The 115,343-nt window shown below is 41.8% G+C and carries 85 protein-coding genes, 1 pseudogene and 1 riboswitch; of the genes and pseudogenes, 51 read left to right on the top strand and 35 right to left on the bottom strand.

From position 1 onward, the window contains the following. Positions 1–64 precede the first annotated feature (64 nt). The 7 genes from MHN79_RS07085 to folM all read left to right on the top strand — a co-directional run bounded on the left by MHN79_RS07085 (position 65) and on the right by folM (position 6,748). Positions 65–1,231 carry a D-alanyl-D-alanine carboxypeptidase family protein gene (locus MHN79_RS07085; RefSeq protein WP_239172289.1) on the top strand — a complete coding sequence of 389 codons (1,167 nt, stop codon included), beginning with the start codon at positions 65–67 and terminating at the stop codon, positions 1,229–1,231. A 109-nt stretch (positions 1,232–1,340) separates the two neighbouring features. Further along, entirely contained in the window at positions 1,341–1,694 is a 354-nt protein-coding gene (locus MHN79_RS07080; RefSeq protein ID WP_160930546.1) for a helix-turn-helix transcriptional regulator, read from the top strand. 72 nt (positions 1,695–1,766) lie between these two features. After that, positions 1,767–1,985, top strand: a complete 219-nt coding sequence (locus MHN79_RS07075; protein WP_239172288.1) for a DUF3820 family protein — start codon at positions 1,767–1,769, stop codon at positions 1,983–1,985. 126 nt (positions 1,986–2,111) lie between these two features. Then, entirely contained in the window at positions 2,112–4,682 is a 2,571-nt protein-coding gene (locus tag MHN79_RS07070; RefSeq protein ID WP_239172287.1) for a hypothetical protein, read from the top strand. Between the two features lie 345 nt (positions 4,683–5,027). Continuing rightward, entirely contained in the window at positions 5,028–5,405 is a 378-nt protein-coding gene (gene folX / locus MHN79_RS07065) for a dihydroneopterin triphosphate 2'-epimerase (protein WP_239172286.1), read from the top strand. Next, positions 5,406–6,044: a GTP cyclohydrolase I FolE gene (gene folE / locus MHN79_RS07060; protein WP_239172285.1), complete on the top strand. Its 639-nt coding sequence runs from the start codon at positions 5,406–5,408 to the stop codon at positions 6,042–6,044. Continuing rightward, complete coding sequence (gene folM, locus MHN79_RS07055) at positions 6,041–6,748, top strand: dihydromonapterin reductase (protein ID WP_239172284.1); 708 nt, start codon at positions 6,041–6,043, stop codon at positions 6,746–6,748. The genes folE and folM overlap by 4 nt, the downstream gene beginning before the upstream one ends. Positions 6,749–6,900: 152 nt before the next feature. On the opposite strand, the gene MHN79_RS07050 is transcribed toward folM, so the two are convergent. From MHN79_RS07050 to glgX, 3 genes are all read right to left on the bottom strand, one after another. Continuing rightward, positions 6,901–7,149 carry a hypothetical protein gene (locus tag MHN79_RS07050; protein WP_239172389.1) on the bottom strand — a complete coding sequence of 83 codons (249 nt, stop codon included), beginning with the start codon at positions 7,147–7,149 and terminating at the stop codon, positions 6,901–6,903. 139 nt (positions 7,150–7,288) lie between these two features. After that, the gene (locus tag MHN79_RS07045) at positions 7,289–8,149 is read right to left on the bottom strand and encodes a glycerol kinase (protein ID WP_239172283.1); all 861 of its coding nucleotides are present in this window, start codon (positions 8,147–8,149) and stop codon (positions 7,289–7,291) included. A 75-nt stretch (positions 8,150–8,224) separates the two neighbouring features. Next, positions 8,225–10,174, bottom strand: coding sequence for a glycogen debranching protein GlgX (gene glgX, locus MHN79_RS07040; RefSeq protein WP_239172282.1), 1,950 nt, complete (start codon positions 10,172–10,174; stop codon positions 8,225–8,227). A gap of 444 nt (positions 10,175–10,618) precedes the next feature. Here glgX and lamB point away from each other — a divergent pair, with 444 nt between their 5' ends. Both lamB and MHN79_RS07030 read left to right on the top strand, forming a co-directional pair. Continuing rightward, on the top strand, positions 10,619–11,842 hold the full coding sequence (gene lamB / locus MHN79_RS07035; RefSeq protein WP_239172281.1) for a maltoporin LamB: 1,224 nt from the start codon (positions 10,619–10,621) through the stop codon (positions 11,840–11,842). Between the two features lie 116 nt (positions 11,843–11,958). Continuing rightward, positions 11,959–12,810, top strand: coding sequence for a MalM family protein (locus MHN79_RS07030; RefSeq protein ID WP_239172280.1), 852 nt, complete (start codon positions 11,959–11,961; stop codon positions 12,808–12,810). Between the two features lie 80 nt (positions 12,811–12,890). On the opposite strand, the gene MHN79_RS07025 is transcribed toward MHN79_RS07030, so the two are convergent. Continuing rightward, entirely contained in the window at positions 12,891–14,510 is a 1,620-nt protein-coding gene (locus MHN79_RS07025; protein WP_239172388.1) for a methyl-accepting chemotaxis protein, read from the bottom strand. A gap of 343 nt (positions 14,511–14,853) precedes the next feature. Here MHN79_RS07025 and MHN79_RS07020 point away from each other — a divergent pair, with 343 nt between their 5' ends. Continuing rightward, positions 14,854–16,764 carry a methyl-accepting chemotaxis protein gene (locus MHN79_RS07020; protein ID WP_239172279.1) on the top strand — a complete coding sequence of 637 codons (1,911 nt, stop codon included), beginning with the start codon at positions 14,854–14,856 and terminating at the stop codon, positions 16,762–16,764. Positions 16,765–16,781: 17 nt separating this feature from the next. On the opposite strand, the gene MHN79_RS07015 is transcribed toward MHN79_RS07020, so the two are convergent. Then, on the bottom strand, positions 16,782–17,507 hold the full coding sequence (locus MHN79_RS07015) for a UTRA domain-containing protein (protein ID WP_239172278.1): 726 nt from the start codon (positions 17,505–17,507) through the stop codon (positions 16,782–16,784). 214 nt (positions 17,508–17,721) lie between these two features. Here MHN79_RS07015 and MHN79_RS07010 point away from each other — a divergent pair, with 214 nt between their 5' ends. The 7 genes and pseudogenes from MHN79_RS07010 (at position 17,722) to MHN79_RS06980 (ending at position 23,768) form a co-directional block, all read left to right on the top strand. After that, a complete protein-coding gene (locus tag MHN79_RS07010; protein ID WP_239172277.1) occupies positions 17,722–18,789 on the top strand; it encodes an ABC transporter substrate-binding protein in 1,068 nt (355 codons plus the stop codon). Between the two features lie 11 nt (positions 18,790–18,800). Next, on the top strand, positions 18,801–19,607 hold the full coding sequence (locus MHN79_RS07005; RefSeq protein WP_239172276.1) for an alkaline phosphatase family protein: 807 nt from the start codon (positions 18,801–18,803) through the stop codon (positions 19,605–19,607). An 89-nt stretch (positions 19,608–19,696) separates the two neighbouring features. Next, a pseudogene (locus MHN79_RS07000) lies at positions 19,697–20,509 on the top strand (ABC transporter permease subunit); the annotation flags it as partial. 4 nt (positions 20,510–20,513) lie between these two features. After that, entirely contained in the window at positions 20,514–21,302 is a 789-nt protein-coding gene (locus tag MHN79_RS06995; protein ID WP_239172275.1) for an ABC transporter permease, read from the top strand. After that, a complete protein-coding gene (locus tag MHN79_RS06990; protein WP_239172274.1) occupies positions 21,299–22,318 on the top strand; it encodes an ABC transporter ATP-binding protein in 1,020 nt (339 codons plus the stop codon). Before MHN79_RS06995 ends, MHN79_RS06990 begins: the two co-directional genes overlap by 4 nt. A gap of 2 nt (positions 22,319–22,320) precedes the next feature. After that, complete coding sequence (locus MHN79_RS06985) at positions 22,321–22,980, top strand: HAD family hydrolase (RefSeq protein ID WP_239172273.1); 660 nt, start codon at positions 22,321–22,323, stop codon at positions 22,978–22,980. Positions 22,981–22,991: 11 nt separating this feature from the next. Further along, positions 22,992–23,768 carry a helix-turn-helix transcriptional regulator gene (locus tag MHN79_RS06980; RefSeq protein ID WP_239172272.1) on the top strand — a complete coding sequence of 259 codons (777 nt, stop codon included), beginning with the start codon at positions 22,992–22,994 and terminating at the stop codon, positions 23,766–23,768. Positions 23,769–23,772: 4 nt separating this feature from the next. Here the strand turns inward: MHN79_RS06980 and leuA are convergent, their stop codons facing one another. After that, complete coding sequence (gene leuA / locus MHN79_RS06975) at positions 23,773–25,446, bottom strand: 2-isopropylmalate synthase (RefSeq protein WP_239172271.1); 1,674 nt, start codon at positions 25,444–25,446, stop codon at positions 23,773–23,775. Positions 25,447–25,948: 502 nt separating this feature from the next. Next, positions 25,949–27,541: a bacteriohemerythrin gene (locus MHN79_RS06970; RefSeq protein WP_239172270.1), complete on the bottom strand. Its 1,593-nt coding sequence runs from the start codon at positions 27,539–27,541 to the stop codon at positions 25,949–25,951. Between the two features lie 202 nt (positions 27,542–27,743). Between MHN79_RS06970 and soxR the strand changes: the two genes are divergently transcribed. The 4 genes from soxR to MHN79_RS06950 all read left to right on the top strand — a co-directional run bounded on the left by soxR (position 27,744) and on the right by MHN79_RS06950 (position 35,692). Then, positions 27,744–28,208: a redox-sensitive transcriptional activator SoxR gene (gene soxR, locus MHN79_RS06965; RefSeq protein ID WP_239172269.1), complete on the top strand. Its 465-nt coding sequence runs from the start codon at positions 27,744–27,746 to the stop codon at positions 28,206–28,208. A gap of 334 nt (positions 28,209–28,542) precedes the next feature. After that, entirely contained in the window at positions 28,543–33,198 is a 4,656-nt protein-coding gene (pulA, locus tag MHN79_RS06960; protein ID WP_239172268.1) for a pullulanase-type alpha-1,6-glucosidase, read from the top strand. A gap of 366 nt (positions 33,199–33,564) precedes the next feature. After that, the gene (locus MHN79_RS06955; RefSeq protein WP_239172267.1) at positions 33,565–33,990 is read left to right on the top strand and encodes a BLUF domain-containing protein; all 426 of its coding nucleotides are present in this window, start codon (positions 33,565–33,567) and stop codon (positions 33,988–33,990) included. A 10-nt stretch (positions 33,991–34,000) separates the two neighbouring features. Further along, a complete protein-coding gene (locus MHN79_RS06950; protein WP_239172266.1) occupies positions 34,001–35,692 on the top strand; it encodes a methyl-accepting chemotaxis protein in 1,692 nt (563 codons plus the stop codon). Positions 35,693–35,712: 20 nt separating this feature from the next. Here the strand turns inward: MHN79_RS06950 and MHN79_RS06945 are convergent, their stop codons facing one another. Continuing rightward, entirely contained in the window at positions 35,713–36,192 is a 480-nt protein-coding gene (locus MHN79_RS06945) for a peptide-methionine (S)-S-oxide reductase (RefSeq protein WP_239172386.1), read from the bottom strand. Positions 36,193–36,462: 270 nt separating this feature from the next. Here MHN79_RS06945 and MHN79_RS06940 point away from each other — a divergent pair, with 270 nt between their 5' ends. Beyond that, positions 36,463–37,116 carry a Qnr family pentapeptide repeat protein gene (locus MHN79_RS06940; protein WP_239172265.1) on the top strand — a complete coding sequence of 218 codons (654 nt, stop codon included), beginning with the start codon at positions 36,463–36,465 and terminating at the stop codon, positions 37,114–37,116. 103 nt (positions 37,117–37,219) lie between these two features. Here the strand turns inward: MHN79_RS06940 and cydB are convergent, their stop codons facing one another. Both cydB and MHN79_RS06930 read right to left on the bottom strand, forming a co-directional pair. Continuing rightward, complete coding sequence (gene cydB / locus MHN79_RS06935; RefSeq protein WP_239172264.1) at positions 37,220–38,218, bottom strand: cytochrome d ubiquinol oxidase subunit II; 999 nt, start codon at positions 38,216–38,218, stop codon at positions 37,220–37,222. Between the two features lie 4 nt (positions 38,219–38,222). Next, positions 38,223–39,617, bottom strand: coding sequence for a cytochrome ubiquinol oxidase subunit I (locus MHN79_RS06930; RefSeq protein ID WP_239172263.1), 1,395 nt, complete (start codon positions 39,615–39,617; stop codon positions 38,223–38,225). A 136-nt stretch (positions 39,618–39,753) separates the two neighbouring features. Here MHN79_RS06930 and MHN79_RS06925 point away from each other — a divergent pair, with 136 nt between their 5' ends. Continuing rightward, positions 39,754–41,001, top strand: coding sequence for an NADH:ubiquinone reductase (Na(+)-transporting) subunit B (locus tag MHN79_RS06925; protein WP_239172262.1), 1,248 nt, complete (start codon positions 39,754–39,756; stop codon positions 40,999–41,001). 12 nt (positions 41,002–41,013) lie between these two features. Here MHN79_RS06925 and MHN79_RS06920 read toward each other — a convergent pair whose 3' ends face one another. Further along, the gene (locus MHN79_RS06920) at positions 41,014–41,721 is read right to left on the bottom strand and encodes an SDR family oxidoreductase (protein WP_239172261.1); all 708 of its coding nucleotides are present in this window, start codon (positions 41,719–41,721) and stop codon (positions 41,014–41,016) included. Positions 41,722–41,952: 231 nt separating this feature from the next. Between MHN79_RS06920 and MHN79_RS06915 the strand changes: the two genes are divergently transcribed. Beyond that, positions 41,953–42,924 (top strand): ABC transporter substrate-binding protein, encoded by a 972-nt coding sequence (locus tag MHN79_RS06915; RefSeq protein WP_239172260.1) that lies wholly within the window; start codon positions 41,953–41,955, stop codon positions 42,922–42,924. Positions 42,925–42,927: 3 nt separating this feature from the next. Next, complete coding sequence (locus MHN79_RS06910) at positions 42,928–44,271, top strand: diguanylate cyclase (RefSeq protein WP_239172259.1); 1,344 nt, start codon at positions 42,928–42,930, stop codon at positions 44,269–44,271. Here the strand turns inward: MHN79_RS06910 and MHN79_RS06905 are convergent. Continuing rightward, positions 44,268–44,795: an NAD(P)H-dependent oxidoreductase gene (locus MHN79_RS06905; protein ID WP_239172258.1), complete on the bottom strand. Its 528-nt coding sequence runs from the start codon at positions 44,793–44,795 to the stop codon at positions 44,268–44,270. The genes MHN79_RS06910 and MHN79_RS06905 overlap by 4 nt on opposite strands. A 295-nt stretch (positions 44,796–45,090) precedes the next feature. Between MHN79_RS06905 and MHN79_RS06900 the strand changes: the two genes are divergently transcribed. From MHN79_RS06900 to MHN79_RS06865, 8 genes are all read left to right on the top strand, one after another. Beyond that, a complete protein-coding gene (locus MHN79_RS06900) occupies positions 45,091–46,236 on the top strand; it encodes an efflux RND transporter periplasmic adaptor subunit (RefSeq protein ID WP_239172257.1) in 1,146 nt (381 codons plus the stop codon). 11 nt (positions 46,237–46,247) lie between these two features. Then, the gene (locus MHN79_RS06895; protein WP_239172256.1) at positions 46,248–49,370 is read left to right on the top strand and encodes an efflux RND transporter permease subunit; all 3,123 of its coding nucleotides are present in this window, start codon (positions 46,248–46,250) and stop codon (positions 49,368–49,370) included. Positions 49,371–50,031: 661 nt separating this feature from the next. Beyond that, positions 50,032–50,826: a winged helix-turn-helix domain-containing protein gene (locus tag MHN79_RS06890; RefSeq protein ID WP_160930620.1), complete on the top strand. Its 795-nt coding sequence runs from the start codon at positions 50,032–50,034 to the stop codon at positions 50,824–50,826. After that, a complete protein-coding gene (locus tag MHN79_RS06885; RefSeq protein WP_160930622.1) occupies positions 50,813–51,295 on the top strand; it encodes a hypothetical protein in 483 nt (160 codons plus the stop codon). Before MHN79_RS06890 ends, MHN79_RS06885 begins: the two co-directional genes overlap by 14 nt. Before the next feature lie 489 nt (positions 51,296–51,784). Then, positions 51,785–52,294: a thiol peroxidase gene (tpx, locus tag MHN79_RS06880; RefSeq protein WP_239172255.1), complete on the top strand. Its 510-nt coding sequence runs from the start codon at positions 51,785–51,787 to the stop codon at positions 52,292–52,294. Beyond that, positions 52,291–52,899 (top strand): redoxin family protein, encoded by a 609-nt coding sequence (locus MHN79_RS06875; RefSeq protein WP_239172254.1) that lies wholly within the window; start codon positions 52,291–52,293, stop codon positions 52,897–52,899. The genes tpx and MHN79_RS06875 overlap by 4 nt, the downstream gene beginning before the upstream one ends. A 69-nt stretch (positions 52,900–52,968) precedes the next feature. Continuing rightward, the gene (locus tag MHN79_RS06870; protein ID WP_239172253.1) at positions 52,969–53,130 is read left to right on the top strand and encodes a hypothetical protein; all 162 of its coding nucleotides are present in this window, start codon (positions 52,969–52,971) and stop codon (positions 53,128–53,130) included. Positions 53,131–53,494: 364 nt separating this feature from the next. Continuing rightward, on the top strand, positions 53,495–53,869 hold the full coding sequence (locus tag MHN79_RS06865) for an SgrR family transcriptional regulator (RefSeq protein WP_114786057.1): 375 nt from the start codon (positions 53,495–53,497) through the stop codon (positions 53,867–53,869). A gap of 25 nt (positions 53,870–53,894) precedes the next feature. Here the strand turns inward: MHN79_RS06865 and MHN79_RS06860 are convergent, their stop codons facing one another. Further along, positions 53,895–54,254, bottom strand: coding sequence for a hypothetical protein (locus MHN79_RS06860; RefSeq protein ID WP_239172252.1), 360 nt, complete (start codon positions 54,252–54,254; stop codon positions 53,895–53,897). 67 nt (positions 54,255–54,321) lie between these two features. Further along, a complete protein-coding gene (locus tag MHN79_RS06855; RefSeq protein WP_239172251.1) occupies positions 54,322–54,582 on the bottom strand; it encodes a hypothetical protein in 261 nt (86 codons plus the stop codon). 432 nt (positions 54,583–55,014) lie between these two features. On the opposite strand from MHN79_RS06855, the gene MHN79_RS06850 reads away from it, so the two are divergent. Both MHN79_RS06850 and MHN79_RS06845 read left to right on the top strand, forming a co-directional pair. After that, positions 55,015–55,311: a hypothetical protein gene (locus MHN79_RS06850; RefSeq protein WP_160930632.1), complete on the top strand. Its 297-nt coding sequence runs from the start codon at positions 55,015–55,017 to the stop codon at positions 55,309–55,311. 166 nt (positions 55,312–55,477) lie between these two features. Next, positions 55,478–56,050, top strand: coding sequence for a YceI family protein (locus MHN79_RS06845; protein WP_239172250.1), 573 nt, complete (start codon positions 55,478–55,480; stop codon positions 56,048–56,050). Positions 56,051–56,098: 48 nt separating this feature from the next. On the opposite strand, the gene MHN79_RS06840 is transcribed toward MHN79_RS06845, so the two are convergent. Then, complete coding sequence (locus MHN79_RS06840; RefSeq protein WP_239172249.1) at positions 56,099–56,992, bottom strand: LysR family transcriptional regulator; 894 nt, start codon at positions 56,990–56,992, stop codon at positions 56,099–56,101. A 139-nt stretch (positions 56,993–57,131) separates the two neighbouring features. Between MHN79_RS06840 and MHN79_RS06835 the strand changes: the two genes are divergently transcribed. After that, the gene (locus MHN79_RS06835; RefSeq protein ID WP_160930638.1) at positions 57,132–57,614 is read left to right on the top strand and encodes a GNAT family N-acetyltransferase; all 483 of its coding nucleotides are present in this window, start codon (positions 57,132–57,134) and stop codon (positions 57,612–57,614) included. A gap of 30 nt (positions 57,615–57,644) precedes the next feature. Here MHN79_RS06835 and MHN79_RS06830 read toward each other — a convergent pair whose 3' ends face one another. Beyond that, positions 57,645–58,577, bottom strand: a complete 933-nt coding sequence (locus MHN79_RS06830) for a LysR substrate-binding domain-containing protein (protein WP_239172248.1) — start codon at positions 58,575–58,577, stop codon at positions 57,645–57,647. A gap of 114 nt (positions 58,578–58,691) precedes the next feature. Between MHN79_RS06830 and MHN79_RS06825 the strand changes: the two genes are divergently transcribed. Next, positions 58,692–60,005: a 6-phospho-beta-glucosidase gene (locus tag MHN79_RS06825; RefSeq protein WP_239172247.1), complete on the top strand. Its 1,314-nt coding sequence runs from the start codon at positions 58,692–58,694 to the stop codon at positions 60,003–60,005. 82 nt (positions 60,006–60,087) lie between these two features. On the opposite strand, the gene MHN79_RS06820 is transcribed toward MHN79_RS06825, so the two are convergent. Both MHN79_RS06820 and MHN79_RS06815 read right to left on the bottom strand, forming a co-directional pair. Beyond that, positions 60,088–60,981, bottom strand: a complete 894-nt coding sequence (locus MHN79_RS06820; RefSeq protein WP_239172246.1) for a nuclear transport factor 2 family protein — start codon at positions 60,979–60,981, stop codon at positions 60,088–60,090. 118 nt (positions 60,982–61,099) lie between these two features. Further along, positions 61,100–61,993, bottom strand: a complete 894-nt coding sequence (locus MHN79_RS06815; protein ID WP_239172245.1) for a LysR family transcriptional regulator — start codon at positions 61,991–61,993, stop codon at positions 61,100–61,102. Between the two features lie 209 nt (positions 61,994–62,202). Between MHN79_RS06815 and MHN79_RS06810 the strand changes: the two genes are divergently transcribed. From MHN79_RS06810 to MHN79_RS06800, 3 genes are all read left to right on the top strand, one after another. After that, complete coding sequence (locus MHN79_RS06810; protein WP_239172244.1) at positions 62,203–62,817, top strand: HAD-IA family hydrolase; 615 nt, start codon at positions 62,203–62,205, stop codon at positions 62,815–62,817. 634 nt (positions 62,818–63,451) lie between these two features. After that, positions 63,452–64,846, top strand: coding sequence for a hypothetical protein (locus tag MHN79_RS06805; protein ID WP_239172243.1), 1,395 nt, complete (start codon positions 63,452–63,454; stop codon positions 64,844–64,846). A 221-nt stretch (positions 64,847–65,067) separates the two neighbouring features. After that, positions 65,068–65,592, top strand: coding sequence for a cupin domain-containing protein (locus MHN79_RS06800; protein WP_239172242.1), 525 nt, complete (start codon positions 65,068–65,070; stop codon positions 65,590–65,592). A 304-nt stretch (positions 65,593–65,896) separates the two neighbouring features. Here the strand turns inward: MHN79_RS06800 and MHN79_RS06795 are convergent, their stop codons facing one another. The 5 genes from MHN79_RS06795 to MHN79_RS06775 all read right to left on the bottom strand — a co-directional run bounded on the left by MHN79_RS06795 (position 65,897) and on the right by MHN79_RS06775 (position 71,048). Continuing rightward, entirely contained in the window at positions 65,897–67,087 is a 1,191-nt protein-coding gene (locus MHN79_RS06795; RefSeq protein WP_239172241.1) for a cellulase family glycosylhydrolase, read from the bottom strand. A gap of 129 nt (positions 67,088–67,216) precedes the next feature. Further along, positions 67,217–68,050 (bottom strand): DUF2861 family protein, encoded by an 834-nt coding sequence (locus tag MHN79_RS06790; protein ID WP_239172240.1) that lies wholly within the window; start codon positions 68,048–68,050, stop codon positions 67,217–67,219. Further along, positions 68,047–68,694, bottom strand: coding sequence for a response regulator transcription factor (locus MHN79_RS06785; protein WP_239172239.1), 648 nt, complete (start codon positions 68,692–68,694; stop codon positions 68,047–68,049). The genes MHN79_RS06790 and MHN79_RS06785 overlap by 4 nt, the downstream gene beginning before the upstream one ends. Beyond that, entirely contained in the window at positions 68,691–70,079 is a 1,389-nt protein-coding gene (locus MHN79_RS06780) for a DUF3404 domain-containing protein (protein ID WP_239172238.1), read from the bottom strand. Before MHN79_RS06780 ends, MHN79_RS06785 begins: the two co-directional genes overlap by 4 nt. A gap of 240 nt (positions 70,080–70,319) precedes the next feature. After that, positions 70,320–71,048, bottom strand: a complete 729-nt coding sequence (locus MHN79_RS06775) for a transporter substrate-binding domain-containing protein (protein WP_239172237.1) — start codon at positions 71,046–71,048, stop codon at positions 70,320–70,322. Positions 71,049–71,568: 520 nt separating this feature from the next. On the opposite strand from MHN79_RS06775, the gene MHN79_RS06770 reads away from it, so the two are divergent. Next, positions 71,569–72,501 carry an endonuclease/exonuclease/phosphatase family protein gene (locus MHN79_RS06770; protein WP_239172236.1) on the top strand — a complete coding sequence of 311 codons (933 nt, stop codon included), beginning with the start codon at positions 71,569–71,571 and terminating at the stop codon, positions 72,499–72,501. Positions 72,502–72,612: 111 nt separating this feature from the next. On the opposite strand, the gene MHN79_RS06765 is transcribed toward MHN79_RS06770, so the two are convergent. Together MHN79_RS06765 and MHN79_RS06760 are read right to left on the bottom strand one after the other, a co-directional pair. Further along, positions 72,613–74,013: a class II fumarate hydratase gene (locus MHN79_RS06765; RefSeq protein ID WP_239172235.1), complete on the bottom strand. Its 1,401-nt coding sequence runs from the start codon at positions 74,011–74,013 to the stop codon at positions 72,613–72,615. 16 nt (positions 74,014–74,029) lie between these two features. Beyond that, positions 74,030–74,410 (bottom strand): hypothetical protein, encoded by a 381-nt coding sequence (locus MHN79_RS06760; RefSeq protein WP_239172234.1) that lies wholly within the window; start codon positions 74,408–74,410, stop codon positions 74,030–74,032. A 396-nt stretch (positions 74,411–74,806) separates the two neighbouring features. Between MHN79_RS06760 and MHN79_RS06755 the strand changes: the two genes are divergently transcribed. Continuing rightward, positions 74,807–75,757, top strand: coding sequence for an endonuclease/exonuclease/phosphatase family protein (locus MHN79_RS06755; RefSeq protein WP_239172233.1), 951 nt, complete (start codon positions 74,807–74,809; stop codon positions 75,755–75,757). A 55-nt stretch (positions 75,758–75,812) separates the two neighbouring features. On the opposite strand, the gene eat is transcribed toward MHN79_RS06755, so the two are convergent. From eat to MHN79_RS06740, 3 genes are read right to left on the bottom strand one after another with little or no spacing between them, the layout of a single operon-like run. After that, positions 75,813–77,219, bottom strand: coding sequence for an ethanolamine permease (gene eat, locus MHN79_RS06750; RefSeq protein ID WP_239172232.1), 1,407 nt, complete (start codon positions 77,217–77,219; stop codon positions 75,813–75,815). 14 nt (positions 77,220–77,233) lie between these two features. Next, entirely contained in the window at positions 77,234–78,109 is an 876-nt protein-coding gene (gene eutC, locus MHN79_RS06745) for an ethanolamine ammonia-lyase subunit EutC (RefSeq protein ID WP_239172231.1), read from the bottom strand. After that, positions 78,102–79,514 (bottom strand): ethanolamine ammonia-lyase subunit EutB, encoded by a 1,413-nt coding sequence (locus MHN79_RS06740; RefSeq protein WP_239172230.1) that lies wholly within the window; start codon positions 79,512–79,514, stop codon positions 78,102–78,104. Before MHN79_RS06740 ends, eutC begins: the two co-directional genes overlap by 8 nt. A 596-nt stretch (positions 79,515–80,110) precedes the next feature. Here MHN79_RS06740 and MHN79_RS06735 point away from each other — a divergent pair. The 5 genes from MHN79_RS06735 to MHN79_RS06715 all read left to right on the top strand — a co-directional run bounded on the left by MHN79_RS06735 (position 80,111) and on the right by MHN79_RS06715 (position 83,680). Further along, the gene (locus MHN79_RS06735) at positions 80,111–80,707 is read left to right on the top strand and encodes a helix-turn-helix domain-containing protein (RefSeq protein ID WP_239172229.1); all 597 of its coding nucleotides are present in this window, start codon (positions 80,111–80,113) and stop codon (positions 80,705–80,707) included. Continuing rightward, positions 80,700–81,563, top strand: a complete 864-nt coding sequence (locus MHN79_RS06730) for a queuosine precursor transporter (protein ID WP_160930674.1) — start codon at positions 80,700–80,702, stop codon at positions 81,561–81,563. The genes MHN79_RS06735 and MHN79_RS06730 overlap by 8 nt, the downstream gene beginning before the upstream one ends. 3 nt (positions 81,564–81,566) lie before the next feature. Next, a complete protein-coding gene (gene queF / locus MHN79_RS06725; protein ID WP_239172228.1) occupies positions 81,567–82,385 on the top strand; it encodes an NADPH-dependent 7-cyano-7-deazaguanine reductase QueF in 819 nt (272 codons plus the stop codon). A 201-nt stretch (positions 82,386–82,586) separates the two neighbouring features. Beyond that, a riboswitch (cyclic di-GMP riboswitch) is annotated at positions 82,587–82,664 on the top strand. Positions 82,665–82,683: 19 nt separating this feature from the next. Beyond that, positions 82,684–82,980, top strand: a complete 297-nt coding sequence (locus tag MHN79_RS06720; RefSeq protein WP_114786035.1) for a hypothetical protein — start codon at positions 82,684–82,686, stop codon at positions 82,978–82,980. A gap of 328 nt (positions 82,981–83,308) precedes the next feature. Next, a complete protein-coding gene (locus MHN79_RS06715) occupies positions 83,309–83,680 on the top strand; it encodes a hypothetical protein (RefSeq protein WP_160930678.1) in 372 nt (123 codons plus the stop codon). A gap of 268 nt (positions 83,681–83,948) precedes the next feature. Here MHN79_RS06715 and MHN79_RS06710 read toward each other — a convergent pair whose 3' ends face one another. From MHN79_RS06710 to katG, 4 genes are all read right to left on the bottom strand, one after another. Continuing rightward, positions 83,949–84,929, bottom strand: a complete 981-nt coding sequence (locus tag MHN79_RS06710; RefSeq protein ID WP_160930680.1) for a rhodanese-related sulfurtransferase — start codon at positions 84,927–84,929, stop codon at positions 83,949–83,951. A gap of 167 nt (positions 84,930–85,096) precedes the next feature. Then, on the bottom strand, positions 85,097–85,954 hold the full coding sequence (yghU, locus tag MHN79_RS06705) for a glutathione-dependent disulfide-bond oxidoreductase (protein ID WP_239172227.1): 858 nt from the start codon (positions 85,952–85,954) through the stop codon (positions 85,097–85,099). A gap of 145 nt (positions 85,955–86,099) precedes the next feature. Next, the gene (locus MHN79_RS06700; RefSeq protein WP_239172226.1) at positions 86,100–86,750 is read right to left on the bottom strand and encodes an HAD family phosphatase; all 651 of its coding nucleotides are present in this window, start codon (positions 86,748–86,750) and stop codon (positions 86,100–86,102) included. A gap of 550 nt (positions 86,751–87,300) precedes the next feature. After that, positions 87,301–89,478, bottom strand: a complete 2,178-nt coding sequence (gene katG, locus MHN79_RS06695) for a catalase/peroxidase HPI (RefSeq protein WP_239172225.1) — start codon at positions 89,476–89,478, stop codon at positions 87,301–87,303. A 403-nt stretch (positions 89,479–89,881) separates the two neighbouring features. Here katG and MHN79_RS06690 point away from each other — a divergent pair, with 403 nt between their 5' ends. Next, entirely contained in the window at positions 89,882–90,664 is a 783-nt protein-coding gene (locus tag MHN79_RS06690) for a transporter substrate-binding domain-containing protein (RefSeq protein ID WP_239172224.1), read from the top strand. Between the two features lie 33 nt (positions 90,665–90,697). On the opposite strand, the gene yqfB is transcribed toward MHN79_RS06690, so the two are convergent. The 3 genes from yqfB to MHN79_RS06675 all read right to left on the bottom strand — a co-directional run bounded on the left by yqfB (position 90,698) and on the right by MHN79_RS06675 (position 93,830). Next, the gene (gene yqfB, locus MHN79_RS06685; RefSeq protein ID WP_239172223.1) at positions 90,698–91,021 is read right to left on the bottom strand and encodes a N(4)-acetylcytidine aminohydrolase; all 324 of its coding nucleotides are present in this window, start codon (positions 91,019–91,021) and stop codon (positions 90,698–90,700) included. Further along, positions 91,021–92,217 carry a DEAD/DEAH box helicase gene (locus MHN79_RS06680; RefSeq protein WP_239172222.1) on the bottom strand — a complete coding sequence of 399 codons (1,197 nt, stop codon included), beginning with the start codon at positions 92,215–92,217 and terminating at the stop codon, positions 91,021–91,023. Before MHN79_RS06680 ends, yqfB begins: the two co-directional genes overlap by 1 nt. 101 nt (positions 92,218–92,318) lie before the next feature. Continuing rightward, the gene (locus tag MHN79_RS06675; RefSeq protein ID WP_239172221.1) at positions 92,319–93,830 is read right to left on the bottom strand and encodes a sensor domain-containing diguanylate cyclase; all 1,512 of its coding nucleotides are present in this window, start codon (positions 93,828–93,830) and stop codon (positions 92,319–92,321) included. A 165-nt stretch (positions 93,831–93,995) separates the two neighbouring features. Here MHN79_RS06675 and MHN79_RS06670 point away from each other — a divergent pair, with 165 nt between their 5' ends. From MHN79_RS06670 to MHN79_RS06660, 3 genes are all read left to right on the top strand, one after another. Next, a complete protein-coding gene (locus MHN79_RS06670) occupies positions 93,996–95,672 on the top strand; it encodes an amidohydrolase (RefSeq protein WP_239172220.1) in 1,677 nt (558 codons plus the stop codon). A 258-nt stretch (positions 95,673–95,930) separates the two neighbouring features. Then, a complete protein-coding gene (locus MHN79_RS06665) occupies positions 95,931–96,692 on the top strand; it encodes a PhzF family phenazine biosynthesis protein (protein WP_239172219.1) in 762 nt (253 codons plus the stop codon). Positions 96,693–97,136: 444 nt separating this feature from the next. Then, the coding region (locus MHN79_RS06660) for a non-ribosomal peptide synthase/polyketide synthase (RefSeq protein WP_239172218.1) at positions 97,137–115,343 on the top strand (18,207 nt) is incomplete at its 3' end.

Genomic DNA, 115,343 nt, shown 5'->3' with positions numbered 1-115,343 from the left:
AGTTGTTTGTATATACTGGTACAGATAAACCGTACGAGAATTGTGACTTGAGTGGTAATGTCCCATGATAAGAGATTTTGTTTACCGATCTGCCTTGTGGTGTACGTTGGCTATAACATTTAGCGCTCATTCCGCGCCGACCATTGTCCCTGATCCCCCTTCATTACCAGCGAGGGGATATGTTCTGATTGACTATAACACTGGTGAGATATTAGTAGAGAAGAATGCTCGCACTAAATTAAACCCTGCAAGTCTAACGAAACTTATGACGGCCTATGTCGCTGGTCAAGAGGTCAAAGCAGGTAATATTACTCTTGATGATCAGGTTTTAATTAGTAAAAAAGCATGGGCAAAAAACTTCCCCGATTCGTCAAAGATGTTTATTGAAGTTGGGACCAAAGTGCCTTTGATGGACTTGTATCGAGGCCTGATTGTCCAGTCGGGTAATGATGCCAGTGTTGCTATCGCGGAGTATGTCGCAGGGAGCGAAAGCGCATTCGTGAATATGATGAATTCATGGGCAGAGACACTCGGATTAGAAAACACCTCATATAGCAATCCCCATGGCTTGGACAGCAGAGGACTTTATTCGACCCCTCTTGATATTGCTAAACTGGGTAGGGCGATTATACATGATTTACCCGACATCTACTCTTTGTATAGTGAAACATCGTACACCTACAATGGAATTACTCAGTACAATCGCAATGGCCTGTTACGTGATAGAAGCATTAACGTTGACGGTATGAAGACAGGCTATACAAGTGGTGCAGGATACAGCCTAGCAACGTCCGCGACTTATGGAAATATGAGATTGATTGCAGTTGTTATGGGAGCGAAAAGTGCAAAAAGCCGAGAGTCGGTGAGTAAGCAGCTCCTCAGTTATGGATTCCGTTTTTTTGATACTGTATCTCCAAACAAAGCGGATGATGTAGTGACTAATGCTAAAGTGTGGATGGGTGATAAAGACCAACTTCCTGTAGGAGTGAGTGATGATATTTACCTCACTCTTCCACGAGGGGATGCTGATAAGCTTGAAGCCGAAGTAGAGTTTGACCGAGAATTGGTTGCGCCAATTACCAAGGGAGAGAAAGTCGGTAGCGTTATATATAAAGTTGAAGATGAACCTTTGGTGGTAAAGGATTTAGTGGCTAAATCTGACATAAAGCAGGGTAGTGTGATTAAACGCTTGGTTGATTGGTTCAAGCGTCTTCTTTCTGGGTGGCTATGAGAGTTCAATCATAGTTCCGATTAATCTCGGACAATGTTTACCATCATCTGACATTTTGGTTAGTAAAAAGTCCATAGTTTGATTCATTCATTTGAATTAGGGGTTAACTATGGAATTTACTGAGCAAGACAGAGAGGTACTATACTCGACTTGGATGTCTAAGAAGTCAAAGATGCGCATTACTCAAATGGAGTTTGCGAAGAAGCTAGGCATTAGCCAGCTTAATTTTTCGCAGCTTCTTAGAGGAGAGCAGCCTCTAACAATGTCGTTTGTCAGTCAATTTTCTCGATTGCTTCACCTTGACCCTAAACTCACCTTTCCTTCTCTTAAACAAGCAAATGATTCGGGGCCAAAAGTTGTGTACCTGCAAAGTCGTATGAGTGTTGATGGTGAAATTCAAAACGCTTACATCGAGGGCAATCAGATTGTGGTTGAGTACGCACACACTATCGACCAAAATTAGTCGTATCCCTACCATGGCTCTCTTCTCAGTGGTATTCTATTTCCCTCATACTTCCACATACTAGAAGTGACCATGTTGGAAAAAGAGAACTTGATTAAACTAGCGAGTATTCACATGCCATTTGGCAAATATTCTGGCCGAATATTAATTGACTTGCCTGAAGAATATTTGCTTTGGTTCGATAAAAAGGGCTTTCCGAATGGTGAGCTGGGGGAGTTGCTTCAACTCTGCTTGGCACTAAAAATTGAGGGCCTGGATAGCTTAGTTAAACCTTTGAAATATAAATTTTAACAAGGGAAATGAAGGATCACGTGCTGCTTAAATTTCTCCACTCCTGGTCTGACCAATATTCATAAGACATAGATAGCAAACTCGCGTTTTATACGCCGTTTTTAATGCCTGCGTGAGTTTATCTCTATGTACAAACAATTTCTAAAAAGTAGCTGGCTACGCAATCCAGTTCCTGCTTTTAAGTTGAACATCTCTCAACTCTCTATTCTCTGCGTTTTTTTTCTAACAGCGTGTTTTGGTGATGCTAAAAATGAGCCAAAGACCGAACCACCCTTACTAGATTCACCAAGTACTGAGGTCGTTATTGCGGGGCAAGTTGAGCAGAAAGCTCCCCTTACGATCAATGGCATACCGTTAACGTCAGAAACAATTCTTGCTAAGAGGAAAGAATGGAAACAACGTCTGAAGAGTCTAAATGTTAGCGCGGGAGAGGACTCTGCAATCAGTAACTTTTCACATACGCAATTTGTAACTATGCCCAGTTATGATCATATGGGTCAGAACACAGTTATTAAATCCTCGGATCTCTTTGAGATTTATATGAATAATGTTCAAGAACAACTTGACCCCACAGAAGCGCAAACATCGGACAGTGTAGGATTAAAGAAGCTGTTCGACTTTCTGCATGATTTAGGTAGAACGTATACTGGATTGCGTTTAGATAAGTCAGGGACCACAGTGAAGGTGGTGCACTACGGACCTGATGAGTATCCTAAGGTTAGAACTCGAGATGAAAAGCGAGTAGAGCCTGCTATATTTGGTGCATTTTTACAGTTCAGCCTCGAGGAAAAAGTCGAGTTCTTACGTTTAGCATCCTATATAAAAACGGTGGAAAAAATAGGAATATCAGATGACGCCTCACCTGAAGCCATAAACCAAAAGTTAAAGAGCTATCAAAACATCGGAGCTCAATTCAACTACTCTGATATGCCCCAAGACATAAATTTTCTCCTTCAAGAAAAAGAGTCTGAATTATCAAAGAAAGAGAAAATACTTGTCACTCATAATGGTATCTCACTGGCATTGAGTACTGAAGAACCAGCGCCGATTAGCATCAGTGCAGATGTTCGTTTTCTTACAGATAAATATAATATCAATAACTTTGATGTGATTCGAGATTCACAATCACTCTCCGAGGAAAACAGGCATGAGGTCAGTGAATTTTTTAGTACTGTACTCAATAGCGATGGCCGAATTCTTATGTCTGGATACGCTATAGCTGGATTTGGCGATCTCGTGAACTTCCAGATGCTGTATAAAACCATTATTAAGAAACATCCCGAACTTAAAGATCGAATTGATGCTTATGCTCATTTTTATCGCTACTCAATCAGTAATGACACACTAGACAAATTGTTAGATAAAGATATTAAAGTGATTACTCACCAAAATGCGAATCGTCAGTGGGACCCCAATTATAGTTATCAGTTAGTTCGTGAACTAGGCAAACGTCATAACCCTCAATTTGAAATTCAATACAATGTTGGGTCAGTATACAGCGTCGTGGATAGGCCCAATGTACTTCGAGTTGGTGAGATTGGGGGGATGGCTGGAGTTAGTCAGGTCAAAGACGCATATTTTACCGGTCTTTCTCGTGGTGCTATTGGCTTTGGTATTCCATGCGCCAATACCGATATTGATAGCCCTAACGTCAAATCAACGCTAGTGGAGATTATTAGAAAGGTGCTGGGCCATGAACCCGATAGTCATGCTCCGCTATCCACGCTTATCCAAGATCACTTCGCCCTCATGATGGCTCGCGAAAACTCTCAAGTGATTAACCAAGGCCGGTTTTACAATGTAAATGATGTTCAAGATGGGCAAAACTTAAGCATAGGTAAGAGAGTTTTGGCTGAAATTTTAAAAGCTATGGCAGAGCATCCGGTGTCTGGCAGCACAATTGTTCTCGCGACAGGCAGAATTGATGCACTCCAAGAGCAAGCACAAGCCGTAGGGGTTAGCTTAGAACAACAGTCTAGTTTTTCTGTACAAGGTAGTCGTTATAAGTTGTTCGAGTTGACGACTGAAAGCGGTAACAAGGCATTTGTTGTTCAGGGCTTTTTTGATAATGCTCTAGTCAATGCTGTTATGAAAGATGCCAGTATACCGACGGTTTATTCTGGGGAAGGTTCGATGAATGAAGGTCTATCTTTCCGTGGTAAAGGATTTATGATCCCTTTCTATGATTATCAAGTGACCACATTGATTGAATCGGCTGGCATATTTGAAAAGAAAGATGCTGCTGCGTTCGAAATTGAAGTTGATGGTAATGATGAGGGTTTTCAAGATGACCCCAATAAATTGGTTAAGATCAAACCTGAAACGGATGCTCTGCTAATAAATAGTGAAGTATATGATTTAGTGAAGTTAACTTTGGATAATCGGTCTCCGCAGATGTATATGGTTACAAAGAAATCTGCTTCAGAAGTTCATCTGAAAAAGCTCGACAAGACTGACTTAGATTTTCAGGTTTTATCATCGGGCACTTCACTCCAGCATGTCTCTAACACTTACCATGCTGAAGCTACTGTATATAAGCTAGAGGTATGGGCTCAAGAGTGGCTAAAGTTGATTTACGATCGAGAGAGTTCACAGTTGAATTTAGATAAACTCGGAGAGCAAACGGCATCAATGCTGAGAGAAGAAACGATTCAAAGGGCAAATTGGTTTGATTTGTTCGATCAATTCATTGACTAAAAGTATCAATGACACCTTGTTTCTATGAGAGAAGGCTAGGGTAAGTTCCTTCTCTCATGGCTATGGTATTTCATGTTGTCTAGTTAAGAGCCTGCTTCCATATATCGCTGATAATCGTGAATTTGGAGGCCTTACTTGATAAAAAAATAAACATAATGCCTTAGTTTGAGTAAGTAATGTCTGATTTACTATGCATCAAGTTGAGTTTTTTCTGTGGTGTGTACTAGTATGACTTAAGCGCATTTATAACTATATAGCTGACTTAAATAAGCTTTTTCTAGTTTAATGATCGGTTCTGTGGTGGAGAGCGTATTGATAAAATGCACCTACTAGCGAGTAATTATCATGATTCATAACGCAATAATCAATATCACTAATCTGAGGCTTAGAACCTACATAGGTTTCAACGAAGAAGAAAAACAAAAGCAACAAGACATTATTATTAACGCAGAAATACATTATCCAGCCAATAACCTGTGCCTTAGAGATGATGTTGAGAATGCACTGAACTATAAAGTTATTTGTAAAAATATTATTCGACATGTAGAAAGTGGGCGTTTTTTGTTGTTGGAAAAACTAACCAGTGACGTACTTGGCTTGTGCGTTGATAATCCGCAGGTAAGCTTTGCTAAAGTCACTATCGACAAACCCCATGCGCTAAGATTTGCTGATTCTGTGTCTTTAACTTTGAGTTACACAAAAGAAGAGTTAAAGGGGGATTAAATGATAAGTGAAGAAGCGAAACGAGTAAAAGAGGCACTTATTGAGCAAGGTTTAGAAACCCCTATAGTAGAAAGTGATATGACGCCTGAGCAAAAGTATCAGAGGATCAAAGGGCTTCTGACTGAAGTGATCTCGGTGATGGGGCTAGATCTAAACGATGACAGCGTAGCTGAAACGCCACATCGCATTGCAAAGATGTATGTCAACGAGATTTTTTCTGGGTTAGATTATATTAACTTCCCCAAAATCACCGTTATTGAAAATAAAATGAAGGTTGATGAAATGGTAAAAGTCTCCAATATCAACCTCACATCTACCTGTGAACATCATTTTGTTACCATAGATGGGCTGGCTAAAGTTGCGTATCTACCCAAGTCTAAAGTGATTGGTCTATCTAAGATCAATCGCATAGTACGCTTTTTTGCTCAGAGACCTCAAGTTCAGGAACGTCTAACTCAGCAAATCCTTTTGGCTATTCAGACATTAACTGAGACAGATGATGTCGCAGTAACCATAGATGCAACACATTATTGCGTAAAATCCAGAGGAGTTATGGATGTGAATTCTAACACCACCACCACAGCACTCGGTGGCTGCTTTAAAACGAACCCTCAAACGCGTGCGGAGTTTCTTCAATGAGTAAAACTATCGTTATTACTGGTGTGGGCAAGCGGCTGGGGTGTGAATTGTCTAAGGCATTATTAAATGATGGATATCAAATAGTCGGCACCTATCGCACGGAATATCCATCTCTTGCTGATTTAAAAGAGCTTGGCGCTGAGCTTTATCAGGTTGATTTCTACCAGCAAAATCAAGTCGATGATTTCATCTCGCAACTGTCAATTAAATATAATGCCATAAGGGCGATTGTTCATAATGCTTCAGATTGGTCAGCCGACGATAGTGCGCATCATAACGCCGCTGAAATCATGCAACGTATGATGACGGTTCACGCCTCGGTTCCCTATCAAATGAATTTAGCGCTACAAGACAAACTCCGTGCCAGTGGTCACGCTGACGTTATTCATGTGAGTGACTATGTTGCTGAAAAAGGGAGTAAAAAACATATCGCATACGCTGCAAGCAAAGCCGCGATGAACAATATGACCTTGTCTTTTGCGTCTCTGCTGGCCCCTGAAGTAAAAGTAAATACCATCTCACCAGCATTGTTAAAATTTAATCCACATGATGGTGAGGCCTATAAAGAAAAAGCAATGGCCAAAGCTCTTTTGCCTAGGGAAGCGGGTTTTGACGAAGTGATTGAAGGGATAAAAATGCTGCTGAACAGTGGTTTTATGACAGGTAGGAACCTTCAGTTTGATGGTGGACGTCATTTGCGTTAGACAGCTACACATTACTTACCGTGTCATGTGTTGGAACCGTTAGTCACTAAAAATGTTAAAGGGTTTAAGTGGACAGCCATTTGGTGGCTGTCCTTTTTTTGTTCCGTTTGTCAGGCTCTAATCCTAGTCTGTTTTAACTCAAGTATTCTTTATTAATGGCTTTTCTTTGGGCCATTACGTACCAGTTCCTGTCCGTTTTGGAAAACGTCATCAGTGACCCATCTTGCTAATAGTAATTGATGATTATCATCCAATACAGCGACAAAGTGGCGTCCATCAGCGTTATTAGTTGCGAGGGCAATCCCCGCAATCCCTTCTAATCCAAAGCTGCCATTTTCTACAGCGATAAGGAAAGATTCTAGTTCTTCTATATTGTCAATAATACGATCATCGCTAAACATAAGGTTTATCTCTACAAGCTTCATTGAGAGTTCAATGTGAAAAGAACACACTCTAGCTATCATTATCGTTGATTTCCAGAGCTGGTGGCTTTTTCGAACACAACTTAGACTTAAAAGCTCAATATACAGTATGCTTCGTTTAGTAAGCTGTGATACCGAACTCTATTAGCTGAGCAGGAAGAGTGTCGTCAAGTTTGTCAATATCTTGGAAATCAATCTCGATCAAGTTGAACTGATGAGCTTGGTAAATAGCCTTAAGTTCTCTTTTTTCAGAATCGGTATGATTGTTATTGTCCCAATACTGGATATAAACTTTGCCGCTGGGCAGATAAAAATCACTAAGAATGTGCTCTTCAATAGGCAGTTGGCGATCGTACGCATGCACAATGCCGTTCATGTAAAGCCAGTTGTCGATTATTAGCTCACCTTTCGATCGGACATAATGCCCATCTAATGTGCGATACTTGGCCTCAAATTTTTGCCTAAAGTTTGAAAGTGATTTGTCAGTTGTGTGCTTTTCAGCCTGCTGACCTGAAAATTCACTAACAGATTGTTTGAGGCGTTTATTGTGTGCAATTGAATCATGCCATAAAGCATATTGGTTGCCTGTCTGTTTATCAATTTTTTGATAGCCACCTGCTTTCAGACCGTTGTTAGTCACTTGCCATCCGTCAGGGATTTTTTGCAACCAGCCAAGCTCTTGGAGTAGCTGATTGATTTTTTTTGCATTAAGTGAAAAGCGTTGCCCAAGTTGGGTAACACTGAGAGGTTTGCCACTGCTAGAGTCACTATCAATAAGTAAGCTTTCAGGCCAGACAATAAACTGCCCGTATTTTGGATGCTGTGCGTATTCACCGCCAAATTTTTTACCTATATCGGTCAGTATCCAAGAGTTATTATCTCGATTGACGTAACCAGCCGTTTTGAGCGTATCAAATAGCTTCTTAACTTCAGTTTTACGTAATTTAGCTAGCGCCGTAGTAGAAATCTTATCTGCCATCGTATTGTTGATTAACCACTGGTCTTGAGCAATATAGTAAGATAGATACTAACACCAAAAAGAGCAGTCGCTAAGTTATTGCACAGCATGCATGATCACAATTGATCGAGGGGTAGCGAGGAACTGTTTACCCTCGACAATTTTTCCTATGTCATAACTATGGGTATCACAGATAGTGATCCAACATTGCATCCTGTCATCTGGCAGAGTAAAACGGGCGGGTGCATTAGTTTGATTAATGCAATAAAACATTTCATTTCCTTCTTCACCTAATCCTAGGCGCAATGAGACAGCATTAAGCGTGTTCCAATCATCATGTTCTATCGCCGTGCCATCAACACGTCGCCATTCAATCTTGTTATTATGTCTTTGCTTGCCACTGAAAGCTTTAATCAGCGGCAACATAAAATGCTGCCGAGCTTCGACCATATGACTCATCCATTGTTTAAATCGATCTTTTTGTTGAGAGGGTTGCCAGTTCAGCCAGCTTAATTCGTTATCTTGGCAATAAGCATTGTTGTTACCATTTTGGCTATGTGACAGTATATCTGCTGTCAATATGTGCGGAATCCCAAAAGAAAATAATAGACTGGCCATAAAATTACGTTTTTGTTTTTCGCGTTTTTCGACAATGGCAGGATTGTCTGTCTCACCTTCTATACCATAGTTATCTGACCGGTTATCGCCATGTCCATCACGGTTTTCCTCACCATTAGCAAGATTGTGTTTTTGTCGGTAAGACACCAAGTCTTGCAAGGTGAATCCATCGTGATAAGTAATGTAATTAACGGTGAGATTATGTGGCCAGTTGGCAGCGCTGTATAAGTCTCTTGACCCCATTAAGCGTGTTGTGAATTCTTTAAGGTAACCTTGATCACCGCGCCAAAAGCTTCGTGTAATATCTCTTAGCCTATCATTGCACTCGTTCCAGCCAACTGGAAACTGTCCAACTTGATAGCCATTAGGACCAATATCCCAAGGCTCAGCAATCAGCTTTACCTGTTTTAGTATAGGGTCTTGTGCTACGGCTTTGAAAAAGGCTGATTGTGAGTTGAAGGTATCGCCTTCGCGGCCTAGGGTTGCAGCCAAATCAAAGCGAAAGCCGTCCACCTGATATTCCACAGCCCAGTATCTCAAGCTATCCATCACAAGGTTGAGGGTAGGTTGATACGACAAATCTAGCGTATTACCACACCCCGTATAGTTGGCAAACCTATCGCCATGTTTGAGGTAATAGTTGTCATCGAGAGCTTTAAGGTTAAAGATAGCGCCCTCACTACCACCCTCAGCCGTATGGTTATAGACCACATCGAGGATGACCTCTATATCGTGACGATGTAGCTCTCTAATGGCGGTTTTTAGCTCATGTACAGCATCCTTATCGGCAAAACGTGGGTCGGGGGCCATGAATACATAAGGGTTGTAACCCCAATAATTGGATAGCTCGCTTTGTAAAAGATGAGGTTCATGCATGCATGCAGCAATGGGTAACAGTTGTAAGGTATTAATATTCTGTTGCTTGTAGAATGTGATCATTGCCTCACTGACTAAGCCGAGGTAGCAACCCTGTTGGCGGCTTTCAACTTCTGGGTTCAGTCTAGTCAGCCCTTTGACATGAGTTTCAAATAACACCATTTCTTCTTTGCCTCGGAGAGGCTTTTCGACTCCTTGCCAATCGAAATTGCTATCAATGACGACGGATTTAGCGATTTGAAAACTCTTGGAAGGGGTCAGCGGAGGCATATAGTGAAGGGGTTTTTCTATCGCCCTAGCATAGGGATCAGAAATGAGATAATCACCATCTGGATGCTCAACAATAAAACCATACTTTTGACCAGCACTCACCCCTTTAATATGAGTGTGTAATATGCCCGCATAAGCATTATTTAGCGGATGTGTAGTGTATTGGTCATCTTCGCCAAATAGCGCAAGAAGCAAATTATTGTGACCGGGAGCATAAATAGAGAAATTACATCCTTCACCACATAAAGTGGCACCAAGGGGGTAAGGCTTAGAACAAGGCATAATTAACATTGCATTGATTGACGATGAATAACTGACCTAAGTAAATCTCTTTGTTGTAAGGACGTCAAGCGCCTTAGAGTTGAAAACAAAATTGTTATTAATGGTGTTTTTCTTCAGTCTTTTTATATTAATAAGTGATCCATATAGGATTATTTTCGGTTTTTAAATACATATCCAACACTTTCTCATCCCTATATTTGTGAGACAAGCCAAAAAAAATTTTGCTGTTTATTTTTCTCATCCTTTCTCATCCCCCTAAGAAATTAATCAGGGTGGAGGAAGTCAACCTTGCCTCTTATAGTTAGTCTGTCAGTAGTTAGAGCATAAGGGTTAAGGCAGTGTTCTTACCCCTTCTACCTCACTTATTAATGATTCTATTTCTGCCTTTATAGAAGCATGTAATGAGTTAGGTATAAAAATAATAAATCTTAATTGGAGTCAATAATGAAAAAAGTGAACTTAGTTGCGGTTGCAGTGGCTGCAGCACTTGCTGCTTCCCCTGCACTAGCCGTCGATTTTAATGGTTATTTTAGGGCGGGTACTGGGATTAGCGGTAACTCAGGTAGTGATGTGGCCGTTAACAAAGCTGGTATTGGTCGCTTGGGTAATGAAAACGACAACTATTATGAGTTTGGTTTTTCTGAAGAGCTAGAAACGGGTGAACAAACTTGGCGTGTTGAGTCCATGTTAAACAAAGGAGATGATGGCCAATCCGGTAGCGAAGATGGGGATATTAATGTTGCCCAATTTGCAGTTAAAGCCAAAGGCTTGATTGCCTCTGACAAAGAAGCCACCCTATGGGCTGGCAAAACCTATTATCAGCGTAAAGATATTCATATTACCGATTTTTACTTCCTCAATACGTCCGGAACAGGTGGCGGTATTGAAAACTTATCATTAGGCAATCAGAAGTTATCCGTTGCGCTTATCCAGGATGGGGAAAATGAAAATGGAGCAGGCTATATTTTCGATACGCGATTAGCCAATATTGGTATGTGGGAAGACGCATCCCTCGAACTTACATTGGCCTATAACTTCTCTAACGAGAAAGATGGGAAAAATATTGACTCTGATGACGGCCTGTTAGCATCGGCAATCTTGCACCAAAATATGAAGATTGGTTTTAACCAGACAGTACTCCAGTTCGGAACCAATGGTTATGGTTCTCAGGTCGCATCATTCGGCGCGGGTGCAGACTATAACCGCGCAAACAACGCTCAGAATGAGGCTTCTGGTTATCGCTTACTTAACTGGGGTGTTGTGAGTCTGGGGAGTGACTGGGAAATGGGCCATCAATTGGCCTTTATGGTGGGCAGTGATATAGGTGGTACTGATACAAACGATAATGCTACGTCATTTAAGTCGGATACTGACCAATTCTCGGTAGTTGTGCGCCCTATGTATAAATGGGATGACACTATGCGTACCATTTTTGAAGCTGGCGTAAACATGGGTGAGAAGATCAATTCAGCGGGCACAGCCAAAGAAGACTTTGGTAACACTAAGTTTACCGTGGCGCAAGGCTGGGCAATGGGTAATGATTTTTGGGCCCGTCCTGAACTTAGAGTGTATGGGTCATATATAACTGATACTGAAAATGACAATGCGTTTGGTACAGGAGAAGACTCTGAGTACGTTGTTGGTATCCAAGTAGAAGCTTGGTGGTAATCACTCAAATTCATTGTGCCGTATGGCTCGTCTAGTTATGATAGCCAGCAATAATAGCTGGCTATTTTTTATTGGTATTGTCGGTCAATAATAAAAATTCAAATAAGGAAGACATCATGTATTTTCGTATCTTTGCTCTTAGTAGTTGCATTGCCTTACTTGGATGCCAGTCCCCAGAGGTAGTTGAACAGATTAGTGTTGCCAATACAAAGCAGGTGACTGTGGTATCAGACCTTCAGTCTGTTCAAATGAAATTACCCAGCAATAAAAGCGTGAGTCTTACCCCAAAGTCTCAGACACTTAAATATCACGATATTGATAGCCCTGTAGCCTTGTTTGAGCTACCTGCAGATAGGGGAGAGTTTTCAATAAATATTACAAGTGAAATCGGTGAAACCGCCTTTGTGCCGAGAGCGATTATTTTGGATAAAAGTGGACGTGAGCTAGAACGCTATGGTGAAGAGGCGTTTGAATACCAACCGCCAAGGTTGGGTGCAGGAAATCGTTTGAGTGCTGAGGTAGATTTCTTTCCACCAAGAGATGTTGAAAGTGTTTACCTGCTGATCTATACCGACAGGTCTGAACTTAACAAAACGACTATGGTGACTCATCCTGCAAGATTATACGCCGAGGGAAGAGGAAACTATTTACCTGAAGTGAAAGACATTGCTATCCCAAATTCTGAATACGGCTTGGTTAATGTCTCTATTGACAGAGTTGGCTTTTTGAAACAGTTGGGTACATCAAGTTCCTTTTCTAAGTCAAACTCGCAGCCAATGGTGGCAAAAACGGTTGAAGCAGTTCAACCTGAAACCAAGAAATATTACCACCAAGCCATATCGGCAGCGGTTGCCAATGATGATCTCAACAAAGCAATTAGATTATTAGAAGAAGCAAAAGCGCTGAACGTTGAGGGAGCTCAGCAAGTCTTTGTTCAGGCAGTAGAAGACAGCAAAAGTACTTTATAATAGAAGGGCATAAACATGCAAAGAGGTTTTTCATTGATGCAAAAACCTCTTCTTATGCAGTATAACGAGTTTCTACGCCATCACACTTTGAAGTATTTTAATTGCTGAGTTAACTCTTCTGCAGTGCATGCCATGAATTGGCTGTCTTCTGCTAGCCTCTGAGAGGCTTGCAGAACGTCGTTGGCGGCCAGATTAATGCCTGAAACATTTTCATTCATCTCTGTAGCTACAGCGCTTTGCTGCTCCGATGCCGCAGCGATTTGTGCCACCATATCATTGGCGTTTTGCATTTCTGCGACGATGACATCTAATTGCTGGCGTGTTTTTTCAGAAGCAGCCACTGTCTCATCAACTCTCTCATTACTATCTTCCATAGCGGCAAAGGTTTTTCCTGCCTGCTCGATTAACTTTTCAATAGTGAGTTGGACTTCATTGGTTGAATGTTGGGTTCTTGAGGCTAAGTTGCGCACTTCATCGGCTACAACCGCAAATCCTCTTCCTTGTTCTCCAGCCCGAGCGGCTTCGATTGCAGCATTTAGAGCTAGCAAATTAGTTTGCTCGGATACTTCTCTTATCACGCTGACGACATTACTTATTTCATTGACGCCTGCTTGAAGGTCGGTCACTAAGCCATGGGCAGTTGAAATATTTTGTGAAACGTCAGCAATTGAATCAGAGGTCATCTGCATGGTTCGATCATTTTGGCGAGCATGCTCGACCACACGATTTGAGCTAGCAGCAGTGTTCTCAGCATTATTTGCCACATCTGAAATGGTTGCGCTCATCTCTGTCATTGCAGTAGAGAGCAATTCCAGCTGAGTATATTGAGTATTGACGCTGGTTGAAGCCTCTTCACTAGCTTGGGCAATATTGCTTGCCATGTGGCTTGACTGCTCGGCAGATTGATGAGCGGTACGCAACGTTTCTTGGAGCTTTCCAATCGTAATGTCAATCTGCTTACTCATGTCCCCAAGTTCGTCTTTTCTCGACATATTGATGCGAGAACGCAGATCACCTTCGGCAATTTTGTGAGTGTGGAGAATAAGCTTGCGTAGTGGGGTAATGATATTGTTTGATATCAGGTAGCCCATTCCCAGTAGTATCAAGGATAACAAGCTGGCGACGAGTGCTTCTTTCATGACGAGGTTATAGAAAGCCTGCTCTATATCAGAAACTAAGATACCTGAGCCGATTATCCAGCCCCATTCTGGGAACAATTGTACGTAAGATATTTTATTTTTTAGTGTGCTGTCAGGACTTCGCCATTGATAATCAAGAAATCCCTTACCTGCTGGGGTTTGAGAAATAGTTACCATCTCACGCCAGTGGTATTTACCTGCACCATCACGAAGCATGGAGGCGGTTTTGCCGTTAAGTTCTGGTTTTAAAGGGTGTGATACAACCGTTAGGTTTTGGTCTAGCACCCAGAAATAGTTTGAACCATCATAGCGTAGCGCGTTAATAGCCTTCAAAGCTCTTTGTTTCGCGACGTCAAAGCCGATGGTGGAACCTTGGTCATAGTAATGTTGGACTAAACTCATCGTGGCTTCTACCTGAGAACTGAGTTTATTCTCTCGCTCGGCTAATGATGTTTGCTTTTGCAAAAGCAAATTATACAGACATGCCATAGCAATAAAAATGATCGCTAGAGTAACGATCGCCCCCAATTTATAAGTGATACTTAAGTTGCTGAGTTTCATCATTAAGCCGTTTGTTGAGAAGTCTTATGGCTAGGCTATTGCTCGCTCTACTTTCACAAATTGATTTTAATCATGAATACTATCATTTCACCTTGTTGCATATCTGTTTGTGAAATAAATTAGTATCAGCTTTGATTTTGGATTGTTCTGACTGTCGGCCAGGTTTGAAGAATTCAGCGGAATAGATTCAGTTTTCAGAGTGATCAAGTATAAAACTTGGCGTTTGTCTGTATCGATACCACAATGTTATTAGCAAAATAATCAATATAATTTCCTGTTTGCCCCTATGTTCGAATTCAACATGAGGGTTAGTGGTGTTCAGACAGAATAAGGACGGTATGAGATGAGAAACTTGGGATTTAAAAAGTTATTGCTCATTTCCATTAGTGCATTGGTTGTGGTTTCTGTATCTGTGTCAAAATACATTGCCTATATCAAGCAAGAAGCTAATCTTGTTGAGTTGATTACGGCCTCAAACCAAAGTTATGTTAAAGGTCAAGCTCTAAAGATTTCAGCTCAATTAGAAGAAAAAGTGGGCGGTTTGGATAAGCTAGGTCAGTACTTTTCTAGTAAAGAGATAACAGGTACGCCAGAAGAGCTTATCGATCTGACTCATACCATCGCTAATGCTGCCAACCTAAATAGCTCAGTTGTGGCCTTCACTAATGGTGATGCTTACTGGAATCAAACCGCTAAAACTTGGCCAAATCATAAGTTTGATGGTGATGTCACCACTCGTGGCTGGTATCAGCTGGCTCGAAAAAATGATTCTGCCGTATTAACAGAACCTTATATGGGAAGTGAAGGGGATGTCTACTGGGTCTCGATAGTAAGAAAGACGCTCAGCGGTATGATATCTGTCGATATGCAGTTGGGCTTTTTAAATGAAATTGCCAAAAATGTTAACGAGATCCCAGGCGCTATTGCGGTCATATTGAATAGCGATACCACCATTTTGGCTTCATCAGTTGATGACATTAAAGCGGGTAATAAAACGGCCAAATATCCTTGGTTGGACACTGTTGCAAAAAGAACGTTAGGCCAGGTGGAGGTTGTCTACGGGGGTCAAAAAGACGAGATAGAGGAGTTATTTTTTTCGCATGAAATCAATATTGCGGGTAAAAAGTGGTACTTTGTTGTTGGTTTAGACAAAGATATTGTTTTTGCGGATCTCCATGCAGCAAAATATGAAGCCATTATTACCGCTCTTCTTGCGTCTGTGATCAGTATTCTGGTTGCGCTTGGCGTCATGCAAGTCTTATATCGCCCAATTTTGGTACTTAAAGAGACGATTGCTGGCCTGAGTGATGGTAATGGCGACCTGACTCAACGAATTGAAGTCAAAACTCATGATGATCTAGGTATGATTTCTGAGGGTGTCAATAAATTCATCGCGAGCTTACAATCGATGATGCTTGAAATCAGCGAAGCGACAAGTCAGCTTAGTGGCAACGTTGAAAGAATGCGCGAACAAAGTCAGCACAGCTCATCCATATTACAAAACCATGTGCAAGAAACCGAGCAAGTCGTCACCGCGATTGAAGAGATGAACTCAACGGCAGAATCCATGGCCTCTGATGCTGCGAATACCGCTCAACTTACTCAAAAAGCAAACCAAGCGGGTAATACTTCCAAGGCTACTGTGACGCAAGCACAAACGAATGTTCAGGATTTGGTTGAAGATGTCAGTGTTGCTTCAGAGAACGTGAATAAGATGGCGTCAGAAACCGATGGGATTAATACAGTTTTAGGTGTAATCGGTGATATTGCAGAGCAGACCAACTTGCTGGCGCTAAATGCAGCGATTGAGGCTGCTCGAGCAGGTGAGCAAGGGCGCGGCTTTGCGGTGGTGGCTGATGAGGTTCGTAACTTAGCCAGTCGGACAAAAGAGAGTACCGAAGAAATTGAAACAGCGCTTGCCAGTCTTCTCAAGGGAAGCCAGTCGGTGGTGGATTCTATGGAGTCAACCAAAGACAAGTGTGGTCAAACGGCTGAAGGCGCGGGTCAAGTTGCGGAGAGCCTAGATGTGATGACGGACTTTGTTACTGAAATTAACGACTTAAGCACACAAATCGCCGCAGCGGCTCAGGAACAAAATAGCGTAACACAAGAGCTAAGTCGAAATATGACAGCAATTAATGACATTGTTGGTGAACTTGATAACAACGGTAAACAAGCGCTTGAAGATGCGCATAGTATTGCTGAAATAAACACTCGTTTGTCCGATATCGTTGGCCGTTTCAAGCTGTCATAACTTCGTTTATCAACGATTTATTCGCCCCCAACACGGATCATCACAGCATCTGGGCGCCAATATTCGAACTCGGCGTCCATGAGCTGCCCGTCTTGCTTATAATTGACGCGGCAAATCTTAAGAACAGATTGACCCGATGCAATGTTGAGTGCCTTAGCTACATGTGCTGGAGCGGAAGTTGTTAACACATCAAACTGCGAACGCTGAGTATGATATCCATATTTTTTGTCGTAAATGTCGGTAAGCGACAACCTAAGATTTTCAGATAAAATACCTTCGAATAGTGATGATTTCAGTACATTTTCAACAAACAATACCGCTCTTCCATCTATATAACGAAGTCTTTCGATAATATGAATTTGGGTGATTTTATCAATATCTAGAGCTTGTGCGTATTCTGCAATGGCAACTTCGGTGCGGGTACTGACTAGCCTTGTTTCTGCGCTTCTATTTTGCTCTTTGACCATTTGATGGAAATGAGTTCGTGCTAATGGGTTATAGCATAGGCGTTCAGGTGAAACATACCATCCACGGCGTTCTTCTCGATAGATAAGCCCTTCTGTTTCCAGTGATATTAATGCGTCCTTAATAGTGATGCGTGTGGTTGAAAAGAGCAGGCTAAGCTCTCTCTCCGAGGGCAATTTATCTCCTTTAGAAACCGTTCCCGATTGAATCCAGTGTTTAAGATAGTGTTTGATACTACCTGGTTGTGTAGAAGAATGATAATCGATAGCTGAATTCATGGTTGACCTAGTCCAATGGCATAAACCGCTAGAGCATAAAATGTTGATATAACAGAAATATGACAGTGCAAACTTTAAGCTAATTTTTTGGATGAAACATAAATGACATTAAAAACCAGTCAAACTGTCAAATCAATAGCACGTAATTGTCATACTTTACTCCTAGCATTCGGGTTGAGTTTTTACTGACCTAGTCCAAAAAAGGATTGAGATAATGAAAGCATTATTAACTAGATCAAACACCATACCCTTGCTCTTTGCATCATTGGTACTTTCAACATCGACAAACGCACAAGATGCTGGTATCGAATCACTGGTTCAGGCCGCTCAAAAAGAAGGCCAAGTATACAGTGTAGGGATGCCGGATAGTTGGGCTAACTGGAAAGATACATGGTCTGATATGAGAGCGAATTTCCGTATTGAACACCAAGATACGGATATGAGTTCTGCCCAAGAAATTGCCAAATTTGCGGCGGAGAAAGATAATGCTACTGCTGATATAGGTGATGTAGGCTTTGCTTTTGCGCGTGTAGCGGTTAAAAAGGGAGTTACGCAGGCCTATAAGCCAACAACGTGGGACGATATCCCTGAATGGGCAAAAGATGAGGATGGTCACTGGGCTCTGGCCTACACAGGAGCTATTTCATTTATTACCAATAATAACTTGGTGAAAGTTGCTCCCAAGACGTGGCAAGATTTACTAAAAGGTGACTATAAAGTAACGGTTGGTGATGTTGGTGTGGCTGCCCAAGCTAATAATGCTGTCCTTGCGGCTGCTTTTGCCAATGGTGGCGATGAATCTAACCTCGATCCCGCAATCAAGTTCTTTGCTCAACTTTCGAAACAGGGTCGTCTTTCGTTTACTGACCCTAGCATGGCAAACTTGGAAAAAGGTGAGGTTGAAGTTGCTATAATGTGGGATTTTAATGCCCTAAACTATCGAGACAAGATCGATAGTGATCGTTTTACTGTCACTATTCCACAAGACGGCTCAGTAATTTCTGGCTATACCACAATCATCAATAAGTACGCTAAAAATCCAAACGCAGCTAAGTTAGCGCGTGAATATATCTTTAGTGACCAGGGGCAGATCAATCTAGCAGAAGGCTACGCTCGACCGATTCGCACTAATGTGACTCTACCCAAGTCTGTTCAAGATAAGCTTATCGCTAATGACCAATACGGTAATGTTCAACCTGTCTCTAACTTCTCTGAGTGGGAAAAGTCAGCGCGTAGACTGCCACGTCAATGGCAAGAAAGCGTACTTATCTATCAACAATAAGAGTCTAAGAAATGAGCAACAAGGTTATCCTCGTTGTTCTAGATGGACTTAATTTCCAAGTAGCCCGTGATTGCATGGGCTACCTCAGTGGTCTTCTGGAGCAACAACGAGCGTCTCTCTACACTGTGCAATGTGAATTGCCTTCCCTTTCACGCCCTTTGTATGAATGTATTTTGACGGGTGTGCGCCCTGTAGATAGTGGCATTGTTAATAACGATATTGTCCGGTTATCAAATCAAGAGTCGATATTTAGTCTTGCAAAATCAAACGCTAAAGTGACAGGTGCGGCAGCGTATCACTGGGTTAGTGAGCTTTATAATAAAGCCCCGTTTGAGCCTAAGAACGATCGTTACACCCATGATGAAACTTTAAATATTCAACATGGCTGCTTTTACTATTGGGACGATTATCCTGATGAAGCGGTATTCTTAGATGCAGAGCATATACGCGGTAACTATCAGCCAGATTTTTTGCTGATACATCCTATGAATATTGATGATACGGGTCACAAACATGGTCTCGACTCTCATCAGTATCGAAATTGTGCGAGAAAAGCTGACATTATTTTATCTCACTATATCGAGTCATGGCTTGCTGATGGATATCAAATCATAGTCACGAGTGATCATGGAATGAATAACGATTGCTCTCATGGCGGTATTTTACCTGAAGAGCGTGAAGTCCCTTTGTTTGTGATCGGAGATGCTTTTAGTCACTGTGATTGTCAGATTAAGCAAACTGAGATATGTGGAACAGTTTGCCAACTCCTCAATATAGAGCATACAAAATCATATAGACAGGAGTTATTGGCATCATGAGACGTTCTGAATTTATGTCTGTCCGGATAAATGTCGAGCCTCGTAGTGTGATGCTATTGCGGCGGCTTACATACTTAGCACCTATGGCATGGATGGTGCCATTTGGTATTCTTTTTTACTTGTTCCAATTGGCTCCCATGCTCTGGGTTTTATTGAATAGCTTTGTCTACGAAGGCGAAATTGGACTCGAAAACTACATTGAGGCCTTGAACTCCCCATTTATGATACAGGCTTTTGGCAACAGCCTTTGGCTGTCAATATGGTCGAGCCTACTTGGTCTTACTATTGCCACTTTGTTAGTTTCCTCTCTGCGTCGCGTGGATTGTAAAATCCGAGAAGGAGTTATTGCTTTCACAAATATGAGTAGCAATTTTTCAGGTGTACCTCTGGCTTTTGCTTTCATCATAATTTTGGGAACAAATGGGGCAATAACGCTTTTGCTGAAACAGCATGGATTACTAGGCGATTTTGATCTCTATGGTAAATGGGGCCTACTGGCGATGTATACCTATTTCCAGATTCCATTAGGTGTTTTACTTTTGTATCCTGCATTTGATGCATTAAACGATGATTGGCAAGAGGCTTCAGCTTTATTAGGTGCCAGTTCTTGTCAATATTGGTTCAGAATCGCCCTACCTATACTCTTTCCAGCACTACTTGGCACTATGGTTATACTAATCGCTAATGCGATGGGGGCTTATGCTAGCGTCTACGCCCTAACTTCTGGTAATTACAACTTAATTACCATACGCATTGCTAGTCTTGTATCGGGGGATTTGTTTCTCGAACCTAATCTTGCTGCAGCCATCTCTGTATTATTAATGCTTTTGTTAACTTTTGTTGCGGTAATTAATCAGTGGCTCGTAGCGAAAAGTTACACCGTGGCTAAATCGAGGAAATAAACCGATGCGTAATGTTAATACTCACTTTCATAAAGTGGTAGTGATGAGTATTGTAGGTGTTATGTTGGTTCCCATTTTGGCGACCTTAATTTACTCGATCTCTTCACGCTGGGGGGCAACAGTCCTACCCGAAAGCTATACCTTTGACTGGTATATTAAATTATTTACTGAGCCGAGATTTTTAAAAGCTTTTGGTCGTTCAATACTGATTTGTATCGCTTCATTAATTTTGAGTATCGTTGTGATACTTCCGTCAATATTTGTTGTGTTCTACTACTTTCCTAAGATGAATAAGTACATGAATATGATGATATTACTTCCTTTTGCAGTACCACCTGTAGTTTCTTCTGTAGGTTTACTTCAGCTCTATGCGGGTAGCAGTATTCCTATCGTTGGTACTCCATGGATTTTGATTGGGACTTATTTCACGATCGCTTTACCTTTTATGTATCGAGCGATTGCCAATAACTTTGAAGCAATAAATCTGCATGATCTTATGGATGCTGCCCATTTGCTTGGTGCGAGCAGCACTAGAGCCTTTATTTCTATTGTATTACCCAACTTGAGAAAAGGCCTGATGGTATCTTTGTTTCTCTGCTTCTCTTTCCTGTTTGGAGAGTTTGTTTTCGCCAATATATTGGTTGGAACACGCTACGAAACGCTACAAATTTATTTGTACAACATACGTCAGACAAGCGGGCATTTTACCTCAGCTCTGGTTATGACTTACTTTTTATTTATTTTCTTATTGACTTGGTTGGCAGGCCGTTTTAGCAGAGGTGCCCAAGAATGAGCTATGTAACAGCAAATAATCTTACTAAGTGCTTTGGTGACAATACCGTCTTCGAAGATATAGGTTTTACGATTAAACAAGGCGAATTTATTACTCTTCTCGGGCCAAGTGGTTGCGGTAAGTCGACTTTGCTCAGAAGTATTGCAGGCTTAAATTCAATCGATTCGGGCGAAATATGGGTTCAAGGAGAAAATATAACTCACCACTCACCTCAGAAACGCGGTATTGGTATGGTGTTTCAATCTTATGCATTGTTCCCCAATATGACGGTCGAAGGTAACATTGCCTTTGGTTTGAAAATCAAAAAAATCGGTGGTGATGAGATAAAACGTGAAGTGAAAAGAGTGACTGAGCTTGTTGATCTAAAGGGTAAAGAAAAGCACTATCCACACCAATTATCCGGTGGTCAGCGCCAGCGTGTGGCACTTGCTCGTGCGTTGGTTGTAAAACCTCGAATCTTACTACTTGACGAGCCATTATCCGCTCTTGATGCAAAGATACGCAAGCACCTTCGTCAACAAATTCGTGATATTCAGAAAGAAATGAATTTAACGACAATCTTTGTTACGCACGACCAAGAAGAAGCTATGATCATGTCAGATCGTATTTTTTTGATGAATAGAGGTGAGATTATTCAAGCAGATACGCCTGAAGAAATTTATTTACATCCAGCTAATGAGTTTGTTGCGAGCTTTATGGGGCATTATAATCTCATCGAATCTCAACTTGCCAAGCGACTGTTCAATATTGATACTCAGTGCAAGGTGGCTATTCGTCCAGAATCTATTTACGTTAAAGAGCAAGGTAGAAAATATGGGCAAGGCATTTCAGCGCCGCACGGTGGGACTATTATCGGTCACCAACTTTTGGGTAATGTTATTCGCTACCAGGTAAGGATTGCGCAGTGCGAACTGGAAGTCGATTTATTGAACCGCACCTCAGAGCGTCTTCTCACTAATGGCAGTCAGCTAGAATTGCTGTTCAACCTCAATGAAATTCAACCCGTGAGAGCGTAATTATGTCCAAACCTTTATACGTCTTCGATATGGATGAAACGCTGATTAATGGCGATTGTTCAATGATTTGGAACGCGTTTTTAGTTCAGAAGGGTGTTGTGAATCAGCCGGAGTTTCTGAGCGAAGACAAACGTTTAATGGATTTATACATTCAAGGCAAAATGAATATGCAAGAGTATCTGGATTTTGCCATTGCACCTTTGTTAAAACTTTCTACTGATGAAGTTGATAAGCTGGTTGAAGAGTGTGTAAAGAGCGAGATACTTGGCCAGCAATTTACTCAAGCAAAATCACTAATAGAATCATTGTCAAAAGACAATATTGATATGTTGATAATTTCCGCCAGTGTTACTTTTCTTGTTGCTGCTGTCGGTAAGCAAATTGGGATAACTCATGCACTTGGCATTGATTTGCAGATCGAAAACAACTGCTACACATCCCGTATTCAGGGTATTCCGAGTTATCGAGAGGGTAAAGTGACTCGTTTGGAGCAATGGCTGGCTTCTAAGGCTGACCAGTACACGGATATTCACTTTTATACAGATTCTATTAATGATCTTCCGCTTTGCGAGTTTGCCGATCACGCTTATCTTGTTAATCCATGTCCACAATTAGCTGAGCAGGGGGAACGTTATAATTGGCCTAAGCTGAGTTGGGATTAAACCGAGTATTTATGAAGTTCTGTGACGATCCCCTATGCCCTCCAATACTGGCATATGCGCATAATTATTCTCATGGAGATGTAGAGCCACCTCATACTCATCAGTGCAGTCAATTTTTACACGCTTTAAACGGTGTTATTCGAGTGGACACTCCATCAGAATCCTGGGTTGTGACAACTCATCAAGGGCTATGGATACCTTCTGGTATCTCACATAGCCTCAGAATTACTGGTGATGTTCGAGTTCGTACGCTTTTTGTTGATCCTATGGCTAGAGCAGATCTTCCCAATACCTGTATGTTATCGAAAGTATCGCCTTTGCTGACCAGTTTAATTATTGAGGCAGTATCTTTGCCTGATATTAGGTTATCTGGGACACGAGACGAACGAATATTTGAATTAATACTTGATGAACTGCGCTTGTTAAACGCCATAAACTTCTATCTTCCGATCCCAAAGACAGAAGCTCTAGTTATGTTGTGTCAAAATGTATCAGAGCGTATATCACACCCGTGGACAGCTTCGGATGCTGCTAAGTTTCTCGGCCAAAGTGAGAGAACGGTTTCTCGCCGCTTTCAGCAAGAGCTTGGTCTAACATTTATCGAATGGCTGCGTCAGCAAAGGCTACTATGCGCGTCTGAACTTTTAGCCAGTGGGTGTAGTGTGCTGGATACGGCATTAGCGATTGGATATGACAGCCCTAGCGCATTTAGCGCGATGTTTAAAAGTCGAACAGGGCTGTCTCCGCGGGACTATTGCCCGATGCTTATCTCGTCAGAACACAATTAAAGGTTTAGTTCGCTTGTAAAAGGTTAGAATAGGCATTTAATAATGCTTGTAGTGAAGCTTTTGTTGCATCTTCTTCAATTGCGACGCCAAAAAAGCTTGCATTTGAAGTCGTAGATTGGAGTTGTACGTAACTGGCCGCTTTACTCTGGGTTCGAGAACCAAGAGTATGCTCGTGATAGTCAAGGATGTTTACCTGGAAACCATATTGATCTTTTAATCCTTGTAGTAACGCAGACATAAGGCCATTCCCTGAAGCAATACATTCTACTATTTTATTGTCGTGATTAATTGTGGCTTCAATACACTGACCAAATTCTGTTGTTTTACTTTGGTAGCTTTGCAGTCTTATGGATTTATTATTAACAAGGCCATAAGATTGCCTGAATAATTGCCAGAGCTGAGAAAGACTAACTTCACATCCAGTACTATCTGTATGACTTTTCACTTTCCTACTCAAGTCTGCTTGAAGCATTTTAGGTAACAACAACCCATGGTTTTCTTGTAATAACCATGCGGCACCACTCTTGCCTGATTGGCTATTGACTCGAATAACTTCTTCATAGTTACATCCCAAATCCATGGGGTCTATCGGCAAGTAAGGTATATTCCACACGCTATTCAGTTTAGAGTTATAACAAGAGAATCCTTTTTTAATAGCATCTTGATGAGACCCTGAAAAAGCAGTAAAAACAAGCCTCCCAGCATATGGATGACGAGGATGAACAGGGATTTCATTGCACTGCTCTACGATCTCAACGGTTTGCCGAATGTCAGGAAAGTGTAATCTGGGCTCAATACCTTGTGAATATAGGTTTAGTGCGAGTGTGACCAAGTCAACATTACCTGTGCGTTCTCCATTACCAAATAAACAGCCTTCTATGCGTTCAGCCCCAGCCAACATAGCGAGTTCGGCACTAGCAACACCAGTCCCTCGATCGTTATGGGGATGAACACTGATAGTGACGTTCTCTAATGAACTAAATGTATTTATGAATCGTTCAATTTGGTCTGCAAAAACGTTAGGAGTGTTGCGTTCAACAGTTGTTGGCAGATTGATGATCATCTGCCGTTTGTTGATCGGCTTCCATACTGATGCGACTGCTTCACAGATTTCAACTGCAAATTCGGGTTCGGTAAAATTGAATGTCTCTGGTGAATACTCAAGAGTCCATATAGTTTCAGGATGTTTTTCGCATAAAGCTTTAATTTCCTTGGCGCCATTTACCGCAAGCTCTACGGTTGACTTTTTATCCTGAGAAAAAACAATATCTCTAAAAGATGGAGCTGTTGCATTATATAAGTGAACGATAGCCCTAGGTGCTCCGGCCAGACTATCAATAGTTTTCTCAATCAAGTCTGATCTGGCTTGCGTAATTACCTGAATAGTAACGTCATCGGGAATTAACTTCTTCTCAATCAGACATCGAACAAAGTCAAAGTCGGTTTGTGATGCTGATGGAAATGCAACTTCAATCTCTTTGAAACCACATTGAACTAGGTGGTTAAAGAGCTTCAGCTTTTTCTCAATATTCATAGGGTTAGATAAAGACTGGTTGCCATCACGTAAGTCGGTTGAGCACCAACGAGGGGCCTTTTCTAGAATTTTTGATGGCCAAGTTCTTTGAGGGTAACTGGTGACGTGATTAGCTTGGTACTTTTCTGATGGAACTTCTAACATTATTAATCCTTTCTTTGATGAGAAAGGTCCACTCTAGAAGACTTTGTGAATAACATCTGAATAGAAGTTGACAAAAATCGTCGAGTTTTGGACAGAGGCGCTACACCCTTAATAACTTGTTATCCACGGGTGCTTTCACTACCACCAAGTTATCTCAAAACGTCCTTTACCCGATTACCCACAAATACCTGATATTCCGGTAACAGTAATTGCATCGACAAAGAAATATGAAGAACCTCCAATATTATTCTTTACTGATCAAGCTCGTGATATGTGGGGCAAACTGCATTCAGATTGGGCAACGGCTTTTCCACAGGGTAAAGTAGTTTTAACAAACAAAAGTTATCACTATCCTCAAAATGATGAGCCTGAAATAGTTGTGGCTGAAATAGTGGAATTGTTATCGCGTATAAGAAGCTAACAAGGTCTTTTTATTATCGATTTTCAATATCCTAATGGCTTTGTAGATAGTTTTGTCATTGGTTATTAATATGGCCCAACACTACTCAAGACCGTGTTGTTTAAAAGATTCAGCATAAGCTTTATCTTCAATCATGATGTGTTGGCCCAACCAATTTTTCAAAAATTGCATCAGCTCATCCCCGATGTCTTCGCCCTTTTCAACGCGTTTTTGAAAATCAAGAACGCGCTCAACCAGTTGGCTGTGTTTCTTCATATGCTCATCAGTTTGCTGGTAGCCAATTTGATCAAACAGTATTTCCTCATATTTAAAGTGATTGGCGGTGTAGTCAATAAGGCCTTGCACTACGCGTTTGATTGCCTGAAGCCCATAGTTATGTTTGAGTAGATGGTTTAAGTCATTAATGAGATGTAATAAGGTTTGATGTTGTCGATTAATTTCGTTAAGACCAATATCAAGTTGATCGTTCCAAGTCATCAGTTTATCTCTTTGGCTATCTTCCTGCTCAACTTGGTTTGGGTTAGTTTCAAATCTGTGCAGCAATGAGTCTATTTCACCAGATAGGTTGCGTACCATAAAACTGACTCTCAGCGTTTCTCTGGTGGATTTTACGTTGCTTTCAGCCTCATCAGTCACTTGTTGAAGACAATCATTTAGATCTTCAGTTTGTTTAAGCTGCTCCTCTGATGAGCGAGTAATTTTTTGTCCGTATTCATACACATCATCTATTTGTTGGCTCAATTCTTTAAATGTATTCTCGGCAGTAGTGGCCAGCTCTAACGATTTATCCATACTCGATTTATTTTCTTTCATTGTCTCTAAGACATCGTCCGTTTTAAGCTGTAAGTTACTAATCTTACTTCTGATTTCTTCCGTTGCTTCCTGAGTTCGCATGGCTAGAGTGCGGACTTCATCTGCCACAACAGCAAATCCGCGCCCTTGCTCTCCTGCGCGCGCACTCTCAATGGCAGCATTAAGTGCAAGGAGGTTGGTTTGTTCCGCGATACTACTGATGGTTTCCATGACTTGGCTGATTTGTGTGGTTTCTTCCATTAGAGACTGAAAATGTTCATTGGAACTGTCTATGTGCTGGTGGGCATTGTCCAGTGCGTTCTCCAGAGCAATCATATCTTTTGTGCCTTGGGCAGATTTACTTTTGGCATCTTTTGCGAGCAAAGCGGTCGATTCGCAGTACTCTGAAACTTGCTGGGTTATCTCAAAAAGCTGAGTGATATTGGATTGTGCTCTATCGACATCTTGTTTCTGCTCAATGGCACCGTTTTGAGAAAGCTCTGAGTCTTTCTGGACTGCTTCAGCAACTTCAAGCAATTTAGCGGTAGACTTTCTTAGGGCTTGAATGGTGCGAGAGATATCTTCTCCAATTCGATTTACGGCTTGAAAAAGTGATAGACGTTTGTTGTTTTCAAGTGGTATTCGAGTGGTTAAATCGCCCTCCGAAAGTTGCTTGGCTGCGCCTCTTACTTGAGCGAGTATTTGATTAAATGCGCTAAACAATACCATCACCAAACAGTGGTATAAGACCAAAAATGCTAACCCTGTCCATGCACTGGCTTTTATGCAAAGCACCGCGCTTGGTATGATGAGTAAAGTTAACATAGCCATCCATTGCCAAGGCTGACATTGGCTGAGTCTATCCGCAATATTGCCAAACATCTTGCTACTCCCAAGTGATACTTTTGTTTCTAACTATAAATTTAGGCTAAAGTTTGCAATATCCCCATTTAACCAGCACGACTTTTCATCCTTGAGAGATGGTCTCAAACAGACTTTTTGCTGGAAGCGAAGGTATGATATTTTTACTATTTCTTATATTATTCAAGCTATTAGTTTGGTTGACGACGATGGGTGAAACAGTATGGAAATGACAGTTGGTGAGGTTGCTAAAAGAGCAGGTGTAAAAGTGTCGACATTGCACTTTTATGAGCAAAAAGGACTGATTACCAGTTGGCGAAATCAAGGTAACCAGCGTCGCTATCATCGTGAGGTTTTACGTAGGCTGGCTGTGATTAAGGCCGCGCAAGAAGTGGGGCTTACTTTAGAAGAAATCAATCAATCCCTGTCTTTCCTACCCAAACATCAGGCACCGTCAAGAGAGCAATGGAATCAAATGGCCTCAAATTGGCATGATTTGCTAGCACATCGTATTCGCCAGCTTGAAGCGCTTCAAGAGGACTTGGGAAGTTGTATTGGTTGCGGCTGCTTATCGATGAAGTCGTGCGCTATATATAACCCTAAAGACATCAGAGCAGAATCTTTCGAAGGCAAGACCATGCTAACGCATCCTGAGGAGTGGTCTGAAACTCAATGCACTGATAAATAGATAACAACAAATTTATTAAACAGCAGGTTGAAGATCTAATTTTTTAACATTTGGCGGATTGTTGTAATTCTACATTTCACGCTATTTCTTTATCACTAATTGTCAGCTCTATCACTATTGGCAGCGCTATTTGGTAATTTTCTGACCAGTTCTAGAGGTTTATGTGTGAGGTGGATTGTCTTTTAATTTCTCATCCCCCCTCTCTACGCCTTTCTGGCTTCTAGCTAAGGAGGAGAGTATTCACTTCATCAAAATTATAACGTGAGCTTGAAGGTATCTCATTGGGTCAACTGGGGTATCAAATCAATAACGGGAATAATCAGTGGAAAAGTGAATGAAAATAAAGCTAACCAAACTCAATGTATTGACAGCTGCATTTGGATTACTGGCCGGCTATGGCAGTGCGCTAGAAGCTCAAACGATAGGAACACGTTTGGACACCAATATCATGCATGGAAGTCCAATACTTAACTATTCCCCAGATAATCCATTGTCGGTCAGACTCGATGGCGCTGCTGCCCATTGGCTTGACCTGAATTCCATTGCTTGGTTCGACCACAGTAAAGCGGTGAGTTATCAGATTTGGAGTAACGAATCTGGATTGAGTGATATTAGTCATCCACGAGATTTCACTAAGTACGACATGGTGGTTGGAGAACTTATTGATAAACCGAAATTTCCCCATCTTAAGGGGCGCAATGGTTTTGAGCTTACTGTTAGTCCAGAAACCGCTAAAGCGCTACTCAAAACCCAATTAATTGCGGTTGCCCTTGATGAGCAAGGTAAAGTCATTGTTGCCACGCGGATACAAACTCCGGGCGTGATTGATGACTTATATACCTCGGGCGAAAATGATGCTGACGAGGCAAGATTGGGCAGTTGGATGGATGAAAATGGCGCCAACTTTGCTTTGTGGGCGCCAACGGCTCAGAAAGTCGAATTGCACCTGTACGATAAAGCTAAGACGCCTTTATCGGGTTCACCCTATAGTTTACAACTTGATACTTCGACGGGCATTTGGCATTTTCAAGGCGAAGTTTCACTGAAAAATGTGTTTTACCGCTATGAAGTAACCGCCATTCACCCTCAAACAGACCAGATTGAGTCTATGATGGCGACAGACCCATATTCACTGTCACTCAGCACTTCCAGTCGTTATTCCCAGCTTGTTGACTTAAATGATGCAGAAACCAAGCCTGATGATTGGGACAGTCACAGTGCGCCAGAGCTTGCCAACCCAGAAGACAATATTGTTTACGAACTTCATGTTCGTGATTTTAGCGCGAGCGATAAGCAAGGAGAAAAGCGCAATAATGGCAAATACTTGGCGTTTCTTGAAGATGAAAGAGACAGTGTTAAGCATTTGATGTCGCTAAAAAATGCAGGAATGACGACGGTTCACCTCTTGCCCACTTATGATCTTGCCTCAATACCTGAAGAGCCAGAAAAGACATTAAATCTGACCGATTCGGTTGAAAAGCTCTGTGGTATTAACCCTCAAGCAAACTTATGTACCACAAACACTCCTCGTCATTTATCGATTTTGTCGTTACTGGAAAAAACTGATCCCAACAGTGGTGAAGCGCAGGCATTGCTAGCGGATATTCGCCCTTTAGATGGCTTTAACTGGGGCTATGATCCTTTTCATTACAGTGTTCCAGAAGGCAGTTATGCGGTCGCGAGTGATGGTATTTCGCGTATTAGAGAGTATCGTCAAATGATACAAAAACTTCATCAGATGGGCTTTAGAGTCGTTCAAGATGTGGTGTATAACCACACTTATGCCTCTGGAGTGTCTGATCATTCGGTACTCGATAAGGTGGTGCCTGGATATTATCATCGCCTCAATCCGATTACCGGTGCGGTTGAGAATTCAACATGCTGCGACAATACGGCCTCTGAGCACCGTATGTTTGAGAAGTTAGTTGCGGACAGTGTCGAAGTGTGGGCGAAGCATTATAAAGTAGATGGGTTTAGGTTTGACTTGATGGGGCACTTGATGAAGTCGAGTATCCTGAATGTCTACGAGCAAACCAAACAGGTTGACCACGATACTTGGTTTTATGGAGAAGGATGGAATTTTGGTGAAGTTGCCAATGGTCAACGAGGAGAAAATGCGACGCAATGGCCAATGGCGGGCACAGGCATTGGCACCTACAATGATCGCTTGCGTGATGGTGTGCGTGGTGGAGGCCCTTTTGATAGCGGGGATGCGCTTCTTCAAACTCCGGGTTTTGCAAATGCAGGCAATCGATTTAGTGATGAATTAAAGTCGAAGACAGATTTGATTCGTTACGGCATGGCGGGTAACTTGCAAAATTATCCACTAGAAACATTCAGCGGTGCGATGGTGAATGGGCGGGATTTTCTATACGGCGGCCAAGGAGCAGCCTATACACTCGACCCTCAGGAATCGATTAACTACGTCTCAAAGCACGATAACCAAACCTTGTGGGATTTCAATCAATACAAAGCCGATGCTTGGGTAGGTTCTGCGGAGCGAGCACGCATGCAAATTGTTGGCTTATCCACAGTTATGCTTGGGCAAGGTATTCCATTTATCCATATGGGCTCTGAATTGCTTCGCTCAAAGTCGATGGAGCGTGATAGCTACGACAGTGGGGATTGGTACAATAAAGTTGATTTTACAAAACAAACCAATAATTGGAATGTGGGCTTGCCTCGTGCTGATAAAGATATCGCCAATTGGGATGCCATCCGCTCTGTCATATCTAATCCCAATACCTTTGCTCAGCCACAAGATGTCACTTGGACTGACCAAATCTTTAAAGAATTGCTTCAGATCCGCTCAGCCTCACCTTTGCTGCGCTTAGTCAATGAAGAACAAGTTTTACAACGTGTACAATTTCATAATACTGGGCCTGATGCGCTCGCTGGCATGATTGTTATGTCAGTAAATGATGGGATAAGTGCAGGAGAAGATATAGATAGCAATGTCGATGCTTTGGTTGTTGCCATTAATGCCAATACTTCTGAGCAAACTATTTCGATTCAGGGTGCTAAAGACTTTCAACTTCATCCTGTTCTCGTCAATTCTTATGACTTATCGGTCAGACAAGCAAAGTTTGAGGGCAGCTCTTTCACCATTCCACCTCTTACCGCTGCGGTATTTGTTCAGGTACAAAAAGGTGCTCAAGGACTAGGTTTAGTTGTGGACCCAAGTTCTGAACCTGCTCCTTTTGGTAACACCAAAGTGTTTTTGAGAGGTTCGATGAACGATTGGCAAGCCAATAGCGAGCTTATCTATCAAGGTGATGGTGTTTATGATGTTGAAGCCTATCTAACACCAGGTGTCTACGAATTTAAGTTTGCTTCATCAGACTGGGAGCAAGTCGACCTCGGTTTTGATGAGCTAACGAATTTGCATGATTCTATTGGATTTGTAAGAGGCGAAAATGGCAACATCAAAGTCATCATACACAATCAAGGAGTGCATAAGTTTAGGCTTGATACATCTCGGCAAACTACACTTACAGCCTCTGTTCAGTACACTAACCGTGATTACGCCTGCTATCAAGATGATAACCAAGCTTGTAATCTGAGGATCTATCAAGTCATGGTGGAGTCTTTTGTCGATGGTGATCCGCAACATGGTTATGGTGTTGGCTATGGCAACTCACATCACAATGGTGATCTGCAAGGTGTGATTGATAGCTTAGATTACATCGCCAATCTCAACGTGAATGCCTTATGGTTAACCCCTGTATTTGATTCTTGTGCTGGACAAGCAGGGGACGATCGATTGGATGCAACGGGTTACTTTCCTTGTGATTATTTTAATGTCGATCCTAAATTTGGTACCAATGACAAACTAAGAGAACTGATCGACAAAGCGCATGCAAGAGGTTTATATGTTTTCTTGGATGGTGTCTTTGGTCATTCTAACCTAACGGGTGTGAAACCTTCTCCCACTGGAAAATTACCGCATTTAAAACTCGAACAAGGTTACCCTGGCCACTATGTTATCTATCCAGATATGGCAAGTCAGGACTTTTTTACTGAAGTTGCAACGTATTGGATAAAAGAATACGGCATCGATGGCTGGAGGCTCGATCAATCCTATCAACTTCCCTTAGATACTTGGCGTGATATCCGCTTGGCAGTTGAGCAAGTATCGATGGAGAATCAACAAGCGGGCAAGCAATGGGGAACCTTAGGCTATATGGTGGGTGAAGTATGGAGCGGTGCCGATGATATCACGGCAACCACTTATGGCAGTGATGCTGAGCCAGGACTGTCATCGGCGTTTAACTTCCCTTTGCGTTATGGACTTGTTCAAGCACTTGCGGTGGAAGAGTCGGGCCAAAAAGGAAGCGCAAGAGCCTTAGATGCGATATGGAATAGTCGAGCTAAATCTCCTTATTATGCGATGCCCAATCTTATGCTAGGCAACCATGATTTGGTTCGCTTTGGCGACCTTATCCAGCGAGGAAATCTGGGAGATTATACCAAGAGGCACAAAGCAGCATTGAGTTTTCTTGCTGCGTATTCGGGGCCAATCACGATTTATTATGGTGAAGAAATTGGTGATGAAGTAACAGGCTTTGCTAAACAGATTATCCAGGACTGTGCTTCCCAAGGCCTGTGTGATGACCATGTATCACGCTCTAGTGCCAAGATTGAAGGTGTGACAGTCGCAGAGCTAACACCTGAGCAACAAGAAATAAAACAGTATCTTACCGAGCTAATGCGTCTGCGCAGCCAGCACCCTGCCTTATATGCTGGAAAGCGTCGAAACCTTTGGCTAGATGATAATATTTATGCGGATCTTAAAGTTTATGGTGACGAGCAAATACTATATGTTCTGAATACGTCTACCTCTGATCAAACCTTGTTGTTAGACGCCAGTCACCTAAAAGTCACCCATGCCCTTAGAGATCTTATCGATGATGAGTTAGTCACTATGACAGAGGGTAATGCTCAAGTTGGGATACCTGCATTAAGTGGTCGTTTTTTGGCTGTAGAGTAGGGATTATTCAACGAATCTAATACTGAATGTTCTTTATCTGATTTGGAGCATGTCGCATATTGCACTTGCACTATGCGATTTTTTTTGCGATTTGCAATGAACAATATGCACTTAATGGCATTTTTTGGCCGAAGTTACTGATTTTGGTATCAACATGGGCTTATTTCTTTTGGCACGTATCTTGTAAATTGTCATTGGTGTTCTGGAGTGGCTCTTATGAGAGCAAGTGGTATGTGATGCACTTCTCTCTTCCTAAACGCACAATCGTAATGGCTTAAAAGTGCGGATGACGGACCGAGCAAACAGCATGTAGTAGAACAACAATAAGCCGAACATGTTTGTGATCATCCAAGGAGTGGAGGCGACATGAATTTGATAGAGCTCGTCTATGTCAGCAAAGCGGGAAAACGGTTCAACCAAGATGAATTGGAAAGCCTACTTTCTAAAGCCCGCAAAAACAATACAGATACCGACATCACAGGCCTGCTACTTTACGATGGCTATGGCACTTTCATTCAAGTATTAGAAGGCCCTGAGCCAGCGGTTGAAAACCTGTTCGAAAAAATCCAACTAGACTCCCGCCATACTAATATCAACCGAATTGGGTTTCACCACATTAAGAAAAGAAGTTTTCCGGATTGGAAAATGGGCTTTCGCGTACTCGACCAAGATCTCGAATCTACACTCCCAGGTTACAGCGATTTTATGAAGCACAGAGGTGAGGTGCAGTACCTTGTCGAGCACTCAAGTTTCGCCATGCAGATGATCCACTATTTTGTGAAAAAAGATTAGGAGAACTCCCATGCTTTCACATTTTAAAATTGCTCATAAAGTCTACTTATTGGGGTTCTTTCTTCTAGGGGCGATCCTTCTAATGGGCGGTTTTGCACTCAATCAAATGAACAAGATTGGTAATGAGCTTGTCGATATCGCTGAGCGAGACATACCGCTTACCAAGTCGCTCACAGTACTCACTGAGCATCAGTTAGAGCAAGCCATTTATTTTGAGCGCGCCTTGATCAAGGCGATTCGAGTTGAACAAGGGCTTGCGCCAATGAATACATTTGAGGAGGCGAGAGGTAAGGTTGAAAAGCCCACCCTAAAAGTTGAAAAAGAAATTGTACAGATTGAAAACTTTATTGCTGATTCCATTCCCAAGCTTCATGACCAAAAGGCCAAAGCCAAGTTCGAGGCTAAATTAGCAGAACTAAAAAAAGTGGAAGATTCCTACCATTCGCTGGTCGATGAAGTGAAAAAGACTATGCTGCTGGGCTCTCAAGGCAAGATTGATGAAATGCTCGAGTTCTCAGAGAAAGTTGAGAAGCATGAGGACGAAATAGACACCTCCCTAATCAAAATTCTTGATGATGTACAAAGCTTTACGTTGGCAAGTGCCTTGAAAGCGGAAGAAGATGAGAAATTTGCCATCAAATGGATGACAGTGATCGCTATTGTATCGATTGTGTTTGGAATTGTGATGCCCATTTGGATCGCGAGAGCGATAAGAAATCCGATCGTTGCCTTAATTGGAAGATTGCAGCAAGTAGCAAATGGTGATGGCGACTTAACCATCAGGCTTGACTCAAGTGCTAAAGATGAGACGGGTACAGTGGCAAGCGCCTTTAATACATTTTTGGGTGTGCTGACAGGAACGATTAATGTCGTGACCTCAAAGGCAGAAGATTTAGGCAAATCGTCAGAATCTGCATTAGGCGCGATGCAAAGAACCCTTGCCAATGTCGAAAAGCAGCATAGAGACATAGAGCAGGTTGCAACCGCAATCAACGAAATGAATGCGACAACACAAGAAGTGGCCAATAGCACGGCCAATGCTTCGGCGGTAACCGATGCGGTGAAAAAACATGTGTTGGAAGGTCGTAAAGAAGCTCAAGAAATTCAGAAGATCATAGAAGAACTGACCAATGAGGTGACGCAGTCATCTGGTGTTATTGAAAATCTCGTCTCGGAGACCAACAACATCGGGACGGTTCTTGAGTCTATTCAGGGCATCGCGGAGCAAACTAATTTACTGGCACTCAATGCGGCCATAGAAGCGGCGCGAGCAGGGGATACTGGCCGAGGGTTTGCTGTGGTTGCTGATGAAGTACGCTCATTAGCACAACGCACTCAAGATGCGACGGTTGATATTCAGCAGTTGGTTGAAACCTTGCAATCTGAGGCGAAAAACGCTGTTACCAGTATGCAAAAAGGAACCACCACAGCTCAGCTTTGTCTAGAGAAAAGTACTCAATCAGCCAACACATTCCAGTTGGCGGCAGAGTCCGTTAACGAAATCGCTGGATTAAATGTTCAGATAGCAGCGGCTGCTGAAGAACAAGCGGTTGTGGTTAGAGACTTAGATGCCAACTTAACTAACATTAAATCTTTGTCTGAAGAAACGGCGGAAGACTCAAGAAGTACAGCGACGGCAAACGAATCCATTGCTAAAAACGTGATTGATCTTCACCAAAACTTGAATAAATTCCAAGTGTAGTTAACGACTTGGCAACAACCCTAGGGTTCGACTTTGTACTTATGAAGTAGTGACAAAGGAAGATGGCAGTAATCTTGGGGATAATTGGTGAGGCGGTCCTGATGTTCAGGATCGCTTTTTACGTAATTGGTCAAAGGTAGAACCTCAACGGCAATAGTGTGACTCTTGGGTTGCTGGTCAATATAGAGTTTGGCTTTTTCTAGATGCTGATTGCTTTGGCTGTAGATACCTGTGCGGTATTTTAGTCCTATATCTTGCCCTTGCTGATTAATGCTGTATGGGTCAATGATCTCGAAAAACTGCGTCATAAGTCGTTCTATATTGGTTACCTCTGGATCAAATTGAGTCCTGACACATTCAGCGTAGCCATCATAGTCTCCTTTGGTATCCTTGCGAACACCATTTGCTCGCCCAGCCTCAGTCGACACAACGCCGGGTAAATGGCGAATAAATTCCTGAACACCCCATAGGCAGCCGCCAGCAAAGTAAATTTCTTCTATAGAGGTTTGTTTCATGATTATCGGTTTTAGGTTTGCTCAAGGAGGTGCTATTTATACCAGATTTATTTGGGCCCCTCAAAGGCGCATAGCCTTACAAAACTTTTTTCTTTATAGGCGTCGACGGTTTTAGTTTTTTGGTGGCCTTTAAACTGCATGTAGGTGCCTTATTTTGGCGATTTTAATGCCTTTTAAGTTTTTGTTTTTAATGAGTTTATTTTTATGGATTGACGTGGGTCGACGATGATAGGCTAGCGCCAAGAAGGAGATATTATGACAATTAAAAATAAAACTTACCGCCAGCAAGACTTTTCCCACCAAGACCTTCAATACGCTGTCTATGAAGATTGTCAGTTCATTCAGTGCGAGTTTGATCGAGCTGACTTACGTAATGCAAAATTTATTAACTGCCGCTTTATTGAAGCTCAAGCATTGGAAGGGTCTAGCTTCTTTTATGCCAAGCTTAAGGATACAAGCTTTACCAACTGTATGTTGGCAATGAGTCAATTTGTCGGGGCTGATTGCTTTGGAATTGAATTTCGTAAGTGCGATTTAAAGGGAGCGAATTTTCAAAGAGCCAACTTTATTAATCGTATCAGTGATAAAGTCTATTTCTGCTCTGCCTATATCACGGGATGTAATCTGAGTTATGTCAACCTCGAAAGGGCTCTACTTGAGAAGTGCGATTTATATGAAAACCGTTGGACTGAGGCTAACTTAGATTCGGCAAGCTTTTTGGGTTCTGATCTCTCAAGAGGAGAGTTTTCCATAGATCAATGGGGCTCATTTAACATTGAAGGAGCCGATCTTACTCATGTTGACCTCGAAGGTGTTGATGTTTGTCGTGTCTCTCTTGACGGGGTAAAAATTTGTCGCTGGCAGCAAGATCAATTGCTCGATAAATTTGGTCTGATTGTTATTGATTGACTTTCCTATGCCATACCCAGCGCGACTTTAATAGCAAGGGACAGCAACCCAAGCAGAGCCACGCTGGATATCCAAATAAAAATAAACCATGTCAGTTTTTTCATCAGTGGTAATGCTCCCCATGTTTCATCTTACCTCTGAAGACCCAGTAGGTATAGGCGCTGTATGCCATGATGAGAGGAAGGAGAAAAACAGTACCAGCAAGCAAAAACTTCAGGCTTTCATCAGGCGCGGCGGCTTGGCTGTAGGTAAGGCTAAAGGGAATGATATAGGGAAAAGTGCTCACTCCGAACCCTGTTGCTGCCAGCACGAACAGAGCAATACCACAGAGGTAGGCTTTGAGGGCTTTGTGATTTTGTAAAGAGACAAAGAGCTGCCTGATAAACCAAGCAGAAAGCGCTGGGATGCATAGCAGGACAAGCGCATTTGGGAAACTGAACCAACGGTCGAAGATCAAGCTATTTTGCAGAGGTAACCAAATGCTAACGATGGCGATACAGGCGACCATTGCAACGCCTGCTCGTTTAGCAATAATCTCATACCGTTCTGTAAGATCAGTGGGTAGCTTCATCATAAGCCAGCATGACCCAAGTAAAACGTAGGCAAACATAAGGGCGAGAGAACAAAATAAACTAAATGAGCTTAACCAATCAAACCAATCGCCTGAGTACGCTCTACCTTCCATTTCAATGCCTTGTAATAGGGCGCCAAGCATAATGCCTTGCATTAACGTTGCAGTCAGGGAGCCGACAAAAAAAGCAGTGTCCCATAGAAACTTGCCTTTTTTGGTTTTAAACCGATATTCAAAAGAGACGCCGCGAAGAATCAATCCCAGTAGCATAAGAATCAGTGGTGCATATAAGGCTGGCATGGCGACTGAGTATGCAAGTGGAAACACGGCAAACAGACCGCCTCCCCCGAGCACCAACCACGTCTCGTTACCATCCCACACAGGAGCAATGCTGTTCATCATCATGTCTCTCTCAATCTCACTATGAGCGCTGGGAAACAGAATACCAATACCTAGATCAAATCCGTCAAGGATCACGTAGATGAGGACAGCGAGCCCAATCAATGCATACCAAACAAGCGCATAATCCATAGTACTATCCTCGTGTTACATGGTTGGAATGGGTGGCTGGAGGCACCTCGGTCCCGTCGGGTAGACGGCTATCGAGAGCCTGTTCGTAACGAGTAGGCGATTTTCGCATTAATCTCAGCAAATAGAATATTCCCGCGCCGAAAACTAGGAAGTACACGACGATGAAAGCGGTTAAGGATATACTAATCGCGGTTGCGTCAATCGGCGACGCCGACTCTGCTGTTGTCAGTAGTCCATACACGGTAAAGGGCTGACGACCTACTTCTGTGGTTATCCAACCTGCCAGAACAGCAACAAACCCGGCAGGTCCAAACACTATGCATAATTTGTGGAACCAAGGTGTTTCATAAAGCTTGTTCTTGTACCTTAAGTAGAGACTACAGGCTCCAATGAACAACATTCCAAAGCCGATCCCAACCATGGTTCTGAAACTCCAAAAAACAATACTCACCGGAGGATGCTCATTTTCAGGAAAAGCGTCGAGTCCTTTGACTTCACCATTCCACTCATGAGTAAGAATTAAGCTACCCAGATGAGGGATTTCGAGTTTGTAGTCGACGGTTTTTGTCTCGTCATTGGGTAGGCCAAATAAAATAAGCGGGGCACTTTTGTGGCTTTCATAATGTCCCTCCATTGCCGCGACTTTTGCTGGTTGATGCTCCAATGTGTTTAGGCCATGTATGTCTCCTGCGATAATTTGTAGTGGTGTTACGATCGCTGCCATCCACATTGCCATGGAAAACATGGTGCGTGCCAGTGGATTGTGGGGTGCTGACAAAAGGTGATAAGCACCGACAGCGGCCACGACAAAAGCGGTAGTAAGATACGCTGCTAGTAGCATGTGTACCAACCGATAAGGAAACGATGGATTGAAAACAATCTCGAACCAGTTTTCGGGAACAAACTGTCCTGCTTCGTTAATCGAGAAGCCTGCTGGTGTTTGCATCCAACTGTTGACGGATAATATCCAAAATGCAGACAAAAAAGTGCCAAAGGCAACAATGCAAGTTGACATAAAGTGCAGCTTTTTGCCCACTCGCTCCATACCAAACAGCATCACCCCCAGAAAACCCGCTTCAAGGAAAAATGCGGTGAATACCTCATAACCCATCAAAGGTCCAAGGATGGGGCCAGTCTTATCGGCAAAGACACTCCAGTTAGTACCAAATTGGTAACTGAGAACAATCCCGCTAACTACTCCCATACCAAAGCTTACTGCAAATATTTTGATCCAGTATTTGTACAGTTGGATATACTTCTCTTTGCCCGTTTTAAGCCAAAGGCCTTCGAGTACAGCTAAATAACTTGCTAGCCCGATAGTGAATGCTGGGAATATGATGTGAAAGGAAACAGTGAAAGCGAACTGAAATCGGGCTAAGTCTACGGCTAGTGTGTCCATAATCATTTCCTGCTTATGATTCACTCACTAATACGATGCTCTCATGGTGAATGGTCAACCCTGAGTAAAACTTTTATTGCTCTTATTACCCGTTCGATTCGTAACAAAATATATCTGGTTGATAGGAAGTACCAATATGAGCTTGAAATCCAAAGTTGAGGCCGTGGCTCCGACGTTTGAGCCAGGCGGGAAATATGAGAAGTTTTATCCGATATATGAGGCTGTTGCCACTATTCTATACACCCCCGGAATGGTGAACAAAGGTGCGACACACGTAAGAGACAGTATTGATCTCAAACGTATTATGATTTTTGTTTGGTTAGCGACTTTCCCCACTATGTTCTGGGGGATGTACAATATTGGTAACCAATCTGTCTTGGCGATGTTGAGCCAATATTCGCCTCAACAACTCGAATCAGTCGTCTCGGAGAGCTGGCGTTTAGCTACAGCGTTCGGCAGCTATCAGGGGCTAATAGAAGCCGGTTGGGGAAGTAAAATGTTGCTGGGGGCCCTATATTTCTTACCCATTTATGCGACTGTGTTTGTGGTAGGAGGGTTTTGGGAAATATTGTTCGCGGTTGTGCGTAAACATGAGATTAATGAAGGTTTTTTTGTTAGCTCAGTGCTGTTTGCGCTGATTCTCCCGCCTACCATTCCTCTGTGGCAGGCCGCTTTAGGTATTACTTTCGGTATCGTGGTTGCCAAAGAGATTTTTGGCGGCACAGGGCGTAACTTCTTGAATCCAGCGCTAGCAGGCCGCGCATTTTTGTACTTTGCCTATCCTGCCAATATGTCTGGTGGAGGAGTTTGGGTTGCTGCCGATGGCTACTCTGGCGCAACACCATTAAGTCAGTGGTATGAAGGAGGTTCAAGTAATCTCATCAATAACATGACGGGTGAAGCCATTAGCTGGAACGATGCGTTTTTGGGGAATTTACCAGGTTCGATGGGGGAAGGATCCACGCTTCTTATCATGCTTGGTGGCCTACTCTTGATCGGGATGCGCATCGCGTCGTGGAGAATTGTTGGTGGTGTTATTGTTGGACTTGCGGTCGGCTCCATCTTACTCAATGTGATAGGCTCTGACACAAACCCCATGTTTTCCATGCCGTTTTACTGGCATTTCGTCTTGGGTGGAGTAGCTTTCGGTACCTTCTTTATGGCCACGGACCCGGTCTCTGCTGCCTACACCAATTCAGGTAAATGGGCGTACGGAATTTTGATCGGGCTGATGGCAATAGCAATTCGTGTGTTGAACCCAGCCTATCCAGAAGGGATTATGCTCGCCATCTTGTTTGCTAATTTGTTTGCTCCTTTGTTCGATTTTATCTCCAAAGAAGCAAATGCTAAGAGGAGACGTCGGAGGGTTGGTCGTCTCGGCTAGTTGGTAGGCTGATCACCAAGGCAGCGTTTGTCCATCGTAGGATAAAAAGCTGCCTGTGATTTCAGGGTCAGCCTTTTTGATAATGTGCAAAATATCCGATGCGACTTTGTCTGGCTCAAACAGGTTACCGTCAGGAACGTTGGCCTGAAAAGGCTTTGATAATGGCGTATCGGTAGTTCCAGGGTGAACAGATAAAATGCAAGCTTTTGGCATACTTCTTGACCATTCAATACTGATATTTTTGATGAGCATATTGAGTGCTGCTTTTGATGAACGATAGCTGTACCAACCTCCTAATCTGTTGTCTTCTATACTTCCTACCTTAGCGGATATAGTGACGAAACGTGGGTGGCTACTTGCTTTTAAACATGCTGAAAAGTGTTTTGCGATTAATAGGGTTGGCAATGCATTGACTTTGATATTTTCTAAGAAAAACTCCGACTGGCAAGATTGAAGGTTTTTCTCTGGGCCGTTGCTCGTTGTATGCAAAAGACCAATAGCATTGATTATCCAGTCAATCGATGAGAACTGAGCGGCCAGCTCACTAATTTCATCTTCAGAAGTGATGTCAACATTATGCCATATGATGTCATCAGAAAGATCGTTGCGTTTGCGTGCACGATAGGTTGCGTGAAGCTCGATTTCTGGACTGTGGTTTAGTAACTGCTTACATAGTGAATGGCCAATACCGCCACTACCACCAAAAATAAGTACTTTCATGCGCTTTCTTATATTGTTGTATTTATTAGAGAACAGCACAGAATTATAGCTTCAGATGCTTTATTGTTTTTTTGTGTGACTTGATTCACGCAAACAATAAAGACTTATATTGAAATATGTAAAAAAACCTCTTATCACTAATTGTTACAGATCTTTACGCTACGTTTATATGAAATATCTCTCTTATTAATCTTGGGGTAATACACCATGTTATTGGTTCGGAGAAGTTTTGTGGCGGCGCTACTCTGTTTTTTTGCTCTCGGAGCCGCTAGTTGGCTTTTTACTCAGCATAATTGGCGAGCAAATTATCACATCCCCGAGGTAAGGATAGGTGTATCTTTGACTCCTTTAGCCTCACCATTTTTGATAGCAGAGCATCTAGGTTTGTTTGAAAAACACGGCCTCAAAGTTTCACTTTTTCCATGTGCAAGTAGTATGGCATGTACTCAATTAATGCTAAGTCGTGATGTTGAATATGCAACGGCTTCCGACTCTGTTGTCATGTTCCAAAGCTTTGAGCAGAGCGGTTTAGCTTTACTAGTCAGTTTTGTTGAATCAGATAATGACTTAAAACTCTTGGCGCTTAGCCCTTCTAACATCAGCGAAGTTAGCCAGTTAGAGGGTAAGAGAGTTGGGGTAGTTAAAGGAAGTGCGAGTGAATTTTATTTCGACTCTGTGCTTATTGCCAATAACCACAAATCGTTAGATGTCGAGAAAGTATATTTTCAACCTCATGAACTTGTTCCCGCGCTCTTGTCGTTTCGTGTTGATGCCATCTCAGCCTGGGAGCCGATGGGATACAAAGCGGATCTACAGTCAACCTCAACCGTCAAGAACCTTGGTACACTAGGTATATACCAGCATTCGTTTAATTTACTCTCTACCACGCCTTACTTAGAGTTTGCAGGTCAAGAGCCCGTGTACCTACTCAAAGCTCTTGATGAGGCAGTGGAGTGGATCAATACGTATCCCGATGAAGCATCAAGGGTAATAGCAAAAAGACTTAATATTCCACTAAATCAGGTTAAGTGGTCTTGGGAAGACTATGTTTTTCGCTTGTCATTGGGGAATTCATTACTTTCAAACCTCCAGCTTCAGGCCAGATGGGCACAGGCAGAAGGTTTAGTAGGAGGCGCGCAGCCTGACTTTAGGGGACTCCTTTTTACACAACCGTACCAACAAATTGTTGCTCTGAGAGACTAAGCTATGTTGAATTCTCTGTTTAAAAAGCTGTTTGTTTTATCAACCACAACGTTAATACTGACCTTGTTTATTATTGTCTCTTTCATTAGAGTCTCAGCAGAGCAAAAAAAAACCAAAATAGAGTTGGATCAAATTATTGATCTGCAATTATCAGTCGATCTATTGCGAAGTCAGTTATGGTTTTTCCTGCAGTTCGGCGATGAATTAAGTTTAAATCAAGTCGAACTCGCACAAGCTGAGCTCTCAGTTAAGCTTGCTAAATACAAAAAAGAGAGTACTCAGTTAGGTAATATTCAGAGAATGAACCATAGTTTGAATGCTTTGCTGACAAAAGAGATACAACTTTATGCTGAAGAAGGGATCGTATCAAATGGTAAAGCCCCAGAGAGCATCAATTCGATAGGCTTTCTTCACTCTAGATACAATATGATCGTTCAAAATATGACAGAAGAATTGGCGTATGTACATAAATCAGTACTCAACGACAATACCGATAATGTACACAATGTTATGACGTATGCAGCGGCTTGGTTAATTGTGTGCTCAGTTTTAGTGAGTGCTACCGCTTGGTTAATCTTGTTTCGTTTTAAAGCCGGCGTTGAAGCGATGAAAAAAGCAATTGGCGATCTTGCGGCTGGGAAGCTCGACTCAAAAGTAGAAGTCATCAGTATGGACGCTGAATTTAGGGAAATGGCTGGTTTTTTTAATGATATGACACACACTCTCAGAGACACCACTGTGACCAAGCAAGAGTTGGAAGATGAAGTAAAACGCCAGACCAAACAACTGATGCGTAAGCAAGAGCAATTGATTTTTCTTTCTGAACACGACCCTTTAACTAACCTAATGAACCGTCGAGCATTCGATAAAGCATTAGAAAGTGCTATCGTCAAAGCAAACCGAAGTAACTGCAAGCTGGCGCTGTTTTTCATCGATCTCGACGAATTTAAATCAGTAAATGATACTTACGGTCATGATGCAGGTGATGCTATTTTAGTCGAAGTGTCTAAGCGTATTCTTACCGCTGTTAGAGAGTCTGATTTTGCGTGCCGTCTTGGCGGAGACGAATTTGTTGTATGTTTAGACTTACTTCATGACTTTGATATTGTGTCAGAAAAGTCAAAGCAGTTGCTAGAAGCGATTAGTCTTCCGATTGAGTTTAACGGTCATAAATTAAAGGTTGGCGCGAGTATTGGAGTAAGCTACTTCCCTGATCATACAAGAAACAAGGAAGTATTAGTCAATCTGGCAGATGAGGCTATGTACTGTGCTAAGCAAATCGTTGGGTCTGCTTGTTATGATGGCCAAGAATCAGAGACTAAAAGGTTACCTCGCCAATACGGTTAACCTCTATGATGTAAGGGAGTGGCATTGTTTAATGCGTTATTAAACCGCTCTATTTCATTGTCATCTATGCTGTAGTCACTTCGGGTACAGGCATGAAGTGTTGCAACGTAACTGATTTTATTATAAGCGAAAAATTCACTAAAAAATGCCCGAAATACCGGACACATTCTGCGATTTCCTGAGCTAGAAACCACAAACCCTCGTTTTGTTTTGAACACTTGATGCTGACTCTTCAGTTTAGGTGATTCACTAAGTTCTGTCATACGATCAATCAGGTTTTTCATTGGTGCAGTCACGGCATACCAATATACCGGGGAAGCAAAGACGATATTGTCAGCGTCACTGATTCTGTTAAGTAAGTTATAAAAATCGTCATCGGGGTACTGGTTATCATATCGGTAGGGGGTGATGTCTAATTCATCGATATGGATCACTTCGCATTGGTGGTCGGCATGAACCTTGTCGACAGTTTTCGCCGTATTGCCATTTTTGTTGGCGCTTGAGAATAGAATGATAGTCTTCATTTTTTGTCCTTGATATTTACCGAGGACAATGACTTTAAAACCTCAACTAAACTTTAGGTCAATGCTTATTCGAAATTTTCTGGTAAATCGGATAACTCATCGCTCGCTTTGATGTTTTTTAACTCATTGCAACTCCTTATTTTATGGAGTTTTTTATATTTATGTCTCATATTTGTTACGTATGTCATTAAAAAATAAAGTAAATATTCATATGTAAAATTATTCATATACTATTGTTGTCGAATTTGTATTTTTCCGTATAAAAATTGTTCTCCATGTTCTAGAAGGGTTGTATATGAGAGTGAAGCTGTTGCGTTGGTATTTGCCTTTTGTTCTATTGGCGGTGGCATATGGAGGCTATATTGCAATCTCTTCTGGAAATGCAGAAGCGTTAAAAACAGAGCAGGTTGAAGTACCACTAACTGTTGAGGTATCTCAGATACGTTCCGGCGATCATAATGTCGTTATAACCAGCCATGGTGAAGTGGTTCCTGTTGAAATAACGCAGCTTTCTGCGCAAGTTTCAGGTGAAGTTATCAGTTGGCACCCAAGTTTTGTCCCTGGGGGAGTGGTAAAAGAGGGCGAGATCTTGTTTTCAATCGAGAGTGAAAACTACAATGCCGCTGTTTTGCAGGCAGAAGCGGACCTTGCCACGGCACAAGCAGCTTTAATAGAAGAGAAAGCCAAAGCTGAAGTGGCAAAGCGTCAAGCGAAGAATGTCCCTTCTAATCAAGTCACCGACCTCTACTTGCGTAAACCCCAAGTATTGAGTGCACAAGCTCAGGTAAAGTCAGCGTTAGCTTCACTTAAAAGAGCAAAGAGAGATCTAGATAATTGCCGAGTGGTGGCCCCGTATGATGCGCTTGTTGTGGAGCGTGATATTGGCGTAGGACAATATATTACAGCAGGGACTCATGTCGCTGTTTTAAATAACATCGAATCAGCAGAAATTCATGTTCCAATTGCTGGATTTGATAGTGTATTTCTACCTGAAGATTACTCAGGTGTTACTGCCAAAGTGACTCAGAAAGGGGTTGTCGATATCGAACGAGAGGGAATCATAAAAAGAGATTTAGGTGTGATTGATAGCGCGACGCGCATGACCAGTTTGGTCATTAACGTCGATGATCCATACGCATTATCGTCAGACATGTCGCCTCTTAAATTTGGCTCTTATGTTGAAGTGAACTTCATAGGTAAAACCTTAAAACATATTTATCGTCTACCCCAAGAGTTAGTGAATAATCGTCAGGTATGGATTGTTAATGAGGACAACGAGCTTGAGCCTCGCACTGTCAATGTATTGCGCGCAGAACAAGAATTTATGCTCATTAATGAAGGTTTAAAAGATAACGATTGGCTGGTGTTGACCGTACCTGAATATCCGCAAAAGGGGACTCAAGTCCAACTTAGTACTTTTAATGACGAATCAAAACAGTAAGGCTTGCAAGCATGGATGATAGAAAACCTAGAGGTCTGATTGCATATTTCGCACACAACCCAGTGGCGGCAAATTTACTGATGATGTTCGTTCTCATTGTGGGTACAGTCAGCTTTCTTTTTATTCAAAGACAGATGTTTCCCAATCTTGAAGTCAACTACATTAATGTGCAAGTTCAGTATCCCGGTGCCTCCCCTCAAGAAATTGAAGAAAGTATCTTAATAAAAATAGAGGAATCTTTAAAAAATGTCTCTGGCATTAAACAAGCGATAACTAACGTCTATCGTGGCGGTGGTACGATAGAGCTAGAGATTGATGTGGACCAAAAGATAGAGGATGTTCTTGATAAGGTGCAACAAAAAGTTGACTCGATCTCTAATTTTCCAGTTGGTATGGAGCCGATTCAAGTTTATCAATATGAATTTCAGCAGGATGTTATTCAAATTGTTCTAGCTGGTGATAGGCCCCTGCTGGAGCTTAAGCCTATAGCCAAGCAAATTGAAGATGAATTATTGCAACTCAATAATGTTTCTTTGGTTGATTTGAGTGCACCAGAATATGAGATTGGTATCGAAGTCGAACCCGAGATGCTGCGCAAGTATGACTTGACATTGATGGATATCAGCACCGCAATCCAACAATACTCAGCGAATTATTCAGCAGGCGAAGTCAGAACCGATGGAGGATTCATTTCTGTTAGAATTGAGAACCAATATTATAGCGGCGATGAGTTTAGAGATATTCCTGTTAAGATAGGAAACAATGGTGGTAAGGTTTTACTTCAAGATGTTGCGACTATTAAAGATGGCTTTACCGAGGACGAACGTTACTTTAAGTATTCAGGTGAAAATGCAATTTATCTCTCTGTGAATGCCACAAAAGATCAAAATATGGTGACGGTTGCCGAAACAGTCAAAGCTTATATAGAACAGAAAAACCCACAACTTCCAGCCGATATCAAAATCAAGACATTAGTTGATATGACGTACTATCTTAACGCGCGTCTCGACATGATGTTAAAAAATCTACTTCAGGGTGCTGTACTTGTTGCTTTAATGCTGAGTGTGTTTTTGCGTGTCAAGCTCGCGATGTGGGTGATGATTGGTTTGCCTGTCTGCTTTTTGGGCGCAGTTATGTTGATGCCAGTGGTTGGTGTGAGTATCAATATTGTGTCATTGTTTGCCTTTATCATGGTACTCGGGATTGTGGTAGATGATGCCATTGTTATAGGTGAAAGTGCCTACACAGAAATAGAAAAGCATGGAAGTGGCATTGATAGTGTTGTCCGTGGCACACTAAAAGTGGCAACACCTGCAACATTTGGCGTTCTGACAACAATTGCTGTTTTTGCACCTTTTCTTATGTCGAAAGGTATTGAAAGTGCATTCTTTTTTGGTATCGCTGCCATTGTTATCCTCTGTTTGGTTTTTAGTTTGATTGAATCAAAGCTAATTCTGCCAGCACATTTAGCTCACTCAACGTTTAAACCAATTGAAATAGGCAGTTGGCGCTATCGATTTAATCAAAACTTTTTTAATTTTGTCAATGGACCATATCGCCGCTTTGTTGTTTATTGTACGTATTGGCGCTGGAGTGTACTAGCAAGCTTTATCGCTGTATTGGCGATAAGTGTTGCTTTGGTGATGGGGAATTATGTCCGAATTATACCTTCACCTAAAGTTCCTCATGATTTTCCTACCATCAAACTCATCATGAATGACAATGTATCGAGTGAACAGACGATTCAAGCTCTAAAGATAATTGAAACTACGGTGCTTAACATTGATGAAGAAATAGAGCAGCAAACTGGGCAGAAGATGATTCGGGATATCTTGACATTTAATCAAGGGCGTAAAGAAGGTTTGATGGTGATCGCTTTGGTTGATGAAGAAAAGCGGCCGTTCAATACATTTGAGTTAGCGCGCCGCTGGCGAGAAGCAATACCCAACATACCAGGCAAGAAAACGCTGACGGTGTCTGATAACGTCAATGATAGTGATAAAGGAGATGAATTTGGATTTTTGCTGTATGGCTCTGATATAGAAACGCTAAATGCCGCTGGGCGAGACCTTATTTTGCAATTACAGCAGCAAGATGGGTTATTCGATATCTCGTCGTCAATGGACACAGGAAGTAAAGAAATACTGCTGTCACTTAAGCCTGTCGCTTATGATTTGGGTATCACCTTATCTGATATTGGTACTCAGGTAGGAGTCAGCTTCTATGGTGGAGAAGCACAGCGCATGATCAGAGAAGGTGAGGAAGTCAAAGTGATGGTTCGTTACCCTCAATTGACACGTGAAGCATTCGCCTCTCTGCGCTATGCGCTAATCACGACGCCAGATGGACAAAAAGTGATGTTAGGTGATGTTGTTGATATCGTTCAGCAGCCCGGAGTGAGCAGTATTCGCCGTGAGGGTGGCTTTCGCAGTGTTTACGTATTTGGGTCGATTGATGAGGAGCAAGTTGAGCCTAATGAAGTGGTTGATAGAGTCAATGAATCCATTTTGCCCGACATTTTGTCCCAATACAGAGGGGTGAAAAGCCAGCTTGGCGGCTCGATTGAAGAGCAGCAAGCACAGCAGGACGAGCAAATTATTTTCTTTGTTGCAGGTATGATTATTGTCTATATCTTGCTTGCTGTCCCACTAAAAAGTTATACCCAGCCGTTAATTATTATGTCAGTTATTCCATTCAGCCTGACCGGAGCGATTTGGGGGCATTATTGGTTTGGTCTTGATCTAAGTATGATGTCCACATTTGGTCTCATTGCGGCGGCGGGTGTTGTGGTTAACGACTCTTTAGTTATGACAGATCATGTCAATCAAGTTAGAAACAACGGATTGTCTGTCAAAGAAGCGGTTGTCGAAGCTGGTTGTGCTAGGTTTAGGGCAATTATTCTGACGTCAATTACAACATTCGTCGGAGTTTTACCGATTATGTTTGAAACCAGCTTGCAAGCAAGGTTTGTCATTCCCATGGCAGTCGCTCTGGGGTTTGCTGTTCTGTTTGCCACTATGCTGACCTTGATCCTCGTACCTTGCTTGTATTTGATTTTGGATGATCTAAATTGCTTTGTACAAAAGTTAAAGCATCGTCTTATTGCAAACCACTCAATCAGTTCTGGCCGTTAAATAAACCGAGTATCACTCAAGATGAAAACCATACGTCCTGTTTGTATGGTTTTCTCGCGTTTACCCGTTTACGGGTAGCCATTTGAAGGTGTCTTTGAGTTGATAAACCTAATCTTTTCAGTAGTAAAAATGTTGAAAACTGGTCTTACCTCTATGTTTTTTAGTCAGTGCAGAGTTTTAACATGGGATCGGTTCCTTGAACTTATACGCATCGCTAGTTTGCTATTTTAGTTTTGAAGTGGACTTTCATTTGTCTGGTCTATGTTATTTAATATTAAAGATATTTTATGAAAATACTTAGTATTGTTTTTACTTCGTACTCAAAGCTATTGGTGTTTATTCTTCTTATTCCACACCATGTATAGTTCCTAGTTGTTTATAACAAACTGTAATATTTCTCTATTGTTTTTTATAATATTAATCAGTATTGTACGCTGAAAAGTGACAAGAAGAGTCACTCCATCGAGTTTGCTAGACAGGTTTGTTAGCTAAGGGCACTTCCCCACTATCGGTGTATCTAATTTAACTACGTGGCTCCAAGGTGGAGTGATGTCACACTCTGAAATTCGGGGTGTAAAGGCCAACAACGGCTAAGCTTAAGGAAAGCAGGGGCTTTAGGCATATAGTCTGAGATTTTGTTGAAAAACTTAGTTAAGCATATATGAATTATGAATCTTTGTGGCAGTTGTACCCTCTAGCGCGAGAGCAGCTTGTTCATGTTAAAAATCGGAGTGCTAAGAAGCTCAAGGGCACAGAGTGCCGTGTGCTGGAGATTTTGATTGCTCAGCAAGGGCAAGTTGTGTCTAAGAAGGAGCTGTTTGAAAAAGTATGGGGAGAACGTGTCGTCTCTGAAAATAGTTTGACTCAGTGCATCGCACAACTTCGTATCGCTTTAGGTGATAGTGGTAAAGAACAAAAATTTATTAAAACAGTGCCATCTCGTGGCTACATGCTGTTTGAAAATGTGGTGGAATTAGTCGATATCGAGAAACTATCGAGTGATAATTCAGCCGTCTCTAGTCCTAACCCTGTACAAACTGAACCTAAAACAGAGGATGTCAATGAGTACAGTTATCGACAACAATTCAAACTGCTGCTTGCGCTTGTTTTAGGCGTTGTATTACTTATTCAAGGCTCGGCTGCTATTCACCGTTTGACATTCTCATGGAATGTTCCCTTAGACACATGGGTTGAGACTGAGCGTGATGGACGAGATTATTTCTACTTCGATAATCAGGCAAGTGAGGCTATGTATCGATACTTGAGCGAAAACAGTAGCCATTTAAATGATTCCCCAGTGACTGACCTATTAATTTCGACAGGCGTTAGTAACTATTATTTGTCTTGTGTCTACCGATCTGAATCCAGTGGTGATCAGCAAGTGAAGAATTTGAACTTCTCACTGCGTGAAAACTTCTATTTTATTGGAGAAACGGTGCGTGATGTCTGTAGATAAGGTTCTTAAGGCACTGTTTGTTTTGGTTGTTATTGCAACAGTGTCTAACATAGGTTTAAAACTGCGCGATGTGCCAGAGGTAATGAATGGCAAGCAGAGCCTACTTTATTACAGTAACAACCTGAGTTTTAGTCTTGATGGAGATGTCCTATTTAGTGAGGATTATCATACGATTAACTATAGGTTGTTCTTAAATCAAAAATCTCACACCAGTAGGAAAATATATGGAGAGCCTAAAGGGTTATACTTTAGTTATTACACCCAATTTTATGATAAAGGCTTGATTCAGTTTACCGATTTTACCTTTCCTGACGGTGCGCTTTCTAGAAGCCACATAACTGAAATAGAGGCTCATAACTTACGGCGTATAAGCGAAGAGAAACTACAAATAATACACAAAGAAGGCAAAGTCGTATGTTTTACAAAACTTTTGGATGGGGGCGTAAAATGTCACGTCCGGCGCCAATAGTGATATAAATAGACTCTTTTAGCATCTGACACTCCATAGAAAATAGCAAATCCTCTCTAGTTTTCAATATCTTAATTGAACATTATCTTGGCAGTCATAAGATTTTTTGACTCTGAATCTTAATTGTTAATCCAAGTGCTCGCCTTGGCTTTAGTGTTAAAACTAAAGCCTACACCCCTCTATCTAAGTGGTTGATATTTCATAGCTAGTAATAGATTAAAATAGACAATAAATGAACATTTTTTACATGTTTTAGTATAAATACACTAGTGATTTACATTGTTTTGTACTTAAAAAACAATAGCTTAATGATGATTGGTGTGATTCATAAAGGTTGTTATAACTTCATTCAAGGTTTGACGAAACTAAAGGCATTATGGATAGGTCGTTGAAAAGAGCAGCGGGGCGCACTGACGCTCGCCTTTGTATAAAGCTGCATTTTCAATCCAAGATAAACCAACAAATATAGTTAAAATAAAAGAGGTAACTATGTCAGTCACATTCTTAGGAAATCCAGTTGAGCTATCCGGTGAATTGCCACAGCAAGGTCAAGTCGCGCCTAGTTTTACTTTGTGTGATCATGCTTTAGCTGATATCGGCCTTGAACAGTTTGAAGGCAAGAAGCTAATACTGAATATTTTTCCAAGTGTTGACACGCCTACTTGTGCTAATAGCGTTCGTGCATTCAATGAACTAGCTGAAAATCTTGAGAACACAGTTGTATTGTGTGTATCAGCAGACTTACCGTTCGCGCTAACTCGCTTCGTCGAAAAACATGAACTAAATCATGTATCTATCGCTTCATTTTTCCGCTCACCAACGTTTGCATTGGATCATGGTGTCGCTATCTCAGACTCTGTTTTGCGTGGCTTGGCTGCACGAGCTGTGATTGTTTTAGATGAGGAGCGGACAGTATTGCATTCTCAACTTGTCGCTGAAATAGCGGATGAACCTAATTACCAACAGGCAGTAGCAGCGGTAAAGGGAGTATCATCGTGAAACGAGCTCTAACTCTGTTAACAATGATAACTTCTGCTTGGGCTTATGCAGGTTTTGAGGTAACGGATCAATCTGCTGGTTTGGGTGAAACACAGAGTGTAACTTTGGAATACAGCACAACATTCAACCTTGGTGGTCAGACGTTGGCAAAAGGTGACCTTATTCCTTCTATGATGCTTTCAACTTCAAGTCTAGAGAAAGTTGAAACTCAAGGCAGTGGCAAGGTTCGTATCTATAATGTTTTGGTGTCTGTTGATACCCCGGTTTGTGTTGAGCAGGCCATAGCATTTGATCAAATAGCTCAAGATAACCCTCAATATGATGGAAAAATTGAGTTCATAAATGTCAGCGCCGATACGCCATTTGCTCAAGCTCGGTTCATAGCTGACAAAAAATTGAGCCAGAAGGCATCATTCTTATCAGACTCTTTTAATCATGAGTTCGGTCAAAAGACTGGCGCCCACATAGAAGAGTTAGGCCTGTTGTCCCGAGCTGTCATTGTGGTTGGAAAGGATGATCGCATTCTCTATATCCAGCGTGTTCCAGAACTAACACTATTGCCAGACTTAAATGCTGCTATTGATATAGCCAAGCGTAATATTTAACTAATGACAAAGCCCTAAGCGTGTTTGTGAGTGCTTAGGGCTTTGTACCGAATTCTTATATAGATTTTTATGAAATTGCTTGTCCCGCTATGCCTGGCGCTGTTTGTTGCACTTAGTTTCTATGCGGTATTTTTTATTGTTATTGATGGCTTTGATGGTTACTCGCTTTGCAAAGAAGCATTGCGTTATCAGCAATTTCAATATCATCCCCATAGAAACCCTTGTATGTAGCGAGTTAGGTTTCTGATATGAAATAAAAAAATCCTCAGATATGAAAACATATCTGAGGAAAAGTACGCAGGCATAGACAGGTATAGCCCGCAAATAGCAAATACTTTAGCTATTAGTGAGGATTCATACAGGCATAGGGCCATTAATCTGAATCAGCCCAGCCATTATAAGCGCTCAAACATCAGCTAAATAGGTAGAGTTTTCTGCATAGCTTGCTTGTTTTGCGCAAAGAACACTCTTGTAAGAATGGATTAGGCAAAGTGCCCAATAGTGGGACGAAAGGATATTCCCTAAAACTAGAAAGGAGGTAAGCGCTCCTAAACATAGCGCTTTAACCACTAACTTGTATTTTGAGAGGAAAGTTATGGCAGAAAGTAATATTCGCCGTCTAAATCAACTATTGAAGGCATATAAGTGCCACAATACTTACAATGTGCTCGTAGAAGACTTGGCAGTAGCACTAGCTTCATCGAGGAGGAATGTCGCTTTGATTATAAAGCGTTTAGTTGCTTTAGGTTGGATAGAATGGCAACCAGCGGTTGGTCGCGGCCAGACGAGTATATTGAAAATTCAGACATCGGTTGATGAAGCACTATACCAGACGATGGTAGAACAACTTGAAGAAGACCGCTTTGACCTTATTTCCAAATTAATTGAGCAATATCGGGAAAAAGCGGTTAGAGCACTGACTCGTGCAATGGGGATTGAGTGTGCAGATCTCTCGATGATACAGAAATAAATCAAAAAATCGTGTACCAGAAGGCTTAGAACCAACGCCTCGCATACTCACCGTTTAGTTGCATTACAGTATCAAAAACAGATGTGTGGCGGATAAATTGAGTGTAAAGCTGTTCTCTGTACTCAAGTTGATCGTTAGCGTTGAGTTGGCTGTAGTGTAAAAGAGCATTCACCGCTGCTTGGCAATCGGGTGCGAAGGTTTCACTCAGTGCAGCGACAACCGATTTTGCTTGGTTTGATTCTAATGCAAATGAAATTTCTTTAGCTTTCGTAATAAGTGCTTGTGCAACTGCGTGCTTTTCTGCTTGATCCACTTTAAGCTTTAACTCGTCTTTATCATAAGTCAGTCCAATTTGATCAAGTCTTTCGGTTAGTTCTTTATACATAACATTGCCTGGGTAAAATATAACATTTGGACATCAATCAGAATAACTGATTGTATTCTCGTCCTTTTTATGGCGAGTGTTGAGTAAGTTTTTCTAGTAGGGCATCAGAGACTTTAATATGTAACACTTGATACTCTCTGGTTGTTTTTAGTGCTTGTATGAGTCCCCATGACTGATTAGCGTAAATTGCAGACAATATGGCACCTATATTATTTTCATGTCCAGGGCACATCACAGCAGCTACCATACAGGCGATTACATTGTCGTCGGTTACGTTAAATTCGAGTAACTTTGCACAGTGAATCACTTCTTCAATACGTGTAATCATAGCCTCTAGCTCTCTCATCACTCTTGGCTATCTACATAAATGATCTCATTTCACAAGTCACTAAGCATGTAAATAGCGAGTTTGTAAATAATTGCAAACTATATGTTGTCAGCTTATAAGAATTAATTACTTTAAAAAATGAAATAAGGTCATAGGTCAATTCATTATTTATTGCTTGACCAAGGTGCTTTCTGACCTATTCATGGTGCATTAAAGGTTTAAGTTTGTTGAGAAATAGTCGGATAAAAGCAGACTATTACTTATGAACGCTTAGATCATGAAAGTTCAGGTAGGTTTATTATTTATGATGCTCAGTTCTTTGGCATTATCCGTGTCCCCAAATTCGATACTCGTGGTTAAGACTCTATGTTCTTGTACATAAGGCGAAATGCTATATGGGTTTAAGCTAGCGAGCTATAAGTAGGAGTGCCAGTGATTACATTTGAACTGAATGACATAAATGCCATGTTACCTTTACTGGGTGATATTTGTTGTGCCAATGATGTGAGTTTAAGATACGAAAATCGTCTTTTCCCGATTGAAGCGGCTCAAACAGTGGTGACTGATTTTGAACAACATGGGCAGACTCAATCTATCGAAACGCACTATCATCTACTACTGCGCTCAGGTATTACATTAGTATTCCCATTATCGTCAGGTAAACCAGTGACGACAGCTCATGTTATGGAAACACTAGATTCTATTGCTCCAATGCCTACATACCTGTAGATGAGAAGGGAGCTCATTGAAGGATACTTGAACTTGATGAGTTGCATCCAATCTCCCATTGTTTATGTGTTGCAAATTTTCTTATATTTTTTGTGATAAAAGCGCTTGCATAGCTTAATACATACTAATTAAATACATTCCGATTCCTTACGTCTGGTAAATAATAATGAAAAAAACACTGACTTCATTGAGCATTGTCTGTGCCTTGTTTTCAAGCACATTACTGGCAAACGATGATTATGATCTTGACACCGAGCTTTCTTCCGTGGGTTTTGCTACCATCAAAAAACAGTTTGTTGTTGAGCCGGCAACAATAGATACACTTTCTGGTACATTAGCCGCCAGTGGAAAGTTTGAAATTTATGTCGATCTTAAAGGCATTGATACTGGCATTTCTATTCGCGACACGCGTTTGAATGACGTCTTTTTTGAATCGGCTAAATTCCCTAATGTTACCGCCTCCGGTAATGTGAACTGGTCTGATTTAGGGCAGGGCTCTCATAAGATGCTGATACCAGCAGAAGTAACATTATTTGGTAACACTAAGACCATCAACTTTCCTACAGTTGTGCTTAAAACGGATGAGATTGTTATGGTCAGTTCTAGTGCGCCCGTGATTATCAGTGCGAGTGATTTTGGTATCCCTAGCGACAACCTAAATAAGTTAGCTGCATTGGTCGGCGGTATTAAAATTTCCGATAAAGTGCCATTAACATTGAACCTAACGTTCAAAAAGTAGTAGGGTAAGGCTTGGTTATCACCAAGCCTTTTAAGTTTTGAGCTTTGTCTAAGAGTTGGTAATTCTCTCCACTAACCATTCTATTCTCGGATCATTATTCCGCGTTTTATGCCAATACAGTTTTACTTGATAGTTCGGTACTTCAAATGGGAGTGGGGATATTTTTATCGACAACTGTTGAGCAATATGGTCTGCGTATCTTTTGGGTATGGCTAGCAAATATTGACTATCAATCACAAACATCGGAGCGGATAATACGCTGGGTGTTTTGATTGCAACTTTCCTCTTCTTTCTGAGTTTAGATAAGGTGATATCAAGGATCCCTTTTGCTTCGTTCCAAGGTGTTACCACAACGTGACAATAGCTGAGAAATTTTTCCAAACTCAGTTCGCTTTGGTATGAGTGCTCTTGGTGATGCAAACACACATAATGATCATCGAACCATACTTGATTACTGATACTCTCAAAGCTTTCAATGTCATGCGCAAATCCGCACACTAAATCGAACTGACTTTCTCGTAAAGCAATCTCTGGCAGCCTTTCTTCAAGGTTAAGAAATTCAATTTTGATATTTGGATAATCATGACTGAGTTTTGCGATAAAATCGCGCATGCACCAACTGGTATAGTCAGTAACTGCTATTCTAAATGTCTGCTCGGCATTTGGGTCGAAAGCCGAAGAGAAGGTAATGCCATCCTCTATCAGGCTTATTCCTTGTATGAGTCTGTTTGCTATCGTGTTGGCGTATTCGGTCGGTTGCATTGTGTTTCCAATACGCACGAACAAATCATCGTTCAACCGTTCTCGCAGCCTTTGCAGCGCATGACTGCATGCAGATTGGCTTAAATTTAAGGTATCAGCGGTTTCTTTCACTGATTTAGTTTTGTACAAAACAGCAAAGAGGTGGATCAGGTTCAAGTCGATAGAGGATAGCGAAGTCATGTTTATTATGCATTAGCTCTCTGTAAAAACTGCATTTCTTTCATCTATAAACAGAGGTTACACTAGTTCTAATGCCTGTCAATGTAATCACGATCGCAAAAGGCGGGTGTTATCTTGTTATATGTAAAAAAGGACGCGAATGAAAACTATCACAATTAGAGAAGCGTGTATTGAAGACGCCCCATTGATCCTACAATTCATCATTGATTTGGCTATTTATGAAAAAGCTCAGCATGAGGTGAAAACATCGCTTGCAGAATTAAAAGAGAGCTTATTTTCAAAGCACTCTACAGCTCATGCATTGATTTGTTTAGCTGATGATCAACCGGTGGGTTTTGCTGTTTACTTCTACAGTTTTTCAACATGGCTAGGAAAAAATGGCCTTTATTTAGAGGATTTATATGTCTCACCGGATCATCGCAACTTGGGAGCTGGGAAAGCAATTTTAAAACATTTGGCAAATTTGGCTTTAGAAAAAGACTGTGAGCGATTTGAATGGTCAGTACTCGATTGGAATCAGCCTGCGATCGATTTCTATCATTCTGTTGGTGCGAAAGCTCAAGATGAATGGATAAAATATCGACTCAGTGGGGAGAGGCTAAAAGAGCTTGCACTAAGTTAGTATCATTGATTTGTTAGCCTAGGCGCTTTTTTATTTGCTTGGGCTATTTTGTAACTGAGCCTCTAACCATTGAATAAAGGCGGCGTTTTTGGGCCTATTTTGCTGCCCATTTAAACAGATCAAATCATAACTTAGCTCAGCGTTAACTTGGTTAAAAGGTGTGACTAACTCTCCTTTGTCCAAACTAGACTTGATGAGAGATAGCCGCCCCATACCCACCCCCATTCCATTTTTTGCGGCTATCATTGCCATGTCTGCATGGTTAAACAAGTAGGTTTTTTCCTTTGTATTGATTGAGCAGAGGCTTTCATCATTTTGATTTTTCAGCCAGAGATCCCATTCTTGACTGTAGTCTCCTGTCTCTATGGATTCATTGCAGTGTATAAAAGTGATGTTAGAGAGCTGACTTAATATGCCATTTTCATTTGAAAAGTGGGTTTTGAAGTAATCAGGACTGCACACAGGAATAAGTTTCTCATCGAACAGCTTTTGGTGATAAAAACCAGGATGCTCGCCTGAACTGTAGTAAATCGCGATATCAACAGGTTCATGCTGAAAGTTGAGACGGCTGGCTTTGACTCTGAGTTTAACGTTCAGGTTGGGGTACAAACGCTGAAATTCGGGTAGTCTTGGTAGTAACCAACTTTGAGCAAAGGTAGGCGCAGCACCAATATAGAGTTCACCACGTAATTCATTGAATTTAATGTCTTCTAGTTCAGAAAATATCACTTCGAATGACTGATTTAACGCCTGTAGAAGCCGTTCTCCTTCCTTCGTCAGCTCTAGGCGTCGAGTCATGCGGACAAATAGGTTAAACCCGAGCTGCGCTTCCAGTGACTTAATGCGCTGGCTGACCGCTCCTTGAGTAATGAATAGTTCCTCTGCGGTTTTAGTAAAACTGAGACATTTCCCAGCCACGGAGAAAGTGTACATATTTGATAGCATCTGCTGCTTTTGTGCCATTACTGATCTCTATGAATTAGTCATGCTAATTCATGTTACGGGTTTTTTGGTTTGTTTTGTAGGTTTTGATGTTTTTAAATTAACAATACTTATCCACTAGCGGGAAATTTCCTGATGAAAGAACATCTCAAGATCACAATTATTGGTGCTGGCTCAAGCTATACACCAGAGCTTATTGAAGGGCTCATAAAACGGCATCATGAACTCCCCATTGGAGAGCTTTGGCTGGTGGATATTAAAGATGGTGAAAATAAGGTAAGCATTATAGGTAGCCTTACACGTCGTATGCTTGAGAAAAACAACTTGTCTCATATTGCGGTACATGTAACTTTTGATCGCAGACAAGCACTTAAAGATGCCGATTTTGTCTGCTCCCAGTTCAGAGCTGGTTGCCTCGAGGGGCGGATCCGTGACGAACGTATTTCATTGAAATATGGCATGATAGGTCAAGAGACTAATGGCCTTGGGGGATTTGCTAATGCATGCAGAACTATTCCTGTTGCACTGGAAATTTGTCGGGAAATGGAAGCCTTATGCCCTGATGCATGGCTGCTTAATTTCACTAATCCTTCGGGTATGGTAACGGAAGCAATTCTAAAACATACCAAGGTTAAAGTCGTCGGTCTGTGCAATGTCCCTGTGATTATGCAAAAGGGGATTGCTAGTATTCTAGACGCTGATGAACAAGATTTTGTTCTACAAGTTGCTGGACTCAATCACTTTATTTGGGCACGTCAAATACTTCATGAAGGACGTGACAAAATGCAGGATGTCATGGATGAAATTCTTGCTGGTAATGATCCTCTGGTACCCAGCAATATTCCTCCATTTGAGTGGCCTGCAGAGTTGTTATGCAACATGCGGATGATCCCCTGTGCTTATTTACGTTATTACTACACCAGTGAAGATATTATGAAGCAGGAGCTCACAGAAGCCAGTGATGAGGGTACGCGTGGGGAAGTGGTTAAAGCCATGGAGCAACGCTTGTTTGAGATCTATCGAAACCCTAATCTAAGTGAGAAGCCAAAAGAGCTGGAAAAACGCGGCGGGCAATATTACTCAGAAGCAGCGTGTGAACTAATGAGCTCCATTTACAATGACAAACGCACTATTATGCATATTAATACTCGCAACAATGGGGCGATTAATGGACTACCAGATGACTGCGCCGTTGAAGTGAGTTGTATGATCACCAAGGCTGGGCCAGTGCCGCTTAATGTCGCGCCTTTTCCAGACGATACTTTAAGGCTTATCCAGTTGATTAAAGAATTTGAGTCACTGACGGTAGAAGCCGCTGTTAATGGCGATCGTCACGCTGCTCATCGCGCACTAATCCTAAACCCGTTGGTCACTACAGGCACAGTTTTGGAAAAAGCCTTAGATGAAACTATTGAAGCAAATCGAGACCACATGCCTCAGTTTCGCTAGATACGCATTATGAGAAAGGTCCTTTAATCAAGGACCTTTAACGCTTGGTATCACTGATTTCCGAGATATCGCTTGGCTTTTACTAAGGCACTTTGGGGTAAGAAAAAACATTATTTTTGTTTTTTGATTTTCCGGTTTGAGTTTCTACAACATCCCAGTGTTCGACAATCAGGCCATCATGATTAAAACGGAATATGTCAATATATCCTGTACCTAAGTCGTCTTTTTTATTCAAGTCTATCTGTTTTGAATGGACCAAGACCATATCGCCCATGGCAATAGTTTTGGCTATTTGCGTACTATATTTAGCGTCATTTTTATGTAGGTAATCAAGATAGCCAAGTAAGGCGTCTTTCCCGTCAGGTACCTCTGGATTATGCTGAATGTAGGTTTCATCGGAGACATATTTTTTCACAGCAATTTTATTGGCGGGATTATCAAAGCTTTTAATGATTGAAATCGCTCTTTTCCTGTTACGCTCGATATCTTGAGTGCTATCGTAAATATTCACCTCAGGACCTTGATACATGGTGTTCTTGTTGGCTGATAAAGCAGGAATTTTTTGATAGTGGTCCCAGTGCTCGACCAATTTACCATTTTCTTCCCGCCAAATATCTACATATACGTATTGGCTTTTATCAGAAGCTGTCCAAACTGAGTGTATTGCCACATAAGGGCCTTCAGCGATGGTACGATAGATGTCAATGTTTACGTTGGGATCAGACGTTAATTCTCCCGCAATCGCCTTCATTAACTCAACAGGGCCATCCCCGTAAGCTGGGGCATGTTGGATGTAAGTATCACCTATATATTTTTCAAAGTTATTGAGGTTACGGTACATCAGAACATCTTGGTAAAAACCTTCTGCGAGCTTTATCGCGTTACTCGTTTGTTTGTTAATGGTGCTAAGGTCAGCAAAACTCGGTGCAGCGAGTAGACACATAGCGAATCCGATAGCAGCAGATTTAATAGACATATCTTTTCCTCTAAGTACTTCTTATTGAGAATCTAAATGCTATCGGGTGAAATTCATCGGTCATACAGGAAATTAACCATAGGTGATATGAACAAATTCGATGAGTTAGTCAATATTATTAATCATGCTGCATTAAGTTTTTAAACCAAGTGTGACGTTGTGACTTTTTATTTCTACAATGCCAAATTTTAACGATATTAAACGGATCAAGATCGAAAGGTAGAGGGACATAGTCAAAGTCACGAAAGATTGTTTTGGATAAGCGAGAAGGCATGCTAACAATAATATTGGTGTCTCTTATCAAAGTGGCAACAGCAGCAAAACTGTATGCACTGGTGACGATTTTTCTTTTCATACCGCGTTCGTGAAGTAGGCTATCAATGTCAGTATGGTGTACATGCTCATAGGCCATGATTGCATGAGGCTTGGCGCAGTATTGTTCAAGAGTTTTCGGCGCTGTTTGCTTTTTAGGGTTGAAAAAGCAAACATCTTGGTCGGTCAATATTTTGGTTTGAATCAAATCGGATTCGTTACTGGTGAGCTCTGGAGTCAAAACTAAATCAACATCTCCCGCTCTTAGTAGCGAAGCCCACTTTTTTTGGGTACGAGCTGGTGCAATATGTAAGTGGCTCAGAGGTGCTTGTGTCTGAAATTGTTCGAACTTTGGTTTTACAATAGTCTCTATTTCATAGTCATTGGCGGCGACAACAAAGCCTTTCTCATCGAGGGAAGGGCTATAATCTTTTGGGCATGAAAATTCTTGCATTGCAAGGATAATTGCCCTTGCTTGACCCACCAGATCACTTGCTTTTGGAGTTGGTGCGATACTGCGTCCACAGGCAACAAACAGCTCATCGTTAACGATTTTGCGTAATTGATTGAGCCCATGACTCACCGTCGATTGCGTTACTCCCATACTAGCCGCTGCCTTAGTGACGGATTGGTGCTCGTAAACGCAAATAAACATACGAAGCAGGCGTCCATCAAGTGAAGAGTAATCGAAAGTGTTCATAGGTCCCGTTGAGCTGATGCTATATTGTTTATTTTGTTTATAACATGATTCTCTTAAGTAAGACAGGCACTTCAGGTAACGCCCTTTTGTATTTAACTCATGATTAGAAAATATTTAAATGGATATAATGATATAAAAATTTTTTCTTTATATAATGCCAATTAGTTGGCGGATTATTAATAGAGTGTATAACAATGGTTAATTGCATTGTGTTTGATTTTGATGGAACCTTAGTTAACAGTGAATATATAAATAACTATGCATTAATGAAAATGTTTCAACACTATGGCATTGAGTATGATGTATTAATGTCTGCTCAACGCTATAAAGGTTACAAATTAGCAAAAATTATTGCAGAGGTTGAAAAAGACAATGGTGTGACGGTTAATGAAGATTTTATAGACCGTTATCGCGCACTGGTGAAATCATATTATAATGAACGTTTGGAGCCTATGCCTGATGTAAAAATTTTTCTTGAAGCGAATAATTTGCCCATATGTATTGCCTCCAGCGCCCCAAAGAAAAAAATCTTGCATGGTCTTGAGGTTACCGGATTACTTGGCTATTTCAGTGAACAGGCAATATTTAGCTCGTATGAAATCAATAGTTGGAAGCCAGAACCAAAAATCTTTTCTCATGCGGCTGCTTCGATGGGTATTGAATGTCACAAGTGTATTGCCGTTGATGATGCAGATATTGGTATTAAAGCGGCTGTCGTTGCTGGAATGAAGGCTTGCTATTACAACATTGATGGCCAAGTACATGACGAAAAGAACGTCATTTCGATTTCACATATGCCACAGCTGTTTAAATTTCTGTCGTAGTTGAGAAAACCCTAGATAAGTTAGTAACATTTTTATTTTTCACTACTTAATACGATTTTAATTATGAATTATGACGACTAAAATAATGTAACAATTTATTGCTGAAATCGCAGGAACCGCTCTTGTCAAGTTTAATATAAAGTGGTGGTTTCTGACCTTATTGCCCGAATGACTATGGCCAAGTCGGTAGTGGCACATTATCTTTTTCATATCTATTTGCATAAGTATCGCAATAATCTCGTAGCCTAAACAATATATTTTTCGTCCGAAAAACTCAGAGCAGACATAGGCTCAAGTCAAGTTTATCAATTCTAAACAAGCCATTTATTTTACCCACATCAAGCTTAGTAAAAGTTATTCGAACCTAGCACATTTATTTCTAAGGAATGCAAGAACCTTTAGTTAAAACATGTCTTTTCGAGCCTTTATAAAGAGGCTTAAAAGTGTTTAAAGTCATACTTAAGTGGTTGTAATCATTAGTTATCTATAGTTTTATTGTTGAGCGCGCAATCATGATCGGATCCGACTCATCTTCCTTGTTAAAGGTCGAATGATATATCTTATGTTTCGGCATTTAGATATGAGGGAAGTGAGACTTTTAATCACTAGAAACGTTATTACAGGAAAAATGATAATGAAGATTACCCCTTTATCAATGATTATTGCACTTTCGTTTTCTTCAGGAGCTGCGCTGGCACAAAGCCCATCTTTTGCAGATTCAATGGAAGGAAGAATATGGACGAGCGGTGAAGTTGTCGATGGACAATATCGCGAGACGATGAGGTTGGTGTTCGCTGACAAGGCCAACCCTCAGTCTATTCGATTTACATTAGATCACACGTGTGGCTCTCTTTCAGGAACTATGAATGTTGCTGAGGACTCTCACGTAGTGAGTAGTGACCTCAGCATGGTCATTGATCGTCATAATGATAGAATTGCTGGCTCATGCAGTGACACTGATATGGAAAACCTGAATACCTTCAAAAAGGCAGATTTTGGTTTTGGAATCCGGACAATGAGAGCTAATTTACATTTGCAATCGAAAGAAACAGGTGGAGAAGTTCGGTTGCAAGACAATACAGATAGCCTGAAATCTGCTGAGGCGCAACGCTCAGTATACGATTCGTATTGGATACATGAAGACGGAAAGAATGTGAAGGTATCAGTAGAGCCCTACCTTAAACGCATTCAGCAATCGAGTTCAGATGATGTTGATTTTTATGGTTTTCAGCCATTGGTGGCGCATGAACATGGTTTGAGAATTACCAGATCAAGTAAAACCCACTCCGGACTCGTGGCTGAGACAAAAGCTCATGGTCAAAATCCGATAACTTGGGCTCCGTTTTTTACTGCGGAATCACCTCAAACTCGATTCGAATTTACCGATGTGTTTCAACATGGTTACACTCAAGGCACCATCGATTTCGGGTTCTTTGATTGGGCAGACCGAATCCATCTTCAATGGCCTGTTACTTTGATGCAAATGGCGACATTTGAGTATGATAATGAAGCCGGAAAGCTGTCCTTTTTACCTAAAGCACCAGAAAGTGCTGACCCAGTATCTACTGATGACGCTGAGTCAATTGAAGCTTTTGATAATTTTGATGAGTTAGGATTTTTTGATGAACCTGAGGTATCGCAACAACCCTTGACCTTTACCCGTTTGGTGAAAGAAGCCACGATTACTGATCTCAAAGACACAGAGTGGACAGGTAATATTGCGGGCGAACATGTAACCGCTAATTTCAAGTACTATTCATTAAACGATATCTATATGAGAGTAAACAATTCTGGAGAGATCGGAATTGTTAAATTTACCAAAACAAATCAAGAAACAATAGGCAAAGCGAGAGTGCTTTATGCCCCCGCGAATCAGGAGGCTTCAGCCTTGCTGAGCACGACACTACCTGAGTTAAAGTCAGTAGTAATGGAATACTCGGGCGACACCCGTAAACTGCATATGGTTACGGCGAGTGATATTGTTACGCTAACAGAGGACAAGCAGTTACCCATCGTATTTCCTCAGTAACACCATCAATACTGTATCAACTAAGCCCAGTTCTGTGTAACTGGGCTTTTTTATAATAAATGCTTACCCCATGCCCCGAGCTCTACATTGATGGATATTCTTATAAATAAAAATCCGAATAAGTAGGTGATTACTCACGTTTATTCACAGTGAATAGATGATGATATTGCTGCCTCTAGCGAAAACAATATAATCTCTTTTATTTCATGGAGATAACTCTAATGTTATCGAATCAGGTTGACTATTTGGTGAGCAAGCTAGATCTCAAACCTCATCCAGAAGGAGGGTATTTCAGTGAATCTTATCGCTCTAATGAAATTATAAAATGCCAACCCGAGAGGTTTATGGGTGAACATGTCTATACCACCTCGATATATTATCTTTTGCAGCAAGACAATGTGTCTATGTTTCACCGACTCAAACAAGATGAGCTTTGGCATCACTATGTAGGAAGTAGTGTCATAATACATATTTTTCACCCAGAAGAGGGGTATCAGAGACGAATTCTCGGCTGTACTTTTGAAGACGAGTTAGCTGATTATCAAGTCGTAGTTCCGCAAAACACATGGTTTGCTGCAGAGGTGAAAGATAAAACGCACTTTTCTCTGGTCGGGTGTACGACAGCACCTGGTTTTGACTTTTCTGACTGGGAGCTGGCCAATCCAGAAGAATTGACTCAGCAATATCCACAACATCGCAGTTTAATAGAAAGAATCATGATCACTCATGAGTGTTCCCTTGCGTAATAGAAAAAACCCGCACAATGGGCAGACTGTACGGGTAAATAAGGGCAACAATTTATATTTGATTTTGTTCGTTTGGAGGTTGTTGGCTAAATATCCATATCCTAACTGTTATAAAGTATTCGTGACTCTTTGGAATAACTTCGTACCAGTGTAACCAACGTTAACTAAAGTAACACTTCTGTTACTTTTGGTTAAATGATAAATATGAAATTATAAATTTCATTTGTGAAAGCAATATTTGGTAGACAGCTCTCTAAGCACAGTCTAATTTCCTGTCCTTACGTCAGTTTACCTAAAAACGCGTTTACAACTTTTTTTGAATAACCGAGAACAAGGGCGATGATTGGTAGTGGATTGGGTCTGGTTCGCCTTTTTCCTGCGCTTTCCAGTAATCCCAACCTACAGCCTTTGTTGCGCCTAGCTCATAATTCATGCCATCCCACTCATCTTCACGAAAGGAGTAAAATGCCCAGTGTAGGTTATTTTTGTCCAAAGCCTTGATGACATCATCCAAGTAAGTTGCGCAATTGTTGAGTTTTCTTACGCACCCAAATTCACCAGCCAACAGCCTGTTCATCGGGATTCCATGCGCCTTTGACCAGCTGACAGGGTTATGTAAATATTCGCTTACCTTATCTGCGTTCCACATTACTTTGGGCTTATTAGCAAACGGTACTTGCCCCGGATATTGATATGGTTTTTTTCTCCTGAGGTTATACGAGCTTGTTGCTTGGTAAGGTTCGTACATATGGAAACTGTATAAAACCTTGTCATCACTGAGCGCTTTATTCCAATAGGTAAAACTGTCTGCGGCAGCGTACCAGCCTGCATCAACCATAATAGGCGTGGCGGGATCGACCTTTCTTATTGCATCGATAACTTTTTCATAGAAGAGAGGTAAATCACGGCTCCCTCCTTGATTTATTTTGTACCAAGTCTGCATTTCTTGATGAGATGCATGTTCTTGTAATCCAGCATTTTTCTCTGGGGCAGGCTCGTTAACGATATTATAAGCGGCGATGTAAGGGTTATCTTTTAGCTTTAAAGCAAGATCGACCCAAAACTCTATCGCCTTATTCCAATTATTTTGGTGTTCGAATAAGCGACCATCATAGCGACGCCCATTATTTTGTGACCAGCGCATAAAAGGCAATGATAAAGGTGTAATAACGACTTTGAGTCCTGCTTTCCCTGCTTTGTTTACCTCGTTTATCAATACATTGAGATCTTGCGGGACTAAGCCCTGATAATCGTCGGCATTACCGATCAGGAAATCACGGTGGTCTGACTCCCATTTGTCATACGCAAGGCGAACCCAAGTCGCATTGTATGCTTTAAGGTCTGGATACAGTTTTTCGGTAGCTGGCATTCGATTGAACACATTGGCACCGTGTTGCGGGGTGTCCCAAAAACTTATCAAATCCGCCGCTGTAGCAGATTGAACCGAAAGGCAGCTTAGTGCTAGTGCCATAGACTTAATTACATTTTTTAACATACATAAACCATAGTGAGTGATAGGAACAAGCTCAATATTAGAGAGTTGGTCGCAGGATTTGTCCCCTATATGTCACCATTGGAATACAAGTTTATTGTTCTATAACGTAACCACCAGAAAACAACCGTTTCATGTTTGATTTTTTCTTTCCAAGGTTATTGGAGAAAAAGGTATAGATATTCTTTGTACGTATCCAACTTTAATGCCCTGCTGATATTCGTATACCGATACAGAAGCGCTTAGATGCTTTGCTTTTTGGTATGGGCTTACTGGTATTGGCGCAACCTCAGTATCAATAGGTATTTTACCGCCTAGCATAGCGTAAGTCGTATCAAACCATTGCCACGATGAGAGTGCTTGACTGCAGCTGTCAATTGATTTTTGGGGAAGAGTATGAACCGTATTTGCTGTGCTGTCATAGGTAATCCAGCTTTTATTGTTTGGCATTGTGATGAGCAGCAAGTAAGGCTTTTGATTTATATTTAATGTGTAGATACCAGCCATGGGTTTATTCAGCATTTCTTCTGTTTCAAATTCCTGATATTCAGTCTTTTTAGATAAACTGGTATGCAGGAGTATTTTAGAAGAGGGAGATATTAGTTCGACTATGCTGTCTTTTGTGGTACCTTCGGCTGATAATTTAATCTGAAATCCCTGTGATGATAGGCCCGAGCGCCGTATGAAGGTGACGCTGATCTGTGCTGGAAGAGACTCATCACGGTTAAAAAGCTCCTGACCACAAGATGTTTGTTTGAGGATCTCTTGCTTTGCTGGTAGCCAATATTGACTGTCAATACTGTTATTACTCATGGCTAAGATAAGTTCTTGCCATGCAAGTTGAGGTTGATTATTGACAAGTGCTTGATAGACAGGTTGAAGAGGTGTGTCAGCAAACCAGCTCGCTTGTGCACTATGGATTTGGCTAAAAGTAGAAAGCGCAATTAATAGGGTTTTTCTCATCATAATGCTTTATTAAGCCGATAGCCGACTCCACGGTGAGTTTCAATATTGAGCACAGGTAGTTTTTGCCTCAAGCGCAGAATATGATTATCTACTGTCCGAGTACTTGGGAATGCTTGATAGCCCCATACTTTGTTAAGTAATTCATCTCGATGGAATACTCGTCCTTGATTCTGGATAAGTAAGACCAATAGCTGAAATTCTTTTGGTTTGAGAGAAACGGCTTGATCCTCAAATATGGCTTGTCTTTTGGCGAGGTGTATTTCGATACTGGAATAATATATATAACTTTCACCCAAAGGCCTTAGCTGGCTTGCAATTCGTGCCAAAAGCTCTTGGTTTGAAAAAGGCTTAGTGACATAGTCTTTTGCACCCGTCATTAGTCCTTCTATTTTTTGCTGTGTTTCAACTTGAGCTGTGAGTATGATGACGGGTAGAGCTTTTAGCAATAACCAAGTAGGAAGATGTTTTAAGCTGTCCCCATCGCTGAGTTGCCTGTCAAGGATAACGAGATCGGCTTTATACCAGTATTTCTCTACCTTACTCGATTCTTGAGCCCATAAGCACTGGTATCCATTAGACTCGAAAAAAGCCATCAGACCTTGGCCAAGTAAGATGTCATCTTCAATTAAAAGTAATGTTTTCATAGTGGTAGGACCAAAATACAGCGAGTTGGGTGACGATAAATTTTTAGTTTACCACCCATCATAGTTATTAAATGCCTTACAATACTTAACCCCATTCCCATGTTGTCTGAATTTGATTTGTTCATAGTTCCGGTTATAAAGCGTGATATAACGCTAGGAAAGTCTCCTTGGTCTGATACCTCTATTTTAAGTTCGTTGGTCAAAGTGACTGCTACCAAAATGTCTCCTTTTCCATGTTGTTTGGCATTTCTCAATAAGTTATCAAGGCAAATTGAAAGCCAGTAAAAGGGTAACCTTAGCTCTCTATTCTGGTTAAGATGATAAGTCACGCTGTGTTTCTCGCACATATGATCTAGCCAGTCCCTGATATAGGCGCTTTGTTTTAACAATTGATGGGAGCTGTGTGTGCTTAAGTAGACTTTACTGTTTTCTGTGATTTGGGCCAATCTTTGGTGATCAGAGACTAGTCTCCATACCACTTGTTGAGTTTCTTCTGTTAACTGTTCAAATTGATCACGCAGCATTTCAACGGTCATCCCTAAGCTGGTAATCGGTGTACGAAGTTCATGAGTGAGTAGCTGCAAAATAAAGCGTTTCTCTCGGTTTTGTTGTCTTTTAAAATATACGCCTCTACCAAACATAAACAGCAATATGACTGAAATACTGACGATTATGAAACGTTGTAGCAACAGGTTATTGTTTTGCTGACTGATGCAGAGGTTACTATATCTAAGCTCACAACTTGGACCTGTAAATGTGATATTTAATTCATGGGCAATAGGGCGCCATGTACTGCTTGAAATGGCTTTCCAACCTTGTTCTGCACTTAACCATAATGTGTCGTTTTCCATCCAAGCTCGATATCCATTAAACAATGTTTCCCTTCCTTCAATGGAGAGGGTTGAGAGAGGCTTATGTAAGGGATGTCTAGGGTCATAAAGGGTTAAATATTGCAGTAGATTATCACTTGGCGTGAACTTTGACTTCGTAGACAGGTAACGCTCTAAAAAGCTGCCTCCAGCAGGATGTATAGGGTCATGTGTGAAGAACCATGTGTCATCGATAGGTTGGTTGTTACAAAGAGCAAGCTCAAACTCGGTTGCCGCTAACAGATGTGTTTGAACAGGGCTGTTAGTTTGACAAGTTTTTGAAACGTCGTATAAAAACTGAATATCTTCCCAAGTGTAACGCGCAAAATTAGGATAACGGGCGTTTGCTCTGAGCAGTTTTGGCGAAAAAAGATTGAATTGTTCAGCAGTGACTATCAATGAACCAGTTTGCCAATTACGTTGATAAAAAGATTGCCACTGCTCTTGTATATTTGCAGCTAAACAAACACAAGGAAACAAAACCGTGAACAAAATTTTCAGATGAAAAGCACGCATCCCTATACTCGATTGAGGAGAAGACACCAGATTTTATAGAATATAAACTAAAAATTGTAACTTATGTGTCAACAATGTTTTCTGGATTCTTTTAATACCAACGGAGCTAAGTTGTTGTGAGACACGTCATAATCGATCGTTAGGCACTAAAACAGCTACCGACATGGGTATCGGTAGCTGTGAAGAGCTTCAACACATACACGCCAAGCAATTTATGCATGGTGATTATTACTCAGTTGATTATTGATACTGGCTCTTAATTTTATCCAATTCACCAGATTGTGAGATTTGATCAAGGCCTTTTTGTAACTTATTGACGTACTCATCTGGTGTATCTGAACTCAGGCTGTAATAGAGCTGCCCTTCACTGAGAGTGTAAGCAACGTTAAATTTACTCGGATCAACGTTTGCAGCCTTCATTAGGTGAGTCGCTACGCTTTGTTCATAAGCCAACATGTCAATTCGACCTGCGGCAAGTTGTTTTATTAGCAGATCGGCACCCGGTGACACTTTCATTGCAGAAGCTGGAACGCCTGCTTTTTTCAAAAGCGCTTCTCCTACATCGTCTCTAACCACACCGATTTTGTATTTGCCGAGTTCTGATGGGTCGCTCACGGTGACATTTTTATTGGAAAAAACCACCACTTTTGTCGCGATAATCGGGCCTACCCATTTGAATTTTGGCTCTCTCTCTTCAGTTCGGGTTGTCGCGAAAAGTGCGACCTTTGGACCTTTTAGCGCAGCGTCATAACCCCGAGCCCAAGGCTGAAGTTTTATTTTACTGCGTGATACAGGTTCGCCTACGGCTTTAGTCGCTGCCTCTAAAACATCGATAGAAAGACCTTTTAATTCTTTGTTTTCATTGTAATTAAAAGGAGGGTATGACTCAGTGATATAGTTAAGATCATTCAGGTTATTTGCAAAGATTGATGCAGAAAAAAACATACAAATAAACAGCAAAACTCTCATGGTTGAACCTCATTAAATGGTTAGTACACAATGCAGTATAGTTGTTTTTTACAAAACCAAGTGCGGCGATTAGATATCTGAGGAAGATTTAAAACAATTGAGCGGTATTGTTTCAATGCTTACTCAGAGTGTGTTGGCCATTTGTTGCTACTTAAAAGATTAACAGCCTTATTTTGGAAAAAATATCTGTGGCTCCACCCTGATAATTTTCTCAAATCGAGCTAACTTACCCCAGACTCCGACTTGGTTGTTTAATTGATACCTAATTTTAGAATAAGAAAAGTAGGAGAGTGATGTGTAACAGGAGTCAATTACGTGTTGGTAAGGTCCTTATTTACAGAAGAGTATTTTTCCCAAAATAACAACCACTTAAATGTTTAACTATGATAGAAAGAATAAGGTAGGCCCTTAAATCAGCATGTGTTATTACTGTTACTGATACAGTATTCACCACTAATTTAGGCTAATTACAAAGACTTGGTTCATAATTATAGAGTTTTTGACATAAATAGGTCTGAGAGTGGGACGTTGGAGAATTTGGCTGGTAGTTTATGCTCCAGCACTAGCATGGGCAGGTTTGTCACTTCTTGAGTCTACTTGGTGGGTAGAGAATATTGTTTCCTATCCAGGATTATTTTTGGTGATTTACTCCCTACTTACGCTGTTAATGATGTTAGGTCAAAGGTGGGCACCAAGTGCAATATGTATTGTTTTGGCTGGTGCATTTGGATTAATGTCTCCCAAGCCACACGAGCACTTGGTTGGGCAATGTACAAATTCCGTTTCTATTATTCAGTACAATCTTTACTACGAAAATCCAAGCGTCAATTCTTTCATTAACTATTTGTTGACTAAGCCTGCTGATTTGGTGGTGATGCAAGAAGTTGCTCCGGAAGTTGGGGAAAAATTGAAGTTATTAGATGATATTTATCCTTATTCTTATGGAGGGCAGGAAGGTGTAGGCTATCCTTCGAGTCAAATGATTCTTAGTGTGTCACCGCTAAAAAATATGTCAGTGTTCAAGACACCCGATGCTCAGAGCATCATTCGCGGTACTTGGCACCCTAATCGCCAGGTTCCCATTTCTCTCATCGTTGCCCACCCTCCTTCACCTAGGACCGAGGAGTTATGGTATCGGCGTAATGCTCTGATAAAAACCATTGAATCCCTGCTTTCAGTATATCCAAGTGATGAAGCTCTCGTGGTTGGCGATTTCAACTTGTCGGCGACAAGCTTACGGTTTGCGAAGATGTTTCCAACTTTTCAGAAAGCGCCAGTGGCGAGTTGGCCGAATTGGATAGCATCATTTCGGGCACCGACGGCTTCCATGATAGCTATAGACCACCTATGGTTGCAGTCGGTTAATGCTGGAAGAAAAATATGTCAACGATACAGTTTATCTATGCCAACCGGGTCTGACCACTTACTGGTGAAGACTGAGGTTGGCTATTGACATGCCCATCCATGGTTTGCGTGGTTTACTATGGTTATTCTGAGAGTTGGCTTTTGAAAAAACTCAACTGCTAAAGCCGTGTAATATTCAAAAGCCATCAATCGATATTTGTTACTCTGCAACACCACCTTGCGTGAGTTTACTTGGATCAAGTAAGCGCTCGAGCGTCGCTCTGTCGAGTTCGGTTTCTTGCTCCGCAACATCAATGATTGCTTGTCCATTCTTATATGCTTTCTTAGCGATCTCTGCTGCTTTTAGGTAGCCTATCACTGGGTTTAATGCGGTCACAAGGATAGGGTTTTTTGCCAAAGCAACTTGTAAATTGTCCTCACGCACAGTGAAAGAAGAAATGGCTTTGTCTGCCAATGCTAAAGCGCCGTTAGCAAGTAACTGTATACTCTCTAATACATTATGTGCAATGACAGGCAGCATTACATTTAGTTGAAAATTGCCGGACTGACCCGCGATGGTAATAGTTGAGTCATTACCTATTACCTGCGCTGCTGACATTGCGACGGCTTCTGGGATCACGGGGTTTACCTTACCGGGCATAATGGAAGATCCTGGCTGAAGGCCTTGAAGTTCGATCTCACCTAAACCCGCTAGTGGGCCTGAATTCATCCAGCGAAGATCATTGGAAATTTTCATCATCGATACTGCAGCGGTTTTAAGTTGCCCTGAAAGTGCGACTATCGCGTCTTGACTGCTGAGGTTGTAAAAAAAGTTTTCACTGGATGTGAAATGTAATCGAGTGGCTTGTGATAGGTTATCGGCGAATGCAGACGCAAACCTTGGGTCAGCGTTAATTCCTGTACCAACAGCGGTACCACCTTGCGCGAGAGCTTTTACATTAACAAGGCTTTGCTCAATACCCACCTTTGCTTGCTCAAGTTGGTATTGCCAGCCCCCAAGCTCTTGATTAAAAGTGACCGGCATTGCGTCCATTAGGTGAGTTCGGCCGGTTTTTGTGAGATGCCCGATTTCATTACGCTTGCTTTTTAAAACGGAAATGAGGTGATTTAACGCTGGCATAAGCTGATTTTCAACAGACAGTGTGCAGCTGAGTTGAATGGCGGTGGGGATGACATCATTACTGCTTTGTCCCATATTAACATGATCGTTTGGATTCACGTCCCCGCCAAGTGCTTTACTTGCTAGAGTTGCAATCACCTCATTAGCGTTCATGTTGGAACTGGTTCCTGAACCAGTTTGAAATACATCAATAGGAAACTGATCGTGATACTGACCATCAATGATATGTTGAGCAGCGTCTGCAACTGCATTGGCAATATCGCCCTCCATTAAGCCAAGTTGTGCGTTAGTCAGAGCCGCAGACTGTTTGATATAGGCTAATGACTGGATAAAAGTGCTTGGCATGGTGTGATTACTGAAATGAAAATTGTCCACAGCTCGCTGTGTTTGTGCTTGATAAAGTGCATCAGCGGGTACTTTGACTTCACCCATACTGTCTTGTTCGACGCGATATTCTGTTTGAGAAGGAGTTTGTGTCATGAGAGATCCTATAAATTTAGTCAAGCGGCATGCGAATACGCTGCAAGTTTTGTTGTAGTTGTAGAAACTTTTTATCGCCGTTTTCCAATTGATGGTAATAACGTTTTAAACATAGAAGAGGAGTATGGATTGCATCTAGGCAAACTCGACGGAAGATTTTGCCCCTGCATGGATCTTGAATAGCATCAATCAGGTTGAAATAGACTTGGCGCAGATAAAATTCACAGAGCAAAGCATTTTCGTATTCAGTATCTCGCTCATACAAGGATGATAAAGCCATTGCTGAATGTATATACTCATGAACGATATCGGGCTCAAACCCATATGGGGTGTAGCTATCTAAAAATCTGTCTTGAGCTTTAAAGAATGCATTGTAAAGCGGTGTTTGGGAATCCATACTGACCTCGATTTTATTGTAATGATAATTATTATCGTTTTGGTGGTTGTAATCAACCTTGTTTGTTATATCTATACCATAAGAGTGTGACTGAGCGCATTTAACCAATACATAACTCTCTAATAAATCATGACTTACTATACAGTTTGAGTACTAGTTATAGACGTTATTATTGGTATCTAGGTTTGTTTCGAGTCATTGAAAAATCGAATTTTTGCCATGATTTATGGTAAGAGGGGGGATTAACCGCTTTGGAATACTATCAAGGCCAATCGGTTAGATTAACTATGAATAGGTTAAACTATAAGATAGCTTAAAGCAGTGGATTGATGTGTTAGAAGTTCGCTTCTTAAGCAAAGATTTGTATGAGTATTAGTAAATGATTGAGGTAAGGCTTTGCTTACGAATAAAAAACTGACATTGGCGACAGCTAATCTTTATAATTTTATTAAGCCACCTGGTGCGTTTTATGACTTTGAGAATATTTATACAGCGCAAGAGTGGGAAAACAAATGCCACTGGACAATGGAGTCCATCAAAGCCTTAGATGCCGATATTATCGCCGTTCAAGAAGTGTTTAGTATAGACTGTGTCAGAGACATCTTGTTTAAGCTGGGGTTTAACTACTTTGTGAGTGTTGATGAGGCGCACGTTGAAAGTGAATACATCTATAGTCATCCAGTCGTTGCTTTGGCTTCAAAATACCCAATCACACAATATAATGCCGTGACTGTTCCACGTAGCCTGCTTGAAGGGTATGGTATTCGAGACTTGGCATTTAGCCGCCAGCCAGTTTGTGCAGTTATTGATGTTCCAAGTATTGGAGAGGTAGCGGTGTACGTTTGTCATCTAAAATCACAGCGAGAAACACAGGCAAAACCAGACGCAGAAACTCATGCTATTTTGGGGCAATGGCTCTCGGGGCAACAGCGTGGTTGGGAGGCTTTGATGATTAGAATTGCTATGGAACAGGCCTATAGTAAAAAGCCTATGCCAACAGTGCTTATGGGAGATCTAAATCAGTCCATAAATAGTGAGATGGTGGGTTTACTGACTAAACCAATAGAACATGAAAGCCACCATTTAATATTACAAGACAGCTGGGACATTATCAATCCTGACCTTCCTAGTGCTGCTCGCCCAGCCACACACTATCATTTCTCTACTGGTAAGGTACTGGATTACATACTGCTTTCTCAAGAATTTCACACAAGTTCACACTGTTCCATGGCCGATCTCATCCAATATCGAACTCTAGATTCACACCTTATTAGCCCTTGTTTTGAGAAAGACAATCAAGCCAGTGACCACGCATTTGTTTCAGTTACTGCACAGTTTGTGTTGTGAGGATACTTTAAAGTTTTGTAGGCAGAAGAAATCGTATCCCCTGCCTTTATAGTACTTAGTTAGTGAATTCAGTCTCCAATTCTTGCTCTGCTAATGCGAGCATCTCAAACTCTTCTTCTGCGGTTGAAGCAACAAGATTGTGCCTGCTATAAAGCAAGTAATAAGCTATGCCAATGATATATAGGCCTAGTGTCATGAAAAAAGCTGGCGGGGAAAAGGCATAGACACCCGTCATCGCGATCAAAGATAAAAACAGAGCAATACTTGGTGTCACTACGCCTCCTGGGGTTTTATATGGCCGTACAAGATTTGGCTGCTTGTAACGCAGGAGTATATGACTTAATGACATGAGGGCATACGATACTGTGGCGCCGACTACGGCCATCGCGAGGATAAGATCGCCTTCACCTGACAGTGAGACGGCAAGTCCCAAAATACCCGGAAGTACTAATGCTTGTGCAGGCACTTTGTTTTTATTGGTCAAGGATAAGCCTTTGGGGAGGTAACCTGCTCTAGATAGGGCAAAGACTAAGCGGCTATAACCGTAGATAATAGAGAAGAAAGAAGCGATTAGTCCAGCAAGGCCCAGTAAGTTGACTAAGGTGGCAATAGATGAATACCCACTTATATTAAGCGCATCGACTAAAGGAACTGGACTGTCACCTATCACTTTGGCACCGACGGCACCGGCAAGTAAAAACACAACGAGTGTTGCTGTAAAAAGCAAAAACACCATAGCGCCTATGATTCCCTTGGGAACATCCTTTGCTGGATTCTTAGCCTCTTCGGCAGCAAGCGGTACTCCTTCAACTGCCAAAAATAGCCACATTGCAAATGGAAGTGCGGCCCAGACTCCGTACCACCCCATAGGTAACAATCGTGTTGCTTCATAAGTTGTTGGTGGAATGTCAAAAAGATTGTTGATGTCAAATTGTCCAATCAGAACGGTTGCGGTCAGTAAAATTGCAATAACAGCAAGTGCGCTGATAACCATCATGACTTTGAGAGCTTGGCCAATACCAGACAGGTGAATAGCAATGAAGATAGAGTAGAAACAAGCGTAGACAATGGGGCCATCGATACCAATCAGTTCGTTGACTGCGGAGCCGATAAAAATCACTATTGCTGCTGGTGCTAATGCATATTCAATTAATACGGAGAGCCCGGTTATATACCCGCCAAGTGGCCCCATGGCTTGTCGTGCAAAACTATAGCCACCACCTGCTGTTGGTATTGCCGCTGACATTTCAGCGAGGGACAAGACAAGTGTGAAATACATCAAAGCCATAGCTAAGGCAGCGATCAAGAAGCCTACCCAGCCAGCCTGAGCAATGCCAAAGTTCCAACCGGCAAAGTCGCCGGAAATAACATATGAAACGCCTAAACCTGCAAGTAAGATCCATCCTGCAGACCCTCGTTTAAGCTGCCTCTTGGCAAGATAATTCTGACGTTCATCAGACATGATAATTCCCTCTATCATTGTTTTTTGGGTGAAGTTAAAAAGTTGGTTGATGAATGGTTTTCGAGTACTTGACCGTTATCAGAAACGCTTCGGTCTTTTAAATCGACACCTGATATTTGTCGTTTGAGCGACTCTTTTAGCAGGTAATAGGCCTTCTGGCAGGCTTCTTCATATCCAAGGCCTTCAGGCCTTATGTTTGAGATACAGTTACGGCTTGAGTCTTTTTTTCCTCTTACGGGTTGCCAAGTAATATAAAGGCCCATGCTGTCGGGAGAAGTTAAACCGGGGCGCTCACCAATAAGAATTAAGGTGATTTTTGCCTTAAAACACTGCCCAACATCGTCTCCACACGCAACTCGGCCTTGGTTAACAATAGTTATTGGTGCGGCACTCCAATGGTGTTCAGCGTCTTTATAAAGAAGGGAAATTAATCGATCAATCACAGGCGCTGCATGGTTTTGTATTGCGATAGATGAGAGGCCGTCAGCGATTACAATTGATAAGTCGTAGTTAGCTTTATTCGTGTCGTGGTAGTTTTGGATTTTTTCCCATGACTCTTCATCGAGTTGGCGACCTAGGTCGGGCCGCTGCAAATACATGAATCGATTAGAAACCTTGCTGCTTACGACCATGGGTAAATCAGGTGTATGCTGCTTAATATTTTCTTGTTTGCTAAGTTGTTTAACCAAGTCTTCTATATTTAGTGCTCTATGTACGGCGTCTTTTGCTCGTGCGTGATCAAGTTGAAATGCAAGCATTTCGTGAGTTGGTATGCTAGTTCCTGCTCGGCCCAGTGCAATCCTAGCAGAAGTAAATTGGCGCAAAGATTGCCAAGGGTTGTCTGTGACTTGTGGTGAAATTTTACCTTTTGGGATAGGGTTATTAGCCATTGGTCTTATCCTTACTTAACGTAGGAATTGAGGCGGAAAAAGGCTTTGCTATACCTTGGGTTAAAACAAGGTTATCTATGTCATCAAAAATGTGCATCTTGATGAGCCACTGCTCGAATTCAGGGGAGGGCTTTAGGCCAAGAACTTTCCTCGCGTATAATGCATCATGAAAAGACGTTGTTTGGTAGTTAAGCATGATGTCGTCAGAGCCGGGTATTCCCATGATAAAAGAGCAACCCGCGACACCAAGCAATGTCAGAAGGTTATCCATATCGTTTTGATCAGCGTAGGCATGATTGGTATAGCAAACATCGCATCCCATCGGAAGGCCGAGCATCTTGGCACAAAAGTGATCCTCTAGACCAGCACGTATAATCTGTTTTCCATCGAATAAGTATTCGGGGCCAATAAAGCCGACAACGGTATTCACCAAAAGAGGATCAAAATGCCTTGCAACGGCGTATGCTCTCGCTTCACAAGTTTGCTGGTCCACACCAAAGTAGGCATTAGCGGATAAAGCTGTCCCTTGACCTGTTTCAAAATACATACAGTTACTGCCTACTGTGCCACGGTTTAGAGAAAGGGCAGCTTCATGGGCTTCCTTAAGGATGCCAAGGTTAATTCCAAATGCTTGATTGGTGCCTTCAGTTCCACCAACAGACTGGAATACAAGATCAACTGGTGCGCCTTTTTCTATTGCTTCTATAGTGTTTGTCACATGGGTAAGCACACATGATTGAGTCGGTATTTTATAGTATTGAATCACTTCATCTAGCATTCCAAGCAATTTGATGGTCTGTGGAACATTATCTGTTGCTGGATTGATGCCTATTACAGCGTCACCATTGCCATACATCAAGCCATCAAAAATAGTGGCAGCTATACCATTTAGAGAGTCTGTTGGATGGTTGGGCTGTAATCGAGTTGACAGTCTGCCGGGTAAACCTATAGTGTTGCGAAAGGCTGTTTTTACATGGCATTTTCGAGAAATAGCTATAAGATCTTGATTGCGCATTATTTTACTAACTGCAGCGACCATTTCTGGTGTTAACCCGAGACGGATTTTATAGAGTGTTTCACTATCGGCTTTTTCGCTTAGTAACCAGTTACGAAAATCTCCCACTGTCAAATGAGAGATGGGGTCAAAGGCTTCCATGTCATGAGTATCAATAATGAGGCGTGTTACCTCATCGTCTTCATAGGGGATGACAGTTTGCTGTAGAAATGCTTTGAGTGGTAATTCTGCTAGTGTCATTTGCGCAGCAACACGCTCTGTTTCTGAGTCAGCGCTCACACCCGCCAAAGCATCCCCTGACCGTTCTGGAGTCGCTTTAGCCATTAAATCGGCTAACGAACGGAATTGGTATGTCTGGTCTCCTTGCTGCCAGCGATACCTTGATGTCATGATTTTCTCCTGTTTGCTCTTCGCTCCAGCCTTCATTGCTTGGCGAGAGTAGTGTAATTAATTTATTAAACCTTCGAATATTTAATAACCTGTCAAAAAACGCTCAAAATAAATTCATTAATATCAGCAGGTTATGTATTTTCTTAGCTGGTCAGAATAGAAAAGTAGTGGCATAAAAAATGAGATAAGTCTCTTACTTTGCTAATTTCATTGGCATTACATTCTATTTGTCACGAGAAGTGTATGATTGGATTGCTTTAGTTGGGCTTGTTAGGGTTAACTTATGACCTCATTCCTATTTTATGGCCGATAGGCTGTCGACAATATTACTACACCACTTTCTGGGTGTTTAGATATCTATTCCAGTGAGAGAAACGAAAAGCACCTTTATCATAATTTATGTTTTTTCTTGAAAATAAGTCGCTATTTTGAAACAAAGCTTATTTTCTGGTGATGATTTTTTGGGGAGAAAGTTCCATAGTTTGATATGCGTAATGTATTTATGTGCGCATAGCAATACTACTTGGTATATGTTCCTGATATCATAAATAAAATGAACGGAATTATGTTTGCCCAAGTTTTAATCAGGTTGTCATATGAAAAGCAATAGTGAGCAATTGGCTATATTAAGAGATAATATTCAGTTTGGATTACATCAAGGGAAAGAAACGAAAGCATCATTAAGTAGAAAAACGGGTATTACTCGCTCTACAATATATAAAATCTTGGATGGTAAAGTTGAACGTGTGCAAGCAGCTACAGTAGAAAAAATTGCAGATTTTTTTGGAACTACTTGCTACATCATTCAGAATGAATCTCTTGAATCGCATTATATTGGCTCACCTCTAACGTCTATCGATGGAAATAAAAACCCTATCGCCGTTCCTATTTTGACAGAACATGAGTTTGTACTGAAAGGTGATCACTATATTAGTGAAATGGTGACGGATTATCCATTGACTTACCATTTCTCTCAAAGCAAGAATGTTGTAGCTATACAAATCAGCACCTCATTGTCTCAATATTATACGAGAGGAAACTTACTTATCGTTGATCGCTCAAATCGTCATGTTGAACAGTCGAATAAGCTGATTGTTCGTAATGGCTATTTATGTGCGTTAGCTTCTGATGAACCATTAGAGCGCAATGATTACTTTTTTGGCAGCATTCTTGAGGAGCGCTACTGTGTTTAACAATAAGTACAAGTTAATCGGTTTTAGTGAAACCCCTAGTATGACTGCAAGCATTATGATAAAAGGAACGGGTAAAGTTGTTGATATACCGCCCGCAGAACTTTTAAAAAGCGATGTTGCGGATGATCTTAATCGTAATGAATTAGTTGAGGTGTGTAAGAAAGCGTACTCAAAATCTAGTTTTGAAGGTGCCTACGAATTAGAAGATCGCCATGAAAATTATTGGATGAGTTATTCATTTTTAGTCCTTTGTCTCTGTTCGCTTTTTACTCTGTCAAACCTCACAGGTATTAAGCCGATAGAAATTTTCAATACGGGTCTAGTTGTACCGATAGCGATTTTTCTTTATCCGATATCATTCATTTTTGTTGATATTTTGAACGAGTTTTATGGCCTGAGATTAGCAAGAAGGGCGATTATTAAATCGACAACGGTCAATGCTGTCATACTGGCATTTATTTATTTATCGACGCTTGTTCCCAGCATCGAGCCCTGGAAAGTGATGGATGAGCAATACTTAACATTGGTTGCTAGTATGATGTCCGTATTTGTTGCTTCACTTAGCTCATACTTTATTTCTGAAAATGTTAACGCTTACATTTTGAACAAAATTAAGCGGATAACAAATTCTCGCTGGTTAGCCATTCGAGTTATTACCAGTACGAGCATCGCTTCAGTGGTAGATAGTGCTTTGTTTATTGGCATTGCCTTTTATAATGTGATACCTAATGATGTGTTATTGGTTATGTTCTATAGCCAAGTATCCATCAAGGTTCTTTATGCGTTAGTTAGTGTTGGGCCAATTTATTATGCCAGAAAGCTGTTTTCTCGGTTAATCAATGTCAAGGAGTCATAATCAATGGCAATCTATAATAAGAATCTGGGTAAAAAGACAGAGTATGTTTCTCAATATAAACCAGAACTGCTCGATCCAATTCCGAGAGCAAGAGGGCGGGCCGAGATCAAAGAGCGTATACAAGCTACTCATACTGGCTTCGATTTATGGACAGCTTTTGAGATCTCTTGGCTCAATAATAAAGGGAAACCAGTGGTTGCAATCGGCGAATTCGTGATTCCCCACACCTCGGATAACTTGATTGAGTCTAAGTCTTTTAAATTGTACCTAAACAGCTATAACCAAACCCGATTCGATTCCCAAGATCTTGTTATGCAGCAAATGAAACAAGACCTTAGTGAAGCCGCTGGAGCCGAAGTATTAGTATCATTTGTTGCTGTTGATGAACCTCAACAAACGTCAGTCGATAAAAACGTACATTGTATTGATGGTTTGGATATTACAGTAGACTCATTTGATTATAATGAGGACTCCTTGATAGGGTCCACAGAAGATCAATATGTTACAGAGTCTTTGTGCTCTCACCTTCTCAAGTCTAACTGCTTGGTCACTAACCAACCTGATTGGGGAAGTGTTTATATCCGTTATACAGGAGCCAAAATCGATCATGAAGCCTTGTTACGGTATCTAATATCATTCCGTGAACACAATGAATTTCATGAGCAATGTGTAGAGCGCATCTACTCCGATATTAAACGCTGCTGCAAGCCGGAAAAACTGACCGTTTTCGCAAGGTATACAAGGCGGGGCGGTCTTGATATCAATCCTTACCGAAGCGATTTTGAAAGTGAGATCTGTTCAGCAAGAAACCCAAGACAATAAACTGATTAATATAGTTTTATTTTCTTTACATGGAAGTCAATCCTATTGACTTCCACAACACTACGGAGTGAAGTATCGCTGTCACCGCATGCATTACTCTATCTAAAGTAACTCAGAAATAAAAGCGAAAGATCAGACTGGAGGACAGGCTTAAACCAGCTCTTTTTTCGTTTATGTCTGATGTTGCCTATACTTAACACAGGACAAACTGGGCAAACCTGTCGTGAGGCGGGGACGCAAAGTGACAGCACAGCTTAAGCTGTGGGCTGCATTGCATTAGCTTTAGGGGAACCTGACTATGCTTACACTACCCACTTCATTAACTAACCAATTCAAACAGTGCATCCTAACGACTCGTATCTTGAAGAAAGAGTCCGTGCCATTCCATCAATTAATTAATGGTCTAAACGGTTATTCAGGCCTTCTCGCGATGACTAACGAACATCTTTTATGTTGCTGTGACAAAGCGACACTGAATGAGTTCCGTGAAACGGGTGTTCTATTTAGCGGACATTTGTTCAAGCTCAATGAGCTTGACGCTCTTACTATTACCGAAGCTCCAGTGTTTGCTAATGCTACTAAAAGTATCAAATAGGGTATTTTATGAACGTCCTACCGCTTTTAAACTTTTAGCTTCTTTGAGCTGAATTAGGGTGGTAGATAAGGTGTGACGAAATAGAGTATATATTCTGAATATTTTGAGGTAAATTTTGAATACATCACATAACCATTTGATTTTTATGGATTAAAATCTGAAAATTGATGAAATTATGTGATGCTATTCGGCATGATTTGGACTAGTCCAACAGAGTGGCCGATACGTCAATAAAGAAGCAATAAGAAAAACTTCACATGTATTCATGTCACAAGACTGCATCAAACGTTTATATTGGAGGAGTCTAATTCAGCTAGGAAAAATAAATATGATAACAATAGAGCGCAATGAGTCCCTGTTTCAGAACATGGTAAGCCACACAGATAAAGATGACTCGACAGTCGGTGTGACTATATTCATGGGTGAGAAAATTTTAACCGGAGAACTCATATCTGAACGCCGATACTTTGAGCTAGTTAATGAACACCTACATGATAGTACAGAAAATCTTGCTTTTGATTGCCAACTGGCTTTGAATTCAAGTAATTCCGGTGACAGCCAGTACTTCCATCTAAAGAATGCAATTTACATTGATTCAAACGGGCGTTCTATGCCTGCGGAGGGATGCCTTCTTAGAGGAAGAGTGTCGGGTGTTCAGGCTGTATCTATTGGTTCTTGGTTGTTGCCCAAGGGACAATAGAAATATTGGTGTCATTGAGTCTAAGAGTTGTCTCATTACTAAATTCAAGCAGTCGTGATCTTTTTGGTGCTCAGAGCCAATAAAAACTATTATAAAAACCGACTATTGAATGTGATATTCTCAATCCCAAGAAACTACCTTAATTTAGGGCTTAAACCTGTGTGACTAATGGAAGTTCGATGGTTTGAGTAATAAATTGAAATAGGCAAGTAGCCTTCAAAAAGAAGGCTACTTAAGTGTATAGAAGCTGTCTATAGCAGATCAGGAATCACTTAGATTTTCTTTGTTGTTCCTTGCGCGCAATTTTCTCTTGTCTACGCTTCATTATGATTTGATCAGCATCCCCACCAACGTGCGATTCACCACGCGTATTGGCTAACTGAACTTGTTTTTCACGCTCACGGAATCGTGCTTTTTGTTCGTCTGTATGTTTATCGACACATTTAGGGCAGCTTACCCCTTTTTCATAGGATGGTGACTCCATATCATGCTGAGTTATGGGTAGACGACACGCATTGCACATTTCGTAACCGCTTTTTTCTAACTCATGATTGACAGCAACACGGCCATCAAAAACGTAGCAATCACCTTGCCACATACTTTCCTCAGCTGGGACCTCTTCTAAGTACTTTAGAATGCCCCCTTCGAGATGATAAACCTCTTCAAACCCTTGTTCTTTCATATAGGCCGTCGATTTTTCACAGCGAATGCCTCCTGTACAGAACATGGCGACCTTTTTGTGTTTTGATGGATCCATATTGGCTGCAACATAATCGGGGAATTCACGGAAAGTCTCGGTGTTAGGATTAACCGCATTTTCAAACGTACCAATTTCTATTTCGTAGTTATTACGAGTGTCGACAACAAAGACTTCTGGATCTGATATTAACTCATTCCATTCAGTGGGTTTGACATAAGTCCCGACTACATGGCGAGGATCTATACCTTCAACACCAAGGGTGACAATTTCTTTCTTCAACTTGACTTTGGTACGATGAAAAGGCTGATGCTGGTCGTAAGATTCTTTGTAGACGATATCAGCCAGACGTGAGTCTCGCTTAAACCAAGCCAAAAGCGCATCAATACCGTCTCGATCTGAAGCGACTGTGCCATTAATCCCCTCGTTGGCAAGTAATAAGGTGCCTCTGACCTGATGCTTTTCCATCAGCAGCTTTAGCGGTTGTTGGAGGTCTTTGTAATCTTCCAAGCGCACAAACTTATACAGTGCGCATACTACGTAGTTGGTCATGGTTTTCCCCATTTAGCGAGCTGGATCGTAAGTCCAGAGCCGTTGTTTAAATTCAATGAAGTATATCGAAGTGTTTGGTAAATAAATACGTATATTTATTAAGGGAAAAGAGGGCTTGGGATAGAAAGGCAACCTGCCATACATTCCATATGACAGGTTTACAAAAACTATGGTATCAGATTCAATACTTTATCAATGTCTTGAGCAGAGTGCCGTTCTGGAACTTGTTCCCAGCTTTCTCCCCAAGTACGGTTCACAATACGTCCTCGTTGAACTGCAGGACGACTCTCAATCTTTTCAGCCCAGCGCTTAAGGTATTTGTAGCTACCCACATCCAAGAATTTAGCAGCGTCGTATAGTTTGCCTAGTACAAGGTTCCCGTACCAAGGCCAAATTGCAATGTCGGCTATGCTGTAGCTATCGCCAGCAATAAAATCATGCTTTGCAAGCTGTTTATCCAATACGTCGAGTTGGCGTTTCGCTTCCATAGAAAAGCGATTGATGGGATATTCGAATTTTTCTGGTGCATAGGAGTAGAAGTGTCCAAAGCCCCCCCCAAGATAAGGCGCAGAGCCTTGAAGCCAAAACAGCCAGTTCATTACTTGAGTTTTTGCTTCGATTTGTTTGGGCAGAAAATGGTCAAACTTATCGGCGAGATAGAGAAGAATATTTCCAGATTCGAAAACATTGATCTGGCTTTCATTTGAGCCATCAATCAGTGCGGGGATTTTTGAGTTAGGGTTAATGTCAACAAAGCCTGAGCCAAACTGATCTCCCTCACCAATTCTTATTAAATGTGCATCATACTCAGCGTCTTTTATGCCAATTGCGAGCAATTCTTCTAGCATAATCGTTACTTTTTGACCGTTTGGTGTTCCCATCGAATACAATTGCAGTGGGTGCTTACCTTTAGGTAAGGTTTGTTGATGGCGGGAACCAGAATCAGGACGGTTTATACTTGACCATTGGCCGCCATCGCTATTTTCCATTTTCCATACGGCAGGTGGTACATATTTATCAGTCATTGTCATTCCTTGTGTAATATGATTATGCCAGTAATAGAAGAAGTTGGGGCTAATGGTATGAATCCAAGCCCTCAGTGGAAATTTGTTATATCTATGAGTTATTGGTCTAAATATTTTGGGTATAAAGAATCTTATCTTCGTCCGCTTATCTATTTGACTCTAGATAATCCATGACATCTAGTAGTGATGGAAAAACATTATGTCCGAATGATCTAACTTCATCACAAGGCTCGACCAGATCAGGGATTTGAAAGGTCGTCATCTGGGCTGAGATGGCACTGCGAACACCATTATTGGAGTCTTCAAATGCCAGACAATCTTGACTTTTAACTCCCAATCTTTCAGCGGCTAGCAGGTATATTTCTGGATCTGGTTTTCCTTTCGAGACCTCACAGCCACAAGTCAAACAATTGAAGAACTTGTCTAAGCCCGACAATTTAAGCTTGATTTCAGCTACATCCCGCTGCGTGGAGGTTGCAACAGAAGTTGGGATACCATTTTCTGTTAGCCAAGCCAGTAGCTCCACAACCCCTTTTTTAATTGGTATGGGTTGATGTTTGACTATCGCATCATAGTTGCGTCGCCATTCGTTATGGAGTCTATCTAGATCATCTCCGTAAGCTTGGCGAAGAATTTTTTCTATACCTACTGAATTTCTTCCGATAATAGATAGATAAATATCTTCATAAAAAGGTAGGTTGACCGTTGAGCATGCCTGTTTAAAAACATGCATACTTACTTTTTCGGTGTCGAGTAATAATCCATCCATATCAAAGATGGCCGCTTGGAATTTCATTGATAAATCTTAATCAATTCGTTTGATGGTTGGTATTTTTACATACTACACAATATGAGTAAATTCATCGTTGATAATGTGCATTATTTGAAACATCGAACTTTAGTGAGCTTCTTTTGGGCAAGGGCAGAATTGATCGCGTTTACGTCATGCAGGGCTGATTAGAATGGAGCGTGCTGTTAGGCCGTATTTTTCCACTTAACATGGTGTATGGTTTTATGTTGGTTCTGTAGATATCAAGGTGGATAGTGTTGTTTTTATTGGTTTGGGTTTGCGTTGAATAATGTTGCTACTCAACGCACCTTTTGTATGCTCGGTTAGTAAAAAATAAACAACTCTTGTGTGTCAAACAGCCTAAAAAACTCGAATCCTTTCATCTTCAACTCTCCTTAATTAGCCAACTATGATTGACAGACTTCTAATGTGAATTAAGTTTCTTAATGAGTGCTACTTAACTAACCCTAGCCTATATTTGTGAAGCTGTCATAAAGTCAGGCCATTTAATCATAAATACCCATGATCATAGAGATGACCATGGGTAGTATTTTCTTTACTGATTAAGATCGAAACGGTCGGCATTCATGACTTTTGTCCAAGCTTTAACAAAGTCGTGAACAAACTTATCTTTGTTATCATCTTGTGCGTACACCTCAGCATAGGCTCTTAATATTGAATTGGAGCCAAATACTAGATCGACTCTGGTTGCTGCCCATTTCTCATTACCACTGTTGCGGTCGACAATTGAATATGAATTGCGACCAGTTGGCACCCATGAGTAGCGCATATCAGTTAAGTTAATGAAAAAGTCATTACTCAACACGCCAACCTTATCAGTAAACACGCCATATTGTGTGTTTGAATGGTTTGTTCCTAGTACGCGCATCCCTCCGATTAGCACCGTCATTTCAGGAGCCGTTAATCCCAATAACTGAGCGTGATTTAACATTAGCTCTTCAGGTCCCACAGCATAGTGCTGTTTTTGCCAGTTACGAAATCCGTCTGCAATAGGCTCTAAAACACTAAAGGACTCGACATCAGTCTGTGCTAGCGTTGCATCGCCGCGACCGGGGGAAAAGGGTACAGTGATGTTTACACCGGCAGCTTTGGCCGCTTGCTCAATACCCACATTTCCGGCTAATACAATCGCATCGGCAACACTCATTTTGAATTCACTTGCGATAGTTTCTAGTACGCTTAGTACGTTAGCTAACCTCTCTGGCTCGTTGCCTTGCCATTGATTTAGAGGAGCAAGGCGTATGCGAGCGCCATTTGCTCCACCGCGTTTATCGGAATTGCGGAAAGTACGCGCACTATCCCAAGCAGTGGCCACCATGTCGCCGATGCTTAGGCCGCTATTGGCAAGCTTGGCTTTTACTGCAGCTACATCGTAGTTTGTACTGCCTTTCGGTACAGGGTCTTGCCAGAGCAAATCTTCACTAGGGACATCTGGGCCAAAATAACGCGACTTGGGCCCCATATCACGGTGAGTAAGCTTAAACCAGGCCCTTGCGAAGGTCTCTGAGAAGTAGGCTTGATCCTTGTGGAAACGTTCTGAGATCTTATGGTACTCAGGGTCAATTCTTAGAGCCATATCTGCATCGGTCATGATTGGATTGACACGCATATTTGGGTCTTCCACATCAACAGGCTTATCTTCGTCGTCCATATCAGAAGGTTCCCACTGCCATGCGCCTGCGGGGCTCTTTTTTAAATCCCAGTCATATTCAAGCAGAAGACGGAAGTAGCCGTTGTCCCACTGAGTTGGGTGTGTTGTCCATGCGCCTTCAAGGCCACTTGTCATGGTATCTCGACCAATGCCTCTAGAATTATGATTATTCCAGCCTAAGCCTTGCTCTTCTATATCTGCTCTTTCAGGCTCTGGCCCGATATTTGATTCACTACCATTACCATGCGCTTTACCCACGGTATGGCCTCCTGCTGTAAGCGCTACAGTTTCTTCATCATTCATACCCATACGCTCGAATGTCGTTCGCATGTCTTGCGCTGTTTTCAGTGGGTCGGGCTTTCCATCAACACCTTCAGGGTTGACATAGATAAGCCCCATCATCACGGCCGCGAGTGGATTTTCCAAATCTCGCTTACCTGAGTAGCGGCTGTTTTCTGAACCGCTGGGCGCAAGCCATTCTTGCTCTGCTCCCCAATATATGTCCTTTTCAGGATGCCAGATATCTTCACGACCAAAAGCAAAGCCAAAGGTTTTGAGTCCCATCGACTCGTACGCCATATTGCCCGCCAAGATCATAAGATCTGCCCAACTTATTTTGTTACCGTATTTTTGTTTGATTGGCCAGAGCAGGCGACGAGCCTTGTCTAAGTTTGCATTATCTGGCCAAGAATTAAGAGGAGCAAAACGCAGATTACCAGTGTCGGCTCCGCCTCTACCATCACCTATCCGATATGTCCCTGCGGAGTGCCATGCCATTCTAATCATCAGGCCACCATAGTGTCCCCAATCCGCTGGCCACCAGTCTTGGCTGTCTGTCATGAGCGCTTTTAAATCATTTTTGAGGGATTGGACATCGAGTGTTTTAAGCTGCTCCCGATAATTAAAATCCTTTCCTAATGGATTCGATTTTTGATCGTGTTGGTGAAGAATATCCAGATTCAGGGTTTTTGGCCACCAGGCTACGTTAGATGCGTCGGAAGAGGTTGCGCCGCCGTGCATCACAGGGCATTGACCGCCGGATTTCGAGTGTTTATGTTCCATGACTTACTCCTTTGTGTCATGTCTTCTACTAGGCCATTTGGTATGGCTCAGACATTAAAAAATAAACGTTTATTCAGTCTTTCGATAATTTCGTACCTAGCATTGAGCATAGTTGGCATGTCGGTGTATAGAAAACAGTTTATGACTATATTATCGATAGATGGTGTCTATCTTTTGTACAGTGGGTTTGGCATGACGATTTTGCTTACATGAGACCCGTTAGAGTTGGCGTTGTTTGTCCTCTTTTAATCACATCCGTAAATATACTTAAAAAAATCGGGCGATATTCTCTGAAAATATTACTATTAACATTAGGGAAACATAAAATACCGTCCATTGATGGGCAGTGACCCTTGTTAGCTCGCTCAATGTTCTAAGACGTTGGGCTTCAGGAGGAGTCTGAATGACGAAGCTACGAGTTTTTATACTCATCTGTGCACTGATTACGGTCAAACCTGTGGCTGCAGAGCCGGTTGAATTGGTGACTTTGGAATATCCTCCCTATATCGAAACGCGAAACGGCCAAGTATCTGGTGTTGCAGTGTTGCTTGTCAGCTATATCTTTCATCAATTGGAAACACCGGTCAATATTACCGTATTACCATGGGCGCGAGCGTTGGCCCTAGTACAAAGAGGCAAAGCTGACGGAATTTTTACAGCGTTCAAGAATGCTGAAAGGGAAAAGTTTGCTGACTACAGTAAAAATGTTCTGTTTGTGCAGAACATAAGCTTAATGGCACTACGAGGTAGCGGCTATCGCCCAGAAGAGATTTTGGTTGGTGATGTTTCGGACATAGCTCTATGTGTGGTAAATGGTGTTAGCTATGGTAAGAGGATGGATACAAAAATTGCTCAGGGTGGTTTTAGGGCGGTTTTCCAGAGAAATAGTGCTAAAGAGTGTGCCCACCTAATTCGCACCAAACGAGCCGATATTTGGGTCAACAATGAGTTTGGAGCGCGCAGTATACTCGTTCAAGAAAGCTTAGATAAAGCCATAGAAATATTATCACCTGCCATTGAAGCCACTCCAAGTTATATCGCATTCTCTAAAAAGCGTGATCGTAAAGCGCTTTTGAATCGTTTTGATGAGGTATTAGCTGAAATGAGACAAGACGGTCGGTATGAGACCATCATATACGGCTACTTTGAAAGTATGAGAATCAAGTGTGAATCTACTTTCGAGTAAGGGTAAAACCGCTATTAGAATAGCGGTTTTCAATCAAGCTGAATGGATTAACTCGAAGGTTATGACATACAAGTTATCATCGTCAGGGTAAATGTCACGTATTAGCTGCTTTAGCTTTGGTAATGGAAGGTACTCCTGCTGCGCATGCTCTTGATTGATGTCGTCAAATCGAAGGGCTTCTACTGAGACAATCTTAACGTCGCACACTTTCTTGCCAGTTTCTAAGGTAAACACTTCAACTTGGCTATTTGGCTCATAGTCAGATTCAGACTTATCACGAATTGTAATGGTCTTTTTGCCTGCGGCAATGAGCGGAGTTAACGACTCAAAAAAGGTTATCTTGGTTGGTGTTTTCACTACTTGTCCTTACCTTGGCGTTTATTTTTGGGGACATAGTTAAGAATAGATATTGGGACGGGTTTGCGTGGCTCAAACCCTTCAATCTCGCGACGTTCAAGCAGATGTCCTAGGCGAGACTCAATCATACACAAATTCTTGAAATTATCTTTGGAGACAAACGAAATGGCTTCTCCCTGAGCGTCTGCGCGCCCAGTTCTGCCTATGCGGTGGATATATTCATCGGCAGGAAAAGGCAGATCATAATTGACAACGCGAGTCAGGCCCTCAATGTCAATTCCTCTCGCTCCAACGCCTGTTGCAATCATGTATTTAATTTTTCCTGCCTTGAAATCTGCCAAGAGCTGAGTTCGAACCGCCTGACTTCGACCACTATGGAAAGCTTCTGCCTGTATCCCTCGCTTTTCGAGCTGTTGGACCAGTTTAGCAGCGCCGTGTTTCGTCTCGATGAAGATCAAGGCTTGTTCCCAATCATTGGTCTTGATTAAGTGGCTAAGAAGCGCCGACTTTTTATCTTTATCGACGGTAATTAACCACTGTTCTATGTTCTTCTTCGAGGCTTGATTGGCTGGGATAGAAATTTCAACAGGGTTATAGACAGCAGTCTTTGCTAGGTCACGTACTTTGTGAGATAGGGTCGCGGAAAACAGCAGGCTTTGAATATCCTTTGGAAGGCGGCTTAGAATCTTATTAATGTCATCGATAAAGCCCATATCGAGCATACGATCGGCCTCATCGAGGACCAGCATTTCGATTTCTTCAAAATGTATTGCGCGTTGGCTATACATATCAAGCAGTCGTCCAGGTGTTGCGACTAATATATCGACGCCTGTAATCAGTGCTTGCTTTTGACTTGTGCTATCAACACCACCGTACATGGCAAGTGATGTTAGTGAGAGATTTTTACTGTAGGTTCTTACTTTATCGTCAATTTGAATCGCTAGCTCTCGAGTAGGCGCCAGTATCAAACCGCGAATTCGTTTCTTCTTCTGTGTCACCCCTTTGCTCAATCTTTCAAGCATAGGCAGTACAAAACTTGCGGTTTTTCCAGTGCCTGTTTGAGCTGCGGCAATCAGGTCTTCACCTCTTAGAATTGCTGGTATTGCTCTAGTTTGGATATGGGTTGGGTCACTGTAACCCAGTGTTTCTATAGCTTGGGTTATAGGTTGGCTTAAGCCGAGGTTTGCGAATGGCATTGATACACTCAAAAATGTTGTTAAGTACTGCTGGTCTGTGTCGGTATGATAGCGAGTGTATCACGATGTGTACTTTTTGAGGTTGATTATTTGCAGGCGTATCATTGAATGTGGATATCAACCGGTACGTAAGAGTATTGGTTTCTTCCATCGCTTTTACTGATATAGATTTGCTCATCAACTTTACTGAGTAGAGCTTCCTCTTTTTCTTCGGTTCTGGTAATGGCACCTAGACTCAAGGAAATCGAAATTTCTTTTCCTTCAAATTCAAGTGGAGAATTACCCATGGTCAATATGATTGCTTCGAGAAGACTGGTGACTTCTGCGGGTTTAAAACGTTCAATTATAATAAAAAATTCATCACCGCCGAGACGATAAAACCCATCTGATTCGTGTAAGAATGGTGCAATGACAGAGACGATGTGCTGCAGAGCTTTGTCTCCGGCTGTGTGGCCAAAGTTATCGTTTATCCCTTTAAATCTATCGACATCAAAACCGACTAAAGTGAAAACATCGTCGTTCAGTACTCTTCGTTTTATTGTTTCGTTAAACGCCCTACGGTTTTCAACACCGGTTAAGCTATCATGATAGGCCAAATAGGATAGCTTTCGTGTCTTGTTGGCAATCAGAGTCTTTAATCTTTGTCTATCTCTGGTTTGTTTGAAGGCAAGATAACTAACCAGCAATGCAGCGAGATTACCGAGAGTGAATGTCGTGATGAGAGCCATTTTTTGGTTATATCCCAACTCTTCTTTCACTCGAGTACGAATATCCCAGTTGCGGTTTGCTATATTGACTGAATCGATGTACACGCTGCCTTCTGAGACATTCCAACGTTCACTTTCATAGACGATTGGAGCATCGTCGGAGTTATAGCCTTTATCGACAATTTGAAACTCAAATCGTTTTGCGGGGAGTAAGGAAGCCAGAGTTTTAAAGTATCGATCTAAGTCTATCGCACCAACGACCACACCAGATAATTGAGAAGGCTCTGAGGGGTTGAAAACAGGATAATAGACCAGGGCACTTTTTTTATTTTTTGGTGTGGTAGACCCTTGTTGTAGCAGCTGTAGTTTATCCGAGATAAACGCTTCTCGTGTTGATGTGATGACGCTTAAAGCATGAGCAAATCTTTGATCTGACGGTCGGTAACCTATGATTTTAAGGTTGGCACTAGTTTCTGGAAATATTTGGGTAACTCTGAACTCGTTGGCACTAGGTGGTGATTTTGCATTACTGCTGCTAGTGTTACGTGGCATCCACTGAAGTGAAGCAAGCGAGCCAATATCATCTCTTAAGGCATTTTGTACAAAAAGAGGAAAGTTGTGCCATTGGGCGGGATTGGTCGCGTAAAAGAAATGAACGCTAGAACCTATAATACGAATATCTTTTCTTAAAAGGTTGATTAGGTTGGCGTTTTGGTCTTTAGCAAAACTGATTTCTAATTCAAAGTTGCTGTCTTTTTGTACTCGGTATAGAGAATAAGTAAAAACATTAATAATGAGTATCACTAAGCCCAAGGTCGCTAGTGAATATCCGTATAATCCTAAAAATCGATTGAACTTACTTTTTTCAATAGCTTGGGTGTCTTTACTCATCCAATGTTCATTCATTACTTATCTACTTACTTAACTATAGAATAACTTGTGCCTATTTTTGGCTGTCGTTGCCTAAGATAATTGTTTGTGTACGTTATGATTGAATTGGTTGAGCAAACCCACCAGACTAAAAAGAGGATTCGCTTTTTCATGTTCGATCACACTAAGGTACTAAGAAACATGGGTAAACACATTGCTATTGCTTTAGTCAGTCTCTGTTTTACTCTTAGTAGTCAAGCATCAGAAATTGCTGATATTCTATTAACTAATGCAAAGGTACACAAGCACCCAACGGCTGACTCTATCGCAGTCAGTAGGGGAAGTATTCTTGCTATAGGTAAGCGTGAGGAGCTGAACTATCTAATAAAGGCATCTACCCAGCTGGTTGACCTTGATGACGGTTTCATTATGCCTGGTTTTATTGATAACCATAATCACGTATTTGAGGCCGCCTCGCCGATAGGGGGAGACTGTGAGCTAGATAGATATGCAAACCTCGAACAACAAGTGCCAAACTTGAAGCTTTGCAGGCAATTGATGGCGGGAAAAAACTGGTTAATTGGCTACGGTTTTTCCATTGATTTATTGTTATCGGAGGAGAATGAACGTACGCCTCTTGAAGTGATTGATTCAATTTTTCCAGATGTCCCTGTTGTTATAATGGAGCAAACCTCACACTCGATGTGGGTAAATACAGTAGCGCTCGGTTTGGCGGGTATAAATGATAGAACTCCTGACCCTGTAGGTGGGAAACTTCTCAGAAATGCCAAGACAGGTAGTTTGAATGGCATATTGCTTGATAATGCGGGTGATATTGTGATGGAACTGGCTTGGAATAGTATTGAGGAACAGTTCGACAAAAGCTATCAAGGTTTAATGACAGGTTTGCTCGAAGCGCGCCGTCATGGTATCACAACCATTGGAGACGGTCGCCTTTATTGGCGGCGTGGCTGGTATGAAATATGGAAAGAGGCAGAGCGCAATGGGGATTTGACGGCAAGAGTGTCGCTTCGACCATGGATTTATCCAGAACATCCAATGAAGCCGCAATTATCGTTTCTGAAACAGATAATCTCTACTGATCGAACAAAATTACTTTGGTCTGATCAAGTTAAAATATACAGCGATGGCATATTGATTAACGGGACAGCAAAGCTTCTCCAGCCTTACCAGAAAACTTATCTTTTATCACACCCTCGCGGCATTAATTACATTGAACCTGAATTGATGAAGCAATGGCTCAAAGCTCTTGATAAGATAGGATATGGTGCTCATATTCATGCGATCGGAGATGGCGCTATTCGAGAGTCACTTGACGCCATTGAAATTTTGCGCGCTCAAGGAAGCCAAAACAACTACACTTTGACTCACGTTGAGATGGTTAATTACAGAGACATTAAGCGTTTTTCAGAGCTAAAAGTCACGGCTGATTTTCAAGTTGGGTCAGATTATATTGCTTACAATGACCACAAGTGGGCTGAAGCTTTCGTGGGAGCAAAACGAGCACGCGCAATGATGAACTTGAGATCGTTCTTTAACGCAGGAGTTAACGTGTCTTTAAGCAGTGATTGGAATGTCCATGATATTAATCCCCTTGTTGGTATTGAAAATAGCCTGTTGATGGAAAGCACTGGTTTGCCTACAGTTGAAGATGCAATAGACAGTTATACCATCAATGCAGCCAAGAGCCTTGGTATTAGTGATTTGACTGGCTCAATTGAGGTTGGAAAGGCAGCAGATTTCGTAGTCTTGTCCCATGATATTACCCAAAGTGAGATAAAGAGTGTAGCTCAAACAGAGGTTTGGATGACGTTAGTTGCTGGTCGTATCGTTTTTGATATTGATGTGCCTGACTGAAATCACTCTACTACTCCATATAAATTATTTTACATAGTGAATAATTTGAATAGTTTAAATAATCTTATTAATTGATCTTTTTGTCACCATTTAGTATTTAACATTTTTTAAAATCCTCCGATTTTTTATAATGAAAATTAATTTTTTATTATAAAAAATAAAATGAAAAGCTAAATCATATTGATATATCTATTGCAATTATAATAATGTTAAGTTAATTTTGCGTTATATAAAACTTAAGTTATTTATTGTTACTAAATGGAGTGTATTATCAAACCAGTAATATGTGATGTATTTGTCAGTAATTCTGCGTCTGGAAATCCTGCCGCGGTCGTTGAGCTTGATGCATGGATAAGTGATAACGAATTATTAAACATCACTCAAACGCTTAAGCAACCTATTACTGCTTTCGTTGTAAATGATCTCGATACTTATTATATTAGATGGTTCTCTCTGTCAGGGGAGATTAACCTTTGTGGCCATGGTAGTTTGGCCGCTGGTGCTGTCATGCTCGCTCGTTACTCAATGCAGGAAATTAGTTTTCAAAGTCAGTATGGGGAAGTTTCCATTGCTAAAGTAAATGATGGCTACAATATTGTGTTACCAAGTTGGCCTGCTACTTTTCCAGCGAAGTACGAGGAAGCAACTGAGTCTATATCGGTATCTACAGATATCTTTTCGACTCGAGACTTAGTGGTTGTTTTATCTTCTATTGAATCGGTAAAGAACTTTAAACCAGACTATGAGAAAGTTGCTCGAATGAAGGATCATCATGCATTAATAGTGACAGCTCAAGATGGTGATAGTGGCTATGTACTCAGGTATTTTGCCCCCAAAATTGGTATTGATGAAGACATAGCGACAGGCTCTGCTCAATGTTCACTTGCTCCGTATTGGTTTGCTAGGCTTGGTAGAGAAAGGCTTCAAGTTAATCAGTTATCTCAAGCTGGTGGCTATTTTGAAGTAGAGAAGTTATCGGAGCATAGTATTAAGTTATTAGCCAAAGTAAACTTTCAATGATTTATTACTTTTAGATTATCCATCTTGAGTAAAGTTTAATTTTTATTTGTATATATCCAATCAGATTCTATGTAACTTCATCAATCTACCTCTGCATAATATTTTATCCTAAAAATAAACCTAATTCTTTGATTAATTATTTTTCTTTATAGAATATATATTCAAATTATTTTGAATATATATGGTCAAAAATAAAATATAAATTCATTTTATTAAATATTAATATTACCCATTATTTTCCCAGTTTATTTAGTATCTCTAAGTAACAATTATGTTTTCAATTTGTTACAATTATATGTCATTCATGCCATTTATAAAGTTTAAAACTCTATTTATAAAAAGTATTATCAACAGATATTTAAGGAAGATAATTGATTTAATTGTTAGGTAAATTCTGTCTTTGTTTATGCGAGCGAGGCATTGATTACCTTCAGGAGAAATACTTTGGATAATAAGACTTTGCACTCAAATAATATTAATTCTAACACTAATGATTTCTTTGAAAAATCAGCAGATAAACTCGATAGAAAAGAAGTACTGCATAATTTACCAACTGATTTTTCTCGCAAAGCTTATAGCCAAGAAATGAGAGAAGAATACTCTAGTATCTTGTCTGATGAGGTTGTCTTGGAACTTGATAGACTATCCGCCACCTCGTGTACAAGCCAACGGACAATCTTACTCGCTGCATTTGCAAGCCTTGTTCACCGAAATAGTAATGACACCGAAGTGCGAATAGCAGCATCTGGCAGCGTCGAGGGTATAGAGCGGATTGAATCGACACAGTTTACTCCCATTTGCATTGATTTTTCTGACAATCGCAGTTTTGAACAAGTTTTAAGGCAAACTGAGCAAGATCTTAAGTCTGGTGAGTTGGAAAAAGAGTCCGTATTCTCTTTGCAGATAGGTTTTTCATATCATGCCGATAGGTCATTTTTAGTCCACCAACCTCAGGAGTTGCACCTTGCTGCCAACCGTTTAGAAAACGGTCTGGATTTAATTTGGTCTTACAATAGTTCTATTTTTAGTCAAAAGTCGATGGTTTCATTAAACCAACAACTTAATGCTCTACTAAAAGCCATTACAGCGAACCCTAAACAATGTATTTCAGCGCTACCTTTGTTAAATGAAAAGGATAGACAAAAAGTCTTGACTCAGTGGAATCAGACGCAAACAGACTTCCCCAGGGATATTTGTATCCATTCCTTGTTTGAGAGGCAGGTAGAGAAGACGCCAGACTATATTGCCATTCGTTATGACAATGAAGCTCTGACCTATGAACAACTGAATGTTCGTGCCAACCTGTTAGCTCATCATCTAATTGAATTGGGTGTGGGACCTGAGCAATTAGTAGGAATTTGTTTGCCACGTTCGATCGACATGATGGTTGCAATACTGGCGGTCAATAAAGCTGGCGGGGCATATGTGCCTCTTGACCCAAGCTATCCTAGTGAGCGACTAAGCTATATGCTTGAAAACAGTCAATCTCAAGTATTAATAACAGACAAGGAACTGAGCTCAAAGCATGATCTCCTAGTTACGCATAATGTACTTGTTGACAGTGCTGAGTTCTGGAAATGCCTCGAAAACACTACGAAGTTTGACAGAAACCCCGATGTTGATGGTTTGTCGGCAAGCAATCTGGTTTATGCCATTTATACATCAGGCTCGACAGGTAAGCCTAAAGGTGTCATGAATGAGCATACTGGTTTGGTTAATCGGATTTTGTGGGGAAGTAAAGCATATCCAATTTCTGCTGACGATAATGTGTTGCAGAAAACGCCCTTCGGTTTTGACGTTTCAGTGTGGGAATACTACTGGCCTTTGACCACAGGGGCGACTTTGGTCATGGCCAGACCTGACGGCCACAAAGATGTGGACTACCTCTTTGAGGTCATCAATGAGGCGCAAATCACGGTGATACATTTTGTACCCCCTATGCTGGCAAGCTTTATTGCAGACGGGCGTTTTGAGACCCAAGCCCCCAGCTTGCGTCTCGTGGCATGTAGTGGAGAGGCGTTACCCGTAGATGTGCAAAACCGCTTTCTTGCTGGACATCAAGCTCAACTTCTTAACCTTTATGGTCCAACAGAAGCTTCTATCGAAGTCAGTTATCATTTTTGTACGCCAGATTTTGAGGGGAATTCTGTCCCTATTGGTAAGCCAATCGACAATATTAAATTGCATGTATTAGATAGCGATTCTAACCCGGTACCAATTGGTGTCGTTGGTGAGCTATATATTACAGGTGTTGGTGTCACGCGAGGCTACTACAACCGGGAAGATCTAACTAAAGAAAGTTTTCTTGCCAATCCGCATCAACAAGATGACACGGATGCAATCATGTATCGAACGGGAGATTTGGCTCGTTGGTTACCCCAAGGTGAGATTGAATACTTAGGTCGTATCGATCATCAGGTTAAAATCCGCGGATTTCGTATCGAATTAGGTGAGATTGAAACTTCTATTGGTGCGATTGAATCGGTAAGCCAGAATGTCGTAGTTGCTTATTACAATCGTTTAGGGGAGAAACAACTGGTTGCTTATCTTGTTTCTGCGTCAGAAATAGAGGATCAAAATCTTTGGTTTACAGCCATTGCGGAGCAATTAGAAAAAACACTGCCTCAGCATATGATCCCAACAGCATGGGTACGTTTAGATGAATTGCCGCTTACGCCAAACGGTAAGGTAGATCGTAAAGCATTACCAGAACCGGCTATGCCTGCCCAAGAGACATATGTTGCTCCAGAAACGGAAACCGAAAAGTGGCTAGCTCACTTATGGCAACATTTACTCCAACTTCCTAAACCTGTTGGTCGAAATGCAAACTTCTTTACTCTTGGCGGTCACTCATTACTTGCGATGAAGATGTTGTCTCAAGTTCGAGTAGAAAGAGCAATCAGTATTGGTATTGCTCAGGTTTTCGCTGCTTCTAGTTTATGTGAATTCGCCGCGTTAGTTGATAAAGCCGTCGGTACTCAAACTGAGTTTATACCGCAGCGTAACAATACTGATTTTGCGCCTTTGTCTTTTTCCCAGCAACAGATGTGGGTTCTTGATCAGCTGCAAGGCAGTGCTCAATACAATATCCCCTTTATATTGAACCTAAAAGGTGACTTAAATTATGCTGCTTTGGCTAATGCGATTACGCAAATCGTTAACCGGCACCAAGTGCTGCGTACTGTGTATCGGCTTGATGATACTGATGCGGCTCAGCAAATTGTTCTCAATTCGATCGGGGAGTTTGAGCTAGAGAAAGTCTGCCTCAAAGGACTAGCAGACACAGATAAGAAAGCGGCTATAGAAGATGTGCAAAATGAGTTGATTGATCGTGACTTTAACCTTGCTAAAGATCTCATGCTTCGGGCTTGCGTAGTTGAACTTGATGACAATGATTATCAGCTAGTTATTGTATTTCATCATATTGCTGCTGATGGTTGGTCACTCAGCGTTTTTGAACAAGAGCTACGCCATTTTTATTTGGCAGCACAATCAGATGAACTAGTGCCTCTGGATGAATTAGCGATTCAATATACCGACTTTGCAACATGGCAACGTGCCCAGCAGCAAAGCAACTTGGATGCTCAATTGTCATATTGGAAAAATAGGCTCGTCAGCCTACCAGAAATCCACAGTTTACCATTGGACTTTACAAGACCCACAGAGTCTAGTTTCGCAGGTGCACGTTATGGTGTCACTCTTGACCCTAACAAACTATCTCAATTTAAGGATGTCTGTCAGCAGCAGGGTGCCACTCTGTTTATGGGGCTGCAAGCGCTTGTATCTGCATTGATCAGCCGTTATAGCCAAGAAAAGGACATAGTTCTAGGTACGGTGAGTGCCAATCGTGAGCAAGCCGAATTGTCCGCTTTGATAGGCTTTTTCGTTAACACGCTGATTTGTCGAACGGACTTATCAGACAATCCATCGTTTAATGAGTTGATAGTTCAGTGTAAAACAAGGTCTCTAGAGGCACTGAGCAATCAAAATATGCCTTTTGAGCGCCTTGTTGAAGAGCTAGCTCCCAATCGTTCTCTTAGTCATCATCCATTGTTTCAAATTATGTTGGTGCTACAGAACAATGAACAGCCTAATTACGATTTGAATGGCTTGACGGTTACACCCGTGCAACCTAGCAATGTAAAAGCTAAATTTGACTTGACCATTAATGCTGTGGAGTTAGGTGATGAATTGGTTCTTGATTGGGAATACAGTTCGGATCTATTCCTTGCCGAATCCATTCAACGTCTGGCTTCTCACTTAGTCGCTTTGATTGATGCAGTGATAGTTGACCCAGAAGTCAAAGTATTAAGCTGTTCAATGCTTAGCGGCAGTGAAACACAGCTTTTGACTCATGATTGGGCAATGGGAGCAAGGCAGGAAAGCAAAGCTTGGTGTATTCATCATATGTTTGAACAGCAAGTTGCAGATAATCCACAGGCCATGGCTTTGTCTTATCAAGGAAACGAGCGCTCTAACACTATGACATATGAGCAGCTCAATACTCGTGCGAATCAGCTCGCCTACTTGCTAGCTAAGCAGGGGGTTAAGTGCGGAGACATTGTCGGTGTCTGTATCGAGCGCTCTGAGACTCTATTTGTTTCTTTACTTGCAATATTAAAAGCGGGCGGGGTGTACCTGCCACTGGATCCGAATTATCCGGTTAAGCGCTTGCAGCATATGATCTCAGACAGTCAGTTAAAGATGGTTGTGACCGAACAAAGTGTCTCAAGCTGTCTTGAAGATTCAGAGATTGACCGTTTGGTTCTTGACTCTCCTGAAACGCAAAATGCTTGGCTGCAAGAGCCAACAGAAAATCCAGACTTCTTGGGTCATGTTGATGCTAGCACGCCTGCTTATACCATCTATACATCGGGTTCGACTGGTAAGCCTAAAGGAGTACTTTTATCACACCATGGCTTAGTCAATCTTGCTCAAGCTCAGCAGTCTTTACTTGATGTCGGTAGTGATAGTCGAGTACTTCAGTTCGCATCTATTAGTTTTGATGCGGCCACATGGGAGTGGGTGATGACGCTGTGCTCTGGTGCGCAACTGTTTATCTACGATGAGGAATGCATCAAGTCTGGTCATGCGTTGTCCGACGCCGTGGCAAAAGCAAACATTACTCATGCTACTTTGCCACCAGCTCTGCTCCCCGCTTTGGAGGTAGAGAAATGGCGTAGCGTTAAAACCTTGGTTGTCGCAGGGGATTCATGTGCGCCGGACTTGGTCTCAGTCTGGGGGGAGAACCGTAAGTTCATTAACGCGTATGGCCCAACCGAGAGCACTATCTGTGCGACTTTAGGTCAACTAAGTCCAGATGAAGATACCATCCATATCGGCCAAGTTATTCCTGGCGCTGAAGTATTGGTGTTAGATGAATTCATGCAACCAGTGCCAATCGGTGTTGCTGGCGAGCTCTATATCGGTGGGGAAGGCCTTGCGATTGGGTACTTGCATCAACCTGCTTTAACGCAAGAAAAGTTTGTTTCGCACCCATTTGATACCAATCGTAAGCTTTACCGAAGCGGCGACTTAGTTCGTAGGAGAACAGATGGAAATATAGAGTTTATCACTCGAATAGACCATCAAGTAAAAGTGCGCGGCTTTAGGATTGAACTGGGAGAAGTAGAAAGCGCGTTGCTTGAGCTTCCTAATATTCGGGAAGCGTTTGCGTGCGTGACAGAAGAAAGTAGTGGAGAAAAACGTTTAGTTGCTTATTATTCATCTCAATCTGAACATCAATTGGACGAAGCTCAAATAAGAGAGGCATTACAATCCTCACTGCCTGACTACATGCTCCCAAGTGTGTTAGTGGCTATGACACGCCTGCCTTTGACGTCTAATGGTAAAATTGATCGTAGAGCACTACCCAAACCTGTTTATCAGTCAAGGTCAAACTACCATGCACCTGAGACTCAAACTGAGCAGCAACTGTGTGAAATCTGGCAACAGGTACTTGGCCTAGAGTCTGTTGGTGTGCTGGATAACTTCTTTTCTATTGGTGGTGATTCCATTTTAGCAATACAAGTCGCTTCTCGAGCGCTCAAGGCGGGATTGTCCCTCTCAACCAAACAAATATTCCAGCATCAAACTATTGCTAAACTTGCGCCGCATGTCGAACAAGTTGACTCAACCGAGATAAAGTTTGCAGCGGTGGAGGGAGGGCAAATTATGCTCCCAATTCAACGTTGGTTACTGTCTGGCGATCCTGTCGATCAGCATCACTTTAATCAAGCGGTCGATTTTTCGCTTTCAAAACAAGTGAGCATAGTTAAGCTTAGGGAGGCGTTAAATGCTGTTTATCAGCACCATGATGTCTTCAGGTTATCTTTTATAGCTGATTCCAGCGCGGCTTATCAGCCACGAGAACAGCAGCAGGTCAACCTTTGTGTATGCGATACTCAAGAGGCTTTTGATACTGCAATCAAAGCAGCGCACACCGAATTTGATTTGTCTCAGCCTGACTTAGCTCGATGCGTTGTTTTAAATCAAGAAGAGCAGGGCTACAAAGTCTCATGGATCATACATCATTTGATTGTCGATGGTGTCTCATGGCGTATTTTGCTCTCTGATCTTGAACTAGCACTCTCACAGCTTGAGTCTGAAAAACCGATTGATTTAGGTATTAAGTCGAACAGCTATCAGACTTGGGGTCAATGGCTTGAAACCTACTCACACAGTGAGATACTGGCGAAAGAAGCCTCATACTGGCATCAAGTGGTGAAGAGCGATGTGGCGCCGCTTAGAGTTGAGAATCACTTACCACAGCAAGATTGCAATTCATGGCATGAAAGCAAAAGAGTATCGCTGACGGTCAATGAAGAAATGACCCAAACCCTGATTGGTAAAGCAAACCAGTGTTACAACACTCAAGTGAATGACTTATTGCTGCTGGCATTAACTCGAACTCTGACCGAGTGGCAGCAATCGAGCCAAATTTGTGTCGAACTTGAAGGTCATGGCCGTGAAGTATTGGATGACTCTTTTGATCTCAACCAAACTGTGGGTTGGTTCACGACCACATATCCTGCTTTACTTTCTTTACATGACTCTGAGCTCGGCTCGCAAATAAAGTCGATCAAAGAGCAACTTAGAGCGATTCCAAACAAAGGTTTAGGCTACGGTGTTTTAAAGCATCTTTGCCAAGATGAAACCCTCAACCAATCCAAGTCTATCGATGTTTTATTTAACTATTTGGGTAAGTTTGACTCGATAGACATGACGGCTAATGGCCTTATTTCTGACGTCACCTTTGCCGATGATGTTTTGTGTATAAGCCAAGAGCGTAGTCGATTCGCCACCTTGAGTGTTGAAACCATAATACAAAACGAACAATTGAATGTCTGTTTTGAATTCAATCGGAACCAGTTCAGTCAAAGCACGATACAAGGGCTTTTAGATCGCTTCAATCAACATCTTTATGACATCATCAGTCATTGTCATTCGTCTAAGAAACAATTTACCCCTAGTGATTTCCCTCTCGCTAACATTGGGGCTCACCAGCTCGAAAAGTTAGAGAAAAGCTATCAGATCGCTGACTTGTATTCGGCGACGTCAATGCAAGCAGGCATGCTGTTCCATTCTCAAATGTCACAGGGATCGGGCTTGTATGTTACTCAAATGGTATTAGATTTAGGGCCGGTTTGTTCCACTACTTTGAAACAGGCTTGGCAAGCTTTGATAAATCGCCATGATGTTTTGAGAACAGCCTTCGTTCATACGGGTTTGGATAAACCTTTGCAGCTTGTTTCTACACACGTTCAAGTGCCATGGAGAGAGGAGTCTATTGGCGCTAACCAAAATGAGGCGCTGGAAAGCCTACTTCGTAGTGAAAAACAGCAGCCGCTTGATATTGAACATGCCCCACTTATGCGATTGGTATTGGTCAATGTTGAACGAGAGTCTTACAAGTTGGTGTGGACCCATCATCATGCCTTGGTTGATGGTTGGTGTTTGCCAATTCTTCTTAAAGAACTAGCCGCATTATACGAATCCCTATCAAGTGGCGTGGAAGCGGCACTACCAACCCCCGCGGCCTATAAGAACTATATTCATTGGCTTTCTCTTCAGGATACTAAAGCCTGTGAAAGTTATTGGCAGCATTATCTAGCTGGTTTTTCAGCGCCTACGCTTATCAGCGATTCAGTGATTCAAGAACAAGAAGCGGATACACAGGGTGTCGGCGAGATAAAATTACACCTTAGCCAGGCATTAACCGAAAAGGTCTACCAAGGCGCGCGCGATATGAATGTAACGACAAGCGCGTTATTTCAGTCTGCATGGGCTATGGTGTTAAGTCGTTACTGCCGATCTAACGATATTGTATTTGGTACCACTCGCTCTGGTCGTCCTGAATCCTTGTACGGTGTTGAGGATATGGTCGGGCTGTTTATTAATACTCTGCCGACTAGGGTTCAATTTTTGGACGGGGTAGAAACATCGATTGATTTTGTTCAACGAGTTCATCAATCTCAGCTTGATCATGATCAATATTCTCATGTGTCTTTAACCGATATCCAAGCTAATTCTGATATTGAAATGGATGGCTCGCTATTTGACTCAATCATGGTGTTTGAAAACTATCCTTTCGATACTAGGGAGCTATCTTCCGAGGCAAGTCACCAACTTGATATACGTGGTTTGACGGCAATTGAACAGACCAACTTCCCGTTGTCGATTGTGATAATTCCGGGAGATTCTGTAGAGCTGAAGCTTTTATTTGATCAAGCTATTTTCTCTGACGCTATTGTAGCAGGCATGCTGGGGCAGCTAGAGCATATCGTTTCATCACTTATTGATCTTACTACCCAAGATGTTAGAGGTATTGCGCTGTCGGATCAGGTCAACCTATCGACTCAAGCTGATCCCAAGTTACCATCAATGACAGAACTTTTTGCTCAAAGTGTAGCATGCCATGCTGATAAAGTCGCAGTGGTTTATGGTAATCAAGAAATGACATATCAGGAGCTTGATCAACGCTCTGATAATCTTGCTGCGTACTTATTAAATGGAGGAGTATCGGAAGGAGATAGGGTTGGCCTTTACTTAAATCGCTCGATTGATCTGATTGTTTCCATGCTTGCCATCATCAAGGCAGGTTGTGCTTACGTACCTCTTGACCCTGAGCAAGGTCACGCTCGACTAGCGGTGATCATGGAAGACTGTCAAGCTAAAGCTATATTGACCCATGGCGAGCTTGCTGCCGTGATTCAAACTCAAAATGAGCGCCTGATTGATTTGTCCGATCCAACCACGATGGAAGAGATTGAGTCGGCCGTTGCTGACCAAAACTGGTGTTCGGATATAAATGCTCTGGCCTATATTATTTATACGTCAGGCTCGACAGGTAAGCCTAAAGGTGTGGCTGTAGAGCAGGGAAGTATCACTCATTTAGTACACAACAACCCCTACACAAAGATTGAACCGACTCAGATCTTTGGTCAGGCCTCGAACCACTCATTTGATGCCGCAACGTATGAAATCTGGGGCGCTTTGCTCAATGGAGCTAGTTTGGTTTATGTGCCAAAAGAAACGTTTTTATCACCGGATGAATTCCAACAACATATCGAACAGACCAAGATTAACAATATGTTCGTCACTACCTCACTGTTTAATATTATGGCGGAACAAAAGCCAATGGTGTTCGCTTCTTTTGAACATTTGCTGGTTGGAGGAGAAGCGATTTCTCCGTCTCATATCAATAAAGTGATAACGGCTGGTGGCAAACCTAAGCATTTATGGAATGGTTACGGACCAACTGAAAATACCACCTTCAGTGCATGGTATGACATGCAAGATATCAGTGATGTATGCCCAATTGGCCAACCTTTACCACACGCTGATGCATTTGTAATGGACCCATGTTTACAGCCTCTTCCTCAAGGCGTGATCGGTGAACTGTATCTCGGCGGACCAGGTCTAGCACGAGGGTATTGGCGCAGACCTGACTTGACTGATTCGAGCTTTATTCATCTTGAAGGTTGTCGCCGCAAACTTTACAAAACTGGCGATCTTGTTTATCGCAATAGGCAAAATCAAATTGTTTACGTCAGTCGTGCTGATAATCAAGTTAAGTTACGTGGATTTAGGATTGAGCTGGGAGAAATTGCGTCCACAATTAACCACATACAAGGAGTGACTGGGTGTCACGTTATGGTTAGAAATGATCATGGCGATCGAAAGCTTGTTGCTTACTTAGTACTGGATGATAAATCACGAGAAAACACGGAACAAAGCATTGCTGATATTCAATCTCAGCTTAAACATCAGCTTGCTCAGTACATGCTTCCTTCAGCGATTGTGGTTATGGATAGCTTGCCATTAAACGCCAATGGTAAGCTTGATACTAAATCTCTTCCTGAGCCTCAAGCATACTTAGATGATGAGCGTTTTGAACCACTGAGCAATAATGCTGAAGTGCAGCTTGCCAAACTTTGGAGTGAGGTTCTAGGCCATGAGATCAGTAATCGTTATGCCAGCTTCTTTGCTTCAGGCGGGCACTCTTTGCTGGCGATGCAATTGGTAGCCAAGATAAACCAAACTTATGCTACCGATGTTAACATCACTTTAGTGTTCGATAATCCTATTCTTACTAATCAAGCCGAGGCTCTTCGGGCGATGATTGGGACAAATCTAGCTGGGCTTCCTGCTATCACTCATAACCATGATTCTAACCAGCCTAAACTGTCATTTGCCCAGCAAAGGCTTTGGTTTATTGACCAAATGGAACAAGGCAGCAGTCATTACAATATGCCGATGGCGATTAAGCTAAATGGTACGCTTCGTGTCGACTCGTTATGCTCGGCATTTATTGATGTGATTTCTAGGCACCACAGTTTGAGAACCTGCTTTATCAATCGGTCAGACTCACCGGAAACTAGCCTAAACCCTGTACCAGAAAGCTGGGAGATGCCAGTGTTTGATGTGTCCCAGTTAGATGGTGAAGATCAATTGGCAGAAGTTAGTCGCCTACAGGGTGAGGAAGCGGTTAAACCATTTAACCTATCGTCAGATCTAATGCTGCGCACTTGTTTAATTAAAGCCGCACAAGACGAACACATCTTGCTGCTTACAATGCATCATATTGCATCAGATGGTTGGTCATTGGGAATTCTGTTTAATGAGCTAAAAGCGTTTTACCAGGATGCTTTGCAGGGTAGAAAGCAAGATCACCAAGATTTGGGCATTCAGTATCTTGATTATGCCAACTGGCAACATCAACCAGAGGTAATTCGTTCTCTTAACCAGCAAGTAACCTACTGGAAACAACGCTTATCTGGTGCGCCAGCCGTGCACAATTTGCCTCTTGACTATGCTCGTCCTGCTGAGCAGAAGTATCAAGGGCAGTGGTACTCTACTCATCTTGATAAGAGTCGCAGCAATGCCTTTATCAAGCTATGTCGAGATAACGATACCACCTTATTTATGGGTCTTCACAGCGCATTTTCTGTTTTACTGTCGCGCTATAGCAATGAGACGGATATCCTTGTCGGTACACCTGTTGCCAACAGGAATCAAGCGGGCCTAGAGTCTATGATAGGCTTCTTGGTCAATACCCTAGTACTAAGGCTTGATCTCGATGACGACCCTAGCTTTGTAGAACTACTCGAGCGAAGCAAACTCATAAATGTTGGGGCATACGCAAACCAAGGAGCTCCGTTTGAGCAAGTTGTCGAGGCGTTGCAGCCAGACCGAGATTTAAGTTATCACCCCTTGTTCCAAGTCATGTTGTCAGTCAATACCGAGCAAGCCAAACTTGAGCTTTCGGGAGTAGAGTCTGAGACATTGCCACTGGTAGAAAGCCACTCACAATTTGACCTTATGCTGGTAGTTAATGAAAGTGGGGAAGGGTTGGAACTGGCTTGGGAATACAATACCGATTTGTTTAAACCTGAAACTATCGAGCGAATGGCCAAGCAATTTGAGCTTTTAATCGATAGCATCTTGTTCTCTCCAGATACCAGTGTATTTGGACTATCCTTGGTGGATCAACCAGCCCTAGATCTGATGACACAGTGGAATAAAACCGAGTGTGAATATCCTAAGCAGGAATGTATTCATCAGTTATTTGAGCAGCAAGTATTAAAGACTCCCGATCAGGTTGCGTTGATTTTTGAAGATGAGTCGCTATCTTATAAGCAGCTCAACCAGCGAGCTAATTTACTTGCACACCACCTAATGGACGCAGGTGTAGAGCCAGAAAATTTGGTCGGCATTTGTATGAATCGCTCACTTGAGATGGTCATTGCTATTCTTGCGGTAAGCAAGGCTGGAGGTGCGTATGTGCCTTTAGATCCAAGCTATCCTGTTGAGCGATTGAATTATATGCTCGAAAACAGTCAAGCTAGTGTGTTGATTACATCGCACTCACTTCAACAATCATTAAAGCTTGAAGCTGATAGATTAATTGTTGCGGATGATGCCGCTCTATGGGATGAGTTGACTCAGAACTCTCATTGGCAAGCAAACCCACAAATAGATGAGCTATCACCAAATAACCTGGTTTATGTGATTTATACATCAGGTTCGACAGGTAAACCTAAGGGTGTGATGAATCAACATTCTGGATTGGTGAACCGCCTCAACTGGATGCAAAATACTTATCAATTGACATTAGAAGATAAGGTTTTACAGAAAACGCCGTTTGGTTTTGATGTCTCAGTGTGGGAGTACTACTGGACGCTAACCACGGGGGCAACTGTTGTTATGGCTCGCCCTGAGGGGCACAAAGATGTTGACTACCTACTTGAGATAATCGACAAGGAGAAAATTAGTGTCATGCACTTTGTTCCTCCTATGCTCGCCAGTTTCATTGCTGATGGTCGCTACGCCAATCAGACTCCAAGCTTGCGTCTGGTCGTCTGTAGCGGTGAGGCTTTATCGGTAGATGTACAGAATCGATTCTTAGCTAATCATCATGCTCGGCTTGAGAATCTGTATGGTCCAACAGAGGCGGCAATTGATGTTAGTGTTTGGCGCTGCTTACCTGATTTTAATGGACGTTCAGTGCCTATCGGTAAACCGATAGACAATATTAAGCTCCATATCTTGGACCAACAGCTAAACCCTGTGCCAGTTGGTGTTGTTGGAGAGCTGTTTATTGCGGGCGTTGGTGTTGCTCGTGGTTACTACAATCGTGATGACCTTACCCAAGAGCGTTTTATTGTTAACCCTCACGCTGAATCTGACAATGACGCACGTCTTTATCGTACGGGCGACCTTGCACGTTGGCTACCAGAGGGTGACATAGAATACCTTGGCCGTATTGATCATCAGGTGAAAATACGTGGATTTAGAATTGAGCTTGGTGAGATTGAGACTGCCATAGGGCAGCAACCTGAGGTTGAACAATGTGTCGTGGTTGCCAAGGAGAGTAAGTTAGGTGACAAATTCCTAGCCGCTTACCTTGTTATTCCTAATGAAGATAAAGACTCTGATGCCGTTGTTGCTGATATTAAGCAGAGGGTTTCTGGTCATTTACCTGAGCATATGTTGCCAGCAGCTTGGATGATGCTGGATGTGATGCCACTGACTCCGAATGGAAAGGTTGATCGTAAGGCTTTACCTGAGCCGCAGATGGTTATAGAGCAAGAATACATAGCGCCAGAAACAGCGACTGAGATAAAGCTTGCTGATGTATGGCAAAAAGTTCTTCATAGTGAGCGTCAGGTTGGGCAGAACGCAAACTTCTTTACTTCAGGAGGCCACTCATTATTGGCGATCAAACTGCTTGCGGAAATCCGCGCAGACTTTAACGTATCGTTAAGCGTCCGTAGCATCTTTACTCATCCTGTTCTGTCTCAATTGGCAACCTTGCTTGATTCAAGTGAAAAGGATGGCGTGAATGGTTGCATTACGTCTTCTGAGAGACCAGAACGTATCCCTCTTTCTTACTCTCAGCAACGACTTTGGTTCCTAGAGCAACTTGAAGAGCGAAAAGATACCTACAATATGCCGATGGCACTTGAGCTAGATGGAGAGCTAGATTCTCAAGCATTGCAATCTGCGCTTAATGATTTGGTTGCTCGTCATGAAAGCTTACGTACTCGTATTGTCAATATCCAGGGAGAAGTTGAACAGCGTATTACGCAATCGCCATTAGTCGTACCTTTTAAATCAATGGATCTTTCGCATCTTAGTTTTGTGGAACAGGAACTTGAATTGGGTGTTGTTAGGCGAGAAGAGGCAACAACGCCGTTTGATTTAAGCCGAGATTTGATGATACGGGCAACCTTGATTAAGCTCACTACTCAAAACCAACAGGTTCGTTCGGTATTACTTGTTACCTTGCATCATATCGCTGGTGACGGAGTTTCATTGGATATTCTATTACGAGAGCTGGATGTCTTATACCGCAGTCACATTGGCGAAAACCAAGAAAAACTTGAAGCTCTGCCAATTCAGTACGCAGATTATGCATTATGGCAGCTTAACTTTTTACAAGGTCAGCAGTTAGATAATGAATTATCATACTGGCGACAACGGTTAGAAGGGTTACCTGACGTTCACGGTATGCCTCTTGATAAGCCTCGGCCGAACACTCAGTCTTATCAGGGAGCCTTGTATCAACAGACGTTACCAAGTCACCTTAGCGCGTCTTTACAAACCTACCTCAAGATGCAAGAAAGTAGCTTGTTCATGGCTATGCAAGCTGCCTTTAGCTTACTTTTAAATCGCTATAGTGGTGAGACAGATATTATTCTCGGCACGCCAGTCGCAAACAGGGAACAGAAGGAAGTAGAGTCTCTGATCGGTTTCTTTGTTAATACTTTAGTATTGAGAACAGAAATAGATACTACACAGACATTTAACGCATTGTTAGCCAGTTGTCGCGATAACACATTTGATGCACTCTCTCATCAGCAGTTGCCATTTGAGCGGTTGGTTGAAGCAATGCAGCCCAATCGCGATCTGAGCCACCATCCCTTGTTCCAAATTATGTTGGTGGTCGATACTATGGGCTCGGAGACGAAATCTTTGGGTGGGTTGACGCTTTCACCCTTAGAAGTAGAAACAACGACATCGAAATTCGACCTTACGCTAAACGTTGTGGAAAGTGTCGATGCCACCGGATGTCCTCAAATTGATCTGGGCTGGGAATACAGCACTGATTTATATGAACCGGAGACGATTGAGAGGTTATCGGAAAACTTTATTCAACTGGTCGGAGATATTATCTCCAAGCCAAATCAAGCGATGGAAACTCTGTCTCTTGTAAGCCCTAAAGAACATCATCGTTTACTTGAGAAAGGTCAAGCGAAGAAAACTTGGTCAATCACTGAGTGTTTGTTCCAAGAAATAGAACGCCAAGTTGAACATAGCCCTGAAGCGACGGCTTTAGTCTTTTGCGGTCAGTCGATAACCTATGATGAGATGAACAAACGTGCCAATAAGCTTGCACATTATCTCATTAAGCAGGGGGTTGGGCCCGATGTATTGGTTGGTATGTGTCTATCTCGTTCTGCTGAGATGATCATTACCATACTTGCCATTCACAAAGCGGGTGGCGCTTACGTTCCGCTTGATGTCAGTTATCCAGTCGAACGTCTTAGCTACATGATGGAAGACAGCCGATGTAAGCTTGTGATCAGTGAAACTGAGCACAAAGAGAAATTGCTTGGTTCACAAGTGCCCACCATGCTGCTAGATACCAAAGAAGTTCAAGATATGTTATCGGCATACAGCGAACAAAATCTGGCAAAGCACGAAATTAAAGTGACGCTGTCACATCTTGCTTATGTGATTTACACATCTGGCTCAACAGGTAAACCTAAGGGTGTGATGATTGAGCATCAAGCACTCAGCAGCCATACCAAGAGCATCTGCCTTGAATATGGAATTACCAATCAAGACCATATTCTACAGTTTTCCAATATTGGCTTTGATGCGTCTGTTGAACAAATTTTTGAAGCTTTGGTGAGTGGTGCCACTCTGTATATTCGTCCGGAAACCTTATGGACTTCTGCGGAGTTCGTTGATTGGCTCCGAGAAAACCCAATCACGATTACGGAATTCCCTCCACTCTACGCTAAAGCTCTTTTAGAACCTGTATTGGAAGACGAGGTTTTCTGGAGCGAAACATCTCTATCGAGATTGGTCGTGAGTGGGGATGTTCTTAATGCAGATTTTGCCAGAGCTTGGCAAACTGGACCTGCACAAAAAGTCTGTCAGCTTATCAATAACTATGGGCCTACAGAAACCACGATTTCTTCGACTCTGCATTGGTTAGGCGATGAGGATATTAGTACCAGTGTACCGATTGGTTTTGCCATCATGGACACGGATGTATACGTCGTCGATGAGCACATGAATCTCGTACCTGAAGGCGTTCCTGGCGAGTTATTGATTGGCGGGATGACAGTGGCGCGTGGCTACTTGAATCGTGAAGAACTGACAGCAGAAAAATTCATTGCTGACCCGTTTAGCACGCAAGAGGGGGCACGAGTATACCGTACAGGGGATAAGGTTCGTTGGCTTGCAAATGGTGAGTTGGAATTTTTTGGTAGGTTTGATACTCAGGTAAAACTGCGTGGTTTTAGAATTGAATTGGGAGAAATTGAAACCGCGCTGCGTGAAGATAATAGAGTATTAGATGCAGCGGTTATCGTCAGGGAAGATACACATGGCGATAAACAGTTGGTCGCTTACCTAGTAGCAGGCACTGATGACGAATCATTGTTGGTCAATGAGTTAAAGCATGCTCTGCAGCTTACTTTGCCCGGCTTTATGATCCCAAGTGCTTGGGCTATTTTGCAGACTATGCCAGTCAATGCAAACGGCAAATTAGATCGCAAAGCATTACCAGAGCCCAATTACACAACCCAAGCCGAATACATAGCGCCACGATCATCAGTCGAAACACAATTGGTGCAAATTTGGCAAAATGTATTGGGTGTTTCATCACCAATTAGTGTTGAAGCAAACTTCTTTAGCCTTGGTGGACATTCACTTCTTGCAGTGCGTTTGATCGCTAAAATCAGCGCACACTTTAGCCGTGAATTGACAGTAAAGCAGGTATTTCTTGCACCGACACTTGCAGAAATGGCAGCTGTGATTGAGTCTTTATCTTTCGCAGGCAAGAATTCAATTTCCCAAATCGACCGAGATCAACCCATACCGCTGTCATTTGCGCAAAAACGTATGTGGTTTATGCAGCAGCTGGAAAGTGGACATACCTATAATATGGCAGGAGTATATGCATTACAGGGCTTAGTCGACCCTGAACTGATACGTCAGTCACTCCAGCACCTCATTGAACGTCATGAAGCACTTCGTACTTGTGTTCGTAGCTATGATGAGCAGCTTTGCCAACATATTTTACCGCTACCGACAGACTTCATTTTGCCTATAACAGACTTATCAATGTTGCCTGCAACTGAGCAGAATCCCAAGCTCAATACGATGGTTAAGCTAGAGTCTGAACGAGTATTTGATCTGGAAAATGATCTTATGCTGCGTGCTCAATTAGTAAAACTATCTGAAGATGACTGGACCTTGATGATAACACAGCATCACATTGCCTCTGATGGTTGGTCTTCAGAACTTCTCATGAGAGAACTTACTGCAATTTATGATGCTTTATCTCGCAATGAGTCACCACAGCTTGCACCTCTCACCATACAATATGTCGACTATACTGTTTGGCAACACAGTCAGTTGCAGGGTGAAGAGCTGGAAAGACAAACCAGCTATTGGCGCACCCAATTGCAAGATTTGCCTGACGTTCACTCAGTACCTCTTGATAGAAAGAGACCCATTGAGCAGAGTTATCAAGGCGATTTATACAGTCATGAGTTATCTGCTGAGCTGAGTCGTCAGTTTAAGCAACTATGTCAAAATAGCGGTGCCAGTATCTTTATGGGAGTGCAAGCCGCATTCAGTTTATTGTTAAGCCGCTATAGTGGTGAAACGGACATAGTAATCGGTACGCCAGTGGCGAACCGTGAACAACTTGAGCTACAAAATGTGGTTGGCTTGTTTGTTAACAGCTTGGTCATACGTACCGATTTGTCTGGTGATCCGAGCTTTAGTGAAGTCATTGAGCGTTCAAGAGAAACGGCTCTCGCGGCATATGAACATCAGTCATTACCGTTTGAGCAAATCGTTGATTTGCTTAACCCAAGTCGAGATATGGGACACCATCCTTTATTCCAAATATTACTCAATGTTGATACTCAAGGGCTCAGCTCGCGTGAGGTATTTGGTGGCTTAACCCTCACAGAAAACCAAACGACTAGCCATACAGCCAAGTTTGACATCAGCTTAAATCTGTTAGTCGACGAAGATGGAGGCTTCAACTGTCATTGGGAATACAGCACAGATCTGTTTAACCGTGCCAGCATTGAGAACTTGGCAAACAGTTTTACGCTATTACTCGAAGCCATGACCGAAAACCCAGAGCGCTGCGCGTTCTCGGTACCATTGGTTGACTCAAATACACGTGAGACAGAGCTTTATGCGCACAACCAGACCAAGCAAGATTACCCAAGAGGTAAGTCAGTTGCAGACTTGTTTGAAGCACAAGCCTTGCTGACACCCGATGCGCCTGCGGCCACGTTTGATGGGGACACATTAAGCTATCGAGAGTTGGATAAGCGAGCCAATGCGTTAGCGCATGAGCTTCAATCTCGGGGTGTTGGCAGCGATGAT

The sequence above is a fragment of the Vibrio sp. Of14-4 genome (assembly GCF_022347625.1).
GTDB classification, from domain to species: Bacteria; Pseudomonadota; Gammaproteobacteria; order Enterobacterales; family Vibrionaceae; genus Vibrio; species Vibrio pristinus.
Note: the sequence above shows the minus strand (reverse complement) of the source record. Positions and strands in the feature narration are given on the sequence as shown.

Excerpts from the sequence above, each read along its gene's own strand:
- MHN79_RS07085 (WP_239172289.1), top strand. The coding sequence starts at position 65 with ATGATAAGAGATTTTGTTTACCGATCTGCCTTGTGGTGTACGTTGGCT.
- MHN79_RS07080 (WP_160930546.1), top strand. The coding sequence starts at position 1,341 with ATGGAATTTACTGAGCAAGACAGAGAGGTACTATACTCGACTTGGATG.
- MHN79_RS07075 (WP_239172288.1), top strand. The coding sequence starts at position 1,767 with ATGTTGGAAAAAGAGAACTTGATTAAACTAGCGAGTATTCACATGCCA.
- MHN79_RS07070 (WP_239172287.1), top strand. The coding sequence starts at position 2,112 with ATGTACAAACAATTTCTAAAAAGTAGCTGGCTACGCAATCCAGTTCCT.
- folX (WP_239172286.1), top strand. The coding sequence starts at position 5,028 with ATGATTCATAACGCAATAATCAATATCACTAATCTGAGGCTTAGAACC.
- folE (WP_239172285.1), top strand. The coding sequence starts at position 5,406 with ATGATAAGTGAAGAAGCGAAACGAGTAAAAGAGGCACTTATTGAGCAA.
- folM (WP_239172284.1), top strand. The coding sequence starts at position 6,041 with ATGAGTAAAACTATCGTTATTACTGGTGTGGGCAAGCGGCTGGGGTGT.
- MHN79_RS07050 (WP_239172389.1), bottom strand. The coding sequence starts at position 7,149 with ATGTTTAGCGATGATCGTATTATTGACAATATAGAAGAACTAGAATCT.
- MHN79_RS07045 (WP_239172283.1), bottom strand. The coding sequence starts at position 8,149 with ATGGCAGATAAGATTTCTACTACGGCGCTAGCTAAATTACGTAAAACT.
- glgX (WP_239172282.1), bottom strand. The coding sequence starts at position 10,174 with ATGCCTTGTTCTAAGCCTTACCCCCTTGGTGCCACTTTATGTGGTGAA.
- lamB (WP_239172281.1), top strand. The coding sequence starts at position 10,619 with ATGAAAAAAGTGAACTTAGTTGCGGTTGCAGTGGCTGCAGCACTTGCT.
- MHN79_RS07030 (WP_239172280.1), top strand. The coding sequence starts at position 11,959 with ATGTATTTTCGTATCTTTGCTCTTAGTAGTTGCATTGCCTTACTTGGA.
- MHN79_RS07025 (WP_239172388.1), bottom strand. The coding sequence starts at position 14,510 with ATGAAACTCAGCAACTTAAGTATCACTTATAAATTGGGGGCGATCGTT.
- MHN79_RS07020 (WP_239172279.1), top strand. The coding sequence starts at position 14,854 with ATGAGAAACTTGGGATTTAAAAAGTTATTGCTCATTTCCATTAGTGCA.
- MHN79_RS07015 (WP_239172278.1), bottom strand. The coding sequence starts at position 17,507 with ATGAATTCAGCTATCGATTATCATTCTTCTACACAACCAGGTAGTATC.
- MHN79_RS07010 (WP_239172277.1), top strand. The coding sequence starts at position 17,722 with ATGAAAGCATTATTAACTAGATCAAACACCATACCCTTGCTCTTTGCA.
- MHN79_RS07005 (WP_239172276.1), top strand. The coding sequence starts at position 18,801 with ATGAGCAACAAGGTTATCCTCGTTGTTCTAGATGGACTTAATTTCCAA.
- MHN79_RS06995 (WP_239172275.1), top strand. The coding sequence starts at position 20,514 with ATGCGTAATGTTAATACTCACTTTCATAAAGTGGTAGTGATGAGTATT.
- MHN79_RS06990 (WP_239172274.1), top strand. The coding sequence starts at position 21,299 with ATGAGCTATGTAACAGCAAATAATCTTACTAAGTGCTTTGGTGACAAT.
- MHN79_RS06985 (WP_239172273.1), top strand. The coding sequence starts at position 22,321 with ATGTCCAAACCTTTATACGTCTTCGATATGGATGAAACGCTGATTAAT.
- MHN79_RS06980 (WP_239172272.1), top strand. The coding sequence starts at position 22,992 with ATGAAGTTCTGTGACGATCCCCTATGCCCTCCAATACTGGCATATGCG.
- leuA (WP_239172271.1), bottom strand. The coding sequence starts at position 25,446 with ATGTTAGAAGTTCCATCAGAAAAGTACCAAGCTAATCACGTCACCAGT.
- MHN79_RS06970 (WP_239172270.1), bottom strand. The coding sequence starts at position 27,541 with ATGTTTGGCAATATTGCGGATAGACTCAGCCAATGTCAGCCTTGGCAA.
- soxR (WP_239172269.1), top strand. The coding sequence starts at position 27,744 with ATGGAAATGACAGTTGGTGAGGTTGCTAAAAGAGCAGGTGTAAAAGTG.
- pulA (WP_239172268.1), top strand. The coding sequence starts at position 28,543 with ATGAAAATAAAGCTAACCAAACTCAATGTATTGACAGCTGCATTTGGA.
- MHN79_RS06955 (WP_239172267.1), top strand. The coding sequence starts at position 33,565 with ATGAATTTGATAGAGCTCGTCTATGTCAGCAAAGCGGGAAAACGGTTC.
- MHN79_RS06950 (WP_239172266.1), top strand. The coding sequence starts at position 34,001 with ATGCTTTCACATTTTAAAATTGCTCATAAAGTCTACTTATTGGGGTTC.
- MHN79_RS06940 (WP_239172265.1), top strand. The coding sequence starts at position 36,463 with ATGACAATTAAAAATAAAACTTACCGCCAGCAAGACTTTTCCCACCAA.
- cydB (WP_239172264.1), bottom strand. The coding sequence starts at position 38,218 with ATGGATTATGCGCTTGTTTGGTATGCATTGATTGGGCTCGCTGTCCTC.
- MHN79_RS06930 (WP_239172263.1), bottom strand. The coding sequence starts at position 39,617 with ATGGACACACTAGCCGTAGACTTAGCCCGATTTCAGTTCGCTTTCACT.
- MHN79_RS06925 (WP_239172262.1), top strand. The coding sequence starts at position 39,754 with ATGAGCTTGAAATCCAAAGTTGAGGCCGTGGCTCCGACGTTTGAGCCA.
- MHN79_RS06920 (WP_239172261.1), bottom strand. The coding sequence starts at position 41,721 with ATGAAAGTACTTATTTTTGGTGGTAGTGGCGGTATTGGCCATTCACTA.
- MHN79_RS06910 (WP_239172259.1), top strand. The coding sequence starts at position 42,928 with ATGTTGAATTCTCTGTTTAAAAAGCTGTTTGTTTTATCAACCACAACG.
- MHN79_RS06905 (WP_239172258.1), bottom strand. The coding sequence starts at position 44,795 with ATGAAGACTATCATTCTATTCTCAAGCGCCAACAAAAATGGCAATACG.
- MHN79_RS06900 (WP_239172257.1), top strand. The coding sequence starts at position 45,091 with ATGAGAGTGAAGCTGTTGCGTTGGTATTTGCCTTTTGTTCTATTGGCG.
- MHN79_RS06895 (WP_239172256.1), top strand. The coding sequence starts at position 46,248 with ATGGATGATAGAAAACCTAGAGGTCTGATTGCATATTTCGCACACAAC.
- MHN79_RS06890 (WP_160930620.1), top strand. The coding sequence starts at position 50,032 with ATGAATTATGAATCTTTGTGGCAGTTGTACCCTCTAGCGCGAGAGCAG.
- MHN79_RS06885 (WP_160930622.1), top strand. The coding sequence starts at position 50,813 with ATGTCTGTAGATAAGGTTCTTAAGGCACTGTTTGTTTTGGTTGTTATT.
- tpx (WP_239172255.1), top strand. The coding sequence starts at position 51,785 with ATGTCAGTCACATTCTTAGGAAATCCAGTTGAGCTATCCGGTGAATTG.
- MHN79_RS06870 (WP_239172253.1), top strand. The coding sequence starts at position 52,969 with ATGAAATTGCTTGTCCCGCTATGCCTGGCGCTGTTTGTTGCACTTAGT.
- MHN79_RS06865 (WP_114786057.1), top strand. The coding sequence starts at position 53,495 with ATGGCAGAAAGTAATATTCGCCGTCTAAATCAACTATTGAAGGCATAT.
- MHN79_RS06860 (WP_239172252.1), bottom strand. The coding sequence starts at position 54,254 with ATGTATAAAGAACTAACCGAAAGACTTGATCAAATTGGACTGACTTAT.
- MHN79_RS06855 (WP_239172251.1), bottom strand. The coding sequence starts at position 54,582 with ATGATTACACGTATTGAAGAAGTGATTCACTGTGCAAAGTTACTCGAA.
- MHN79_RS06845 (WP_239172250.1), top strand. The coding sequence starts at position 55,478 with ATGAAAAAAACACTGACTTCATTGAGCATTGTCTGTGCCTTGTTTTCA.
- MHN79_RS06840 (WP_239172249.1), bottom strand. The coding sequence starts at position 56,992 with ATGACTTCGCTATCCTCTATCGACTTGAACCTGATCCACCTCTTTGCT.
- MHN79_RS06835 (WP_160930638.1), top strand. The coding sequence starts at position 57,132 with ATGAAAACTATCACAATTAGAGAAGCGTGTATTGAAGACGCCCCATTG.
- MHN79_RS06830 (WP_239172248.1), bottom strand. The coding sequence starts at position 58,577 with ATGGCACAAAAGCAGCAGATGCTATCAAATATGTACACTTTCTCCGTG.
- MHN79_RS06825 (WP_239172247.1), top strand. The coding sequence starts at position 58,692 with ATGAAAGAACATCTCAAGATCACAATTATTGGTGCTGGCTCAAGCTAT.
- MHN79_RS06820 (WP_239172246.1), bottom strand. The coding sequence starts at position 60,981 with ATGTCTATTAAATCTGCTGCTATCGGATTCGCTATGTGTCTACTCGCT.
- MHN79_RS06815 (WP_239172245.1), bottom strand. The coding sequence starts at position 61,993 with ATGAACACTTTCGATTACTCTTCACTTGATGGACGCCTGCTTCGTATG.
- MHN79_RS06805 (WP_239172243.1), top strand. The coding sequence starts at position 63,452 with ATGAAGATTACCCCTTTATCAATGATTATTGCACTTTCGTTTTCTTCA.
- MHN79_RS06800 (WP_239172242.1), top strand. The coding sequence starts at position 65,068 with ATGTTATCGAATCAGGTTGACTATTTGGTGAGCAAGCTAGATCTCAAA.
- MHN79_RS06795 (WP_239172241.1), bottom strand. The coding sequence starts at position 67,087 with ATGTTAAAAAATGTAATTAAGTCTATGGCACTAGCACTAAGCTGCCTT.
- MHN79_RS06790 (WP_239172240.1), bottom strand. The coding sequence starts at position 68,050 with ATGATGAGAAAAACCCTATTAATTGCGCTTTCTACTTTTAGCCAAATC.
- MHN79_RS06785 (WP_239172239.1), bottom strand. The coding sequence starts at position 68,694 with ATGAAAACATTACTTTTAATTGAAGATGACATCTTACTTGGCCAAGGT.
- MHN79_RS06780 (WP_239172238.1), bottom strand. The coding sequence starts at position 70,079 with ATGCGTGCTTTTCATCTGAAAATTTTGTTCACGGTTTTGTTTCCTTGT.
- MHN79_RS06775 (WP_239172237.1), bottom strand. The coding sequence starts at position 71,048 with ATGAGAGTTTTGCTGTTTATTTGTATGTTTTTTTCTGCATCAATCTTT.
- MHN79_RS06765 (WP_239172235.1), bottom strand. The coding sequence starts at position 74,013 with ATGACACAAACTCCTTCTCAAACAGAATATCGCGTCGAACAAGACAGT.
- MHN79_RS06760 (WP_239172234.1), bottom strand. The coding sequence starts at position 74,410 with ATGGATTCCCAAACACCGCTTTACAATGCATTCTTTAAAGCTCAAGAC.
- eat (WP_239172232.1), bottom strand. The coding sequence starts at position 77,219 with ATGTCTGATGAACGTCAGAATTATCTTGCCAAGAGGCAGCTTAAACGA.
- eutC (WP_239172231.1), bottom strand. The coding sequence starts at position 78,109 with ATGGCTAATAACCCTATCCCAAAAGGTAAAATTTCACCACAAGTCACA.
- MHN79_RS06740 (WP_239172230.1), bottom strand. The coding sequence starts at position 79,514 with ATGACATCAAGGTATCGCTGGCAGCAAGGAGACCAGACATACCAATTC.
- MHN79_RS06735 (WP_239172229.1), top strand. The coding sequence starts at position 80,111 with ATGAAAAGCAATAGTGAGCAATTGGCTATATTAAGAGATAATATTCAG.
- queF (WP_239172228.1), top strand. The coding sequence starts at position 81,567 with ATGGCAATCTATAATAAGAATCTGGGTAAAAAGACAGAGTATGTTTCT.
- MHN79_RS06720 (WP_114786035.1), top strand. The coding sequence starts at position 82,684 with ATGCTTACACTACCCACTTCATTAACTAACCAATTCAAACAGTGCATC.
- MHN79_RS06715 (WP_160930678.1), top strand. The coding sequence starts at position 83,309 with ATGATAACAATAGAGCGCAATGAGTCCCTGTTTCAGAACATGGTAAGC.
- MHN79_RS06710 (WP_160930680.1), bottom strand. The coding sequence starts at position 84,929 with ATGACCAACTACGTAGTATGCGCACTGTATAAGTTTGTGCGCTTGGAA.
- yghU (WP_239172227.1), bottom strand. The coding sequence starts at position 85,954 with ATGACTGATAAATATGTACCACCTGCCGTATGGAAAATGGAAAATAGC.
- MHN79_RS06700 (WP_239172226.1), bottom strand. The coding sequence starts at position 86,750 with ATGAAATTCCAAGCGGCCATCTTTGATATGGATGGATTATTACTCGAC.
- katG (WP_239172225.1), bottom strand. The coding sequence starts at position 89,478 with ATGGAACATAAACACTCGAAATCCGGCGGTCAATGCCCTGTGATGCAC.
- MHN79_RS06690 (WP_239172224.1), top strand. The coding sequence starts at position 89,882 with ATGACGAAGCTACGAGTTTTTATACTCATCTGTGCACTGATTACGGTC.
- MHN79_RS06680 (WP_239172222.1), bottom strand. The coding sequence starts at position 92,217 with ATGCCATTCGCAAACCTCGGCTTAAGCCAACCTATAACCCAAGCTATA.
- MHN79_RS06675 (WP_239172221.1), bottom strand. The coding sequence starts at position 93,830 with ATGAATGAACATTGGATGAGTAAAGACACCCAAGCTATTGAAAAAAGT.
- MHN79_RS06670 (WP_239172220.1), top strand. The coding sequence starts at position 93,996 with ATGGGTAAACACATTGCTATTGCTTTAGTCAGTCTCTGTTTTACTCTT.
- MHN79_RS06665 (WP_239172219.1), top strand. The coding sequence starts at position 95,931 with ATGGAGTGTATTATCAAACCAGTAATATGTGATGTATTTGTCAGTAAT.